99 protein-coding genes and 4 other annotated features (2 of these 103 only partly in view) are annotated in these 115,343 nt (G+C 34.8%); of the genes, 14 read left to right on the plus strand and 85 right to left on the minus strand.

All coding sequences use genetic code 11. From position 1 onward, the window contains the following. The 12 genes from NX902_RS17380 to NX902_RS17435 form a co-directional block, all read right to left on the minus strand. A protein-coding gene (locus NX902_RS17380) for an endonuclease MutS2 (RefSeq protein WP_123258066.1) crosses the window boundary here: on the minus strand, positions 1–2,021 show its 5' portion. Its footprint begins 331 nt before the window's first position; the window shows 2,021 of its 2,352 coding nt (coding positions 1–2,021); it begins with the start codon at positions 2,019–2,021; the stop codon falls past the left edge of the window. A gap of 205 nt (positions 2,022–2,226) precedes the next feature. Further along, positions 2,227–3,939, minus strand: a complete 1,713-nt coding sequence (polX, locus tag NX902_RS17385) for a DNA polymerase/3'-5' exonuclease PolX (RefSeq protein WP_341160869.1) — start codon at positions 3,937–3,939, stop codon at positions 2,227–2,229. Between the two features lie 148 nt (positions 3,940–4,087). Beyond that, complete coding sequence (locus tag NX902_RS17390; RefSeq protein WP_095331483.1) at positions 4,088–4,630, minus strand: CvpA family protein; 543 nt, start codon at positions 4,628–4,630, stop codon at positions 4,088–4,090. A gap of 8 nt (positions 4,631–4,638) precedes the next feature. After that, complete coding sequence (gene zapA / locus NX902_RS17395) at positions 4,639–4,902, minus strand: cell division protein ZapA (RefSeq protein WP_047941918.1); 264 nt, start codon at positions 4,900–4,902, stop codon at positions 4,639–4,641. 406 nt (positions 4,903–5,308) lie between these two features. Then, positions 5,309–6,235, minus strand: coding sequence for an ROK family protein (locus tag NX902_RS17400; protein WP_123260690.1), 927 nt, complete (start codon positions 6,233–6,235; stop codon positions 5,309–5,311). Positions 6,236–6,304: 69 nt separating this feature from the next. Continuing rightward, positions 6,305–7,321, minus strand: coding sequence for a LacI family DNA-binding transcriptional regulator (locus tag NX902_RS17405; protein WP_095331480.1), 1,017 nt, complete (start codon positions 7,319–7,321; stop codon positions 6,305–6,307). 93 nt (positions 7,322–7,414) lie between these two features. Beyond that, positions 7,415–8,263 carry a carbohydrate ABC transporter permease gene (locus NX902_RS17410; RefSeq protein ID WP_095331478.1) on the minus strand — a complete coding sequence of 283 codons (849 nt, stop codon included), beginning with the start codon at positions 8,261–8,263 and terminating at the stop codon, positions 7,415–7,417. Next, entirely contained in the window at positions 8,260–9,261 is a 1,002-nt protein-coding gene (locus NX902_RS17415; protein WP_341160870.1) for a carbohydrate ABC transporter permease, read from the minus strand. Before NX902_RS17415 ends, NX902_RS17410 begins: the two co-directional genes overlap by 4 nt. A gap of 213 nt (positions 9,262–9,474) precedes the next feature. After that, entirely contained in the window at positions 9,475–10,755 is a 1,281-nt protein-coding gene (locus tag NX902_RS17420; RefSeq protein WP_095331513.1) for an ABC transporter substrate-binding protein, read from the minus strand. 430 nt (positions 10,756–11,185) lie between these two features. Continuing rightward, positions 11,186–13,600, minus strand: coding sequence for a phenylalanine--tRNA ligase subunit beta (gene pheT, locus NX902_RS17425; RefSeq protein ID WP_095331474.1), 2,415 nt, complete (start codon positions 13,598–13,600; stop codon positions 11,186–11,188). 16 nt (positions 13,601–13,616) lie between these two features. Beyond that, positions 13,617–14,657: a phenylalanine--tRNA ligase subunit alpha gene (pheS, locus tag NX902_RS17430; RefSeq protein WP_095331472.1), complete on the minus strand. Its 1,041-nt coding sequence runs from the start codon at positions 14,655–14,657 to the stop codon at positions 13,617–13,619. Positions 14,658–14,722: 65 nt separating this feature from the next. After that, positions 14,723–14,972, minus strand: a binding site (T-box leader). Between the two features lie 81 nt (positions 14,973–15,053). Then, entirely contained in the window at positions 15,054–15,800 is a 747-nt protein-coding gene (locus NX902_RS17435) for a TrmH family RNA methyltransferase (protein WP_095331470.1), read from the minus strand. A 183-nt stretch (positions 15,801–15,983) separates the two neighbouring features. Here NX902_RS17435 and sspI point away from each other — a divergent pair, with 183 nt between their 5' ends. Beyond that, a complete protein-coding gene (gene sspI, locus NX902_RS17440; protein WP_047941909.1) occupies positions 15,984–16,190 on the plus strand; it encodes a small acid-soluble spore protein SspI in 207 nt (68 codons plus the stop codon). A 289-nt stretch (positions 16,191–16,479) separates the two neighbouring features. Here sspI and xylB read toward each other — a convergent pair whose 3' ends face one another. Beyond that, a complete protein-coding gene (gene xylB, locus NX902_RS17445; RefSeq protein ID WP_095331468.1) occupies positions 16,480–17,991 on the minus strand; it encodes a xylulokinase in 1,512 nt (503 codons plus the stop codon). Between the two features lie 179 nt (positions 17,992–18,170). Then, positions 18,171–19,478 (minus strand): xylose isomerase, encoded by a 1,308-nt coding sequence (xylA, locus tag NX902_RS17450; RefSeq protein WP_341160871.1) that lies wholly within the window; start codon positions 19,476–19,478, stop codon positions 18,171–18,173. A 273-nt stretch (positions 19,479–19,751) separates the two neighbouring features. Between xylA and NX902_RS17455 the strand changes: the two genes are divergently transcribed. Together NX902_RS17455 and NX902_RS17460 are read left to right on the plus strand one after the other, a co-directional pair. Continuing rightward, entirely contained in the window at positions 19,752–20,912 is a 1,161-nt protein-coding gene (locus NX902_RS17455) for an ROK family protein (protein WP_095331464.1), read from the plus strand. A gap of 270 nt (positions 20,913–21,182) precedes the next feature. Beyond that, the gene (locus tag NX902_RS17460) at positions 21,183–22,295 is read left to right on the plus strand and encodes an AI-2E family transporter (protein ID WP_095331462.1); all 1,113 of its coding nucleotides are present in this window, start codon (positions 21,183–21,185) and stop codon (positions 22,293–22,295) included. A gap of 91 nt (positions 22,296–22,386) precedes the next feature. Here the strand turns inward: NX902_RS17460 and NX902_RS17465 are convergent, their stop codons facing one another. Then, complete coding sequence (locus NX902_RS17465; protein WP_095331460.1) at positions 22,387–23,472, minus strand: M42 family metallopeptidase; 1,086 nt, start codon at positions 23,470–23,472, stop codon at positions 22,387–22,389. Between the two features lie 277 nt (positions 23,473–23,749). On the opposite strand from NX902_RS17465, the gene NX902_RS17470 reads away from it, so the two are divergent. Beyond that, the gene (locus tag NX902_RS17470; RefSeq protein ID WP_095331458.1) at positions 23,750–24,103 is read left to right on the plus strand and encodes a sigma-w pathway protein ysdB; all 354 of its coding nucleotides are present in this window, start codon (positions 23,750–23,752) and stop codon (positions 24,101–24,103) included. Between the two features lie 131 nt (positions 24,104–24,234). Here the strand turns inward: NX902_RS17470 and NX902_RS17475 are convergent, their stop codons facing one another. From NX902_RS17475 to NX902_RS17575, 21 genes are all read right to left on the minus strand, one after another. Next, entirely contained in the window at positions 24,235–24,810 is a 576-nt protein-coding gene (locus NX902_RS17475; RefSeq protein WP_095331456.1) for a TVP38/TMEM64 family protein, read from the minus strand. Between the two features lie 68 nt (positions 24,811–24,878). Next, entirely contained in the window at positions 24,879–25,145 is a 267-nt protein-coding gene (locus tag NX902_RS17480) for a DUF1294 domain-containing protein (protein WP_095331454.1), read from the minus strand. A gap of 66 nt (positions 25,146–25,211) precedes the next feature. Further along, positions 25,212–25,568, minus strand: coding sequence for a 50S ribosomal protein L20 (rplT, locus tag NX902_RS17485; protein ID WP_031534824.1), 357 nt, complete (start codon positions 25,566–25,568; stop codon positions 25,212–25,214). A 26-nt stretch (positions 25,569–25,594) separates the two neighbouring features. Then, a complete protein-coding gene (gene rpmI / locus NX902_RS17490) occupies positions 25,595–25,795 on the minus strand; it encodes a 50S ribosomal protein L35 (RefSeq protein ID WP_016201803.1) in 201 nt (66 codons plus the stop codon). 15 nt (positions 25,796–25,810) lie between these two features. Next, positions 25,811–26,314: a translation initiation factor IF-3 gene (gene infC, locus NX902_RS17495; protein ID WP_016201804.1), complete on the minus strand. Its 504-nt coding sequence runs from the start codon at positions 26,312–26,314 to the stop codon at positions 25,811–25,813. A gap of 150 nt (positions 26,315–26,464) precedes the next feature. Continuing rightward, positions 26,465–26,602, minus strand: a sequence feature (ribosomal protein L20 leader region). A 188-nt stretch (positions 26,603–26,790) separates the two neighbouring features. Next, positions 26,791–28,728 carry a threonine--tRNA ligase gene (gene thrS, locus NX902_RS17500; RefSeq protein WP_095331452.1) on the minus strand — a complete coding sequence of 646 codons (1,938 nt, stop codon included), beginning with the start codon at positions 28,726–28,728 and terminating at the stop codon, positions 26,791–26,793. Between the two features lie 82 nt (positions 28,729–28,810). Then, positions 28,811–29,051, minus strand: a binding site (T-box leader). Between the two features lie 71 nt (positions 29,052–29,122). Next, entirely contained in the window at positions 29,123–29,968 is an 846-nt protein-coding gene (gene ytxC, locus NX902_RS17505; protein WP_341160872.1) for a sporulation protein YtxC, read from the minus strand. Positions 29,969–30,372: 404 nt separating this feature from the next. Then, positions 30,373–30,681 carry a hypothetical protein gene (locus tag NX902_RS17510; protein WP_095331448.1) on the minus strand — a complete coding sequence of 103 codons (309 nt, stop codon included), beginning with the start codon at positions 30,679–30,681 and terminating at the stop codon, positions 30,373–30,375. A gap of 42 nt (positions 30,682–30,723) precedes the next feature. Next, entirely contained in the window at positions 30,724–31,653 is a 930-nt protein-coding gene (gene dnaI / locus NX902_RS17515) for a primosomal protein DnaI (RefSeq protein ID WP_095331446.1), read from the minus strand. 21 nt (positions 31,654–31,674) lie between these two features. Continuing rightward, positions 31,675–33,081 (minus strand): replication initiation and membrane attachment family protein, encoded by a 1,407-nt coding sequence (locus tag NX902_RS17520; protein ID WP_095331444.1) that lies wholly within the window; start codon positions 33,079–33,081, stop codon positions 31,675–31,677. A gap of 110 nt (positions 33,082–33,191) precedes the next feature. After that, positions 33,192–33,650: a transcriptional regulator NrdR gene (nrdR, locus tag NX902_RS17525; RefSeq protein ID WP_095331442.1), complete on the minus strand. Its 459-nt coding sequence runs from the start codon at positions 33,648–33,650 to the stop codon at positions 33,192–33,194. Positions 33,651–33,762: 112 nt separating this feature from the next. Next, a complete protein-coding gene (gene coaE / locus NX902_RS17530) occupies positions 33,763–34,368 on the minus strand; it encodes a dephospho-CoA kinase (RefSeq protein WP_341160873.1) in 606 nt (201 codons plus the stop codon). A 151-nt stretch (positions 34,369–34,519) separates the two neighbouring features. Next, entirely contained in the window at positions 34,520–35,155 is a 636-nt protein-coding gene (gene ytaF / locus NX902_RS17535) for a sporulation membrane protein YtaF (protein ID WP_123258075.1), read from the minus strand. A gap of 78 nt (positions 35,156–35,233) precedes the next feature. Beyond that, positions 35,234–36,061, minus strand: coding sequence for a DNA-formamidopyrimidine glycosylase (gene mutM / locus NX902_RS17540; RefSeq protein ID WP_095331436.1), 828 nt, complete (start codon positions 36,059–36,061; stop codon positions 35,234–35,236). A gap of 121 nt (positions 36,062–36,182) precedes the next feature. Next, a complete protein-coding gene (gene polA, locus NX902_RS17545; protein WP_171509844.1) occupies positions 36,183–38,807 on the minus strand; it encodes a DNA polymerase I in 2,625 nt (874 codons plus the stop codon). Between the two features lie 1,235 nt (positions 38,808–40,042). Beyond that, positions 40,043–41,797 (minus strand): two-component system histidine kinase PnpS, encoded by a 1,755-nt coding sequence (pnpS, locus tag NX902_RS17550; RefSeq protein ID WP_341160874.1) that lies wholly within the window; start codon positions 41,795–41,797, stop codon positions 40,043–40,045. Further along, on the minus strand, positions 41,798–42,514 hold the full coding sequence (locus NX902_RS17555; protein ID WP_095331430.1) for a response regulator transcription factor: 717 nt from the start codon (positions 42,512–42,514) through the stop codon (positions 41,798–41,800). A gap of 216 nt (positions 42,515–42,730) precedes the next feature. Then, positions 42,731–43,666 (minus strand): malate dehydrogenase, encoded by a 936-nt coding sequence (gene mdh / locus NX902_RS17560; protein WP_095331428.1) that lies wholly within the window; start codon positions 43,664–43,666, stop codon positions 42,731–42,733. A gap of 204 nt (positions 43,667–43,870) precedes the next feature. Continuing rightward, positions 43,871–45,139, minus strand: a complete 1,269-nt coding sequence (gene icd, locus NX902_RS17565; protein ID WP_095331426.1) for an NADP-dependent isocitrate dehydrogenase — start codon at positions 45,137–45,139, stop codon at positions 43,871–43,873. 214 nt (positions 45,140–45,353) lie between these two features. Further along, positions 45,354–46,469 carry a citrate synthase gene (citZ, locus tag NX902_RS17570; RefSeq protein ID WP_095331424.1) on the minus strand — a complete coding sequence of 372 codons (1,116 nt, stop codon included), beginning with the start codon at positions 46,467–46,469 and terminating at the stop codon, positions 45,354–45,356. Positions 46,470–46,977: 508 nt separating this feature from the next. After that, positions 46,978–47,445, minus strand: coding sequence for a DUF441 domain-containing protein (locus NX902_RS17575; RefSeq protein ID WP_095331422.1), 468 nt, complete (start codon positions 47,443–47,445; stop codon positions 46,978–46,980). A 192-nt stretch (positions 47,446–47,637) separates the two neighbouring features. Between NX902_RS17575 and ytvI the strand changes: the two genes are divergently transcribed. After that, positions 47,638–48,762 carry a sporulation integral membrane protein YtvI gene (gene ytvI / locus NX902_RS17580; protein ID WP_095331420.1) on the plus strand — a complete coding sequence of 375 codons (1,125 nt, stop codon included), beginning with the start codon at positions 47,638–47,640 and terminating at the stop codon, positions 48,760–48,762. A gap of 227 nt (positions 48,763–48,989) precedes the next feature. Here ytvI and NX902_RS17585 read toward each other — a convergent pair whose 3' ends face one another. Then, positions 48,990–49,973: an aldo/keto reductase gene (locus NX902_RS17585; protein WP_341160875.1), complete on the minus strand. Its 984-nt coding sequence runs from the start codon at positions 49,971–49,973 to the stop codon at positions 48,990–48,992. A 300-nt stretch (positions 49,974–50,273) separates the two neighbouring features. On the opposite strand from NX902_RS17585, the gene NX902_RS17590 reads away from it, so the two are divergent. Beyond that, entirely contained in the window at positions 50,274–51,449 is a 1,176-nt protein-coding gene (locus NX902_RS17590; RefSeq protein ID WP_123258077.1) for an ROK family transcriptional regulator, read from the plus strand. Between the two features lie 106 nt (positions 51,450–51,555). Here the strand turns inward: NX902_RS17590 and NX902_RS17595 are convergent, their stop codons facing one another. From NX902_RS17595 to dnaE, 20 genes are all read right to left on the minus strand, one after another. Then, a complete protein-coding gene (locus tag NX902_RS17595; protein WP_164464115.1) occupies positions 51,556–51,738 on the minus strand; it encodes a hypothetical protein in 183 nt (60 codons plus the stop codon). Positions 51,739–52,031: 293 nt separating this feature from the next. Then, positions 52,032–52,877 carry an SDR family oxidoreductase gene (locus NX902_RS17600; protein ID WP_095332345.1) on the minus strand — a complete coding sequence of 282 codons (846 nt, stop codon included), beginning with the start codon at positions 52,875–52,877 and terminating at the stop codon, positions 52,032–52,034. A 153-nt stretch (positions 52,878–53,030) separates the two neighbouring features. Continuing rightward, the gene (locus NX902_RS17605) at positions 53,031–53,768 is read right to left on the minus strand and encodes a YesL family protein (RefSeq protein WP_123258079.1); all 738 of its coding nucleotides are present in this window, start codon (positions 53,766–53,768) and stop codon (positions 53,031–53,033) included. A gap of 161 nt (positions 53,769–53,929) precedes the next feature. Beyond that, positions 53,930–55,558: an ABC transporter substrate-binding protein gene (locus NX902_RS17610; RefSeq protein WP_095332349.1), complete on the minus strand. Its 1,629-nt coding sequence runs from the start codon at positions 55,556–55,558 to the stop codon at positions 53,930–53,932. Positions 55,559–55,667: 109 nt separating this feature from the next. Further along, positions 55,668–56,537, minus strand: coding sequence for a carbohydrate ABC transporter permease (locus tag NX902_RS17615; protein WP_095332351.1), 870 nt, complete (start codon positions 56,535–56,537; stop codon positions 55,668–55,670). 13 nt (positions 56,538–56,550) lie between these two features. After that, complete coding sequence (locus NX902_RS17620) at positions 56,551–57,513, minus strand: ABC transporter permease (protein ID WP_095332353.1); 963 nt, start codon at positions 57,511–57,513, stop codon at positions 56,551–56,553. A 303-nt stretch (positions 57,514–57,816) separates the two neighbouring features. Further along, complete coding sequence (locus NX902_RS17625) at positions 57,817–58,608, minus strand: Nif3-like dinuclear metal center hexameric protein (RefSeq protein WP_341160876.1); 792 nt, start codon at positions 58,606–58,608, stop codon at positions 57,817–57,819. Positions 58,609–58,728: 120 nt separating this feature from the next. After that, the gene (locus NX902_RS17630; protein WP_095332356.1) at positions 58,729–59,364 is read right to left on the minus strand and encodes a YesL family protein; all 636 of its coding nucleotides are present in this window, start codon (positions 59,362–59,364) and stop codon (positions 58,729–58,731) included. 209 nt (positions 59,365–59,573) lie between these two features. Next, the gene (locus tag NX902_RS17635; protein ID WP_171509848.1) at positions 59,574–60,470 is read right to left on the minus strand and encodes a carbohydrate ABC transporter permease; all 897 of its coding nucleotides are present in this window, start codon (positions 60,468–60,470) and stop codon (positions 59,574–59,576) included. Positions 60,471–60,484: 14 nt separating this feature from the next. Beyond that, positions 60,485–61,363, minus strand: a complete 879-nt coding sequence (locus NX902_RS17640) for a carbohydrate ABC transporter permease (RefSeq protein WP_095332358.1) — start codon at positions 61,361–61,363, stop codon at positions 60,485–60,487. Positions 61,364–61,569: 206 nt separating this feature from the next. Next, entirely contained in the window at positions 61,570–62,889 is a 1,320-nt protein-coding gene (locus NX902_RS17645; protein ID WP_095332359.1) for an extracellular solute-binding protein, read from the minus strand. A 113-nt stretch (positions 62,890–63,002) separates the two neighbouring features. Continuing rightward, positions 63,003–63,797: a response regulator transcription factor gene (locus NX902_RS17650; RefSeq protein WP_095332361.1), complete on the minus strand. Its 795-nt coding sequence runs from the start codon at positions 63,795–63,797 to the stop codon at positions 63,003–63,005. Position 63,798: 1 nt separating this feature from the next. Further along, positions 63,799–65,541, minus strand: coding sequence for a cache domain-containing sensor histidine kinase (locus NX902_RS17655; protein WP_095332362.1), 1,743 nt, complete (start codon positions 65,539–65,541; stop codon positions 63,799–63,801). Between the two features lie 186 nt (positions 65,542–65,727). Next, positions 65,728–66,114 (minus strand): FxsA family protein, encoded by a 387-nt coding sequence (locus NX902_RS17660; protein WP_341160877.1) that lies wholly within the window; start codon positions 66,112–66,114, stop codon positions 65,728–65,730. Positions 66,115–66,344: 230 nt separating this feature from the next. Continuing rightward, positions 66,345–68,105: a pyruvate kinase gene (gene pyk, locus NX902_RS17665; RefSeq protein WP_095332365.1), complete on the minus strand. Its 1,761-nt coding sequence runs from the start codon at positions 68,103–68,105 to the stop codon at positions 66,345–66,347. 119 nt (positions 68,106–68,224) lie between these two features. Continuing rightward, positions 68,225–69,190 carry a 6-phosphofructokinase gene (gene pfkA, locus NX902_RS17670; protein ID WP_217275753.1) on the minus strand — a complete coding sequence of 322 codons (966 nt, stop codon included), beginning with the start codon at positions 69,188–69,190 and terminating at the stop codon, positions 68,225–68,227. A gap of 578 nt (positions 69,191–69,768) precedes the next feature. Next, positions 69,769–70,722, minus strand: a complete 954-nt coding sequence (gene accA / locus NX902_RS17675; protein ID WP_095332367.1) for an acetyl-CoA carboxylase carboxyl transferase subunit alpha — start codon at positions 70,720–70,722, stop codon at positions 69,769–69,771. Further along, positions 70,716–71,585 carry an acetyl-CoA carboxylase, carboxyltransferase subunit beta gene (accD, locus tag NX902_RS17680; protein WP_095332369.1) on the minus strand — a complete coding sequence of 290 codons (870 nt, stop codon included), beginning with the start codon at positions 71,583–71,585 and terminating at the stop codon, positions 70,716–70,718. The genes accA and accD overlap by 7 nt, the downstream gene beginning before the upstream one ends. 69 nt (positions 71,586–71,654) lie before the next feature. Continuing rightward, positions 71,655–72,275: a FadR/GntR family transcriptional regulator gene (locus tag NX902_RS17685; protein ID WP_095332370.1), complete on the minus strand. Its 621-nt coding sequence runs from the start codon at positions 72,273–72,275 to the stop codon at positions 71,655–71,657. Between the two features lie 159 nt (positions 72,276–72,434). Then, positions 72,435–75,797, minus strand: coding sequence for a DNA polymerase III subunit alpha (gene dnaE / locus NX902_RS17690; RefSeq protein ID WP_341160878.1), 3,363 nt, complete (start codon positions 75,795–75,797; stop codon positions 72,435–72,437). Between the two features lie 465 nt (positions 75,798–76,262). Here dnaE and NX902_RS17695 point away from each other — a divergent pair, with 465 nt between their 5' ends. Both NX902_RS17695 and ytrI read left to right on the plus strand, forming a co-directional pair. Then, positions 76,263–76,595 carry a YtrH family sporulation protein gene (locus NX902_RS17695; protein WP_016202788.1) on the plus strand — a complete coding sequence of 111 codons (333 nt, stop codon included), beginning with the start codon at positions 76,263–76,265 and terminating at the stop codon, positions 76,593–76,595. Beyond that, positions 76,596–77,105: a sporulation membrane protein YtrI gene (gene ytrI / locus NX902_RS17700; RefSeq protein WP_095332373.1), complete on the plus strand. Its 510-nt coding sequence runs from the start codon at positions 76,596–76,598 to the stop codon at positions 77,103–77,105. 81 nt (positions 77,106–77,186) lie between these two features. Here ytrI and NX902_RS17705 read toward each other — a convergent pair whose 3' ends face one another. The 3 genes from NX902_RS17705 to NX902_RS17715 all read right to left on the minus strand — a co-directional run bounded on the left by NX902_RS17705 (position 77,187) and on the right by NX902_RS17715 (position 80,274). Further along, positions 77,187–78,119: a DHH family phosphoesterase gene (locus tag NX902_RS17705; protein WP_095332374.1), complete on the minus strand. Its 933-nt coding sequence runs from the start codon at positions 78,117–78,119 to the stop codon at positions 77,187–77,189. Positions 78,120–78,134: 15 nt separating this feature from the next. Next, positions 78,135–79,454: a CBS domain-containing protein gene (locus tag NX902_RS17710; protein ID WP_095332376.1), complete on the minus strand. Its 1,320-nt coding sequence runs from the start codon at positions 79,452–79,454 to the stop codon at positions 78,135–78,137. A gap of 574 nt (positions 79,455–80,028) precedes the next feature. Further along, positions 80,029–80,274 carry a hypothetical protein gene (locus NX902_RS17715; RefSeq protein WP_095332378.1) on the minus strand — a complete coding sequence of 82 codons (246 nt, stop codon included), beginning with the start codon at positions 80,272–80,274 and terminating at the stop codon, positions 80,029–80,031. 226 nt (positions 80,275–80,500) lie between these two features. Between NX902_RS17715 and NX902_RS17720 the strand changes: the two genes are divergently transcribed. Both NX902_RS17720 and NX902_RS17725 read left to right on the plus strand, forming a co-directional pair. After that, positions 80,501–81,601, plus strand: a complete 1,101-nt coding sequence (locus tag NX902_RS17720; RefSeq protein ID WP_095332379.1) for a M24 family metallopeptidase — start codon at positions 80,501–80,503, stop codon at positions 81,599–81,601. 250 nt (positions 81,602–81,851) lie between these two features. Continuing rightward, complete coding sequence (locus NX902_RS17725; RefSeq protein ID WP_095332381.1) at positions 81,852–82,463, plus strand: cupin domain-containing protein; 612 nt, start codon at positions 81,852–81,854, stop codon at positions 82,461–82,463. Positions 82,464–82,629: 166 nt separating this feature from the next. Here NX902_RS17725 and NX902_RS17730 read toward each other — a convergent pair whose 3' ends face one another. Next, positions 82,630–82,776, minus strand: a complete 147-nt coding sequence (locus tag NX902_RS17730) for a hypothetical protein (RefSeq protein ID WP_163188279.1) — start codon at positions 82,774–82,776, stop codon at positions 82,630–82,632. Positions 82,777–82,884: 108 nt separating this feature from the next. Between NX902_RS17730 and NX902_RS17735 the strand changes: the two genes are divergently transcribed. Then, positions 82,885–83,331: a universal stress protein gene (locus tag NX902_RS17735; RefSeq protein WP_095332383.1), complete on the plus strand. Its 447-nt coding sequence runs from the start codon at positions 82,885–82,887 to the stop codon at positions 83,329–83,331. Between the two features lie 67 nt (positions 83,332–83,398). Here the strand turns inward: NX902_RS17735 and argH are convergent, their stop codons facing one another. The 20 genes from argH to ezrA form a co-directional block, all read right to left on the minus strand. Next, positions 83,399–84,790: an argininosuccinate lyase gene (gene argH / locus NX902_RS17740; protein WP_095332384.1), complete on the minus strand. Its 1,392-nt coding sequence runs from the start codon at positions 84,788–84,790 to the stop codon at positions 83,399–83,401. Beyond that, positions 84,787–85,995: an argininosuccinate synthase gene (locus tag NX902_RS17745; RefSeq protein ID WP_095332385.1), complete on the minus strand. Its 1,209-nt coding sequence runs from the start codon at positions 85,993–85,995 to the stop codon at positions 84,787–84,789. The genes argH and NX902_RS17745 overlap by 4 nt, the downstream gene beginning before the upstream one ends. Positions 85,996–86,314: 319 nt before the next feature. Then, the gene (locus NX902_RS17750) at positions 86,315–86,821 is read right to left on the minus strand and encodes a MogA/MoaB family molybdenum cofactor biosynthesis protein (protein ID WP_095332387.1); all 507 of its coding nucleotides are present in this window, start codon (positions 86,819–86,821) and stop codon (positions 86,315–86,317) included. Further along, positions 86,818–89,154, minus strand: coding sequence for an RNA polymerase recycling motor HelD (gene helD, locus NX902_RS17755; protein ID WP_095332389.1), 2,337 nt, complete (start codon positions 89,152–89,154; stop codon positions 86,818–86,820). Before helD ends, NX902_RS17750 begins: the two co-directional genes overlap by 4 nt. 44 nt (positions 89,155–89,198) lie before the next feature. Beyond that, positions 89,199–90,035, minus strand: a complete 837-nt coding sequence (locus NX902_RS17760) for an EcsC family protein (RefSeq protein ID WP_095332390.1) — start codon at positions 90,033–90,035, stop codon at positions 89,199–89,201. 133 nt (positions 90,036–90,168) lie between these two features. Further along, entirely contained in the window at positions 90,169–91,359 is a 1,191-nt protein-coding gene (locus NX902_RS17765) for an acetate kinase (RefSeq protein WP_095332392.1), read from the minus strand. 269 nt (positions 91,360–91,628) lie between these two features. After that, entirely contained in the window at positions 91,629–92,612 is a 984-nt protein-coding gene (locus NX902_RS17770) for a class I SAM-dependent methyltransferase (RefSeq protein WP_095332394.1), read from the minus strand. 151 nt (positions 92,613–92,763) lie between these two features. After that, the gene (tnpA, locus tag NX902_RS17775) at positions 92,764–93,219 is read right to left on the minus strand and encodes an IS200/IS605 family transposase (RefSeq protein ID WP_095330205.1); all 456 of its coding nucleotides are present in this window, start codon (positions 93,217–93,219) and stop codon (positions 92,764–92,766) included. 230 nt (positions 93,220–93,449) lie between these two features. Beyond that, positions 93,450–93,950: a thiol peroxidase gene (gene tpx / locus NX902_RS17780; protein WP_095332395.1), complete on the minus strand. Its 501-nt coding sequence runs from the start codon at positions 93,948–93,950 to the stop codon at positions 93,450–93,452. A 167-nt stretch (positions 93,951–94,117) separates the two neighbouring features. Next, entirely contained in the window at positions 94,118–94,570 is a 453-nt protein-coding gene (gene ytfJ, locus NX902_RS17785) for a GerW family sporulation protein (RefSeq protein ID WP_095332397.1), read from the minus strand. Between the two features lie 19 nt (positions 94,571–94,589). Beyond that, positions 94,590–95,276, minus strand: coding sequence for a DUF2953 domain-containing protein (locus tag NX902_RS17790; protein ID WP_095332398.1), 687 nt, complete (start codon positions 95,274–95,276; stop codon positions 94,590–94,592). Between the two features lie 200 nt (positions 95,277–95,476). Then, positions 95,477–95,929, minus strand: coding sequence for an RDD family protein (locus NX902_RS17795; protein ID WP_412973427.1), 453 nt, complete (start codon positions 95,927–95,929; stop codon positions 95,477–95,479). 123 nt (positions 95,930–96,052) lie between these two features. Beyond that, positions 96,053–97,066, minus strand: a complete 1,014-nt coding sequence (gene sppA, locus NX902_RS17800) for a signal peptide peptidase SppA (RefSeq protein ID WP_095332402.1) — start codon at positions 97,064–97,066, stop codon at positions 96,053–96,055. Positions 97,067–97,162: 96 nt separating this feature from the next. Continuing rightward, complete coding sequence (rarD, locus tag NX902_RS17805; RefSeq protein WP_341160879.1) at positions 97,163–98,086, minus strand: EamA family transporter RarD; 924 nt, start codon at positions 98,084–98,086, stop codon at positions 97,163–97,165. 108 nt (positions 98,087–98,194) lie between these two features. Then, a complete protein-coding gene (locus NX902_RS17810) occupies positions 98,195–99,793 on the minus strand; it encodes an amidohydrolase (RefSeq protein WP_341160880.1) in 1,599 nt (532 codons plus the stop codon). Between the two features lie 91 nt (positions 99,794–99,884). Continuing rightward, positions 99,885–101,462: an acyl-CoA synthetase MbcS gene (gene mbcS / locus NX902_RS17815; protein WP_095332407.1), complete on the minus strand. Its 1,578-nt coding sequence runs from the start codon at positions 101,460–101,462 to the stop codon at positions 99,885–99,887. 471 nt (positions 101,463–101,933) lie between these two features. Beyond that, positions 101,934–102,140: an alpha/beta-type small acid-soluble spore protein gene (locus tag NX902_RS17820; RefSeq protein ID WP_031534962.1), complete on the minus strand. Its 207-nt coding sequence runs from the start codon at positions 102,138–102,140 to the stop codon at positions 101,934–101,936. A 121-nt stretch (positions 102,141–102,261) separates the two neighbouring features. Continuing rightward, positions 102,262–103,473 (minus strand): tRNA uracil 4-sulfurtransferase ThiI, encoded by a 1,212-nt coding sequence (thiI, locus tag NX902_RS17825; protein WP_163188432.1) that lies wholly within the window; start codon positions 103,471–103,473, stop codon positions 102,262–102,264. Then, positions 103,470–104,615 (minus strand): cysteine desulfurase family protein, encoded by a 1,146-nt coding sequence (locus tag NX902_RS17830; protein ID WP_123258085.1) that lies wholly within the window; start codon positions 104,613–104,615, stop codon positions 103,470–103,472. The genes thiI and NX902_RS17830 overlap by 4 nt, the downstream gene beginning before the upstream one ends. 379 nt (positions 104,616–104,994) lie before the next feature. Continuing rightward, on the minus strand, positions 104,995–106,698 hold the full coding sequence (gene ezrA, locus NX902_RS17835) for a septation ring formation regulator EzrA (RefSeq protein ID WP_341160881.1): 1,704 nt from the start codon (positions 106,696–106,698) through the stop codon (positions 104,995–104,997). Between the two features lie 407 nt (positions 106,699–107,105). Between ezrA and hisJ the strand changes: the two genes are divergently transcribed. After that, entirely contained in the window at positions 107,106–107,912 is an 807-nt protein-coding gene (gene hisJ, locus NX902_RS17840) for a histidinol-phosphatase HisJ (RefSeq protein WP_123259148.1), read from the plus strand. Here hisJ and refZ read toward each other — a convergent pair. Beyond that, positions 107,895–108,521, minus strand: coding sequence for a forespore capture DNA-binding protein RefZ (refZ, locus tag NX902_RS17845; RefSeq protein ID WP_095332417.1), 627 nt, complete (start codon positions 108,519–108,521; stop codon positions 107,895–107,897). The genes hisJ and refZ overlap by 18 nt on opposite strands. Before the next feature lie 225 nt (positions 108,522–108,746). On the opposite strand from refZ, the gene NX902_RS17850 reads away from it, so the two are divergent. Then, positions 108,747–109,229 carry a GAF domain-containing protein gene (locus tag NX902_RS17850; protein WP_047941831.1) on the plus strand — a complete coding sequence of 161 codons (483 nt, stop codon included), beginning with the start codon at positions 108,747–108,749 and terminating at the stop codon, positions 109,227–109,229. An 85-nt stretch (positions 109,230–109,314) separates the two neighbouring features. Here NX902_RS17850 and NX902_RS17855 read toward each other — a convergent pair whose 3' ends face one another. Next, positions 109,315–111,189, minus strand: coding sequence for a sensor domain-containing diguanylate cyclase (locus tag NX902_RS17855; RefSeq protein ID WP_171509854.1), 1,875 nt, complete (start codon positions 111,187–111,189; stop codon positions 109,315–109,317). A 720-nt stretch (positions 111,190–111,909) separates the two neighbouring features. On the opposite strand from NX902_RS17855, the gene rpsD reads away from it, so the two are divergent. Next, on the plus strand, positions 111,910–112,512 hold the full coding sequence (rpsD, locus tag NX902_RS17860; RefSeq protein ID WP_095332421.1) for a 30S ribosomal protein S4: 603 nt from the start codon (positions 111,910–111,912) through the stop codon (positions 112,510–112,512). Between the two features lie 69 nt (positions 112,513–112,581). On the opposite strand, the gene NX902_RS17865 is transcribed toward rpsD, so the two are convergent. Together NX902_RS17865 and tyrS are read right to left on the minus strand one after the other, a co-directional pair. Next, positions 112,582–113,370: a hypothetical protein gene (locus NX902_RS17865; protein WP_095332423.1), complete on the minus strand. Its 789-nt coding sequence runs from the start codon at positions 113,368–113,370 to the stop codon at positions 112,582–112,584. 499 nt (positions 113,371–113,869) lie between these two features. After that, positions 113,870–115,126, minus strand: a complete 1,257-nt coding sequence (gene tyrS, locus NX902_RS17870) for a tyrosine--tRNA ligase (protein ID WP_095332425.1) — start codon at positions 115,124–115,126, stop codon at positions 113,870–113,872. Positions 115,127–115,211: 85 nt separating this feature from the next. Further along, positions 115,212–115,343, minus strand: a binding site (T-box leader) (it continues 93 nt past the right edge of the window).

The raw sequence follows: 115,343 nt of genomic DNA on the forward strand, positions 1-115,343 counted from the left end.
TTCATTTTCATAATACCAATTTGGACTTGCCATTCTTTGTCGGAAACTTTTTCTAGTAATTGGCCTTTTTGATTAAAGGTTAGAACCTTCACTTCATCGCCAGGCTGATAAACATGGTTCGTCTTCGATGCAGCTGGTTGTTTTTGTCTTTCTATTTGTGGTGTTGCATCATCTAAACGTTTTCTTGCATCAATTAGTTCATGTTCTTTTACTTCTGCTCGTTTTTCGAGCTGCATTTTTCGTAAATCGCCAATAACCGCTTCGGCTTCTTTTTTAGCATTTTCGATAATTTCTTTCGCTTCTCTTTTTGCTTTTTCTTGCAGTGTTTCTTTCTTCTCGTAATATTCCATTACTTGTTTCTGTAAATCACGATGAAGCATTTCCGCTTGTTTTAATAGATCTTTCGCTTCTTCATGCTCTCTTTCTGCTTGCTTACGACTATTCTCCAGAGAGGCAATCATATTCTCGATTTTATTACTATCCTCGCTTACATGTGACCGAGCTGTATTAATCACATCTTCCTTTAAACCCAAGCGCTTACTAATTTCAAAGGCATTACTTCTTCCCGGGACTCCAATGAGTAATCGATAGGTTGGACTTAATGTTTCAATATCAAATTCCACACTTGCATTTACAACGCCTTCGCGATTATATCCATAAGCCTTTAACTCCGGATAATGAGTAGTTGCAATAACTCTTGCCCCGCGTTTATTTACTTCATCGAGAATTGAAATAGCTAGAGCTGCTCCTTCTTGAGGATCTGTACCAGCTCCTAATTCATCAAATAAAACAAGACTTTTATGATCCACTTTTTCAAGAATACTAACAATATTAACCATATGGGAAGAGAACGTACTTAAAGACTGTTCAATAGACTGTTCATCCCCTATATCTGCGTATACAGATTTAAAAACGCCCATTTCTGAACCGTCTAATACTGGTATTTGCAGGCCTGCCTGTGCCATTAAAGTACATAGACCTACTGTTTTTAAAGTTACTGTTTTACCGCCCGTATTTGGTCCGGTAATAACAATAGATGTATAGGAATCCCCAAGAATAATATCATTCGCTACCACAACCTCTGGCGGTATAAGTGGATGCTTCGCCTTATGAAGAACAATCTTTCCTTCATTATTAATTTTTGGTTTGGATGCTTTTAAGCGGTGAGCATATTTTGCTTTTGCAAACATAAAATCAATTTCTGCTAATACAGTGACAATATGCAATAGCTCTTCTTCATATTGTGCTACAAGTGCAGTTAATTGCGTTAAGATACGATCAATTTCTTGTTGTTCTTTGACCCGAATAGCTTGAAGTTCATTATTTAGTGTCACTACAGACTGTGGTTCAATAAACAGGGTTTGCCCAGAGGCACTTTGGTCATGAACAATCCCCCCATAATTGCCTCGATATTCTTGCTTAACCGGGATAACATACCGATCATTTCTAATTGTAATAATACTGTCAGACAGCATTTTTTGGGCACTTGAGGAACGAATCATACTTTCTAGTTTCTCTCGTACTTTTGATTCATTTCTACGCAGCTGATTTCTTAACGTTCTAAGAGCATCACTTGCACTATCCATCACTGCACCTTGTTCATCAATAGCCATCTTAATTTCTTCTTCTACTTCAGCAAGCACCATGATACTGTCTGTTAAAGTAAACAGTATCGGAATAGGCTCTTCTTCATGAAATTCTTCAATAAATCGTTTCATTTGTCTACTAGCATGAACAGTACTTGCAATCTGATTTAATTCAGATGGGCTAAGCATACCGCCAATAGAAGATCTTTTCACATGGGCGCGGATATCATAGATTCCATCAAGAGGGATGGATCCACGCATGCGATATACCTTAGCAGCTTCATCTGTTTCCTCTTGCCATCTTACAACTTCATTATAATCAGTAGATGGAACTAATTCCTCCACTTTATATCTTCCCAATGAAGAAGATGCATGTTCGATTAATTGATCTTTAATTTTATCAAATTCTAACGTTTTAAATACTCTTTCCTGCATGGAGTAATCTCCTTTGCTATCCCCATTTCGGGTTTAATCATATTTTTTAATGGTTCTTCTGACTTTTTGAGCGTTCTTTTCCGTTGAGCTATCTTTCAACAGAGAGATTGCTTTTCATTTCAAGACTTGGACTGAGGCGAAAACAGCTTTTCCTTGCAGAGTTTCAGCCATTGTTTTCCAAGCTAACTACTTACCTATATACTGATCATCCTTTATATAAGAAGGCTAATAATTCTTCTTTGGACATTGCATTCAATACAGTAGATTTTTTTATCCAGCCCTTTTTCGCGGTGGATACTCCGATAGCCATATTATTAAGCTCATGCTTATAATGAGCATCTGTATTAATTACAATCTTTACGCCCGCATCCTGGGCCATTTTGACATGTGCTGCATTTAAATCTAAGCGGTTAGGATTACTATTCAATTCCAAGATAGTATTCGTTTCTTTCGCTAACTGAATAAGCATTTCCATGTCAATATCATAACCATCTCTTTTGCCAATTTTCCTACCAGTCGGGTGTGCAATGATATTAACATACTTGTTTTCCATGGCAGCTTTTAATCTATTCATTATCTTATCTTTCGATTGTGAAAAGGCAGAATGGATGGAGGCAATTACAATATCTAATTCTTTCAATAATTCATCATCATAATCTAGTGTGCCGTCTGGTAATATATCCATCTCAGCACCAGCTAAAATAGTTATATCCTCATATTTTGAATTTAACCTTTTAATTTCTTTGATTTGCTTTCTCACTCTATCTGGTGTTAATCCATTGGCAACCTTTAAATATTGAGAATGGTCTGTAATAGCCATGTATTGATAGCCTAATTTTCGATTTGCTTCTATCATTTCTTCTAATGAATGTGCACCATCACTCGCAGTAGTATGCATATGCAAATCTCCTTTAATATCTTCCAAGGAAATAAGCTCACTATCATCTGAATAATTTTCTACTTCTTTCCCATCTTCTCTTATTTCAGGAGGAATAAAGGGCAGTTCGAAATAATGATAAAACGCTTCTTCTGTCTTAAAGGTTTTTATTTCGCCTGTTTCATTATTTTCCACACCATACTCGCTTATTTTTTCTCCGCGTTCTTTAGCTAGCTGTCTCATTCGCACATTATGTTCTTTTGAACCTGTGAAATGATGTAAGGTTGTTGCAAATTCCTCTGGTTTCACTAACCGAAAGTCAATAGAAACGTCATAATCCAGCCCCAGAATTACACTAACTTTTGTCAATCCTGCTCCATTTACTTCTTTTATGGACGGAAGCTGAATCAACTGCTCTTTCACCTGATTAGGATCTTTTGTGGCAATAATAAAATCCAAATCTTTAATCGTCTCCCTAACTCTTCTTAAACTCCCGGCTCTAGAGTATTGCACAACACCTGCCATCTTAGCTAGGTGTTCCTCAATGGAAACTGCTATCGGAATCATAAATGCAATCGGCAGTCGCTCTGGGCGAGAACCGGCATTTTGAAGGGCTTCCATAATTTTTTCTTCCGTCTTTTTGCCAAAACCTTTTAATGCTTGCACTTCTCCTTTTAAACATGCATTTTTTAAATCCTCTGCATTTTCAACAGATAGCTCTTTATATAATTTTGCAATTTTTTTCCCACCGAGACCTGGCAGCTGCAGCAATGGTATTAACCCTTTTGGAACTTCGTCTTTTAACTCTTGTAAAACAGACGACTTACCTTCTTTTAGATATTCTTCTATAACAGCTGCTGTTCCCTTTCCTATTCCCGGCAGTTCCGTAAGATCGGTTATTTCGGTTAAGTTTAATTCACTTGTTTCAATCGTATTGGCAGCTTTTCGAAAGGCAGATATTTTAAATGGATTTTCTCCTTTCAACTCCATATATATCGCGATTTGCTCTAATAATCGAATAATATCTTTATTTGTAATCATCCTTTATCACCCACATATGTAAAATAACTCATCTTCTCATCCTACCTATCATACCATGAACTGTATAAATTCAATAATCATGCAGCACCTGTTTAACTAAACAAAAAAACTCTCTAGCTACATATAAAGCTAGAAGAGTTTCCTCTTTCTATGAAGCCATATAATCAAACCATAAATCTTTTATTTTCTCTGAAAAATATGGAGTGTTTTCTATCATCCATGCGGCAACCGAGGATTCATTTAATTGAGATTGAATAAAATCAACCGGAATTAAAATAGAAATAAATAATAGAAGGAATAATAGCAAATACGTTTCGACAAATCCTAGGACCGCACCAGCCCATGTATTTAACTGTTTTAAAATAGGAATACTAGCAACAAAATCTATCATACTTCCAATAATTTGCCAAATAATTTTCACTACAAAAAATATCACCACAAAGGAGAACCCTCTGTAAAAGACATCTTCCATATTTGCCGTTTGAATAAAAGATTGCAGCAAACTATTTTCCCCTATATTTGGATATGGAATCCATAGTGTTAATTTTTGCGATAATGGGATGTAATATTTATTAGCAACAATAAACGCAACAATAAATCCTGTTAAGTGTATAATTTGCATAATAAATCCTCTTTTTAGTCCTCTAAGAAGACCAAAAAGCAGCAATATAACCAAAATAATATCTAACATGAACAATGTCAGTCCTTTTCTCTTCTTTTTAATTCTTCCTCTAATTCTTTCACTCGATCTTCTAGCTTTACATAGTCGTTTACTATATTTACTGCGGTAAGTACAGCAAGTTTATTGGTATCAAGTGAGGGATTCAAAACATGAATTTCACGCATTTTTTCATCAACTATGGAGGCAACCAGTCTAACATGGTTAGAAGGTTCTTTCCCTATTATTGTATATTGTGTTCCATATATATCAACATTTGTACGATTTTTAGGGGTATTTGACACGCCCATGCCTCCAATCTAAAGAATCCTAGTTTCTATCATATCATGAACTATTCTTGGTAGGGAAGTCATTCGAATAGATTCTATCTTAAGACTTTTGATATAGAGAAATAATTATGATTAAAAAAACAGACTGGGACAAAACTAGCTTCACATAGTGAATAGGGGGCTGTCCAAAAAGTAATGAAAGCTGATTTTTGGAACAAAAAAAAATCATCCTTTTGAGTAAAATGAAGTTACCAACAACATTAAAAGAAAGGATGATTTTTATGTACAATCAAATGATTACTACTGAAAAATTAACACGTAAATGACATTCCTTCCAGCTATAGAAGTGAATGAGAAAAAACACTAAAAGGCACCCCTCCTATTCTTTCTTATCCAGAAACAGGTTTTAAAGAGGATGTACTTATTTCCCTTTAGATACACCACTTAATGGACTAGATGTTCTTTGTAAGAAATGGTATAGAGCTCCAATTAAGTTCGAGTCATTTCCAAATTGGCATGGCTGAACTTGAATGTTTAAACACTCTTCTGTTGGCTTCATAATTTTTAGCTTTTCGTTAATCTGTTCAATAAGCCCTTCGCGTTTACTGATTGCTCCGCCGATTAGAATTTTCTCCGGATCAATAATGTATTGTAAATTATAAATTCCTACAGCTAAGCGCTTAATGAATTTTTCTATTTCTTCCTGTACTTCCCAGTCGCCTTCATCAGACATGTTAAATACAATTTGACCGTCCAAAGTTATTGGATCCAAGTTTTTCCGTTTCGCAACTTGCTTAATTAAACCTCCAGTTGCTGCAAGAGAACTCCATGATTCCCCTAGCGGCTGATTCAGATAATCCTCTAAAATCATGTAACCAAATTCGGCTCCGAAAAGATGGCTACCATGACGAATTTTCTTATCTAGAAAAATAGAACCACCAATACCACTCCCAATTACAATACAAATATAATCATCGACATTTTTTGCAGCACCCATCCATCCCTCCGCTAACCCTGCACAATTAGCATCATTTTCAAGCTCAACAAGCAATTTTGTCCGTTCTTGGATGACATCCCTTATATTCGGCCCATGAATATATGGCAGAGCTGAGGTTCCTTTTATAAATCCTGTTTCAACATCTACTGCTCCTGGCATACTTAAGGCGATACCGATTATCTCATTCTTTTCTTGAAAATTCTTCACTACTGTTTCGATTGTATCCACGAAAGAATCGATTCCATCTTTTGGAGTTGGAACAGAAGACTTTTCTACAAAGTTTCCCAATTCATTCATAAGCGAAAATTTTATTGCAGAGCCACCTACATCAAATACTGCATAATAATTCACCAAAAAACCTCCTGACATCCATACAAGTCTTATTATTTATGTAAGAAAGCTCCTAAATCAGCCCAGAGCTCACCTGAAGGCTTTGTTCGTCCCACACGTTTCCCTTACAATAATTTTAGAGTCTGTATACACTGGCTTTAATTTTGATTTTCCTTCTATCAAGTCATTTAGCATAAAAGCAGATAATTTACCGATTTTCTCCTTATCCTGTTTGACCGTGGTCAATTTAGGATCACTATAGCGGGAAGCAGCAATATCATCACATCCTACAATTCGGATGTTTCTAGGTGTATGAAGTCCAGCTTCCTTAATAGCTCTTAGTGCACCTAAAGCCATTAAGTCGGATGCAGCAAAAATAGCTTCTGGATAATCCTTCAACTCTAGTATTCTCTTCATTGCGATATAACCACTCTCTTCATGGTAATCTCCATATTGAATCCACTCTTCCCTGATTTCAAGACCAAACTGATTCATCGCATCCTTGAATCCCTTTAACCTTAAATTAGAAATGACGGATTCACTCATCCCGCCAATATAGCCAATTTTTCTAAGAGAATTCAAATAAAAATGCTCTACTACTTTCCTTGATAAATTTACATTGTCCGTCATGACGTAGCTCGCTTTTGGACCTACTAATTCAATATCAATTCCAATACAAGGAAAACCGCTCTCAGCAAGTTCAAAAGTAGCGTCCTCTACTTCTTCACCTGCAATTATCAAGCAGCCATCCAAATTAAAGTGCTTGCATCTTGCTAAATAACTTCCTTGAAATTGTTCATTAGAAAACATTAAGATATCGTATCCAAGTAATCCAATATTTTTCTTAAAAGTCGAAATAACTTCATTAAAATATGGATGGGTCATGTCTACATTGATTTTACCTGCATAGACAAGACCAATGAGATTTGATTTTTTCGTTGCCAGTGACCGAGCCGAAAAATTTGGTGCGTAGCCCTTTTCATTAATAACTGTCATGACTTTTTTTCTAGTCATCTCACTTATTTCGCCATAATTATTTAATACTTTCGAAACGGTTGATGGTGATACCCCTGCCAATTGTGCAATGTCCTTTATCGTTAAACTCATCGTTTTTTCCCTTCTATTTCCGTCTAAATTCATTCCTAATATTAGATTAATAAAAGTTAGAGAATGAAACAATAGCATGGCAGGAAATAGTCTTTATTTCACAGACCCTTCCGTAATACTTGATATAAATAATCGGTTAAATAATAAGAAAATGACTAATAATGGAACAGTTGCCCAGAACACACCAGATAAAATCATACCGAAATCAATATTATGAGTATTGCCCAACTGTGCTAATGCAACCTGGATGGTATACATTTCTGGATCTCTTAAAACCGTAAACTGCCATAAGAACTCTCCCCAAACAGCAGTAAATACAATAATTCCAAGAGTAGCAAACGCTGGTAAGATAATCGGTAATACAATTCCCCAATAGATACGGAAATTCGAGCACCCATCTAATTTCGCTGCTTCTATTAATTCATCAGGAACTCCCTCGGATATATATTGGCGCATTAGAAATATCCCTAAAGGATTTAAAAAGGATACAATCATAACTCCTTGTAAGGTATCTAGAAGTCCTATTTTAGAAATTAAGAAGTATTGTGGGATTAACCCTAATTGCGGTGGAATAATCATGGTTACCAAAATAGCAATGAAAAAAATGTTTCTTCCTGGGAATCTAAATTTGGCAAAGGCAAAGCCTGCTAATGAACTAATGAGTAGTACTATGATCGTTACAACAAAACAGAGTATAAATGAATTCCACATCCCACCAAAAAAATCAATTTGACTTAATACCTTTTTAAAGTTTTCAACCAGCATATTTCCTGGTGTTAAAGTTGGTGGGATGGAATTGTAGGCAGCACTCGGCCTTGTTGCCATGACAAACATCCAGTAAAATGGAAACAACGAAACGATAGCAGCAATAAATAAAAATAAGTAAACGGATAATCTGCCTATGGAAAACTTTCTCCGGTTTCTTTTGTCATGCTTCCTCATTGATCCACACCTCTCTTTTTCTTTCTAAATCCTTGCGTTAAACTTAAGTTTATGACAGCAAATAATGATATAATGACCAATAGAATGATTGCAGTTGCGGATGCGGTTCCAAATGACTGCAATTTAAATGCATCTCTATACAGGTACATAACAATTGTCATCGCTTCATCCCTTGTGAAAGCACCAGTTCCTAAAAACACAGTTGGTTCAGAGAATAACTGCATGGCACCAACTGTTGAAGTGAATACCGTTAAAATAATAAATGGTTTCATCATTGGGATAGTAATGTAAAAAAGCTGATGAAATTTATTGGCACCATCAATGGTAGCTGCCTCGTATAAATCATTTGGTATACCTTGAATTCCAGCTAGATAGATAATCGTGTTATATCCTACCCATCGCCAGAACACCATAATGGATATCGCAATTTTCGTCCCCCATTCAGAGGCTGCCCATTGGATAGGGTCAAGTCCAAAGAAATGAGTTAATACATAATTGGCTAAAGAAGATTCATGATTACTGAATAACACACTAAAGATAAGGGCTACAGCAACCATGGAAGTTAAATAGGGCATAAAAATTGTTACACGAAAGAAGCTTTTAAATTTAAGAAAAGCCATATTCAACAAATAAGCTAAAATAAGACCGACGACTAACTGTGGAGCTGTTCCCATAATTCCTATAATTATCGTATTATAAACCGATTTCCAAAATAGAGGATCCGTGAGTACAGTCTCAAAATTAGCCAGTCCGTTAAATGTCATCGGGCTTAAGCCATTCCATTTTTGGAAGGCTAGGTAAATACTAAAAAGCATAGGATATAAGCCGATAACGGCAAAAATTATGAAGAAAGGCGCTATATATAAATATCCTGACAGCATATCCTTTTTTTGCTCCGACCTAAATTTTTTCTGTTTTTTATGAATAGGTTGCTTCTTACTGACAGTGTTCACAGTTTCCTTATTACTGCTAGGATTCATTTCCCCACCTCTTTTCATATTCGAGGGAGCATGGTACATATAAACGTCCAAACTTCCCTATCTATCCATCATTATTCATTTTCCTCACAAAAACCAATATATGAAGTATCGCCGGCTTACCACAAACCTTTTTCTCGCTAAAGGCTCATATATGTAAGCCGACCGACTTTTCAAATTATTTAAAGGTTAGTAGATTTTAGTAACTTTGTTTTTTATAGAACAAATGCTAGATTAACGGCTTAATAAATCTTCTGCGCGCTTCACGGCAGCTTTCCATTCTTTTTCTGGGTCTGCTCCTTTATTTTGGACATTCTTAAGCGCATTCAATACTTCGCTATGGATTGAAGCATATTTTTCACCTTTATATCCTATGCCACTAATGTCCTTTGCAGCTTCTGCAAATACTGGAGCTGTTGCTTGGCCACCAAAGAATTCATCTGCATTCGTTTTAAATTCTTCCATATCATATACAGATTGAGCAGATGGGAATAATCCATGGCTTTGGAATGATTTCAATTGATTTTCTGGTGATACAAGCCATTCAATAAAATCATAAGCTTCTTGGGAATGTTTTGTTTCAGATGGTACGGCAATGTATGAACCACCCCAGTTTGCAGCAAACTCAGTTGGTAATGTAGCAACTCTCCATTTCCCAACAGCATCAGGAGCATTTCCTTCCATCCATCCTTTTAACCATCCTGCTCCTAACTCTGCCGCAAATTCGCCTTTGTTAACAGCATTTGCCCACTCTGGAGTCCACATATCATATTTACCTATAATTCCAAGTTCATTTAAGCGAATAGCATAGTCATATGCTTTTTTCACTTCACTGTCTGCTCCTAAATTTAATTTATTATCAGGAGTCAAATAAGCTGTTTTCGCAGAATCTAGATAAGCTCTATATGCCATTTCAATACTATCAACAAATGGCAATTTTGTTTTCTCTTTAACTTGTAATCCAGCTTTTTCAAATGCTTCAGGTGAGTTAATCAAATTGGCTACTTCCTGTGGATCAGTTGGAAGTCCTGCTTTTTCAAATACATCAGTTCGGTAGTACAATCCTTTAGGTCCAATATCTGTAGGAAGACCAAATAAGAAATCTCCGTCCTGGTTTTCTCCACTCTTCCATTTCCACTCTAAGTACTGGTCTTTCACATCTTTCGCACCAAGATCATATAGATTTTCAAAACGATCTTGAGCTACTTTAAAACGGTCAAATTGGTCAATCTCTAACATCGTAATATCAGGTGCACCGCTCCCCGCAGATAATGCTGTAAAAAGCGCATCATGATGATCAGCTGTTTCAGATGCCTTTACTTTAATTTTAATATTTGGGTTTTCTTTCTCGTATTCTTTTGCTAAATCCTCATAACCAGTCGAACCAAATGTCCAAAAATCCAACGTGATTTTTTCATCTTTACCACTTGTTTTACTTGATGTATCATTCCCACTACAAGCTGCTAAAGACAGTGCAAGCAATGACGATAAACCTATGGCAGCAAACTTTTTCATTCTTTTCAAAATCATAACCCCCCAAAATTATTTAATATTTTAATAGTCTTTCTTAAATATGAGATTTCTATAAAGAAATGAACACCCCCAAAAATGATAGATTTCAATTTAACGAAATCGGTTTCGAAAGCACTTACAGAAATCGCTTACAAAACATATAATAATATCATTACTTCAAAAAATCAATATAAAAATAACCAATTTATTGAATTTTTTTAAAAAATCATATAATTTTAATTTATTTATTCACTATTATCGCCATAAATAGTGAATAAATAAGAATTTCCATTCGAAACCGTTTTCGTAATTATATGCTTCTCTCCCGATTCGCCCCATGGAAAGAAAAAATGAATTCAGGCTGTTGTGTTCACCACATACCAGCTTCAATAAAAAATCCCAGAATTGAACTCTGGGATTTTTTTTATCCGACTCAGCCTCTTAGCGAAGCACCAGCTTTTTCTTCTACTGCAGCAAGTACTTTGTCATGGGTCTTGCTAATCATTTCATCTGTTAATGTTTGTTCTGGATCAAAATATGTTAAAGAGAATGCAATCGATTTTTTGCCTGCTTCCATTTTTTCGCCCTCATATAAATCAAACACTTGGACATCTTTCAATAACTTTCCGCCAGCTTCAATAATAACTTCTTGAAGCGTACCAGCTAACACGTCTTTCTCAACAACAAGCGCTATATCTCTTGTTACATACGGGAAACGAGGGATGGACGTATAATGTAATGCTTCTACTTCTACAGCAAATAACTTACTTAAGTCTAGTTCGAAACAATATGTTTCTTTTAAATCTAAATCATTTTGCATTTGCGGATGCACTTGACCGACAAATCCAATGATCTCCCCATTAAGAACGATTTCAGCCGTTCTTCCTGGATGCATACCATCCAAATTCGCTCTAGCAAATGTAATTTGCTCCATAACACCTAACTTTTGGAATAATCCTTCCAATACACCTTTTACAACAAAGAAATCAACAGTTTTCTTCTCTCCTTGCCATGGGTGCATACTCCAAATGCCTGTAACTGCACCAGCTAGATGTTCTTTTTCCTCAGGAAGCTCCTGCTCTCCATTCGCTAAGAACACAACCCCTGTTTCATAAACAGCTATGTTTTCATTTTGTCTTGCTGCATTATATTTAAGCACCTCTAGCAGCTGTGGCACGATGCTTTGACGTAATAATGCACGTTCTTCACTCATTGGCATTGCAAGGTTGATTGGGTTTCTTTTCTCTAAAGCAAAGCTATGCACTTTCGCTTCATTTGTTAATGAATAGGTAATTGCTTGATATAACCCAGCCGATTCTAAATATCTTCGTGCCATACGACGTTTTTTCTGATAAGCAGTTAAAGAACCTGGTGTAGCAGCACCTATCGGCAATGTTTTCGGCAAGTTATCATAGCCATAAAGACGAGCAACTTCTTCGATTAAATCTGCCTCGATAACAATATCATTTCTTCTTGTTGGCACAGTTACGATGAATGTATCACCTTCCATTTGTGTCGCAAATTGAAGACTATTAAAAATAGCCGTTACTGCATTCGTCTCTAATGTCGTTCCTAATGTTTGATTGATTTTTTCGAGCGTAATCGAAACTACTTTTGGCTCGGCAGTTAGTGTATCAACTGCGACTTCCCCTTCAAGCACTTCTCCGCCAGCATATAATTGTAATAATCGACAAGCTCTATCTGCAGCTTCACGTACTCGATTTGGATCAATTCCTTTTTCATATCTTGCGCTCGCTTCACTTCTTAAACCAATTACTTTAGAGGATCTGCGAATTACTTTACTGTCAAAATAAGCCGATTCTAATAAAACAGTAGTAGTGCCAGCTTGAACTTCAGAATTCGCACCACCCATTACACCGGCAACAGCTATTCCTTCTTTTCCATTCGTAATAAGTAGATTATCTTCTGATAATGTTCTGTCTGTTTCATCAAGTGTTGTAATCTTTTCACCACTTTGTGCTCTTCTTACGAGAATTTCTTTTGAGCCAATTTTATCATAATCAAAAGCATGCAGCGGTTGACCATATTCTAGTAAAATAAAGTTCGTAATGTCGACCACATTGTTATGTGGGCGAATTCCTGCAGCCATTAATTTTCCTTGCATCCATAATGGAGATGGAGCGATTTTAATATTCTTAATCACTCTTGCTGTATATAATGGTACATCTGCATTCTCTTCTACTGAAACTTTAATATAATCAGATGCTTTTTCGTTAATAGTTGGATATTCTGTATTAGGTAGTTTTACTTCTTTTTCTAAAATGGCAGCTACTTCATACGCTACACCAAGCATGCTTAAGCAATCAGCACGGTTTGGAGTTAACCCCAGTTCTAGTACAGCATCATTTCGTTGTAAATATTCTAATGCGTTTTTGCCGACCTCTACATCACTTGGAAAAACAAAAATTCCTTGCGCATAGTCTTTTGCGACAATTTTTCCTTCGATACCAAGCTCTTGCAGGGAACAAATCATCCCGTTTGATTCTTCCCCCCGTAGCTTCGCTTTTTTAATTTTGAAGTTACCTGGAAGAACTGCACCAACCTTTGCTACAGCTACTTTTTGGCCTTTATCTACATTGGGAGCGCCACAGATAATTTGGATTGGGTCTCCCTCGCCAACATCGACTAAACATTTATTTAATTTGTCTGCATTCGGATGTTGTTCACGCTCGACAACATAACCGATTACTACATTTTTAATTCCTTCATCAAGAACCTCGACGCCTTCTACCTCGATACCACTCTTTGTAATTTTTTCTGCTAATTCATCAGGACTTATGCCATTTAAATCTACATATTCATTTAACCAATTATAGGATACTAACATTTTTTCTCCTCCACCCTTAATATTCCGGTACTGAAAATTGTTTTAAGAAACGTACATCATTTGTATAGAAATGACGAATATCATCAATTCCATATTTCAACATCGCAATTCGCTCTGGACCCATTCCAAAGGCAAACCCAGAATATTTCTTAGAGTCAAAACCGGACATTTCCAATACATTTGGATGAACCATTCCAGCTCCTAGAATTTCAATCCAGCCTGTTTTTTTACAGACACTGCAGCCTGCACCTTTACAAATAAAACAAGAAATATCCACTTCAACAGAAGGCTCTGTGAATGGGAAAAAGCTTGGGCGTAAACGGATTTCTCTATCTTCCCCAAACATTTTCTTCGCAAAAACTTCAAGCGTACCAATTAAATCACTCATACGAATGTTTTCATCAACCACAAGTCCTTCAATCTGCATAAATTGATGGGAGTGTGTCGCGTCATCATTATCACGACGATATACTTTACCCGGACAAATAATCTTCACTGGACCTTTCCCTTTATGTTTCTCTAATGTTCTTGCTTGCATTGGTGATGTTTGCGTTCGAAGCAATGTTTCTTCTGTAATATAAAATGAATCTTGCATATCTCTTGCTGGGTGATCCTTAGGCAGATTCAATGCTTCGAAATTATAGTAATCATTTTCCACTTCGGGGCCTTCTTCAACGGTATAGCCCATTCCAATAAATAAATCTTCAATTTCTTCTACGACTCTTGTTAGAGGATGATGATTACCTGTAGAAACAGGACGACCAGGTAGAGTTATATCAATTGTTTCAGAAGCAATTTTTTCTTGGACGAGCGCTTCTTCTAACGCCTTTTGTTTAGCCTCAATGCGGCTTGTAATTTCGTCACGAATAACGTTTACTAACGCCCCCATCTTTGGTCTTTCTTCAGCAGATAGTTTGCCCATTCCTTTTAATACTTCTGTAATTGGGCCTTTTTTCCCTAAGTATGCGATACGAATTTCATTTAGTTCTTTCATATCAATACTGCTTTCAATGCGTGTTAGTGCTTCAGCTTGCAATTCTTTTAATTTATCTTCCATTACATTTCCTCCTTATATATGGTTTGTTCTCGCATGAAAATTGGCATAAAAAAACCCCATCCCCAAAAAGGGACGAGGTTATTGTCGCGGTACCACCCTAATTAACTTGTATGTATAAAAAAACAAGTTCACTTCATTTGGATAACGGTAGTCTATACCGGTACATCTTTACATCTTTCTAAACAAGAAAAATGGTCCCGATGCCGACTCAGGAGGTGAACTTCATTCATGTTTTTAATAAAAATGCTTACAGTCTGCGGCATTTTCTCCCTTAATTAAAAAACATCAATTACTTTTCTCCATCAATGTCTTTATTCATGTAATTTGGTTTTAATTATAATATATATCTAATTAGTTTTCAAATGCCTTTTTTGCCTTTGCCAGCCTACCAACACATTATTTAAAATAATACATTAAAATACCAGCTGCGACTGCAACATTTAAAGATTCACTTTTCCCGTAAATTGGTATATATAGGTTGGTATCAGTCTTACTTAATACTTCTTTCCTTACACCATTACCTTCATTCCCAACAATTAAACAAAATGTGGCTGTTTTTTCTACCTCCCGATAATCCCTTCCATTTTCAAGGGCAGTGCCATAAATGGGAATATTTCTTTCTTTTAATTCATCCATAAACGATGCTAAATTTGCTTTTATAATTGGCAAGTGAAAATGGCTTCCTTGGCCTGATCGAACTACCTTTGGATTGTATATATCTACCGTTCCTTCTCCGATAATAACCGCATCGATTCCTGCTGCATCAGCTGTTCGGATAATCGTTCCCAAATTCCCCGGATCTTGAACTTGATCAATCGCAATAAAAGTTTGCGCTGTAGGGAGAATTTCTGGATGGCTTTGCTGCTTACATAAGGCCAGAATGCCTTGGGGTGTTTCTGTATCTGAAAGCTCCTTAATAATCTCTTTTGTAACGATCGTTATCGGAGTATCTCCATAATCCCAAGCAGGTACATCGATATCCTCTGAAACGATTAAATCAATAATAGAATCTGCTTTGAATGCTTCTTCCACAAGGTGAAAGCCTTCCACCAAAAACGTTCCCGTTTTATCTCTTTCCTTTTTTGTTAATCGTTTTTTCCATTCTTTAATTTGTGGATTTTTAACCGAAAGTATGTGTTTCACTTGCTATTCTCCTTCACAATCACCAATTGATCTCTATTGCCTCTATTATAGCGTAAATAAAATACATAATAAACGCCATTAGTGAAATGATAAAAATAGATATGTTTTACAAAAACTCTATACCATATCATTCAATAAGTGATTGGATGTGGATAGGTAACAATGGGAAAGAAGGTGCTTATTATGAATTTAAATTTACGAAATGCAATAATCCATAATGTTTCTGGCAATTCTCAAGATGAATTAAAAGATACAATCGTGGATGCTATCCAAAACGGAGAAGAAAAAATGCTGCCTGGTTTAGGCGTTTTATTCGAAGTAATTTGGAAAAATTCTTCTGAAGAAGATAAAGTAGAAATGCTGCAGACATTAGAAAATGGACTAAAGTAAAACAACTATTCCAACCATAAACCCGAACGATTAGAGGGAAATGCCAATATAATTGGATTTTCTCATAATTATTCGGGTTTTTATTCAGTCTGCTCCATTTTCTCCTAGTAATTTTAGTTTGCTTAAAAACTAAATAATCTTTAAAAACGGAGTAAAATGGAGCGGAGGACACCTGACTCCTGCGGGATGCAAAACCTAAGACTCCACAGGCTTTTGGAGTGTCCCCAAAAATTAGACACATTATTTTAACCTTTGTTCTGAGCTCGATATACTATTGGACTCCGACCATTTAGTTTTGTTTTAATTCATTTAACGCTTGTAATTTATGTGAAGTTTCTTTCGTCTCCGCATAAACTTCTTTATAAATATTATATACTTGTTCGTATTTTTTCACATTTTCTGGAATAGGGTGAAATTCTTCTTTATATTGAACAAACTTTTCCACACACTCATTCATCGTTGCAAACCACCCTAACCCAACTGCAGCAACCATCGCCGCACCTAAACCTGGCCCTTGTTCCACTGTTAAATTAACAACTGGCGTATTAAAAATATCTGCTTGAATTTGTAGCCACTTGCTGTTTTTTGCTCCTCCGCCTACGGAAACAATGCGTGTAAACTGCTTATTCGCATTTTCCTCCATCAAAATCTTACTATCATTCAATGAAAAAGTAATACCTTCTACAACAGCGCGTGCAAAGTTATCTATTGTATGTCTAGCGTCCATTCCAATAAAACTGCCTCTTATTTGACTATCTGTATAGGGTGTTCTTTCTCCCATTATATAAGGAGTAAACACTAATCCATCTGAACCGATTGGAATATTTTCAATATTTGAAAGTAACTCATCATAACTTTTCTCTGAAGCAAACGTATTTTTAAACCAATTTAAACTATATCCTGCAGATAATGTTACCCCCATGGAATAAAAACTATCCTTTATTGCATGATTGAAATAATGAACTTTCCCTGCATAATCTTCTTTCCCATCTTGTTCATAGGAAAGAAATACGCCTGATGTTCCGATACTAGCTAATCCCATACCTTCTTTAACAATTCCTGCACCAACTGCTGCACAGGCATTATCTGCTCCTCCAGAAAATACAGCAATATCATTTGTAAAACCATACTTTTTTGCAAGTTCTGCTTTCATTACGCCTATTTTGTCAGAGGACTCAACAAGCTTAGGAAAAATACCTAATGGAAGATCAAATAATTCAGCAATTGATTCACTCCAAACCTTCTTTTCCACATTCAGCATTAATGTTCCAGCAGCATCTGAATACTCCATTTGCTTATTACCAGTTAAATAGAATCCTAAAAAATCTTTAGGCAATAAAAAGTGCTTTGCTTGTTCCCATATAGTCGGTTCATTTTCTTTTACCCAAAGCAGCTTAGGCAAGGTAAACCCTTCTAGTGCTTTGTTCTTCGTGATGCTAATAACTTCTTGTCCTGCCCTATCCATTATTTCCTGACATTGCTTACTTGTTCTTACATCATTCCATAAGATAGCATTCCTGAGGGGGCTTCCATTTGCATCTAATAAAACTAAGCTATGCATCTGTCCAGAAAAACTAATTCCTTCCGTTTTGGATGCTGCTTCTGGAAATGCCTCAATAATTTCTTTTAGTACAATATCTAATGCTTCTATCCACACATTTGGATTCTGTTCACTGTACTTCGGCTGTGGAGTTAAAAGCTCGTACTCGGAGCTCTTTGTGATAAGAACCTTTCCTTCTTTATCTACTAACAATCCCTTTAAGGAACTTGTTCCTAAATCAATCCCTATTACATATGACATTTATAAACGCTCCCTTCTGAAGACCAATGTAAAGGGATGTCTCATTCAGAGAGATTTCGACCTCCACAAGTATTTCTAGTAGATTTTTTCAATTAGCTACTACTAATAAACTTGTGATGCCAACTCCTTCTATTGAGACACCCCTTTATGGTGTTATATTACTTATTTTTCTATTTGTATTATACTAAATAATCATTCAAACGAGATTTTAAGAATTCCAGATGATTTGGCTCATTTTCAATTTGATCATGTTGTAATGCATATTCAGTTAATGTTTTCAGATTTTCTTTTCCTTCTACAATAGATTTACCAATTCCAGTTGTATAGCTCTTATATCTACGTTCAATTTCTTTATCGAAGAAACCATCTTCTTTTAGTTTTGCAGCTGATTTAAGTCCACGTGCAAAAGTATCCATACCAGCAATATGTGCAAGCACTAAATCTTCCATAGAGAATGAAGAACGGCGAACTTTCGCATCAAAGTTAATACCACCTGGAGCAATTCCTCCATTTTCAAGCACTTGATACATTGCTAGAGTTGTATCATAGATATTAGTTGGGAACTCATCTGTATCCCATCCAAGCATTATATCTCCTTGGTTCGCATCTAGGGATCCAAGTGCATTATAACTTCTCGCAACAGCCATTTCATGTTCAAAAGTATGTCCTGCTAATGTAGCATGGTTTGCTTCTAGATTTAGTTTAAAGTTTTTATCAAGATCGTATTTTTGTAAGAATGCCATTGCCGTAGCAGCGTCAAAGTCGTATTGGTGTTTGGATGGCTCCATTGGTTTTGGTTCAATTAAAAATTGAACTTCATGGTTTAATTCTTTGGCATAATCAACTGCCATATGGAAGAAACGAGCCATGTTATCTTGTTCTAATTGTAAATCTGTGTTTAATAAAGACTCATAACCTTCACGTCCACCCCAGAATACATAGTTCTTGCCGCCAAGCTTTTTGCTGATTTCTAAGCCTTTTTTCACCTGTGCAGCAGCATATGCAAAAACTTCTGCATTGGATGAAGAAGCAGCACCATGTACAAAGCGAGGGTTTGTAAACATATTAGCTGTATTCCATAGTAATTTAATCCCTGTTTGATCCATCTTTTCTTTAATTAAATCTGTGATTACATCTAAATTATCGAAGAACTCTTGAAGCGTATCACCCTCTGGAGCAATATCCACATCATGAAAACAGAAGTATTCAAAACCCATTTTTTCCATTAATTCAAATCCAGCTTCTACACGATTTTTTGCTGTTTCCATTGGCGTTTCACCAAACCAGTTACGATTATTTATAGCAGCACCAAATGGATCAGAACCATCCTGCGTTAATGTATGCCACCATGCCATACTGAAACGCAAATGTTCTTTCATCGTTTTTCCTAATACAACTTCTTCTGGATTATAGTGACGATATGCATAAATATTCTCCGTCTTTGGTCCTTCATATTTTACTTTTTTAATCATTGGAAAAAATTCCATTCTAATTCCCTCCTATTTGTTATAAAAATCAAGATCATTTAAACTTACTTTTTCTTTTCTCATCCATTTTCTACAAATCTATTAATTTACTTTCTATTTGTTAGTTCAATATACTAACTGAATTTATCATAAATCTAACTTTGCTTTTTGTCAAGCGCTTACAATATTATTTTTGTTATTTTATTAATAAATTTGATAGAAGAATTATAATTAGTATGGTAACCTAACAATACATACATCGTTACTAGGTGATAAACTGTTTGGAGGAAAATAATGGTTACAGACAAATATGTAATTAGAGAACAAAATGCTTCTCTTGTTATGGAGCAAATTGTTCAGCATGCCCCTATCTCGCGGGCAACCCTTTCGGCTAATATTGGGTTAAATAAAGCAACTGTTTCTGATATAACAAAGAAGTTACTTGAAGAGAAATTAATAGAAGAAATCGGCATTGGCGAAAGTAGTCATTCTGGGGGAAGAAAGCCAATTCTTTTACAACTAAATAAGAAAGCTGGTCTTTCGATTGCCATAGAGCTTGGCTATGACTTTATTTCTACAATGGTTACTTATTTAGATGGAGAAGTGGTTTTTTATAATAAAGAAAGGGGTACGTTTATTAAGAAAGAAAATGTTCTTACCCATATTTCTGATATTATTGAAAAATATGCGAAAATAAGTAATCTGACAACCTATGGTATTGTTGGGATCGGGATTGCTATACATGGTATTGTAAATAAAAATAACATTTTATTTACTCCCTATTATGATTTAGACAAAATAGAACTTTATGAAGAGTTAACGAAACTGTATCAGTATCCTATCCATATTGAAAATGAAGCTAATTTAACTGCCATTGGAGAGTCTACTTTTTCAACAGAATTTAATAACTTAATTAGTTTAAGTATCCATAGTGGTATTGGTGCTGGAATTATTATTGATGGGCAATTGTTTACAGGTTTAGACGGAAGAGCTGGTGAAGTTGGTCATTCAATTCTTTATCCTGATGGCAGAACTTGCCCATGTGGAAATAAAGGCTGCTTAGAGCAATATTGTTCCGATAAGGTGCTTCTAGAGCAGTTTAAAGAGTTAAAACAATTATCCAATGTTACACCAGATTTATTAGCTGAGCATTATTATGATAATGATTCAGCTATACAAGAACTCATTCAGCAACATTGTTATAATCTTTCAAAAGGGTTAAACAATATAATGACTTTTTTTGCTCCAAAGATTATATATATGAATAGTTCTGTTATTCGAAGAATCCCTGATATACTTTCAATCATTCATAATAACCTAGAAAGTTCCTTTAATAAAGATATCGCCATTGAAAATTCACGTCTGGGTTCTAAGGCATCTTTATTCGGCGCTACCGCTCTAAACATTCGTAATTTCTTAAATATTTCCCATTTAAAAATTATCAATGTAGAGTAACACGACTTTTTTTGCTTACGTTAAAGGGTGATACAATCTTTTCATACAAGTGGAGTAGATTGTATCATTTCTTTTTATTTCTACCTCACACCTTCCCAAAATACCATTATTTTTTTATCGTTTTTTGAAACTTTTTTCACAGTTATTTCGTTAATATCATGATGGATATAAGGATGCTATAATCGTTTTATATAATGTTTGGCTATCATTACAAGAAATAGAGCGAATATGCTATACTTGCTATACAAAATATGAAAAAGGTGAAAAATTTTGACAAAAAAGAAGTTTCATTATTGGTTATTACAAGTTCTTATCATTGTTGCGATTGTTTATTTATGCACAAAAATTTCATTTTTATTTAAACCAGTTGCAGTGTTATTTTCTACTCTTTTTGTTCCCATTATCATTACTGGTTTCTTATACTTTTTACTTAATCCAATCGTTAAGTTTTTGCAAAAAAATAAAATTCCAAAGACACTTTCCATTATTATTCTTTATGTTGGTGTTATCGGCATTTTGATTTTGGTTATTGGCAGTATCGTTCCTATGATCAGCAAAGAATTTAGTGAGTTATTTAAAAATATACCTAAATATGCTGATGAAGCAGTGCAATATTTCCAATACTTAAATGATACAAAACAGTACAAATGGATTATGAATCAAGAATATGTAAAAATTGAAGATATAACAGAAAACTTAAAGGCTTATGCTCAAACAATTCCAAGCAATATAACAAATGGAATCGGTAAAATCATCAGCACTATGACTAATATAACCATTACGATTGTCACAGTTCCATTTTTACTTTTCTATTGTTTAAAAGATGGCAGCAAATTTCCAGAGGCTCTCTCTAAATTTTTCCCTGCATCTTATCGTAAAGAAGGATTACATATTATCAAAGATACAAGCGAAACAATTGCTGCCTACATACAAGGACAAGTTATTGTAGCTCTATTTGTAGGAACCTTGGCTTTAATTGGTTATTTAATAATTGGTCTTGATTATGCGCTTGTAATGGCTTTACTTGTGGCTGTAACAAACATGATCCCATATGTTGGACCATTAATCGGTGGTGCTCCTGCTGTTATTATCGCTATTTTCACATCACCAACACAAGCCTTACTAGTTATTATCGTCATTACCATTGCTCAACAAATTGAAGGAAATATTCTATCTCCTTTAATTCTTGGAAAAAGATTGGATACACATCCAGCAACCATTATTATTCTGCTATTAGTAGCAGGAAATTTAGCAGGTATTTTAGGAATGATTCTTGCAGTACCAACTTACGCTGCTGTTAAAACGATTGTAATCAATATTAACCGCCTGCTCAAAGCAAGGAAGGCAGCGATATTGAATACTAAGATACCTCCACTAGAATAAATATCATATAGCTATTAGGGATAAGATATAGGACTTGTCGATAAAGCTTCTTAAAAAAGGGAATTTGATTAAAAATCAAATTCCCTTTTAATTATGCAAATGTTAATGAATTTACTGTTTCACGATCTAATTTTTTTATTACTTCGACGATTAACTTAACAGCATTTTCATAATCATCACGATGCAGCATTGCAGCATGTGAATGAATATAGCGAGTTGCAATCGTGATAGATAAAGCCGGCACTCCATTATGTGTTAAATGAATGGAGCCTGAGTCTGTACCACCTGCTGGCACACTGTCAAATTGATAAGGTATCTTCAACTCATCAGCAGTATCTGTTACCAGATCACGTAAACCTTTATGAGACACCATGGAAGCATCATATAAAATAATTTGTGGACCTTTGCCCATTTTACTTAATGCTTCTTTTTCTGTTACTCCTGGTGTATCCCCAGCTATACCAACATCTACTCCAAAACCAATGTCCGGCTCAATAAAGTTTGCAGCTGTTTTTGCTCCACGAAGGCCGACCTCTTCTTGAACAGTACCAACACCATAGACAATATTAGGATGGTTGCTGTCTTTTAAATTCTTTAATACATCTATCGCAATAGCACAGCCAATACGATTATCCCATGCTTTTGCAAGCAGCATTTTTTCATTATTCATGACCGTAAACTCGAAATATGGAACGACCATATCGCCTGGTTTCACGCCCCACTCCATCGCTTCCTCTTTAGAAGATGCGCCAATATCAATAAAGATATCTTTTAAGTCGATTGGTTTCTTTCTTGCTTCTGGACTTAATACATGAGGTGGTTTGGATCCTGTAATACCAGTGATCTCTCCTTTGCTTGTTACAATTGTTACTCGTTGAGCTAACATTACTTGTGACCACCAACCGCCTACTGTTTGAAAATAGAGAAAACCTTTATCATCAATACGGGTTATCATAAAACCAACTTCATCAAGATGACCTGCAACCATTATTTTCGGTCCATTTGCTTGGCCAACTTTCTTAGCAATTAAGCTTCCTAAATTATCTGTTGTTACCTCGTCTGCATATTCTGCTATGTACTTTTTCATGATCTCTCTTGGTTCTTTTTCATTTCCTGGAATACCTTTTGCATCAGTAAGATCCTTAAGCATTGTTAATGTTTCATCTAATTTCGCCATTATTTCGACTCCCTTAATATAATATATTCTTCATTATTATACTAGAAAATAATTATAGTACAAAATATAAAATACTACTTATAGCTTTATTGAAAAGAGATTTCTCCTTCGTCATATGGGTACAGAATAGAATCCTTGCTTATATTATGTATCAATTCTTTGTTTCTATTTATTTTTATTTCTTTTTTAAAATATTTTTCTAAAAATGAAACCTTTTATGTTCTCTTTCGTATTCTATTAGTTAATCCTGAAAATTTAAGTTACTGGAGGCTCTTTTATGAAATGGCTTTTGTTATTCGTTCTTCTCGCATTTCTTATTTATGGGTTGTTTCGACTCACTTCTTTCTTAACGAATCCGCAGCGAAGATTAACATTCGCGCAAAAGCGTGGAACATTTTATTTGTTTGATAAAAAAGACAATATAAGAATGAATCTCTTACTAACATATAAAGGTCATTTGCTTGAGGGGGAAAAATACGCTGCTGCTGAAGAAGTGGATCACATTTTACTCTTTCCTACAAATCCTTATAATACAAAGTTGTCCACTCAAGACAAAGCCTATATAGAGCAGTCGCTTTTGTCTATCTATCCAAAGGCAAGAATCGAATGGACACGGTTTAAAAAATCGTAAATACCGGAAGCTCAGACATACGTAATCAACCAAATAAACCCTCGAACAATGATACTTCCTTACTAAGAAAGCTTCGTATTATTGTTTGGGGGTTTATTCATTTTAAGAAAGAAGATCTTCATTCTCTCTTTTTATTCATGAGCCTCTTTAAAAAATTCTCTCCATTTTATTATCGTAATTTTTTCTCGTAAGATATAAACAAGAATTGCCAAAGCAAACATAATGATAACAACCATCGTCAACGAGAATTGGCTTATGAATTGGCCAAAAATAGTATAGAAAAATGCTAAAGGAATATTGCTTATAAAAGAAGTTTTACTATATTCCTTTAAACTTTTTCTTTTTTCCAACAAGCAGAAATTTAATAAATGATAATGAAACACTGGGATCAATCTTAAAATGGAGATTTGTCCGAGTGTTAAATTACGATATTCACCAAACCATCTTTTTTTAAGATGAGATAGTTTGTTATGTGTTTTTGGCAAGCGGTGAATGACTGCATAGAATAAGAGACAATTAATGGTTAAGCCGATAATAGAATAGATGGTGCCAAGCGTCACTCCAAATAAAATTCCTCCCGCAATACAGACTAGAATAGGAGGAATAAACAAAAATTGCCGAAGTGTATGGAATAAAATAAAAATAATCGGTGCTAATATGCCACTAACTTCTACCATAACAAAGAGGACTGATAACTGCTCTTCCATCTTATCACCTTCTGCTCTATAGAATCATGTTGTTATTACAGTGTATAAGAAAAAAGACGAGAATATGCCTAAACATTTAGTATGTAAAGTACAATCCCAGCATCTAGTAATGTCAAGAGAGGTAAACCATATTTGAAAGAAGCATGCTTTGTTTTATGACGAAACTTTTGCATTCCAATAAATAAACCAAACGCCCCAAATAGAATAGCCGTAATCCATAATGTCCTTTCACTTATCCGATACTGATGCTTAATAGCCCTTTTTTTATCTATTCCCATTAAAAAGTATGCGAATATATTCACTACTGCCAAATAGATTAATACATATGTAATCACATGCTCTTCCCCTTTCGCAAAAAAGTATAGAAAAAAAGAAGGTATAAGCTACCTTCTTTTAAAAACTTATTTTAAGTTTTGTTTTGCAACTGTTGCTAATTCAGCAAATGCTTTTTCATCGCTTACAGCAAGTTCAGCAAGCATTTTGCGGTTTACTTCGATACCAGCTAATTTTAATCCGTGCATTAAACGGCTATAAGAAAGACCATTAATACGAGCAGCTGCGTTGATACGAGTAATCCATAATTTACGGAAATCACGTTTCTTTTGACGACGATCTCTGTATGCATACATTAATGATTTCATTACTTGTTGGTTTGCAACTTTATATAATGTATGTTTTGAACCATAATAACCTTTAGCTAATTTAAGAACTTTTTTACGACGTTTGCGTGTAACTGTACCGCCTTTAACACGTGGCATATTATTTCCCTCCTATATTGAAAAAATTACTTAATGTTGTCTAATAAATGACGAATGCGTTTGAAATCGCCTTTGGATACTAATCCAGCTTTGCGAAGTTTACGTTTTTGCTTAGTAGATTTGTTAGCAAATAAGTGACTAGTATAAGCTTTTGAGCGTTTTAATTTACCAGAGCCTGTCTTTTTGAAACGTTTAGCAGCTCCGCGGTGAGTTTTCATTTTTGGCATTTGGTATTCCTCCTCTTACTTGTCGTTTTTAGGCGCTAAAGTCATGAACATGCTTCGACCGTCCATTTTTGGATGTGATTCCACAGTGGCAACTTCTGCACAAGCTTCTGCAAAACGAACAAGTACACGTTGACCGATTTCCTTATGTGTAATAGCACGTCCCTTAAAACGGATGGATGCTTTTACCTTATCGCCTTTTTCTAGGAACTTAATAGCATTACGAAGCTTTGTATTAAAGTCATGCTCATCTATAGTTGGACTAAGGCGAACCTCTTTAATATTAATGATTTTTTGATTTTTACGTGCTTCTTTTTCTTTCTTTTGCTGTTCAAACTTGTATTTACCGTAGTCCATGATACGAGCTACCGGCGGCTTTGCGTTTGGAGCAACAAGAACCACATCAAGATTAACACGTGTTGCAATTTCAAGAGCTTCAAATTTCGTTTTAATCCCAAGCTGTTCTCCATTTTGGTCAATAAGACGAACTTCTCTAGCACGAATGCCTTCATTTAAAATCATATCTTTGCTAATAGTTAAACACCTCCAAGGTTAATGACGAATACAACGTTCGGGTCAAGAATATTCTATCCTAGGTCACCTTCTCTAGTTTAGATACTAATTGACACTTGACTCCCAAGTTGACATCGTAGGCTTTGTAATCTTTATCATCCAAATAAAAAAGTGTGGATGATGAATTCACCCACACTTACGAAACAAAAGTAATACCTAAAATGTTTTACGTAATACCTGTTAACTACTTGGAATCTGTGTCAATCAGGTGAGAAGCGGGTGCTTCTTCTTTTCCTCAAACTCGTATTCAATTTACCTTAGTAACTATATCACAATTGATATCTATAAGTCAACGAAAGAAATATCACAACGAGAAAAATTTTATCAAAATAATGGATTCAATGCAATACTTTTTATGCATAATTTCAGAAAAGCTCGGAATATAGGTTGAAAATTAGAAAATCCCGTTTGGAATTACAACTCTTTTAATTTGATAATTTCACTTCTTGTGTTAACTTTTCTAAGAAATCTACATAAGAAACTGTTTCTGATTTTTGTTCTCCGTATTTGCGGACATTTACGGCTTTGTCTTCCACTTCATTGTCTCCTACTACTAGCATGTAGGGAATTTTTTTCATTTGTGCTTCACGAATTTTATAGCCGATTTTCTCGTCGCGCTCATCTAACTCTACGCGGAAACCGTGTCTTTGTAAGTTTTCTTGTACTTCTTTTGCATATTCAAAATGAACAGAAGGTGATACTGGAATAACTTGTACTTGTACTGGTGATAACCATGTAGGGAATGCTCCTTTGTATTCTTCAATCAAGAATGCAATAAAACGCTCCATTGTTGACACTACACCTCTGTGGATAACTACTGGACGATGCTGCTTTCCATCTTCTCCAACATATGTTAAGTCAAAGCGTTCAGGTAATAAGAAGTCCAATTGGACAGTAGAAAGTGTTTCATCCTTTCCTAAGGCTGTCTTCACTTGCACATCTAATTTCGGACCGTAGAAAGCTGCTTCTCCTTCTGCTTCAAAGTAATCTAAACCTAGGTCGTCCATTGCTTCTTTCAGCATGCTTTGTGCTTTATTCCACATCGCATCATCATCAAAGTATTTCTCTGTATCTGCAGGATCACGATAAGATAAACGGAACGAGTAATCTGTAATATTAAAGTCTTTATATACTTCTAACACTAAGTTTACAACACGCTTGAATTCATCTTTAATTTGGTCTGGTCTTACAAAAATATGTGCATCATTTAGAGTCATCCCGCGAACACGCTGTAATCCTGATAAAGCACCAGACATTTCGTAACGATGCATTGTGCCAAGTTCTGCGATACGGATTGGTAATTCACGATAGCTGTGAATATCATTTTTGTAAACAACCATATGGTGCGGACAGTTCATCGGACGAAGAACTAGCTGCTCATTATCCATTTCCATCACAGGGAACATATCTTCTTGATAATGATCCCAGTGTCCAGATGTTTTATACAAATCGACACTTCCCATGATTGGTGTATATACATGGTTATAGCCCAATCGCTCTTCTTTATCTACAATATAACGCTCTACAATGCGTCTGATTGTTGCGCCTTTTGGCAGCCATAGCGGCAAGCCTTGTCCCACTTTTTGAGAAGTCATAAATAAATCTAATTCTTTTCCGATTTTGCGATGATCTCTTTCTTTTGCCTCTTCTAAAAAGCGTAAGTGCTCTTCTAACTCATTCTTCTTAAAAAATGCTGTTCCATAAATACGTTGAAGCATTTTATTATCGCTGTTCCCTCTCCAGTATGCACCTGCAATGTTCAGCAATTTAAACTCTTTTAGTTTTCCAGTAGATGGTACGTGAACACCGCGACAAAGATCAATAAATTCTCCTTGTTGGTATAATGTTACTGTCTCGTCTTCAGGAATTGCTTCAATTAATTCTAGTTTATATTCATCATCCATTTCTTTAAAAAGCTCAATCGCTTCTGCGCGACTTACTTCTTTACGGATAATTTCCAGGTTTTCGTTAATAATTTTTTTCATTTCTTTTTCAATTGCTGGTAAGTCTTCTGGTGTTAACGATTGCTCTAAATCAATATCATAGTAAAATCCATTTTCGATAACTGGCCCTACACCGAGCTTAACATTTCCATAAATTCGTTTAATAGCTTGTGCCATTAAGTGTGCTGAGCTATGGCGCAAGATTTCTAAAGCATCTGGGCTATCCGGTGTAATGATTTCAAAAGAAGCATCCTCTAGTATAGGTCTTTTCAAATCATATAAAGAGCCATTAATCTTCCCTGCTAGTGCTTTTTTTCTTAAGCCTGGGCTAATGGAACCTGCAATATCTTCTGTTGTAGTCCCTTCTGGAAACTCCTTTACCGCTCCGTCTGGAAATGTAATCTTAATTAATTCTGACATGAAACTTCCTCCTTTATTTTTGCCATTAAGCTTTCCTTGTACGATAAGAACCGATTAAAACGCAAAAAAACCCGTCCCTATACGAAGGGACGAGTTTTATAGTAAAAACACGTGGTTCCACCCTAATTCCCAAACAATGAAAATGTCTGGCTTTAGTTTAAACAGATAACGGCTGCTGAGACCGCCAGTCATTACTGAGGATAATCCCGTTCCTGACTGAAGTTTAAAGGTGGTAAGCAATCTTATCGTGTTAGGAAGTTCCCAGCATCCTTCCCTCTCTTAAAACCGTACAAGAAAACTATTGTCCTTATCATTACAGGTATAAGTTATAGTTAATTTATGTACGTTATTATATGCTTTTCTAGACATAAAATCAAGGGAATTAAAGGGAAACTTACTTCATTTCTGTCTGTGTGCTTATTCTTAGAAAAAATTGTTCCTTTTCTAAAAGTTGCACTCGTTCTTCAAAAATATTTAAAATAGTTCGCACAATAGGTAATTCTCTATCCTCTGTATACAAAAAGATAGTTTTCGGTGCGAGGGCAAGCAATGGTCCTAGAGAATAGGGATCGATATAATGGGTAGAAGAAACAACATTTTTTTGATCATACAGCATCATTAGCTCTTGCTGGGGAATTTCCCGGTATTCTGTATCAAAAAATTGTATTTCTAGATCGATTAACACATGGATATGATTCACTTTTGCAGCCTTTTTGGAAAGGGAATTTCGCAAAGTATGAATAAACACCTGATATTCTTGTTCCATTTTGTACTCATCAATCGATAATTCTATGTATTTTATCAACTTTCCAATAAAAGACTTTAATCGAAAGGTCACAAAGGAATCAAAGGAAAATTCTTTATGTTGTTCTATTATGAAGTTATTCATACACTCTGTCAGACAACTTTTTATGTTTATCTCTTTTGTTAAAGTGGTAAGTCCTTCCCGCTCTTCCTCCACTAAACTATGAAGTATTTCTAATATACTTCGCTGTTCTAGTTCATCCATATAGAAATAACGATTTTTTAATATTTCTCTTGCCCAATCATCTGTTTTTATATGCAAGATAAAAGCAGTTAAGCATTTCTTTATCTCCTTACTGCTTCCATCTGTTTTAACAATAATACACTTATTGTCGTCGTCTATTCTGTCAAACGACTCCGCATATTTTACTTGTTTCTTCAGTATGCGCAAAAACCTCAAAGCATCTTTTTGATCATGAAATTGAATTTCAATCAACCGTATCCCCCCTTTTATAAAGAAGTCCTCGATTTCATATATATGGGGAAGAGGTAGAAATTAGACTATAAAATATGTATGCAGATGAATGGACGTTTATAAAAAATAGTTAAAAAACAAAAAAGACAGACTATCCACTTAGTCTGTCTCACACTGTAGTCAAACACCCATATTTTGGAAATAGAGGTTTGGCTACAGTATATTTATCAATTCCTTCGAATAGGGATGTTACTTTCCATTTCAGGGGTTCGCTTTCCGTGAGGTTCGTACTAATCCCACAGGAGTCTCACCCCCTCCACTCCAAGCAATGTGTGAAAATGCAATTATACTTCTCCCATATCCTTTTATCGACAAACAGAGACAGATTATCGACTTAGTCTATCTTCATCATTAATAAAATTCCATCACAAAAACAATAGGATAGCTCCTAATACGAGAGCATACAAAATAATATATCCACTATACAATTTTTGAAACGAAATGGATCGTTTTTCGCATCGAGTTCTTATATATGCAAGTAATCTTCTATTCTTTGTTATATACGTATAGGTTAAACCAAATACCAATAACGCTAGGATTATTTTATAGATTCCCGGACTATAAAAAGACAGAAAAAAGGGAATTAATAATAACAATATCGTCATCGATACAAAGAAAAGAAACTGGTTATACCGCTTTATTACTAATTTTTCTGCATTTGAAATTTCCGTCAACGCACACTTCTCCTTACTAAAAATTGAAACTTTTTAACTCTATTATGTTCGCTTATTTTTTCCTTTCACGCGAATAGGTGTAGATAAGTAACGAATTCTCTCCATTACTCTCATCGCTTTCATCTTTTCCTCTTCTCCTCTTTGCGAATAAGTAAGATGATGCTCTAAGCCACTAAAGTCAAAATTAGACGTAAATAACGTAGGTAAATTCTCTAACATTCTGAACTGCAAAATCGGTCCAAGCACCTCATCTCGAATCCAACTAGACATTGTTTCTGCTCCGATATCGTCCAGCATTAAAATAGGCTCACGTTTTATACTTTCGATTTTATCATTTAATGTGCTATCAGCAATGGAGCTCTTCATTTCTCTAAATAATTCAGGAACATATACAATCATAGACGAAATTTGCTTTTGAGAAAGTTTATTAGCAATGGCTCCTAAAATATATGATTTGCCAACCCCAAATTCTCCATAAAAATAGATTCCTTTATGTCTTTCACCAGGTTTATAATCCTCTACAAATCGGATAGCAGCTTCCACTGCCTCCATTCTCTCTCCGTCAAGATCAATGGTATTGAAGGAAGCTTCCAGAATATCCTTTGGTACATATAAGCTTTTAATCAACTTCTCTTTTTTCTTCTGATTATCTTCCGTCAACTTACGGGGACAACGGTCATACTGAATCTCAATATTCCCTCTGACTATTACTAGACTAGGATGGTATCCCTGCATCATATTTACACATCCTTGAAGACTAGGGCATTTATTGCAAGCTTTGCTTTGATTGGCATATTCATATAGCTTTATCATGCCAACATCAACTGCATTGGAAGTAAGCTCGTCCTCATGCTCTCGTAGAAAGGCCCTTACATCAGGATGTGCAAGCACTTCCTGTTTCATAGCACGGTATCGTTCCTGAAAATTATTACCCGCACCAAATTTCTTTAAGGTATCGTTAATTCTTTCCACCGTTTACTCCACCACCTGATATTATAATTTTTTTATGCGCTCTTCCAGTTCACGCTTTTTTTGTTCCAAATCTTGATCGTTTGCTTCCTTGGAAGAAGTATTTTCTTCCGTTTTTTTCGTTCCTTCGTTATCCTGATTTTGCCCAAACCATTCGGGGATTTTTTCTGTCCGGATAGCTTTTCGAGTTGACTTCGACTGTGGATTTTTTTTACCTTGAGCCCATTCCATATATTGCTTGTGCTCTTTTTTCGCTAGATCCATTGCCTCTTTTACTGTACGGATATTCTTTCTAACCCATTGGCCAGCAATCTTCTCTATATATCCCTTTGTCAATTTCATATCTGTTTTAAGCATAACATATTGAATCAGCACATTTATTACACCCGGGAGCAGCTTCTGCGAGAACATAATTTCTTCAATTATTTGCAAATCTGTTTTGGAAGGTTCTGCACCTCCTGAAACATCCTTCAACACTTGGCGCGGTGAAGCATGATCTAAATAATAGATTAATTCTTCCTCTTGTGATTTTGGAGCATCGGTTGATGAATAATCCTTTTGCGGCTGTTTCCGATCAACTAACATCGGCAGTAAATCATTATGTTGAAATTGATACCAATCACGAGCAGCTATACGCAGCTCTTCAATATCAATCTCATCCTGTTGATTAATCGCACTAATAACAATATTCTTCATTTGAATTGGATCAATTCCATAAATAAAGGCAAGATTTTGGATCGCTTCCTTCACCTTTTTCGTAAATGCCTTTTTCGATAATAAAGAATCGTGAATTCCCGCATATAACAATTCAAAGTCAAAGTCGCTCTTAGTAATTTGTATTCCCGGTTGTTCTTCTCTCCCCACATAGGTCTGATCAGTAATCTCTTCTTCCTCTAATTCATGTATTGCTCGAACAGCACCACTATGATCAGACATAAATACCTCTTGGAATGCTTTCGTTATTGGCTGGAAACTAGGATCTGCGATTTTTTCATCAGAAAAGAACTTCTTCAATCTGCTATACTGTGCTTTTCCAATTTTTCTATATAAATAAACATTTAGCATTCCATCAAGAAAATACTGAGCGGGTGATAAAGGCGGCTGTAGTTCATATATAAACGACCGATTGCCATCTTCTTTCTTTAAATATGTTTTTAAAAGACCAATTCCTTCTAACTTTAGTCTTGCTTCATATATATCATTTAAACCACAACTCATAAAATTCATTAAGCTATGATGTGTATTTGTCAGAGACCACAAGCGATTCTCTTCCACTTCTGCCCATAAGGTCATGTATAAAGCTAAACACTTTGTCCCAATTAATGGCTGATATAAGAAGGTGATTGTCTTTCGATCATAATCACTCAACAGTCCATTCACCGCTACTCGATATCTATCGACAGGAAGCAGGTCTTGCCAATGCTGAGACATACTCATCATCCTTCCTTTCTATTTCAATCCTTCCCGCCATAGAGGGAGGAAAGGCAAAAAAGAGCCAAAGAAATCTTTAGCTCCCTTAGTAATCTTTTCCATGTAACTTTTTAATAATCTTTTTTGATTAATTCTTTCAATTCATCAATAAACACATTAATATCTTTAAATTGGCGATATACAGATGCAAAACGTACATACGCTACTTCATCGATCTTCGCCAATCGATCCATTACCATCTCACCGATTGCCTCACTTTTTATTTCGGAAGCAGCATTACTGCGAAGTTCTTTCTCTACTTCTGCTGTTATTTCCTCTAATTGTTTTAAAGCTACCGGTCTCTTCTCACAAGCTCTTATTAAGCCACGCAATATTTTATCCCTGCTAAATTCTTCACGCGTCCCTTCCTTCTTCACTACAATCAAAGGAATTTCTTCTACCTTTTCAAAAGTAGTAAATCGATTCCCACAAGCCTCACATTCTCTTCTTCTTCGAATCGATTTATACTCATCAACTGGTCGTGAATCAAGAACGCGGGTGTTATTATGTTGACAGGTAGGACATCTCATTTCTATTATCAGCTCCGAATTCATTGTTCCATGTATATACTTATCTTCATATTATATAAAATTGCAAGCTTGTACAAGTAATTATCTAAATTTCTCTATCAAAAGATGAAATTCAGCGAGGGGAAACATTCCATTTTTTTAAAATTCTGTTTGCTTGTTGGATTGACTCTTCCATCGATCCATTATTATTAATTACTTCATCAGCAAGAGCAAGTTTCTCCTGTAACGGCATTTGAGCGTTTATTCTTTTGAGCGCTTGCTCATAACTTAAATCATTTCTTTTCATTAATCGCGTAATTTGAGTATCCTGATCCACATATACTAAGATTGTTCGATCAACTGTGTGATTTAGTTTATTTTCAAAGAGCAAGGGAATATCTAAGATCACTACTTTTTCGCCCGATTCCACTGCTTTTTTCTGCTTCTCATCCATCCTTCTTCTAACATCAGGATGCACAATGCTATTAAGCACACGGCGTTCCTCTTCATTTGAAAAAATAATTTCTCCCAGCTTTTGACGATTTAGCGTTCCATCTGAATGTAAAACTCCCTTGCCAAAATGAGCCGCTATCTTTAGATATGCTGGTTCTCCTTTTTCTACAGCAAGTCTTGATTCAATGTCCGCATCGATAATCGGAATATTTAGTGATTGATAATAGGAGGAGATTGTTGATTTTCCACTCGCAATTCCTCCCGTTAATCCAACTATTAACGTCATAAAAATACCTACCTTATTGATTTTTAGTATGTAACAAAATCGATAAAAAAGCCTTCTCTTTTTATTAATAGAGAAGATAGATGAATTCTAAAGGCGATTCACCAAGGAGGTTCACCGCCTAAAAGAAACAACCTATTTCATAAATAAATAATTAAAGTTTAAAGATCCCAATAATGATTAGGATAATCCCAGGAATAAAGGAGAATTTATCCATATAACTTTTCTCTGAAAGAAATCTCCCTAGATAAATCCCTAATGAAACAAAGGAAGTACTCATAAAAATCACAGCAAGTGTTAAAAATAATGGAGGAAACCCTAGCATAGAGGCACCAATTCCAGCTCCAAATGCATCCAAAGACAAGGCGAAACCTAACACAACTGCTTCTAGCCCTGTAATTGTTCCTGATTTATCAAAATCGGCTGTTAATGGCTTCTTTAAAATATTGATGACAATCCCTAAAGATTTTATTTCAAAATTAATAATATTCTTTTCTTCTGTTAGTATTTCCTTTTCCTTGCTCGGCTTAAAATATTGGTAAAGAATCCAACCACCTAATAGGATTAAAATAATCCCACCTATACTCTCTGCAAACGAAGGGGAGAATATCCTTGAGATAACATGACCAACTAACATCGCTATCAGAAGTGTTAAACCGGAACAACAGGCGATAATCAGGATAGAATTTAAGGGCATTTTCATTTTTCGAAGTCCGTACGTAAAACCAACACTAAAGCTATCGATGCTAACAGCGATTGCTAACAATAAAAGAGAAAACACCTGGACCATAAAGATAAGCTCCTTCCAAATCAATAGTAATATACTATATGGAAAGAGCCCATCCAATGTTAATTCAGGTTTATTGTTTTATTTTTTTTGGCAATTAGGACAAAAAACGGTTCCTCTTCCCCCGACTATAATTCTTTCTAAAGTATGGCCACATACTTTGCACTCTTGGCCCTTACGACCATATACATATAGTTCAAGCTGAAACATTCCAATTTGTCCTTGGGTGTTTACATAAGAGCGAATCGTGCTACCACCTTTTTCGACCGCTTCAGATAAAGTAGCGATGATTTCTTTATATAATTTTTCTATTTCTTTCACATCTAGGGAATTTGCTGTTCTCTCCGGATGAATGCCACTTCGAAATAAAGATTCATCTACATATATATTTCCTAACCCAACCACAATCTTTTGATCCAACAATGCTGTTTTGATACTGCGATTTGTTTTCGATAAACGCTCTGAAAAATTCGCTATCGTAAAGTCAGCAGCAAAAGGTTCAGGTCCTAATTGCGAAAGAGGCATGGCGTTTGATTCTTCCCCTTTTTTAAATAAATGCATGGTACCGAATTTCCGGACATCTTTATACCGTAGCTCTGAACCATCTTCAAAAAAGAAAATAACATGGGTATGCTTATCAACTGGCTCTTGTGCTTGAAATACTCCATATTTGCCTTCCATTCGCAAATGGGAGACGATGGTAAAATCATTTGTTTCAATTAATATAAATTTCCCACGTCTTTTAACATCTAAAATGGTTTGACCAACCAATGCATCCGAAAATTCTTCCACATTTTCTGGTTTTTTAATCATTTTTGCCCATGATACAACCACTTCTTTTATTACTTTATTTTGCGTCAGCTGTTTCAGCGTTTTTCGTACCGTTTCAACTTCTGGTAATTCTGGCATTTCCATCCCCTCCTTTCATGTAAAAAATTTCTATTATAAGATTCGTGAAAATTTGTTCCTTTAAACTATCGCCTAATTATTTCTATAGAAAAAAGAATAATCTTTTAGAGAACAGTCTTTATTATTTTGCATCATACCAAGTTGGACCGTAAGAATAGTCCACTTTTAAAGGCACGCTTAATTCAACTGCATGTTCCATTACATCTGGCACAATTTCTTTCAGCTTTTCTATTTCGTCTTTAGGAGCTTCAAAAATCAATTCATCGTGAACCTGCAGCAACAATTTTGCTTTCAACCCTTCTACTTCCAAGCGCTTTGCCATATCAATCATCGCTTTTTTGATGATATCAGCTGCACTTCCTTGGATTGGTGTATTCATCGCCGTTCTCTCTGCAAAACCGCGAAGATTAAAGTTTCTGCTTGTGATATCAGCTAAATATCTTCTTCTCTGAAGCAAAGTGGAGACATAGCCTTTTTGCTTTGCATCTGCCACAATTTCTTCCATATAATTTCTTACTCCTGGATAACTTTCTAAGTAACGTTCAATGAATTTCGCCGCTTCTTTTCTTGTAATATGCAGACTTTGAGAAAGTCCATAATCACTAATTCCATATACAATACCAAAGTTAACTGCTTTAGCATGTCTACGCATATTAGAGGTTACTTCGTCAGCTTCTACATGGAAAACAGACATAGCTGTTTCTGTATGAATATCATGATCTTCTCTAAATGCTTCGATTAATTTCTCATCATTAGCGATATGAGCAAGTACCCGTAACTCTATTTGACTATAATCAGCAGCAAAAATTACCCAATCCTCTTCTGTCGGCACAAACGCTTGTCTTATTTTTCTTCCTTCTTCTAAACGAATCGGGATATTTTGCAAATTAGGATCAATCGAACTTAAGCGACCTGTTTGTGTTAGTACCTGGTTAAATCTTGTATGAATTCTTCCATTATGGACCACTTTTTGTAAGCCTTCTATATAGGTTGATTGCAATTTCCCCAATTGCCTATATTCTAATATTTCTCTAATTACTTCATGTGAACTAGCAAGTTGCTCTAATACATCAGCAGATGTGGAATAGCCTGTCTTCGTTTTCTTTACAACTGGCAATCCAAGTTTTTCAAATAAAATCACACCAAGTTGTTTTGGAGAATTGATATTAAAGGTTTCACCAGCCAGCTCATAAATTCGCCCTTCAATTTCTTTCAATCTTTCGGAAAGCTCTTGCCCCATTGCTTTTAGGCGAGATACATCCACCTTAACCCCCGTTGATTCCATATCAGCAAGTACCAAGCTTAAAGGCATTTCTAAATCGTAAAATAAGGCTTCTTGATCGTTCTTTTTCAATTCATCTTCCATTGTCTCTTGGATAGCCTTCAATGCGAATGCCTTTCTCACGAGATGGTCTGCTAATATTTCTTGTTCGGGAACCTTTCTTTTTGCTCCTTTTCCATAAAATACTTCATCTGATTGTAAATTAGTAAAATCATATTTTTTAGCAACAGAGGCAACATCCTCAATCGTTGCAGAAGGATCCGCTAAATATGCTGCGATAAGAATATCAAATGTAATTCCTTTTAAATGAATTCCTTGATGACGTAACGATACTTCCGATCTTTTAGCATCATAAACAATCTTTTCTTTCTTCTCATCTTCTGCCCAATTTTTAAAAGCAGACGACTTTAAAGCATGATCAATTGGAAGAAAGTATGCGCCATTATCATTTAAAAGAGAAATCCCTAGAATAGGTGCATAATGATAATTATCTTCTAATACTTCAACATACATAATATTCCTATCAGAAAAAATATCGTCTGTGATATTTTCAACGGTTTTAAACTCGATATCTTCTAAAACAAGTTCTTCTTTTTCTGGTGCATCTCCTAATTTTTCGAGAAGAGAATTAAAGCCAAGCTCTTTGAAAATCTCCTTTAATTTCTCTATTTGCATCCCAGGAAATTCTGTATCTTCTAATGTTATGGTTAAAGGAGCTTCTCTGAAAATAGTAGCAAGTTCTTTACTCATTAATGCTTGGTCCTTAAATTCTTCTAACTTTTCCTTCAGCTTTTTACCACTTACTTTGTCAATAGATTGGACTAAATTTTCTAAGGAATCAAATTCCTTCAGCAATTTGATAGCTGTTTTTTCTCCAACACCGGGGACACCTGGAATATTATCTGAGCTATCACCCATTAGACCTTTCATATCAATAATTCGGTCAGGCGTCAGGCCATATTTTTCTTGGATATGGTCTGGCGTATAGGACTCCATGTCTGTAATTCCTTTTCTAGTGATATAGACAGTTGTCTTATCCGAACTTAATTGGGTTAAATCTTTATCACCAGAAATTACAACTACTTCAAAACCATCTTTTTCTCCTTGAAGAGAAAGTGTTCCGATAATATCATCAGCTTCATAGTTTTCTAATTCGTAATGATGGATACCATAGGATTTCAACAACTCTCTAATATACGGGAATTGCTCCGACAATTCTGGTGGCGTTTTTTGGCGCCCCCCCTTATATTCACTAAACGTTTTATGGCGAAAAGTTGTTTTCCCTGCATCAAAGGCAACAAGAGCATGTGTTGGCTTTTCTTCTTCAATAATTTTCATAAGCATCATCGTGAAACCATAAACAGCATTTGTGTGCACACCTTTATCATTGTTTAATAGAGGCAAAGCAAAAAACGCTCGATACGCAATACTATTACCGTCAATTAAGATTAATTTCTTTTTCAAGAAATCCTCCTCCATCCTTTTAATATGGTATATTTTCTCGTATATAAACGGGGATTATTACACGACTTAATATTATTTATTTTACATGACATATTCATAAATGTAAAAAAGCAGAGATTGTGATAAAAGAGGTCTTACCAGACACGTGCTTATTTCACCCTACAAGGAAATAAGCGTGCAGTACACATCTTTTAGCAACAAACTCCGCTATTTTTACAGCATCAAAAAACAATTTAGGTATATCGACACTGGCATGGATAAGAGGATCACAATTCTACCAACAATCATTTACGATTCCTTTCCTACCATACCCACTATTAAAAGGGGAAGCCAAAAGCGGGGTAGCTTTTAGCTTAAGTCCTTAACCAAATGGATAAGGGGGACTTCAAAAATAATTGTACCAACAAAGTGTAAACCCACCATAAACCAAATGTAAAAACAATGTAAAGGAAGTAGAAAAGCGGAAGGCACCGTTTAGCGCCTTGTAAACTGGAGCGATTCTCTCAAGATAAAGGATACACCATGAACGCTAGTGAATGGATGTTGACTTATCGTAGAGATAATCGTGAAGTTTAGCTGGCGCTGGTACCTGGAGCTAGACAAGTAGAAAAGCGGAGGAGACTGTTCATCGGTGTACAAACTGGAGACTATCGACTGAGATAAAGGATACACGACGAACGATAGAGAGTCGATGTTGACTTATCGTAGGGAGATCGTCGGAAGTTTGCTAACCGATAGGCTCCGCAGCTAGACAATGAAAAGCGGAGGAGACTGTTCATCGGTGTACAAACTGGAGACTATCGACTGAGATAAAGGATACACGACGAACGATAGAGAGTCGATGTTGACTTATCGTAGGGAGATCGTCGGAAGTTTGCTAACCGATAGGCTCCGCAGCTAGACAATGAAAAGCGGAGGAGACTGTTCATCGGTGTACAAACTGGAGACTATCGACTGAGATAAAGGATACACGACGAACGATAGAGAGTCGATGTTGACTTATCGTAGGGAGATCGTCGGAAGTTTGCTAACCGATAGGCTCCGCAGCTAGACAATGAAAAGCGGAGGAGACTGTTCATCGGTGTACAAACTGGAGACTATCGACTGAGATAAAGGATAATCTTCTTTCTTAAAATAAATTAAAAACCCCAAAACATTATACGAATTTTCCAGCATTTTACGTATAGTTGTTTGGGGTTATGTTTAGTTAAAACACTTAAGCTACAGCCTTTTTCCTAAAATGGAAATTCCTTATGCAAAATAACAGTGAAAGTCGTTCCTTCTCCCATCTCACTCTCTACTTGAATTGTTCCTCTATGAAGCTCTACTAAATGCTTCACGATCGCCAGTCCTAATCCAGTGCCTCCAGAATTTCTACTTCGCGCTTTATCCACTCGATAAAAGCGTTCAAATATTCTAGGAATTTCTTCTTGCTCTATTCCAATTCCAGTATCCTGAATTCTTATTTCGATTTTCTTTTTCTTCTCCACGACGTAGACAGTAATTTCTCCATCATTCGGAGTATAGATAACCGCATTCGTTATAAGATTTAAAAAAACTTGCGTTAATCGACTTCTATCACCCTCAATTTGAACAATTTCATTCGCTTGAGGAAACAGTAACTTAATATTTTTCGCTTCCGCTCTACCTTCCAACATTTTTGTCGCTTTATTGAGAATTTCCATCAGATTAAATTCCTCTTTATTAAGGGCAAAATGGTGCTGTTCCAATTTTGAAAGATCCAGAAGGTCTTGAATTAACGTCTGTAATCGGTGACTCTCTTTTAAAATGATTCGTAAAAATTCCTCTAACGTCTCCTTATCTTCCATCGCTCCATCAAGAAGTGTTTCCGAGAAGCCTTTAATAGAAGTAATAGGAGTTTTTAATTCATGAGAGACATTGGCTACAAAGTCTTTACGAATTTGCTCAAGCTTTTTCAATTCTGTTATATCATTAAAAACGAGTAAAATCCCCATCCATCTGTCATTCGTCCCAATAATAGGTACTCCATACACTTGAAAGCTTTTTTTCTCATTTTTAATCTCTAGGGTCATATCTCGGATTACTTTATGTTCAGTCATAAATATTTCTTCCGCTAAATCAGTCACTTGTCTATATGGAATGACTTTGTAGTATTGTTTATAGAGATAATCAGCAGAACGGACTAAGAACATATCCTTATAGGATTTATTGATTAAATTAATATATCCTCGGCTATCTATTAATAATAATCCGCTACCAATACTCTCAATCAATGTTCCTAGACGATCTTCTTGAATTTCTTGTGCTTTTACCATCTCTTGCATATCTTTAGCTACTTTATTTAGCGAAGAACTAAGTACTCCTGTTTCATCTACTCGATCTTCATAGGTTCTCGCATGGTAATTCCCATTCGCTAAATCGACAGCAACCTTGGTAGCTGACTCAATAGGTCTCGTATAACGATAAATTAATTTATAGCCAATTAAATAAATCACTAAAAGCGACAAGAAAAAAGAAGCAAAAATAATCCAATTAATATGCTGATAAGCCTTTTCTATTTCTTCTATTTTTGCACCAATTAATAGATATCCTAATCTCCCCTCTTCACCAGTTAACTGTTGTTGATAAAAGTGAAAGTTAGGATTTCCATTAATAGATACCGCTTTTGCTTTTTCATTTGAAAGCAGCCTTTGCATTCGATTTTCATATTCTGTATCTGTCTGCAGCTCTCCTTCGTTAAAGAGAATCTCTCCAGTTTCATCTATAACAGTAATTTGTATATCTAATGCTTCACTATATTCTTTTAATAGACTATTATTAATGTCTAACCCATCGCCATTTTTCATTATTTGCTTTGCGATTAAAGTACCTTCGCGTTTCAATCGACTGTCAAAAGAGTCCATAAACGTCTTTTTATTATATGATTCAATAAATATTGCTACGAACAAAAACACAATAAATATAGTAAATAAAACACTCGCCATTAATCGAGATTTAAAGCTCTTCATTTACTTTGGTTCCTCTAACTTATAACCCAATCCACGAATCGTTTTAATATATATTGGTTTTTTCGTATTTTCTTCAATTTTTTCACGTAAGTGGCTAATATGTACATCTACAATTCTTGTATCTCCGACGAAGTCATAATTCCAAACAGCGCTTAATAGTTGATCCCTTGTAAGAACTCTTCCCTTATTTTTAACAAGATATAATAATAACTCAAATTCTTTCGGAGTTAACTCTAATAGTTCCCCTTTGAAATATGCTTCATAATAATTAGGAAGCACTCTTAATTCACCTATTTTAATACCATCGTCCTCTTCTTCATCTACTTCATCCGAGGCTGCTGGCACTTGCATTTGAATTCGTCTTAATACAGCTTTAATTCGAGCAATGACTTCCCGGGGGCTAAAAGGTTTAGTCATATAATCATCTGCACCTAGTTCAAGCCCTAAAACTTTGTCAAATTCATCGTCTTTAGCTGTTAACATTAAAATAGGAGTTAACACTTTCTGTTGGCGTAATTCTTTACAAACATCCATCCCATCTTTTTTTGGCAGCATTAAATCTAGTAAGATGACATCCGGATTAGCAGTTAATGCTAGATTCAATCCTTCTTCTCCATCCATGGCAGTTAATACATCATAACCTGCCTGTTGTAAATTATACTTAAGTAGAGTTACGATAGATTGTTCATCATCTACAACTAAAACCTTTTTCTTCATATACAGCCTCCAAATATGTTAATTCCCCTAAAGTCCCCTTATACCTATTTACATTATAATATATTGTCCAATAAAAATGGAAAAAACATTTATATCCTGTTTACAAATAGGAAATAATTCTTATAAATTATTATAGGTGTCTCTGGTTAAGTTTATTGATTAAATGAAATAAAAAAATCGGCTAGCTCTTTTTTATCGAGCTGCCGACTTTTATACTTAATTTAATACTGTCAATACACTTCGAACGGAGTGAACAGATTTATCTAAGGCTGCCTTTTCTTCCTCAGTTAGTTCCAGTTCAATAATTTGTTCGATTCCGTTTCCGCCAAGAATTGTAGGTACACCTAGATAAAGATCGTTATAGCCATATTCTCCTTCTAAATAAGCGATAGTAGGAAGGATACGTCTTTGACTTTTAATTATAGCTTCACACATATCTACCACAGAAGCTGCTGGAGCATAATAAGCACTTCCGTTTCCAAGTAAATTTACAATTTCCGCTCCACCAATTCTTGTTCTTTCAATAATCTCATCCAAGCGATGTTTTGGAATTAGTGCTTCTAATGGAATACCACCTGCATAGGAATAACGTATAAGTGGAACCATATCATCACCATGTCCGCCTAATACAAATCCTGTAATGTCCTTAACGGAAAGATTTAACTCCATTGCCACAAAGCTGCGAAAGCGTGCTGTATCTAAAACCCCCGACTGCCCAATTACTCTATTCTTAGGAAAGCCTGATTCTTTATAAACAGTATATGTCATGGCATCAACAGGGTTCGTAAGCACGATAATGACACAATTAGGTGAATATTGCACAATTTCCTTTGTTACCGATTTCATAATAGCTTGATTTGTTTGTACAAGGTCATCTCTACTCATACCTGGCTTTCTTGCCATACCAGCAGTTATTACGACAATATCAGAATCAGCTGTATCTTTATAGTCGGAAGTTCCCGTTATATTTGCATCAAACCCTTGTACAGGACTTGCTTCAAACATATCTAATGCTTTTCCCTTTGTAGAGTTTTCATTTCGCGGAACATCTAATAATACGATATCACCAAGTTCTTTTTGAGCAAGCAAAAAAGCAGTTGTAGCCCCAGTAAAACCTCCACCAATGATGGAAATCTTCTTACGTTTAACCATATTATTTCCCCCTTATTAGACCGAGAATGAATGAAGCCCACCAATAAGCAGTTACAAAGCAGAGTCCCCTTTTACTCTATTTAGTAAATACTTTTCCCAGCTTATCCCATTCTAATCCAATACCGTAAATCTTCTATTTTGGACAAAAAGGAAGAAGAGATGAGACGATCTCTTCTTCAATTTGTTATTAATTCATGTTCTTAATTAATTCATGTTCTTAATTAATTCATCACCGAACTCGGAACATTTCACTTCTGTAGCACCATCCATTAGACGAGCAAAGTCATATGTAACAACTTTGGAAGCAATTGTTTTTTCCACGGATTGAATCACTAATTGTGCAGCTTCAGTCCAGCCTAAATGTTCAAGCAATAGAACACCTGAAAGAATAACAGAAGATGGGTTTACTTTATCTAAACCAGCATATTTAGGAGCCGTTCCGTGTGTAGCTTCAAAAATAGCATGGCCAGTTTCGTAATTTATGTTTGCTCCAGGAGCAATACCGATTCCACCCACTTGTGCTGCTAAAGCATCAGAAATATAATCTCCGTTTAGATTCATTGTCGCAACTACATCAAATTCTTTTGGACGAGTAAGAATTTGTTGTAAGAAAATATCAGCAATAGAATCTTTAATAATGATTTTACCTTCTGCTTCCGCTTGAGATTGAGCTTTATTTGCTGCATCAGAACCTTGTTCTTCTTTAATGCGATCATACTGGGCCCATGTAAATACTTTATCTCCAAATTCTTGTTCTGCTAATTCATAACCCCAGTTCTTAAATGCGCCTTCTGTATATTTCATAATGTTTCCTTTATGTACTAGAGTTACCGATTTACGACCTTCTTTAATCGCATAATTAATCGCAGCTCTTACTAAACGACTTGTTCCTTCTTCTGATATCGGCTTAATTCCAATTCCAGATGTTTCAGGGAATCTAATTTTATTAACTCCCATCTCTTGTTGTAAAAAGTTAATTAATTTTGAAGCAGCCTCTGAACCCTTCTCATATTCAATTCCTGCATAAATATCTTCAGTATTTTCACGGAAGATAACCATATCTGTATCTTGAGGTCTTTTAACAGGAGAAGGAACTCCTTCAAACCATCTCACTGGACGTAAACAAACAAAAAGATCCAATTCTTGGCGCAGGGCAACGTTTAAAGAACGAATACCACCGCCAACTGGTGTAGTTAATGGCCCTTTTATAGCAATTAAATACTCTCTAATTACATCCAATGTTTCAGAAGGTAACCATTCTCCAGTTTCATTAAATGCTTTTTCACCAGCTAGTACTTCTTTCCAAACAATTTTCTTTTCCCCATTGTATGCTTTTTCAACAGCTGCATCTAACACTCTTGATGATGCTGCCCATATATCTGGTCCAATTCCATCTCCCTCAATATAAGGAACAATCGGATTTGCTGGTACATTTAATACTCCATCTACTACTGTAATTTTTTCTCCTTGCATGTTTCTATCCCTCCGTAAAAAATAGTTTCCTTTTCCAATGTAATAACATTCATTGGAAAAAGAATGAAATAAATTTATTATAACAAGCTTTTATAAGCTAATTATATTTACTATTCTGACGAATAAAAAAAAGGAAAACGCCAATACGCAAAGTAAATTAACCCATCATTAAGTATATATTATTCTATTACTCTATGGGAAATTATATCCTTTTTTATCGCTCTTGAACTGGAATATATTCCAAGCGCTCTGGCCCAATATAATCTGCTCTAGGTCGAATCAGGCGATTATTATCATACTGCTCCAGAATGTGAGCCAGCCAGCCAGAAACTCTGCTCACCGCAAAAATCGGGGTGAATAAGTCATGGTCAATACCTAAACTATGATAAACAGAAGCTGAAAAGAAATCTACGTTTGGCACTAAATTTTTCTCTTCTTTTAACAATGTCTCAATCTTTACACTCATATCATATAATTCAGGTTCACCCGTCAATTGTGTTAATTTTCTTGCCATTTCCTTTAGATGTTTGGCACGAGGATCTCCCTTTCGATAAACTCGATGGCCAAATCCCATTATTTTTTCTTTGTTTGCCATCTTTTCTCGAATATATGGCTCGACATTATCAATGCTTCCGATTTCTTTCAGCATTTTCATTACTGCTTCGTTTGCGCCGCCATGCAAAGGTCCTTTTAACGCCCCGATAGCTGAAGTAATACCAGAATATACATCAGACAAAGTAGCTACACACACTCTTGCAGTAAATGTAGACGCATTTAATTCATGATCAGCATGAAGCACAAGTGCTTTATTAAAGGCTTCAATAGCAATCGCTTCTGGTTCTTTTCCGTTAAGCATATAAAGGAAATTAGCAGCAAATCCTAAATCTTTTCTTGGAGAAATTGGATCTAGCCCTTTTCTTAATCTTGAAAAAGCTGTTACGATAGTTGGAATTTTTGCTTGAAGTCTTACAGCTTTTAAATAGTTTGCTTCAGTATCCATAGCATCTGCTTGTTCATCATATGCTCCTAGCAAAGACACAGTTGAACGAAGTACTGCCATTGGATGCACTTTATTTAATGGCATGAGCTTCATTTGTTCAATCAAAGAGACAGGTAATTCAGCATTATCTGCCAATTCTTGTTTTAGCATTGCCAGTTCCGTATCAGTTGGCAACTTTTGATGCCATAATAAAAATACTACTTCTTCAAAACTGGAATGCTCTGCTAACACATCAATATCATAACCCACATAAGCAAGTGAATCATCTATAATGGAACTAATAGAAGATGTTGTAGCAATAATCCCCTCAAGCCCTTTTGTAACAGCCATACATATCTCTCCTTTACACCTTTTCTTTTAGTTAGTACAACCCATTCAAACTCCCAGTATTGTCCCTGTCGTAGTTACCAATATTGTGAAAATCTGTAAAACAAAACGATGGAATTCACCTTAAATAAATGTTTACTATTTTGTTAGATTAACTGAATATGTACCAAAAAATCAATTAATAATATAATCCGGATTTATTTTATAAAAAGATGGGGGAGTTTTTTCAAAAAAAATTAAAGTGAGCATCATCCATTTGAAAATGCTTACATTTTCAAATAAAAAAATAAACTATTTGGTACGTTATAGATGAGATAAAATGTAACTACACATTCATTATAAACAAAAAACTTCAAAATGTCTCATATTTTATACTTAAAAACTGTAGATATAGTAAAAAAAATTTTTTCTGATTCTCCTTTACACTATATTTCTTTCCTTTAAAAATTATACCATAAATTCCTTTATCCTGTCTTATATCTTAAACGGTAAATTAGAGCAAGAGAGCGGATTAGGTTATCCACTCTACTACTTTAATGGCTGCATACGCTATTCCAGCGCCAATTAATGGGCCTACTGCCACCCCATTGAAAACCGATACAGACAAAATGGTTCCTAGAACAAGTGCTGTTGTAATTTCTGGAGAATCGGCTAATAAACTAACTCCTCCTTTTGCGAGCAGAGCAACCATAATTCCAGAAATCAAAGCTATCCATGCATACGGTGATTTAAAGGTAGCGGTAAGATCTTTAAAACCAATATCTCCAGTGGCTATCGGAACAAGAACAGCTATCGTAATAATCGTTACGCCCCAATTAATACCTTTAGATTGAATCAATGAAAATAACTTACTATCTACCCCAATTAATTTCAATACTAATAAGAAAACAACTGCGATAATCAAGGAATTGTTCTTAGCTATAAGAGCAATTGCTAACAGCAAATATAGAAATAAATATGGCTGGCTAAATAAAAACATAACTAACTCTCCTTTTCGAAAGCCATTGACTAAAAAATTCTCTCTTCTATATTTAAATTAATAAGCAGGAATTTCGATTAAAAAAGCATAAGTATAGAAAATATAAATAAAAAAGGAATATATATAATCTATATCTAGTTCCTAATCACTAATGGTCCATTTTCTATTATACTAAAAACGGGAGGATTGACATTGAATTTAACTTATCTTAACCGAACCATTCGGTTTATCATAGTGATAGCAGCTACTATCCTATTATTTGTTAGCTTTTTTTATTTATCCAAAGTAACTTATCCTTTTATTATTGGATTTCTGATTGCTTTTTTAATGAATCCACTCGTTAATTTTCTACAATTTAAATGCAAATTACCAAGGGCTTTTGCTGTTGTTTTAAGTATTTTACTCATTTTATCCATTTTTGCTGGTTTGGTTTCTTTACTAATTGCTGAAATTGTAGCAGGAGCTGCCTATCTTGGAGAAGTCGTTCCCAAACATATAGACATCATTATTCGATACATAGAAGATTTGTTTGCAGCGCAAATTATTCCATTATATAATAAAATTTCTCAAACGTTCAATAATCTCGGTACAGGTCAACAAGATACCATTATGACAAATATAGATAAAGTGGGCGAACAAGTTGGAACGGTAATGGGAGATTTTTTACAATCTTTCTTTCTTAATATCCCTATTTTCCTGTCCTGGTTTCCAAATGCAGCAAGCGTCCTCATTTTTTCTCTCTTAGCCACTTTTTTTATCAGCAAGGACTGGGCGCGATTATCATTAAAATTTGGGAAGTTCTTTCCTTCCAAGTGGTTAAATAGCGGTAAAACAGTATTCTTTGAATTAAAAAAGGCTTTGTTTGGATTTTTAAAAGCCCAATTAACGCTTGTTTCTATTACGACAGTCATTATTTTAATTGGCTTGTTAATTCTTCGAGTGGATTATGCTATTACTATCGCACTGTTAACTGGAATTGTAGATATTATCCCCTATCTCGGTACAGGGTTAATCTTTGTTCCATGGATTATTTACGAAATTATTACAGGGCAGATTGTATTGGCGATTGGATTGTCCGTGCTATATATCATCGTTTTAGTTCAAAGACAAATCATGGAGCCAAAAATCCTTTCATCCAATATCGGACTTGATCCTTTAGCTACTTTAATTGCTTTGTTTGTTGGGTTTAAGCTTTTTGGTTTCATCGGTCTCATCATTGGTCCAGTTTCACTCGTTATCGTTACTTCCTTACATCGAGCTAAGGTTTTTCATGATATATGGAGGTTTATTAAAGGAGATAGTGAAATACCCAAATAAAAGTTACATAAAAAAAAGCTGGAACATTAGCATTCCAACCAAAATATATACCCGGACAATTATACGGAGAAGCTAATCCAAGTTTCGTATAATTGTTCGGTTTTTTATTCATTAAAAAAGAAGGTTTGTGGTAAGCAGCCGCAGACTGAATATTCTTCACTTCCATGGGACTACATCTAATCCGCTTTGTTTTCCCCCAGCTTTTGTAAACTTAGTATGTTATTCATTTAATATGGACCTCTAATAGCATTTTTGACCTTTTTCTCATAAAATGCTCTCAATCTCTGTAATTCCTCATTATTAAATGGTTTTTCCACTAATGCTTTTAAATTCTCATTGATTTGCTGACGATTTTTAAAACCAGGAATAACACAAGAAATACCTGGCTGATCCAATATCCAGCGTAACGCTGCCGCCGCCATTGATTGACGATTTTCTCCAATCCAAGCAAGATCCTCTGCTAATTCAACGCCTTTTTCAAATCCAAGTCCAGCAAATGTTTCTCCTACATTAAAAGCTTCCCCATTCTCATTAAATTTGCGATGATCATCTTCCGCAAAAGTATGCTCTTTTGTAAATTTTCCAGTAAGCAATCCGCTTGCCAAAGGAAGTCGCACAAGAATGCCAACACCCTTTCTCGCTGCTTCAGGAATCAATAACTCTAATGGCTTTTGGCGAAAAATATTAAAAATTATTTGCAGAGCCTTAACGTTAGGATTCTGCAAACATATAAGTCCTTCTTCCACTGTTTCGACACTTACTCCATAATGGCGAATTTTACCTTCCTCTTGTAAGTTATCAAGCACTTCAAAAACTCGGCCATCTTTTAAAATTTCTATTGGTGGACAATGGATTTGATATAAATCGATTGTTTCTCTATTTAATCGCTTCAAACTATTTTCACAGTACTGACGTATCCTTTCCTCCGAATAGTTCTCATTTGCGAAAATATCGCCACCCCGACAAAACTTAGTGGCTATATGAATTTGATTCTCTTTCCCCTTCGTTGCCTTAGCAAGAAGCTCTTCGCTATGTCCATCTCCATACACATCGGCCGTATCAAAAAAATTCACGCCTTTGTCCATCGCCATATGTAAGGATTTTAATGCCTCTGTATCATCAACCTTTCCCCATGAACCACCAATAGCCCATGTACCGAAACTGACTTCACTGGTTTTTAGACCGGTATCCCCTAAATTTCTGAAATTCATTTCCATTAGCACCTCCGCCAGCTATGATATTTTTGATTGAATGGCCACCATAAAAAAGAAGCAAGAATTTTCTCAAGTAAATTATCCTTTTTCCTCTATATAGATAACCCTATTCTATAGGAATTATATCAATTATATATAAGTTTGTATATTAAATAAACGAACTAACTTTATCAATCCCCTCTGTTTGGTTAATAGATAAACTGTAGTATAATTAATCAATTGGAAGAGAAAGACCTTTCTGAAAGTAATTATATTCATATGAATTTCAGAAATAGATAAGAGGGGATTGCGAAAAGGATGCATATTACTTGGAATCAGCAGTTAGTAAAAAAAGAAAATAAATCTCTTTGTTTAAATTTAATTAAGAACAATGCGCCTATTTCTCGGGCGGATATTGCCCAGCAGACAGGATTAACAAAAGGGACTGTTTCCTCCTTAGTATCAGAGCTTATTAATGAACAATTGATCTATGAATCAGGGCATGGTGAATCTAGTGGAGGAAGGCGACCTGTTATGCTTCTATTTAATGAGAAGGCCGGTTATTCCATTGGTATTGACTTAGGCGTTAACTATCTATTAGGAATTTTAACTGATTTGCAGGGGAATATCATATACCGTATAAATGAAAAATATGTTAATTTATCTTATGAAGATACACTACAAATAATAAAAAAGATTATTACTTTGTTAATAGACACTGCTCCTAACTCTGTTTATGGAGTAATTGGCATAGGGATTGGGGCACCAGGGATTACAAATATGGACGGTGACATTCTCTTCGCTCCAAACTTAGATTGGAATAATGTTTCACTAAAAAGCCATCTGGAAGAAGAATTCCATCTTCCTGTATTAGTTGAAAATGAAGCAAATGCCGGGGCCTATGGAGAAAAAAAATTCGGAGTAGGTCAGACCTATCAAAATTTAATCTATGTAAGTGCTGCTATTGGAATCGGCGCTGGAATTATCATTAATGGAGAACTGTATAAAGGAAACCTCGGATATTCTGGAGAAATCGGCCATATGATAATTCAAAAGGATGGATTAGAATGCCGCTGTGGCAATAAAGGCTGCTGGGAACTCTACGCTTCCGAACAATATTTACTCAACAAGGCTGTCGAATTAAAGCTAGGTATAAAAGGTCAGGTTTATTTGAATGATTTGATTGAGCTTGCCGACCAAGGAAATACGCAAGCTATCCATTTATTCAATGAAGTTGGCAATCATCTAGGTGCTGGAATTATTAATATTATTCATATCTTCAATCCAGAGCAAATCATAATCGGCAATCGACTTACCTTAGCTAAAAAATGGATAGAGCCACAAGTGAAAAAAATAATAGACAATTATACTTTGCCCTTTCACCAATCACAACTTGCTATCCATTTTTCTGATATTAATTTTGCTTCCTCTGCATTAGGTGCTGCTGCTTTTTCAACCGAGAATTTTTTAAAATTTATGCTTCATCCAGAATAATAATTTCTCTTTAGATTTAGATAAAGTTTAAATATATTAGGTTTTTACCACTTAAAGCAAACTAAAAACGTATAAACAATTAGCATCATAACGTCTTACGCCAGTTCTAATCAGCGTATTCCAAACCAATCCAACCATATGTAGGGTGAAAAAGTCCATCTGCTGCTAAGGAAGCCTTTGCATTTGTAGCAATTAATCCATTTGATTGAAGGGATTTCTCTACAAATGCCGCTTCATCTATTTTGTACCTTCGATAATCTTTTGAATCTTTATCTGATAAATTATCCAAACGGAATATAAAAAATACATTTAATCCCAACAAGGTGCTGCATGGTGAAATTTTCCGGGAAATATTATTTTTGATAACATGTTCTATCTTTTTTCCTATCTAAAAAATGATAGGTTTACCAAAGTGAATATTTAACTATTTATAGGATAATAGTGAGGATTCACCTCCACCCTAATACTAACGGGACTAAATACTCTATAAATCTACAATTCACTTAAGGATCAGTGGAAGATCTCATTTTGATTGCCCGTCACTAGCTAGAATAACTAATCCTTTCTTATCAGGGAGTATTTTTAAACACCTGAGTACGCCATAAATCCGCCATCAACTGGCACACTAATCCCTGTAACAAAACCACTTGTTTCTTCATTCACTAGCCATAATAATGTCCCCAATAAGTCCTCTGGTTTTCCTAATCTTTTTACTGGTGTATGGGCTAATATTTTCTTCGTCCGCTCTGTATAAGTCCCATCTGAATTTTTTAGCAGTCCTTCATTTTGTTTTGTTAAGAAAAAGCCTGGAGCAATTGCATTAACCCTAATTCCTGTTTCAGCCATATGAACAGCTAACCATTTTGTAAGATTCTCTATACCAGCTTTAGCTGCGCTGTAAGCAGGTACTTTCGTCATTGGACTTGGGGCGCTCATAGAGGATATATTTATAATGGTTCCACTTTTTCCAACCATTTGTTTTGAAAATATTTGAGTAGGAATTAAAGTACCGATTATATTCAAATTAAATACAAAGGAAAATCCCTCCATTGTTAAATCAAAAAAACTAGTAATTCCTTCTTTATCAAGATCTTCTAATCGCAGAATTTCTTCTGAAGTAATACCTTTTGGATGATTTCCTCCAGCCCCATTAATAAGAATGTCACAGTTTCCAAAAGTATCTAAGACTATTTTTTCCGCTTCCTTCACACTGTTTACATCAACAACATCACATGCTATAGCAATAGCCATGCCACCTTCGTTATTAATTTCCTCTGCTACCTTTTGCGCTTTTTCATATGTACGATTCAAAATGGCTACCTTTACTCCTTGTCTGCCTAACTCTTTCGCCATGCAGCCACAAAGTACGCCTCCACCTCCAGTAATAACTGCTACTTTTCCGGATAAATTCTTCATTAAGGGTAACATTTTGTCTTCCTCCTCATTTTTTCTCATAACCTCTAAACTACTTCTCTTTCCATCTATATGTGTCCTTCCAAATTAAAATTTCTTTTAAATGAAATGAAGAGATTATAAACTATTTTTTTATATAGAGTCATTTCTTAGTACTTCTCCTTTCATTTATGAACCTTGCAAAGGTGGTGCATCATATTTTTCACTTATATTGTTAGAAGGAGATTTTTTCAAAAAATTACGATCTATATGTTTAAGCAGCTCTCTAGAATTAAACACCATTATCCATGCAAGCAAACTAGCAATGAAAACAATTAAGAAATCATTAGTGATTACTGTTGCAACAGCAGTAAAAAAGAGAATCAATATATTACCTATTGTTTCTTTCCATTTTATGAATAGATAATACGCAGACAACTTTATTAAATCCCTTATTCGAAAAGTATATTTTGCATTAATTATTAACATATTTATACTAAGCATTGTCCAAATAAGCGTAAGTGCAAGCACAACAATAAAAATGATTTGATTAACTGGTGTTATGGTTATTTGAAGGTATTGTAAGTCGATGAATAAGACAAAGAATACAGCTAAGATTATTATCCACAGAAAAAATGTGCCTTTTAAATTCGATCGATATCCATAGAAAAAGTCAGTTGTTGGTGATAGCTCTTTCGTTCTTACTAATTTCTCCATCGAATAAAGCAGTCCAGATATAGCAGGTCCAGACGGTATTAAGGCAAGAGCATAGATGAGAATATTTGAAAACGATGGTGTTAATGTCATGAAGAAAAAAATAAAGATAAGATTTGTTACGACAAAATAGATATTCGTTAGTAAAACCCAATACACATAATTACAAAATGTATATAAAACTCCTTGCCCAAACTCTCTTTGCTGCTTCATCCTTGTCACCTTCTTTCAGAATATAATAATATTACCAGCAGTGTGTGTTTCTTTTTTCCCCACTGCTGGTTAGCCTCACATAACAGTACAGTTAGGACTAGTTTAGGTTAGTTCTTCTTACCCTTCATCAGGATGGCTAGGAATGAACTTATCCATTTTATTTATTTGTTATTTTTCTTGTATTCTTGATACGTCTGATTTGCTGTATCCACATATTGCTCTAATCCTTGACTTTGTAATTCTTTTACAAAAGCATCAAACTCACTTAAATCACGTGTTCCCAAAATGAATTTTAATGTATTTTGATTCGTATAGTCTTTTAAAGGTGTACTTTGTAATGTTGCTTTTTCTCTGTCTTCAATTGAATATGGAATTAACGGATCAGTTGGAATTGGCGTTTTTACTGCTTTCATATCATTTTGGAACTTAATCTCTTCTTCACTCATCATCGAATGAAGTAAATCGGTTGTTCCTCCATAGGAAAAAACTCCACCAGAGAATCCATAGTCAACCCGTAAATCCTTTGTTCCATTTGGATTTAATCCATTGTAATTAATATCTTCCATTAATTTTCTTACTCCATCTTCCCTCGTGAATGTTGTTCCTTCTACCCCCCATTTAGTGAATTCTTGTCCTTCATCACTGTAATATAACCAGTCAATAAACTGAAGAATTGCTTCAAAGTTTTCACTTTCTTTAATTTTGGAGGTAATCATTACACCATTTTCTAATCTAGACCCTGACATTAATTGACCAGCAGGACCGCCGGGAACCGTGATTTTGGAAATAGAATATTTCCCTTTTCCTAACGTTTTATCCATATCAACTCGATGCAAGTTGATTGTTTGAGAATTTCCATTTATAATAAATGATTTTCCTGTTACAAATTTCTGTACCGCTTGATCATCGCTTTGTGTAAAGCTCTCTTCATCTAACAGCCCTTCTTCTACTAATTTATGGAAGTAAGTGAGCATTTCTTTATAGTTATTGGTTGTTGCTGCATACACAAATTCATCAGCATCTTGATCATAAGATAATCCGTTTCCAAATCCCCAACCTGCTTTCGTTCCAAAACTTGTTGCAGCAATATTTAATGTACTGTTAAATGTAAAACGATCAGAGAAAGGAATAGAATCTGGATAGATTTCTTTTAATTTCTTCATTGCTGTATATAGTTCATCCCAAGTTGTTGGAATAGCAATATTATTTTCTTCAAAAATATCAGTTCTTACAATTAACGTATAATCTGGCCAAACCTCTTCATGTAAACCTGGCAGGACATAGAACTTCCCATCATTTTGTCGTAATGTATCTAATTCTGGACCCATATCCCATTTTTCAATTTTTTCTTTGAAGTGAGGCATTTTATCAATGTAATCGCTTACCGGAAGTGCCGCCCCTGATGCCACGAAGGCAGCTTCCTCTCCTGGATAGGTTTTTGGAATAACGATTGGGGCTTCTCCTGAACTAATTAACAAACTTCTCTTTTGCGTATAATCACTCAATGGTACAATTGTCGGCTTCAAGGTAACATTCGTAATTTCTTTTATCTTATCCCATAATAGCCAGTCTTTTTTATATGGATATGTCGGCTGATCCATATATAAAATAGATAAATCAAATGGCTCTGTTGCTTTAAAGGTGTCACCTGCGCTATATGATTCCATTGCCCCTTTTGTTGCTACTTCTACTTCCTTACTTGCTGAATCATTCTTTGAACAAGCAACAGCAATCATTACGAATACTATTAGACCTAGAAATAACCCAACCTTTTTCCAACTTTCTTTCATGGCATTTCCTCCCCTTATATATATAGGAAAAGCGTAAGTTGTTTCCTTAAAAGGCATATGGAATAATAACCTACGCTGAACTCCCTAACTCCAGCAGGTCCTATTTTGACTATTTAATAGAGCCTAGCATTACTCCAGAAACAAAATATTTCTGTACAAATGGATATACCGTTAATATTGGCAAAATTGTTAAGACCATTGTTACGGATTTAATATTAGCGGAAATTTGAGTTAAGTTATCAGCTGAAGTAGCACCTGCTGACATTCCACCTGTTGTTCCCGCAATCATATTCCGCAAATAAATCGTTACTGGAAATAATTCTTTTTTATCCATATAAATAAAAGCGCTGAACCAAGAGTTCCAATAAGCGACTGCGTAAAATAACACCATAGTGGCCATTACTGCTTTACTTAGCGGCAATACTATTTTTAGTAAAATGCCATATGTGCTTAAACCATCAATAGAGGCTGCCTCTTCTAATTCTTCTGGCATATTTTCAAAAAAGGATTTCATGATCAGCATATTATAAATACTAATTGCACCAGGAATGACAATAGCCCACATTGTATTGCCAAAGCCTAGTGAATTGATTAAAACATAATTGGGAATTAAGCCGCCATTAAAAAACATCGTAAATACAGCAAATACAGTTAAAAATCTTCGTCCTACTAATCTTCTTTTAGAAAGCGCATATGCAAACATTGTTGTTAAAAACATAGAAATGATTGTTCCTACCACTGTGTATACAACCGTATTTTTATAATTAATCCAAAACATGGTGTCAGAAAGTACCTTCTCATATGTGTCTACATTGAATCCTTTTGGTATTAAATTTACCTGTCCAGAATTGATATAGGACTCACTACTAAAGGATTGTGCAACTACATTAATAAATGGATATAACGTACAAAATATAATAATTAAGAGAATACAAACATTAAAGACTTTAAAAACTTTGTACTGTTTCGATTCTTTCATTAAATCTCCCTCCCTACCATAAACTTCTTTCTGTTAGTTTTCTTGATATGCTGTTCGCCGTTAATACAAGCACTAAGCCAATAATAGATTCAAATAATCCAATAGCTGCTGCATAGCTAAAATTATTGGATTCTAAACCAACACGATATAAATAAGTTGAAATAACATCAGAAGTTTCATAGGTTAATGGGTTATAAATTAATAAGATTTTTTCAAAGCCAATTGCAAGAAAGCTGCCAATATTCAAAATTAATAAGGTAACGATAGTTGGCAATATCCCTGGTATCGTAATATGAAGGGTTTGCTTCCATCTGTTCGCACCGTCAATTTTCGCTGCTTCATATAAGGAATCGTCAATCGTTGTTAATGCAGCTAAGTATAAAATGGCCCCCCAACCCATTCCTTGCCATACTTCGGAGGTAACATAAATAGTGCGGAACCATTCTGGACTTTGAATAAAGCTTATTTTTTCTCCGGTGAAAAATTCGACTATTCCATTAATGGAACCGTTTAGCGCTGTTAATTGCAAGATCATTCCAGCAATAATAACAATAGATAAGAAATGCGGTAGATAGGAAGCTGTTTGTACAAACTTCTTAAACTTTTTGGATTTCACTTCATTCAAAAGAAGAGCAAATATAATGGGCATAGGAAAACAAAATAACAAGGTAATTCCGCCCAAAATAAATGTGTTTTTAAATACATTCCAAAAAACTGGGTCATTAATAAACATATTAAAGTAATACAACCCAACCCATTGTTCACCATAAATTTTTCCACCTGGCATATATCTTCTAAAAGCAATAACATTTCCTAACATTGGACCATATTTAAAAATAATTAAATAAATAAGTGGTAAAACTAATAATGAATAAAGCTGCCAATCCTTTCTAATTGCTGTTAATGTTGTTTTAAATTTGCTTCTTTTTGCCTTCATTGTTTTATTTACATGTGAATGAACAACCTCTGTTTCCATAAGTACCCCCCTCTGTTTTTAATACTATCTGTAGCCTTTTGCTATATCGCAGCCGACTATTATAAAGCTTCATCTTTTTAGAAAATGAAGTAAACACATCAAAAATAAAGCGCTTACTTTTTAAAAAAACAGCAATAGCCTCTTATGAATAACTAATAGATGGCGCAAGCAATATTAATGATGATAATCTCGGTAGTGGAGTGATTAGTGAAATGAGAAAAGTAAACTGGTTGTATGAAGCAGGTTTTGTTAACTTATTTTAGCCATACTAGTATGGTAGATTAACTAAAAATATATTGCTATTTAAATAATCTGAAATAGTGGCTTTTCTTTTATGTAATGTACAGGAATGTGTGGAAAATCATTTGCTAGTATAGTGGTTAAGTATTCCATGCCAGGCTCTTCGCTAACTGCATGCCCAATCAAGATTAATGCTTTCTTTCTTCCTTGTTGAACGGCATCTCTGACATACTCAGGAGACTCCCATTCTGGTCCTTCTCCAGCTATAATTAGGTCTAAATTTTGATTTTGAAATAAAGGGATTACTACTTCGCCTCCTCCGCGATAACCTGCTAACAAGCCAATTCTTTGGCATTCCATGGATAACTCCCCCACCACTCTTACAAACGGGGCATCAAGCTTAACTTTCACGTATGTTGCAATATCAGCGACAGTTTTCTTTGGAGTGACAATAGTTGTTGCAATGGATTGATGCTTTTCAATATAATTCTCCCATTCCAGCTTTTGAATTAATCCCACCATAACGCCATCTGGATTGTAACGATGATAATAATCATGAAAGCGGAAAATATTAATAGCAGCATCTTCTATTAATTGGAGCTTAGTCATGTATACTGGATCTTTCTCATATGATTTTTTCCAATTCTCATGACTATAAAATGTTCCTTCATGACTAATAATCATATTTGCTCCAATCGATATCGCTTTCTCCAACACTTGTTGCGTCACCGTGAATGCGATTACAATTCTCTTCACCTCCGTATCGGCTGACCCTTTTATTAATACATCTGTTGTGGAATCAACCATTTTTGCTGGCTCCATTAACTTATCTATTACTTCTTGAATAGTTGTCATTCTATCTCTCCCATCAAGTTAATCCAATTATACCACGCTCAAGTTTGTTTATTCAATATACAAACTATATTTTTTGCAAATTTTAATATATTTTATAAACAATAAGTCATATACTTCCTCTTATTCAATAATCGCTTTATTCATGTTCTGCTTCTGCAGCCGCTGAAAAAGCAGAATGCTACTTGACATTAGTATACATGCTGCGGAAATTCCACTAAAAAAAGGGAGAAGTCCAGGTATATATAATAATAGAAAAATATCTGCTGCTAACCCAAGCAAAATCAATAATGTAATATGGATATTTAGAATTCCTAGAAAAAAGGAGTATTTAAAGTAATCGATGAATCTTAACTGATAATGTACATAGACAGGAAAGAAGAATAAAAGAGTGATAGCATATAGGCATGTAATAAGTAGTAAAATACTTATGGAAACAATCCGCATAAATCCGTCTAAATGTAAGATTAGATAGTAATCTACATACAAGATAAGACCAGCCACTATAAATATGAACCCAAAAGTATTACTTTTGGTAAATTCGCTTTTATAGACAGATAGATATGTTTTCCAAATAGGAACTTCTGTTTCCTTCCGAAACCATTTACGGACAATGGTAAAAAGTGCAACTGTTGCAGGCATAAAACCAAATAGGAAAAGACCACTTGCAGTGAACATAATCCATAACAAATTAACAGAGGCCAGCTTCATTATCCATTCACAGATGATATATAATTTTCCCATTGGTTTTGTTGTCATACTATCCCCTCTTCTTTCTCTTTCCTTCTAGGCATTGTTTTCATTATTAGCGATGAAAACTTAAATATTTTGTTTCGGAGAACGTTCTGATTCTAAATCTAATCCGCCACCTGCACCTCGAAAGCCTAATGTAAAGCTTGAGAACGCGCCAATCTGAGAATGGTGCATATTAAAAAAAATTTTTGGACATCAGATGAACCCCTCTTTTATTATCCTTTTACAGATCCTGCTGCTAAACCTTCTACAATTTTATTACTTAATAGAATGAACGCGATTAAAATAGGAATAATGCTAATCATTAAGGTTGCTCCAATCGCTCCCCAATCTGTTAAATATTGACCTACAAAGTTATTTACACCAACCGTTAATGTCTTCCATTGATCAGAGCTAATGAACGTATTAACAAATACAAATTCATTCCAGTTATAAATCATATTTATAATAACAACTGTAGCCATAACAGGAGTCGTCATGGGCAATGTAATTTGAAAGAATATACGATGAATCGAACAACCATCCATTACAGCTGCCTCTTCTAATTCTCTTGGCAGTGCCTGATAGAATCCTAATAGAATCATGATAGTTAGCGGCAAATTAAACGCTGTATAGGATAAAAGAATAGAAATAGGATTATCAATCAGCTCCAAGTTATTAAAGAAACTAAATAAAGGGATTAACGTAGAATGTAATGGAATCATAATGCCCACCATGAACAAACCAAGAACAAGTTTGCTTAGCTTCCAGTGCATTCTTGTAATCGCAAAGGTAACAAAACTTGCTAGTATAACCGTCAATACTACTGCTACGACTGTAATCCATACACTATTAAAGAAATATAAGCTGATGTTCCCTTGGGTCCATACTTTTACATAGTTCCCCCATTGTGGGTCTTTCGGAAGAGCAAATGGAGATAAGCCGAAAACTTCTTGATTCGTTTTTAAGGAAAAGAAGAATAACCAAACGAGTGGGTATATTTGAAAAATGGCAATTACTCCAAGCACTAGATACAAAAGACCGTATCCAATCTTGCTTCCTAGAGATCCTTTCGTTTTAGGAGATGTGGATAATTCAGTTTTATTTTGTTTTTTCAGGATTACTTCACTCATGATTACCTCTCTCCTTAATACTGAGCATCTTCTTTTGATGCTGTTAATTTTTGTATAACCCATGTCATAACAAGACAAATGATTAATAAAGCAAAGCCAATGGCACTGCCGTAGCCAAAATCATATGTTTTGAATGCTTCTTTATACATATAAGAGGCCATTACTTCACTTGCTCCATTTGGTCCTCCACCAGTCATTACATAGATTAAATCAAAGTATTTTAAAGAACCTACAATGGCTAAAACAATAGTTACTTTTATTACTGGTGCAATTAATGGAATTTTAATTCTATAAGCAATCTGCAATGGGGTTGCCCCATCTATTTTAGCTGCCTCAATAATTTCATCCGCTACTCCTTTTAAAGCTGCATAATAAATAATGATGTAAAACCCTGCATATTGCCACACAATTGGAATGAAAATGGAGTATAGTACTAAATTGGGATCTGCAAGCCATAAGGGTGTATTTTCTACTCCAAACATGGTTAAAAGCTTGTTTAACATTCCATTTGTTGGATCAAAAATTTTCAACCATAGCTGTGCAATAGCTACAGATGATAATAACATCGGAATTAAATATATTTTGCGAAGTATTCCAGCTCCCTTAATCTTGCTTGCTAATATAAGTGAAATTACTAAATATGCAATAAGACTTATTGCAGAAAAAACGGCTAATAAAACGGAATGATACGTACTAGACCAGAACATTTTATCTTTCATAAGCTGTATATAATTATCTAGTCCAATAAAAGTCTTAGCCCCAATACCGTCCCAATCCATTAAGCCATAATATCCTGTTAATACAATAGGAATATAGATTAAAACTAAAATGAGCAACAGTGCAGGGAGCACATAAAGAGTGATTACCCATTTGTTTGACATTACGTTTTTCATTTTCTACTTTCCCTCCTTATTGATTGGGAGGAGCTTTGTTAAATGATATATAATTATTCACTAGTTATACATGTAACCGATATCATTGTTTAACAGAGCCTTCTCAAAAATCAATAATGTGTATATCTTCCTAATTATCTAAAGTGATTACCTTTTAAATAGTGGAATCCACCTTTTTTATCCGATAGATTCCACCTCATTGTTTATTATTCTTCTTCCGCTAAAGCTTGCTCTTGTTTGGCTGTAAATTCTTTTGGTGTTGCCTGACCGCCAAATAGTGATTGGATCATATCTAAGTGCACTTGTGCAACACTAGAACTCATTTGAACATCTGCATATAAAGTTAAATTAGAAGCATTTCCAAGATCATTTAAAATATCGATATACATTTGATCTAGTTCAATATTGGCAGTGTCTACAACTGTCGCTGGAATTACACCTGCATCCTTAACAGAGTTTTTGCCCCATTCTTTTACTAAATATGCGACAAATTCTTTCGCTTCGTCTTTTACCTTTGATTTTTCAGAAACAAATAGTCCAACACCAGGACCACCTACAAAACTGTTTATGTCTCCTTTTCCGCCTACATATGTTGGGAACTTAAAGTATCCTACTTTATCTTTAAATTCTTGTGTAACATCTGGGCTTGTTGTATAGTTTGGCAATTCCCAAGTCGCCATTAAATACATAGCTGCTTGCTCATTCATAAAGTACCCTTTTGCCTCATCATTGGAAAGACCATTAAACCCTTTGACAAATCCGCCCATATCCACTAATTTTTTTACTTCTTCGGCTGCTTGAACAAGTGCTGGATCTTCAAAGCTTCCAGTACGATTAATCGCATTCGTTAACACTTCAGGTCCACCAATTCTATCTGCAAGATACATATACCACATAGAACCAGTCCAACGGTCTTTATTACCTAAAGTAATTGGTGTAACACCGTTATCAGCTAACGTTTTTACAACATTTAAAAACTCATCATATGTTGCAGGAACTTCTAAATTATATTTCTCAAAGATTTCTTTATTGTAATAAACAGGTGTGATATTTAATTCAAGTGGAAGACCATATGTTTTCCCATCCATAGCAAATGCCTCTGTTGTACCTGCAACAAATTGGTCTTTAAAATTACTATCAATTACATCATCTAACGGAGCAAACATTTCCCCTTTAACGAACGGCTGCATATATCCTGCTGCCCATGTCACACCAATATCTGGTAGCTCATTTGAAGCTGATAATACTTTAATTTTATCTTTATATTGCTCGTTTCCAAGAATTTCTGTCTGAATTTTTACATCTGGGTGGTCTTTTTCATACTGTTTAATGATATCGTTTACAATAGTGAACTGTGCTTTTGAACTTCCCTCTGGCCAAAGATGCATGAATTTAATCACTGTTTTATCTCCATTTTTTGAAGCGCTTTCATTGTTAGAAGAGGTGGATGAAGAACATCCTGCTAAAACTAATACCAGCAATAAAGCAACAGATAGACATGCTGACAGTACTTTTCTATGAAACATTTAAACTACCCCCTATACTTTCCTTTTTAATTATTTCTTTGTTACAATCTAAAGTCTATCATTAATGATTTTTCTAAAAAAGGTAACAATGATTAGGAAAAGTTCTACTATTTTTAGAAAGCCCTTTCATTATTTTCGTTATTTATTTTTCGGTAACCGCTTGGTGTTATTCCTTCTAAATCTTTAAATATTTTAATAAAATATTTGGCCGTTTTGTATCCTGACTCTTCTGCAATATCCGCAATGGAAAGTTTTGTGGAGATAAGTAGATTTTTCGCATGCTGAATTCGTCTTCTGGTGATATATTCACTAAACGTTAACCGAATCTCTTCCTTAAACAGCACACTAAAATAACTTGGATTTAAATACACATGAGCGGCTACGTCACGTTGGGTTAATTCCTCATTTAAGTGACTATCAATATATTGTAAGGCTTTCTGGATTGGCTCTCTTACTGATTCTTTTGTTACTCTTGCATCAATCAGCTTATTATCAACTACTTTTGAGATAATATCATTTCTGTCTTTATCTCTATCAATCTTTAGGGCATCTTCGACAGCTTCTATTAATTTTTTTTTACTAATTGGCTTTAATAAATAATTAATAACGCCTAAGCGAAGAGCTTCTTGCGCATATTCAAATTCTGAATATGCAGAGATAACAATAACAACAGGGAGGTGTTTTTGGTCTCTGATTGTTTTCAACATTTTTATTCCAGTTATTTTAGGCATGCGAATATCTGTTAGAAGAATATTTATTTTTTGTTTTTGCATAATATCAATGGCCGATTCTGCATTTTCCGAAATTAAAATTTGATATTGACCGCTAGACCAGTTCTCCAGTACTTTTTTGATTCCTTCTCTCGATCTCGGCTCATCATCAACAATCAATATTGTTTTCGCATACATCTTACATACCCCCATCTTTTGGAATTTCAAAAGAAATGAATGTCCCTTTATTCTCTATACTTTCTATCATTAATCCCTTTTGCTGTCTTTCCTGATAATAGAGTGTAAGCCTTTTATATACATTAGAAATAGCCATTCCCTTACCTGTGGCTGAAGAAATTCCTTCCTTTTCCATCGATTCCTTAATCTTCTTTAATTTAGACTCGCTTATGCCAATTCCATCATCTCTAACAATTACCTTTATGTTGTTATCCATCTCTCCTTGTTGCACAATAACGTCAACAGTACATTGTCCTACCTTATTCTCAGCTCCGTGTAAGACAGCATTTTCTACTAATGGTTGTATTAAAAATTTGGGGATTTTCACTTCTTCAAACGCCTTTGGGAGTTGTATTTGCCACTTCAATAGTTCTCCAAATCGCATTTTCATTATTTCCATATAGTCTTCAATGTGGGCAATCTCCTCTTTTATGCGAACCCACTCATCCTCTGTAGATCGCGAAATGGTATAGCGAAATAAATTAGACATGGTAACAACTAGTTCGGCTAATTCTTCTTCGTCATTTTCCTCTAATGACCAATGGAGAGCATCTAATGTATTAAATAGAAAGTGAGGATTAATTTGTGCTTGCAAAGCTCTTAATTCACTACGGTTTCGAGTAATTTCTTTTTGATAAACCATTGTGATTAAATGGTTTGTTTCTTTTACGAGCTGATTGTATGTACTATTTAATTCATTAATTTCATTTACAGAGGGAATCTTTGGTGTCAGTGGCAAAGACCCTTCACTTGCAAATCTCATTGTGTTCGTTAAGCGGATAATCGGGCGAGTAATCATGTTAGAAAGAAAAAAAGAGCATACAAAGAAAATCATTAATCCAATTATGCCAGCAAGAAGAATGCTTGTGCGCACAACCGTTATGCCTTCCGTTAACGTATTATAGGGAGTTAAAATAAGGACAGTCCACCCTGTCATATACGAAGAATTTTTCGTAATCATGTAATCCCTTTCATTTATTGGTACTGTTTTTTTCTTGGTCTGTAAAATGAACTCACTTGATTGCTGATAATTAGTAATAATCGGTTTATTTAATTCATCTAAAAGAATAAAATACTGATCCGTTTTGTCTGTTAATGTTTGATTAGCAAATTGAAAATAATTAGCATAAATACTAAAGAGTAAATATCCTCCATTGGTAAAACTGCGATTAATTAAATTTACTCTCCTTATAGCAAGAAAATAATTGCTGTCATTCGGATCTTCTCCAATCCAAACTAGACTCCCCTTTGCTTGGTCCGCCTTTTCTACCCAATCAGCATGCAAATCTGTCATTATTTTTGCATCATCAAGTGGGAGTATTCGTTCCTGTTCCCTGGTAAATAATTGAAACGAAAAAATTCCATCAGAATTTGCTGTAACTGTATTAACAGTCCCCATTAATTCTTGTTTTTCATAAAAGGTCGCTTTCTTGTGTTCGTATTCCCTTGTTAACAGCTTTTGTACTTTATCATTCGTTGCCGCTAATTTTGAGGCCATATTTAATTGCTCATACAGGGTTTCAATTCTTCCACTTGCTTCCACTGCAACTTGCTGAATTTGTTTTTCTGCATTTTTTTCTAATAAAGTAGATACTTGATTAAATATCAATATACTCACAAATAAAAGTACGACTAGCATTACGGATAAAAATACAAATAAAATTTGATTTCGAAGTGTATTCCATTTCCTTAATAAGCTGAACATAGATTTTTATCGCCTTTCGCCCCATTTGCAACTTATTATACCAAAAATCCTATTTACTTTGTTTATTCATTATACAAATAAACATAATAATTATTCTGCTATCTAAAAAATCTTATCACTTATTTAACAAAAAAAGAGAGTCTGACTATTTTACTATTGTAAGAAAATCAGACTCTCCTTTTATGCTTATTTATATGAGTGAATAATGGTAACTCGATTTCTCTTTTGCAGCTTTCTTTGTATATTTCTTATGAATAAATTTTTTCCAATTCTTCTTGTTGGAGGAAATAGAATAAGGACACCTGCAATATCTGTTAAAAAGCCCGGAAACAGTAATAAAAGCCCACCAATAAGAATACAAAAGCTATCTAATATAGCATCTCCTGGCATGATACCTTGATTTATTTGAACTTGAACATTACGAATCGCCTTTAACCCTTGTTTCTTTAGTAAAATACCGCCTAGAATTCCAGTGCCTATTGCAATAATTAAGGTTTCTGGTATACCAATTATGTTTCCAGCTATCAGAAAAATCACAAGTTCAATTAATGGTAATAACAGCAAGCTGATCATAAAATTTCTCAAATTGTCACCATCTTCCTTTTCATTTCCTTTCTTTTTATTATACCCTTTTTTGATCTGTGCTGATAGTTAGCTGCCTATTGTTTTCCCTGTTAATTAATGTTATAACACGTTGTTGCTTATAGCCTCTCCTTTGGATATTTAAGAACTGCAAAAGAAGAGTATCCATTGCCTAATGATTATTAGGTATGGATACTCTTCCAATTTTTATGCTTTATAGATTATAGTACGCTCGCATGTCCGCTATATACATAGCCGCTACGAGAATCCACTGTAATATCTAAGCCATCCTTTAAGATGCTAGTTGCGTTTTCTACTCCTACAATAACAGGAATTCCAATATTTAATCCTACAACCGCAGCATGACTTGTTAAGCCACCTTCTTCAACGATTAGGGCACTACATTTTTCTAATGCAGGTACCATATCACGATCTGTAGCATTTGTTACAAGAATAGAACCGAAATTAACTTTATCTAGGGCTTCTTTAGCACTAGTAGCAATTACAGCTTTACCAAAGGCTGTTTTGCGGCCAATTCCTTGTCCTTTAGCAAGCACATCGCCAATTACATGGATTTTCATGATGTTTGTTGTACCTGCTTCTCCAACTGGAAGTCCAGCAGTAATCACAACTAAATCACCATGTGTAACAATCGAGCTGTTAACACCTTCTTGAACTGCTACATCTAGCATTTCATCTGTTGATTCTGATTTTTGGCTAAGGCGTGGATATACTCCCCAAACTAGCGCTAATTGTCTTTGAATTTTTGCATCATATGTTACCGCAATAATTGGAGCTTCTGGACGATATTTAGAAATCATTCTTGCAGTATGACCACTACCAGTTGGTGTAATTACTGCTTTAACTTCTAAATTTAACGCAGTATGAGCAACAGATTGTCCGATAGAGTCTGTAATAGAATGCTCTGAATCTTTGCTACGTTTTGAGAGGATTTCTTTATAGTTTAATGCCTCTTCTGCTCTTGCTGCAATATTATTCATAGTTTGTACAGCTTCCACAGGATATAATCCTGCTGCTGTTTCTCCAGAAAGCATAATAGCATCTGTTCCATCAAAAATTGCGTTTGCTACATCACTTGCTTCTGCACGAGTTGGACGTGGATTACGTTGCATAGAATCTAGCATTTGTGTTGCTGTAATAACTGGTTTTCCTAATGTGTTACATTTTTTAATGAGCATTTTTTGAACTAATGGTACTTCTTCAGCAGGAATTTCTACTCCTAAATCACCACGTGCAACCATTAGTCCATCAGAAACCTCAAGGATTTCATCAATATTATCTACACCTTCTTGGTTTTCGATTTTAGGTATGATATGGATATGAGAAGCATTATTATCCTCTAATAATTGCTTGATTTCTAGAACATCAGACGCACGACGAACGAAAGATGCTGCAATGAAGTCAATTCCTTGTTCAATACCAAAAAGGATGTCATTTGCATCTTTTTCCGTGATACCAGGAAGATTTACAGCAACACCAGGTACGTTAACACCTTTTTTATTCTTCAAAGTCCCTGAATTTAATATTTTTGTATGTATTTCTCCAGCAGCTTTGTCTATTTTCGTTACTTCAAGGCCGATTAAACCATCATCTAATAGAATTTTGCTACCTGGCTCCACATCATCAATTAAACCTTCGTAAGTAACAGAGAATTTCTCTGTAGTACCTTCTACTTCTGTCATAGATACGATAATATCATTGCCAGCAACTAGTTCAATAGAACCATCTTTCATGTTGTTTGTTCTAATTTCTGGACCTTTTGTATCTAAAAGAATCGCAATATTGTTACCAGTAATTTCAGCTGCTTCACGAATGTTTTTTATTCTTGCTCCATGCTCTTCAAAATCACCATGGGAAAAGTTAAGACGTGAAACATTCATTCCAGCTTCCATTAATTGCGTTAATTTTTCTACGCTTTCACTTGCAGGACCAATAGTACATACAATCTTCGTTTTACGCATTAATAATAACCTCCGATAAATATTAGTAAATAATAATAGCGAACTAAAACAGCATTTTAGGAATTTATGAATTATCTAATCATAAAATGCACTAGAAGATCATAAATTCCTGCTGTTTATTAAATGGATAATTCTTTTGATAAGTGATATAAATTATTATCAATCGTATGTTTACGTGCTAACGCTTCAATGATATCATAATCAACCAATTGATTTTTTTCGATACCAACAGCTCTTCCGCCTTTGCCTTCTACTAGAAGCTCAACTGCATATGCGCCTAGACGACTAGCTAATACACGGTCCTGGGCTGTAGGTGATCCACCACGCTGCATATGTCCTAACACAGACACACGAGTATCGAAATCTGTATTTTCTTCAATCAATTTACCGATTTCAACACCGCTGGCTACTCCTTCAGCTACGACAATAATACTATGTTTTTTACCGCGCTCTTGACCTTTTTTCAATCTGCCTACAATCTCCTCCAGATTAAAGCCTTCTTCTGGAATAAGAATTGTTTCAGCACCACCAGCTAAACCAGCCCATAATGCGATGTCACCAGCATTTCTTCCCATTACCTCAATGATGAATGTTCTCTCGTGAGATGTAGCAGTATCACGGATTTTGTCAATTGCATCAATAACTGTATTTAAAGCAGTATCGAAACCAATTGTGAATTCAGTGCCTGGAATATCATTGTCAATCGTTCCTGGAACTCCAACACAAGGGTATCCTTGTTCTGTAAGCGCCTTCGCGCCCATATAAGATCCATCTCCACCAATGACAACTAGTCCATCGATATTATGTTTCTTTAATTGCTCAATCCCTTTTTGTTGTCCTTCTTTTGTTTTAAACTCTTCACAACGTGCAGAGAAAAGGAAAGTTCCACCACGATGGATTATATCACCAACTGAACCAACTTCTAATTTTCTGAAGTTGCCACTAATTAGCCCAGCATAACCACCAACTACCCCATATACTTCCACACCATGAAATATCGCTTTACGAACTACTGCTCTTATAGCCGCGTTCATTCCTGGTGCGTCACCACCACTTGTTAATACACCAATTCTTTTAACTGTCAATTTCCTCACCTCATAATTTCATTAACAAATAAATTATGTAGCATAACATACATATACTATTATATAACAAATTACTTGTCTGTAACATTTTTCACAAAAATTACATATATAATCTATGTAATGCTAACTTTTGTAAATTAATCAAGAAATTGGCTTTTCTCTATTAATTTATCTTGCATTTATCCAATTATCCATTAAACAATTCTACCATATCATGAAGAATCGTGTATCTCAACTTAATATGAAAAAAAAATAAAAGACGGAATAATCAGCAAAATGCAAACGTTTTATACGACGTTATTTTTGTAGCTATTTCCCGTTATTACAAACTTTAAACATATTAACTAACAGTCAGAAAAGAAACATGATAAAAAATAGCGTTAATAGTTTTAAAATAATATGCATTTAATTACTGCTTCTATAAAATCTTCTGCAAAGTACATTTTTACCTTCTTACCGCATTTTCATACCTAATAAAAACCCCCATACTTATACGAAATATTTTTACTATCTCCGTATAAGTATGGGGGTTTTTGTCACTTGGAATATTTATTCCCAATCTCGTTTAAAAAAGGTTATCAATGATTTAAATAGGCACCCATATTTTTAAACTTAGCATAGCGATGATTCACAAGTTCTTCCTTTGTCATTTCTTTTAACTCTTTTAGAGATGTATATAATACTTCATCAATTTGTTCTGCTTGTTCTTTTATATTATGGTGTGCTCCACCTTTTACTTCCTTAATGATGGAATCAATAATGCTCAACTCTTTTAAATCTGGTGCAGTAATTCTCATTTTTTCAGCTGCTTGTTTAGCCTGCCCAGCATCTTTCCATAAAATAGATGCTGCTCCTTCTGGTGTAATAACCGAGTATGTGGAGTTCTCTAGCATATGAATATGGTTACCAACGCCAAGTGCTAAAGCACCACCACTACCACCCTCTCCAATTACAATACAGACAATTGGGACTTCCATCGATGCCATTTCAAATAAATTTTTGGCAATAGCTTCACTTTGTCCTCTTTCCTCAGCAGCTTTACCAGGATATGCACCTTTTGTGTCAATAAAACAAATAATGGGACGATTGAACTTATCCGCTTGTTTCATTAGGCGCAGGGCTTTTCGATATCCTTCTGGGTGAGGCATTCCAAAATTTCTGCGAATATTTTCCTTCGTGTCCTTTCCTCTTTGATGGCCGACAATCGTTACTGGTAGTCCTTTGTATTTCGCAATTCCACCTACAATTGCCTCGTCATCTCCAAAGCCTCTATCTCCATGTAATTCGATAAAATCGGTAAACAAATGGGGAATATAGTCAAGGGTCGTTGGTCTATTTGGATGTCTAGCAATTTGAACTCGATCCCAAGGCTTCATATTATCATACACATCTTTTTCCAGTTTTTTTAAACGTATTTCTAATTTCTCAATTTCTGTACTTAAATCAACATTCGCATTTTCCGAGAAGTCTTTTAATTCTTGGATTTTATCTTTCAATTCATTAATTGGTTTATCAAAATCTAATCCTACCATTCTAATTCACCACCAGTTTGATGCATTTCAAGCACTAGGCTAAGTTTTTCTTTTAATTCTAATCTAGGTATTACCGCATCTAATTGACCGTGCTTTAGTAAAAACTCTGCCGTTTGGAAGTCCTCCGGAAGCTCTTCTCCTATTGTTTGTTCAATAATACGACGTCCCGCAAAACCAATTAATGCACCTGGTTCCGCAAAATTATAATCGCCAAGTGAGGCAAAGCTTGCAGAAACGCCTCCTGTTGTTGGGTGGGTCATAATGGTAATATATAAACCGCCATTATCGCTAAATCGTTTTAATGCTATACTTGTTTTCGCCATTTGCATAAGACTTAGCACGCCTTCTTGCATTCTTGCTCCACCAGAAGCCGTAAAAATTATAAAGGGTAGCGAAAGCTCGTCAGCCTTTTCAACAGCGAGAGTAATTTTTTCTCCAACTACTGAACCCATACTCCCCATCCGGAAAGAAGAATCCATTACAGCTATTACTACTTTTTTGCCATTTATTTCTCCTGTTCCTGTAACAACAGCTTCATTCATATTTGTTTTTTTTATATCACCGGCAATTTTATCTTCATAACCAGGAAATTGCAAAGGATTTCCGGTTCTCATTTCTGCATTTAGCTCAACAAAAGTTGCTTCATCTAAGATGCAGTTCATTCTTTCATAAGCTTTCATGGGCAGATGATACCCACAATTTAGACAAACCTTATGATTCTTCTGTAATTCACGTGTATACATTATTTTCTTACAATTAGAACATTTTGTCATAATCCCTTCAGGAACTTCATTTTTTGATAATTCTGAAGGTAATGTTGCATATTTTAGTTTTTTTGATTTCGAAAATATTCCCTTAATCAATATGGAAACCTCCCCATAAGTAACAATTTAGATTTGAATCGGATTCCTATCATTTCCAAGCACCAATAATCAGTTGAAATTATTGTAATTACTAAATACACTCCATAATTGCATTTGATTCTTTTGTTTTAATGAATCTAAAAGAAGGAGGTAATCCTCCCTCTTCCATTCTTTCGCAGGAATTGTTAGTGAATGATAATAGTCATTTAAAATAGTCCATAAACGATGGACCAAGAAATTATCAGCTATTTTAATGATTTGAAAGAAAAACTCACTTTCTGATATTTCTCGTTCATTTACCAACTGTTTTAAATGTGCCAATTCATCTTCTGTAATTTTTTCCATGGCAATATATAGAGCATTTAATTGAATATAATTCTTAGTTTCCAAAACGTCTTGTTTTGCTTTATCATTCTGCAATATAAAAGTACTGATCAATTCTACTAATTTATGACCTTGAAAATCACGAAGAAAGGTTCCTTCCCCTTTTCTTGTTTCAATCAGTCCAAGCAGCTCTAATGCCCTCAGAGCTTCTCTAATGGATGATCTGCCTGCGTGTAGGGTATCACTTAATACTCGTTCAGAGGGAAGCTTGTCCCCTGGTTTCAGGCCGTTTTGATTAATCATTTCTCGTAAATGATTCACGATATCCACATATAATTTGGATTCCTTTGAAGATGATTCATTCACCTTATGTCATCACTCACTTCTTTCTTGCCTTTTTTTTGGCAATGTTATTAGAAAATAAATAAAGTATAAGTACAAAAAATCCAATCCAAAAATTTAGGCTAAGTGGTCTGACCAGTCAGCTTATTAAACAATATAACAACTTTTTAAAGTTGTAAAGTTTTATTCAGATAAGAAAACGCGATTAGCACCTAGTAAAGTAGATAATTCAGCGATACATTCCTTACTTGGTGAAATTTTATATTCTTCGTTTAAAACGATGTTTTTTCCTGTTTCCTCATAATGAATAATAACTGGAGTAGTTCCTGGAAATTTCCTCATAACCGCCAATAGCTCTAATCTTTGGTTCATCATATGCTTCTCATTCATCACTTTAATAAACAACTTATGTTCCTTTTTAGAAAGTGACTGGACAATCGTCCTCATCGATTCAACTAATTGAATAACAAATTGTTTATTGCCGTTTCTTTCTTCACATTTCCCTTCCAAATATACGATTTCACCCGAGTTAAGCAGACTTTGATATTTCTTAAAAATAGTTGGAAAAATAACACCCTGCATTTCTCCACTCTGATCACTAAGCTGGATAAATGCCATTGGCTCTCCTTTTTTAGTGCGAATGATATTTATTTCTGTTACATAGACAATGCTTTTATGTTTTTTTCCTACTTCCATTTCATTAATAGCAAAGGTTTGCAGAGTTGCTTGATACGGCTTATAGATAGACACTGGATGGTCTGATAAGTAAAATCCTAAGGCATCTTTTTCTAAAGCCAATTTATCTTCCACTCTAAGTGGTTCTACTTCTACATATTTCGGTTTAAAAAAGAAATCATCCTCACTAAATAAATCATTTTGCTCTTCATCCTCTGGGTGAACCAATTGTGCATGCTGTATTGCTACATCAATAGATGCCAGCAAAATAGCACGATCAACTCCGAATTCATCAAAGCTTCCGGAATAAATAAGCATTTCCAGCACTCTTCTGTTAACCGTCTTCGGGGATACTCGTATACAAAAATCAAATAAATCTTCAAATTTTTTCTGACTTCTCGCCTTAAGTATTTCTCTTAATACATTTCCGCCTATACCTTTTATGCCTGCTAAGCTATAACGAATTTTATTCTTTTCTACACGGAAAAAGTAATTACTTTGATTAATAGAAGGCGGAGTCAATTCAATATCCATCTGTTTTAACTCTTGAATATACTGAATTATTTTCCCTGTGTTTCCAATGGATGATGTTAATAGTGCCGCCATAAAATATAGAGGATAGTTTGCTTTTAAATAGGCAAGCTGATAAGCAATCATGCTATATGCTACTGCATGACTTCTATTAAAACCATAGTTGGCAAAACGCACAATTAACTCATATATTTCATTCGCTGTTTTTTCGTGATATCCTTTTCTTTCTGCTCCTTTTACAAAATGAATCCTTTCTTTTTCCAGAATTTCCTTTTGCTTCTTACTCACAGCTCGTCTTAACAAATCCGCCTCTCCTAGTGAGAACCCTGCCATTTTAGAAGCAATCTGCATAATTTGCTCTTGATAAACAATCACTCCATAGGTGCTCTTTAGTATCTCTTCTAAATCAGGGTGATAATAGTTAATCGATTCTTTGCCATGTTTTCTATTGATGTAATGAGGTATATTCTCCATTGGTCCTGGACGATAAAGCGCATTAACAGCTACAATATCTTCAAAATCAGTTGGCTGTAACCTCTTTAATACATTACGCATTCCTTCTGATTCCAATTGAAAGATCCCAGTTGTCTCTCCTCTACTTAATAGCTTGAAAACATTTTGGTCATCAATTGGTATTTTTCGTATATCTATTCTTTTCTTCGTCGCTTTATAAAGCATGTCAAGAATAGCTTCAATAAAAGATAGATTTCTTAATCCAAGAAAATCCATTTTCAATAAGCCTAGTTCCTCTAAATATTCCATGCTATACTGTGTTAAATAAATATCGTCATGGCTCCCTTGGATCGGAATAATATCAACAAGGGGCTGTTGACTAAGAACCACGCCGGCAGCATGGGTTGATGTATGCCTTGGAAGCCCTTCGATTTTACATGCAGTATCAAATAGTTTTTGATTACGAGGAGATGATTCAACAAATTGCTGCAAACGAATGGATTCTTGATAGCTTTGTTTGAGATTAATGCCTAGTTTTGATGGGATCATTCTTGACAGTTCATCCAACTCTTTAACAGATAAGCCAAATGCTCGGCCAACATCGCGTAAGGCTGCTTTAGCAGCAAGTGTACCAAAGGTAATAATTTGCGCAACATGAAGCTCTCCATATTTATTTTTCACATATGAAATAACTTTTTCCCGCTTATTATCAGGAAAATCAATATCGATATCAGGCATGGAGATTCTCTCTGGATTTAGAAACCTTTCAAAAAGCAATTGATATTTAATAGGATCTACATCTGTAATATGTAAAACATAAGCAACAATAGATCCCGCAGCTGAACCCCTTCCAGGACCTGTTAATATTCCATTCTCTCGCGCAAACTTCATAAAATCCCAAACTATTAAGAAATAGTCACTATAATTCATTCTCCCAATGATGTCCAATTCATATTCCAACCGTGCAGTGTGTTCTGGAGAAGGATGAGAATATCTGTCATTTAAACCAGCCATACATAATTCTCTCAAATAACTAAGAGCATTTTTGCCTGCAGGTACAGTATATTTAGGCAAGGTTGCAAGTATGCCATTCATTTCAATCTGACAAGACTCTCCTACCTTCCATGTGTTTTCCAGAATATCTGGTTGATCATTGAATAACGTGATCATTGCTTCTTTGTCTTTTAGATAATGTTGATTAGAACTCCATTCATCTTGCTCTATATCGGAAAGCTTCTCCCCATTTTTGATTGCCTTTAAGCATTCATAAGCAAAATGGTCCTCCTCCTCCAAGTAAAATACATTATTCGTTGCTACCAGCTTCACTTTCTCTTCGGAAGCTAATCTGGATAACTTTTCATTTAATGCATCTTCAATAGCAATGCCGTGTCTTTGAATAGATAAAAAGCATTGACCTGGTTCAAAAATGGACTTCCATAACATTAATGTATTTCTTGCTGATTCCGAATCATCCTTCAGTAAATTTTGTTCAATCTCTCCTTCAAATCCAGGTGAGATTGCAATCAAGCCTTTGGCATAATGCTTTAACCATTTCACAGGAATTCCTTGTGGGTTTTTTGTTTGAACAGCACTCGTTATTTTTAATAAATTTTTAAAGCCGAGACTAGTTCTAGCTAATAAGACCAATGGGTAAGCTTTATCTTCTTCCCATTCACTTATTACATCAACCGTTAGTCCGATAATCGGTTTTATCCCTTGCTTTAATGATTCTTTATAAAAAGAAGCTGCACCATACATCACATTGCGATCCGTTAAAGCAATGGAACGATAGCCATACTTTTTAGCATTTGTAACTAACTCTTTAATTGAAAGCGTGCTAGATAAAAGGCTATATGCACTAGACACTTGAAGATGTATAAAAGACATAAAATTAATTCACCACTTTTCTTTAAAATTTTTTATTCCTTCTAAACAAGAAAATATGTAAAAAATGCTTGGAAAAGGTGTCATTTTTTCTTTATTTATAACCTTTTACCACTATAAAGGCTATTCCTTTTTAAAAAGCAATAATTATTATTCTATCTTATTAGTTTATCTCAAAATAAAAGACTTTTTCCTTTCATTATAGATGTTCACAGCAAAAAAAGAAAATATGTTCTCTTTATTAAGAAATGACGTTAAAGTTCCACACAAGTATAAGTGACCTTTAAAATCATTCATAAATGGAATAGATTGTCCATAATAATAAGAATAGAAGATTACAAGATATGCGAAAGAGAAAAAATACACAACCGTGAGAATAAATATTTTATTCTATGGAGAAGAATCATTCCTATTTGATTTGCTGCTTGGATAGAAACAAAAACTAATAAAAGTTAGAGAGGTAAACGTATGAATCAACAACCATTCTTCCCTACCTTCATCGAAAGCTACTTTATTGCCTTAGGGGTTATTTTAGGAGGCGCACTTTTAGGTGGACTTGCTGCATTTCTAACTGGAAAACCACTCCTTACTGAAATCATTCGCATTTCTGGAATCATCAAAATTTGGGCGATTGTTACAGCGATTGGCGGGACATTTGATGCTATTGATACGATTGAAAAGGGAATCTATGATGCTGGTACAAAAGACTTGTTCAAACAAATCTTATTAATTGTTTCTGCTTTTGGAGGAGCACATACAGGCATTACAATTATTAAGTGGATTACACAGGAGTATATATAAATGAGAATTCCACCATATTATAAAAATCAAGCTGTACAACGTTTTTTTGCCGGAATGGTTATCGGTGGAGTAATCAGTTGGTGTATTTTTGTCTTTATTTTTGGTGTATGGCAGGAACGATATAGCTCGGAAATTAAAACACAGAAAGCAACTATTGAGGATTTAGAAAGAGAGAAAAAAATATGGCAAGAGGAATTTGCTGCCCAAAATAAAACGACCGAAGAAAAGCTGACAGTCGAGGATATCGTTGTAAAGATTAGCAATGCAGATAAAGAAAAATATGATATTAAGCCCTTTAATGCCTTAGAGATGGAAGATGCCATTAAAGAAGATTTATCGACCATTATTGCAAAAGACCTCGATATGGTCTATAAAAGTCGCGCACTGTTAAAAAAATCGATTGAAAACAAAGTAGTTGTTTCTGATAAAAAGCGTTATAAATTTAAAGTAACAGAGTTGATTATTTATACAACAGTTCATGTCGAATTAAGAGTCACCTTTGGCGATTAAAAAAAGGGGCTATCCGTCAAGCATAACGGAGCAGCACCTTTTTTCTTTCTTGACGAATAATTAAACTATTAGAGAATTACCTTATCTACAAACTTCCTCTAAATCCTTCACTACTTTACCTGCATCATCCCATTGATAAATGGTTGCGCCTGAGGCCATTGGATGTCCTCCACCATTATAATTTTTTGCAATTCCATTAATAACTGGACCTTTGGAACGCAATCTTACGCGAATCTGATCTGCTTCTTCAATAAAAAAGACCCATGCTTTTAAACCTTTTACACTCCCTAAACTGCTAACAAGTAACGATGCCTCTGCAGGAGTTGCCTGAAATTGAGCTAATATTTCCTTATTAAGCTTCATACTTGCTACTCCATTGGCATGAACTTGAAAATTTTGCATAACATAGCCACTTAGCTTGACAATATGAGGATCGAGTTCATACATTTGATCATACATTTCTGTGCGCGAAAAAGAATATTTGATTAATTCTCCAGCATAATGAAATGTTTTTTCTGATGTGCTTGGATATAGAAATCTCCCAGTATCTCCAACAATTCCCGCATATAGCAGCCTCGCAGACTCATCACTCATCTTTAGCCCCTGATCTTTTCCATACAAATAAAATTCATAGATCAACTCACTTGTGGAACTTGCTGTAGTCTCTACCCAAACTATATCGCCATATGCATCATCATTGGGATGATGATCTATCTTTATTAGCATTTTCCCAGTCAGGTAGCGCTGATCACATACTCTTTCTTGATTAGCCGTATCACATACAATCACCAACGCATCAGCATAGGTGCTGTCATCAATGACATCTAGTCTTCGCAAAAAGTTTAAGGAAGCTTCTTCTTTTCCTACCGTATAGACGTTTTTATCCGGAAAAGAAGTTTTTATGATTTCTGCTAATCCACCTTGCGATCCATATGCATCTGGATCTGGACGGACGTGTCTATGAATAATGATAGTATTAAAGGCTATTATAGCATCTAATATTTTCTGTTTCATTTATTTCTCCCTTCATTAATGACGATCAATTAATTGACACATCATCATCGCTTTTCCAACAAGTATTCCATGGTTAAACACTTCTACATCCACTTTCCCAAATTTTCGTCCAACTTCTAAAATTTTAGGAACTATTTCAATGACACTATCCATTTGAACTGGCTTAATAAAATAGATGGTCATATTTTCGACAACTAAATCACCTTTTTTAAACCCTCTTAGTACTCTGTTCGCCGCTTCGGAAACAACCGTAGTAAACACCCCATAAGATATGGTCCCTAAGTGATTAGTCATTTGCGGAGTTACTTCACAGGAAAAGCTTGTTTCCCCTTTGTTTTTTCCTTTAGTCAATAAGACATGCTTTGTGACAATATCATCAATCGTTTCCCCAATTTGCGGTTGCCTTTGGTTCATTTGCAACGCTTTTAATACATCTTGTCTACTAATAATCCCTTCTAGCTTATTTGCTTCATCTACAACTGGCAGGACTTCAATTCCTTCCCATACCATCATATGAGAACAAGAAGCAACACTTGTTTTGCCACTAACCGTCATTGGGTGTTTTGTCATGACTTTATCAATCGTCATATCCATCGATTTTCCAATGACATCTTTTGAAGTAATCATCCCTTGTACTTTTAAGCTTTGATCCACTACTGGGAAACGACCGTGTAATGTTTCTTTATTATATTTATGCCATAAAGCCACATCATCTGTTGTCTTTAGATAAATCGTATCTTTAAGCGGTGTTAAAATATCTTCTACTAAAACAATTTCTTTTTTTATGAGCTGGTCATAGATTGCCCGGTTTATCATCGTTGCCACAGTAAATGTATCATAGCTTGTTGAAATTATTGGGAGTTGCAAATCGTCTGCTAAACGTTTCACATGCTCCTCTGTATCGAATCCACCTGTAATTAAAACCGCAGCACCAGCTTTTAATACATGTTCATGTGCCCGTACACGGTTCCCTATGATCAAAAGGTTTCCAGGACCTGTATAACGCATCATCGCATCTAATTTCATCGCCCCAATAACAAAACGATTTAAAGTTTTATGTAAACCAGCTCGCCCACCAAGAACTTGTCCATCTACAATATTAACTACTTCTGCATAGGTTAACTTTTCAATATTTTCTTTCTTCTTTCGTTCAATTCTAATCGTACCAACTCTTTCAATGGTACTTACATACCCTTTATTCTCTGCTTCTTTTATCGCTCTATATGCTGTTCCTTCACTTACATTTAATGCTTTCGCAATTTGTCGAACAGAAATTTTTTCTCCTACTTGTAATTCATCAATATAATTTAATATTTGCTCATGTTTTGTAGCCAAATTACCACCCTCTTTTAAGAAAAGCACACTGCTTCTCGCAAACAAACTTAGAAAATTCTATTGCTTATATCTCTCGTTTGCTCTAAGCGAATACTGCCTGTACTAGACATTTTCATACCATTTCTTGCAATTTATTATAATTTATTCATCTATGTTTCAATAGTTTGCGGCTAACTATTAATTTCTTCTCTTTAAAGCTGCCTTCTTTAGTATCTATGTTTTCCCTAAGTAAAAAATCTATTGAAAAAAGCTTGTATATCTTTATTATAGAGTGAACTACTAGGGTATTCAATGAATTCTCTGTTAATCGGCATTAAAACATTCAGTCATTTCGTTTTTGTGTGGAGTATATCTTTTGTGAACATCTTATTTCTTTTTAAAAAGTCTGATTGGTTTTAACATATTACAAGCAAAAAAGGGCTGGAAGAAAATAATCCCAGCCGAAGATAAATCGAACCACTATACGTATATCACCAATAAAGCCTCATATAATTATTTATCAACAAACGGTCCTTATTTATTAATAACGGGAGATAGATTGTTCGTTTTAATTCTATCCCTCTCCTTTTTTATCTTATTGGTAATAATAGATTTTCTTCTTTTTCTGCACTTTACTATAAGACCTTTTGGCTGTTCGTGGTTTTTTAGGGGTATATAGTAATGCCGTTAAATTTCCCGCTACCACCATTAAGGCAAAGGCTAGCCATGTAATCGAAAATATTCCTTCAACCCCATCACTGAAGGGAGAAAGTCTTGGCATGCCATAATATAAAAGAACACCACATAGTAATATACATAATAAATATCTATTCTTATTCATAGTCGCTAAAACCTCCTTGATACTATCCTATGCGGACAAGAATAAAAAAAGTATTTAAAATTAGCTAAAGCATCTATTCACACAGAAAATTTCGCAAGTCTAAATATTTACATACACGACTTATGTTGATAATCTTATAGGATAAGAATAATATTTAACTCGTCCTACAATATAAGAAAAAGGAAAAAGTATAGACTTGTTAAGAAACACTTGGAGGTAGGTTGAATTGGAAAAAAAAATAGCGTCTCTAGCAAATTGGATGAAGCAGGAAGAAATTGATTTCACCTTTTTAACATCTACAGATAATATTTTCTATTTTAGCGGATTCTATAGTGATCCACATGAAAGATTATTGGCTTTGATTGTCTTCCCAGAAAACGATCCGATATTAGTTTGTCCTGCAATGGAAACAAATGATGCAAAAGATGCCGGGTGGAACTATGATATCATCGGCTATAGCGATACAGAAAATCCATGGGAAACTATTCAAAGTATGGTTCAAAGCCGTACAAGCCGTACAAGAAAAGTAGCTCTTGAAATGGATCACATGAATGTGGCAAGATATCAGGCACTTCAAACATCATTTCCTAACATTGAAGGATATGTTTCTGCAGAAGAAAAAATTAATACTTTGCGCATGATAAAAACATCAGATGAATTAGCTAAGATAAAAGAAGCTTGTAAATGGGCTGATTTTGCTATTGAAGTAGGCTGTAATGAAATAGTAGAAGGCAAATCTGAAATGGAAATTCTAGCTGCTATTGAATATGAATTAAAGAAACAAGGAATTGGTAAGATGTCCTTTTCAACCATGGTACTAACTGGAGTGAACGGCGCTTCCCCTCATGGAAATCCAGGAGAGACAAAAATAAAAAAAGGAGACTTAGTATTATTCGACTTGGGGGTTGTTGTTGATGGATATTGTTCTGATATAACAAGAACAGTGGCATTTGGCGACATTAATGAGAAGCAAAAGGATATTTATGATACAGTTTTAAAAGCTCAGCTAACAGCTATCGAAGCCTCTAAGCCTGGCGTTTCTTGTGCTACTGTTGATCTAGCTGCTCGTAACACAATAAGAGAAGCTGGTTATGGAGAGTTTTTCCCTCACCGTTTAGGACATGGATTGGGTATTAGTGTTCACGAATTCCCTTCCTTAACTGAAACAAATTCCCTTGTTTTACAAGAAGGTATGGTATATACAATCGAGCCGGGCATTTATGTACCGAATGTTGCAGGAGTCCGGATAGAAGATGATGTATATGTTACAAAAGATGGAGTAGAGATTTTAACAAAATTTCCGAAAGAGCTTCAAATTATTCAATAAATGGTAAATAAGAAAATCCGCTTGATTTTTTGCTAATTATTATGCGGGTGCCAAACACAAACCTGTTTTCTAAAAACCCCAACGATAATTCGGAGTTTCCTCTAGCATCTCCATATAATCGTTGGGGTTTATATTTGGTTAGAATACTTAAAACCACTATTATCATCTCTTTTAAATGTACTTGCACCTAATTTTATATTTTACATAAAATACCTAAACTTAAAAGGGGCAGAAAAGGGGGATGAAGAGAATGGTTAAATATGTAGATTATACAGATCCAAAAGTCCAATACCATTTTGATGTAAATAAAAGTAATTTTTTCACAAGAGATAGTCATAACTATATTAATGTTTTAGGAGAACAACAGTTAAATTCGTTAGAAAATGTATCCTTGCTAGATATCTATTTAAGTAAAGATATTGTTGTAGAACCACATATTCACCAAAATGCGGCAGAGCTCGTATACTGCATTTCTGGTTCTGCTACTGTTTCACTGTTAAATCCTTTCACAAAAAAAGTTCTAAACTATACCATTACGCCTGGCCAAGTAGCTAATGTTCCTCAAGGCTGGTGGCATTATGAAATCGCAAATACAAATAAGACGCATTTATTAGCTATATTCAATGCACCTACACCTGAAGCAATCTTTGGCTCTGATTTACTTCGTCTAACTCCTCCAGACTTAATGGCACATACTTATTCATTAGATCTTAATAAGTGGAAATCCACCATCTCTCCTATTAATAAAACAACGATTCTAGGTCCGGCTATTAGTAGAAATAGCCCTAGCCAAAATTATTATGCTGACGCCAATTATCCTCAGCCTATCTATCAGCCTTACTACATTCCAAGAAATTACTAACAAATAGAGTTCAGATGAGGTACCAAAAATTATTCATTAAAAAAACGACTTTTTTATGACAGCACTCATAGGCTGGTTAGTAGGGAGCGCTGAGGGAGGTTCAGCCTACTTCATGTATCCGTAGATTAAACAAACTAGTTTTGCTCTTCCTACTGTCCTTTTTGTTTTAGTCTTTTATTTGTTTCTGCTCTTTGTCCAAGAAGGCATCAACCGCGCCGTCGTTATAGGAATCCATCACTTGGGCAGTTACTTCTTCGCTTCCCTTTTCATCAAATTCAAAATCATTCTGTATTCTTTCATTTTGTTTGTGCATCCCTATTCCTTCCTTTCTTATTTTCTTCCCTATTATTTGAATGAAAAGTTAACCTTATGCATGAATTGGGTATATAATAGAAGGAGATAAACTTAAGGAGTGAATGCTATGAACGTAAACTATCAAAACATTATTGTGGCAGTAGATGGTTCAGATGAGGCTGATAATGCTATAAAGAAAGCGATTTCGATAGCAAAAGAAAATAATGCTAGGCTTGTCATTGCCCACGTTATTGATACGAGATCTTTTGCAACGGTAGCTGCGTACGATCAATCCATTGCAGCTAAATCAGATGAATTCGCTAATGAGCTCTTAGATAAATATATTGTTCAAGCAACTGCAGCAGGAGTTCAGAATGTTGTAAAGGCAATTGAATTCGGTTCTCCAAGAGCAGTAGTTCCTCGGGAAATTGCGACAAAGTATAAAGCAGATTTAATCGTGTGTGGAGCGACAGGTTTAAATGCCGTTGAGAGATTTATTATCGGTAGTGTCTCTGAAGGAATTACCAGAAATGCTCCTTGTGATGTTTTAATTGTTAGAAGCAGTGATCAATAGATATAAAAAGAAGAAAGTTCTATTATAGAAAGCAGTGTTTGCAATCAAATAATAGAACTTTCTTCTTTTACTTCACTTCTTCTTTTTCCCAAACACAAAGCTTTGCTTTTTCAATCGCTTGCTTTATTTGGGTAAATCCAGTTCCGCCAGCACTATTTCGTCTTTCAACTGCCGTTCTGGGATTTAATACATGGTAGATATCCTGTTCAAATAAGCTGCTCGCTTCTTGTAATTCTGTAATACTTAAATCCTGCAAATAACATTTTTTATTCACACAATATAGAACCAATTTCCCTACTACTTCATGCGCCTCTCTGAAAGGCATCCCTTTTTCTGATAAATAATCAGCTAATTCTGTAGCATTAGAAAAGTCATTTTTCGTGGCATTTTCCATTCCTTGCTCATTAACCTTCATTGTTTGAATCATACCAGCAAAAATGCGCAAAGAGCCAACCACCGTTTTTACGGTATCAAACATCCCTTCTTTATCTTCCTGCATATCTTTATTGTAAGCTAAAGGCAAACCTTTCAATACAGTTAACAAGCCCATTAAATTTCCATAAACCCGCCCGGTTTTTCCACGGATTAATTCAGCCATATCTGGATTTTTCTTTTGGGGCATAATACTGCTTCCCGTGGAAAAACTATCGTCTAATTCAATAAATTTAAATTCTTGAGAAGACCAAAGAATAATTTCTTCACTAAAGCGCGATAGATGCATCATTAAAATAGAACTAGTTGATAGAAATTCTAGGATAAAGTCACGATCGCTTACTGCATCCATACTATTTTCATAAATGGAATCAAAGCCAAGTAGGTCAGCACTATAGGAACGATCAATAGGAAAGGTTGTTCCTGCTAAAGCACCGGCACCTAGTGGTGATACATTAATTCTCGTTACGTTTTCCTGATATCGCTGTTTGTCTCTTTCAAACATCCAGAAATACGCCATTAAATGATGCGCAAAAGAGATAGGCTGGGCACGCTGAAGATGTGTATACCCAGGCATTACTGTTTCAATATGATGCTCTGCCTTTTCCAACAACGCGCTTTGCAGCTCATTCAATAATTGAATAATTTGCTTTACTTGTGTTCGCAGGTAAAGATGCATATCTGTTGCAACTTGATCATTTCTACTTCTACCAGTATGGAGCTTCCCACCTATAGGACCAATTAAATCCGTTAATTTACTTTCTAAATTAAGATGGATATCTTCTAATTTTACAGAAAAAGTTAATTCATCCTTTTCTGCTTGCTTTTTTAACGTAAGTAACCCATTTTTGATTTTCTCTGCCTCTTCTACTGACAATATCCCTGTTTTAGAGAGCATTGCCACATGGGCAATGCTCCCTTCTATATCTTCTAATACTAGCTCCTGATCAAAGGAAATGGACGCACCGAATTCATCTACCCATTCCTCGGCAGATTTTGTAAATCTACCTCCCCATAATTTCTTCACACAGACACCTTCTTGTCGTTTTCCACAATGCTTTGAACCTTTGTAGGAAGTCCCCAAAGTTTAATGAAGCCAACCGCTGCTGCATGATCAAACTCATCGTCGGAAGTATACGTAGCAAGTTTTTCATCATATAAAGAATATGGTGATTTTCTTCCTTCTACAATCGCATGCCCTTTAAATAGTTTCACGCGAACCGTTCCTGTCACGTTTTTCTGGGTTTCTTGCAAGAAAGCTTGCAATGCTTTTGTAATTGGAGAGAACCAAAGTCCCTCATAAATAACTTCTGTGATTTTCTTTTCGATAACTGGTTTAAAATGTGCTACTTCTTTTACAAGCGTAATATCTTCTAATTCTTTATGTGCTTTCATCAATGTTAAAGCACCTGGACATTCATACACTTCTCTTGATTTAATTCCTACTAATCTATTTTCTACATGATCGATTCTACCCACACCATGTTTTCCGGCGATCTTATTTAACTCAAGAATTAGCGCAGATAAAGAATAAGTAATACCATCTATGCTGACAGGGACACCTTCCTTAAATTCAATTTCAATAATATCTGCTTGATCAGGAGCATTTTCGAGACTTACTGTTAAGTCATACGCTTCTTCTGGAGGGGCAGCCCAAGGATCTTCTAAAATTCCACATTCATTGCTTCTTCCCCATAGATTTTGGTCTATAGAAAATGGACTATCCAAGTTAACCGGGATTGGAATATTTTTTTCTTTTGCATAAGCAATTTCTTCTTCACGAGACCATCCCCACTCGCGGACTGGTGCTAATACTTTTAAATTAGGATTTAATGCTTGGATAGATACTTCAAAACGCACTTGGTCATTTCCTTTTCCCGTACATCCATGTGCGACCGCAATAGCATTTTCTTTTTCTGCTACTTCTACTAATTTTTTGGAAATTAAAGGTCTAGATAATGCAGAGACAAGGGGATACTTTCCTTCATAAAGGGTATGTGCCTGCATAGCAGTAAGTGCAAAATCCTGTGCGAATTCTTCTTTTGCATCGATGACATAAGATTGAACTGCACCAACCGAAAGTGCTTTTTGTTGTATAAAGTTCAAATCCTTTCCTTCACCAACATCTAAGCAGCAAGCTACTACATCATAACCTTGATCCTGTAACCATTTTATTGCTACAGATGTATCTAATCCTCCTGAATATGCTAAGACTACTTTTGGATTTGCCATTACCTAATTCCTCCTATATGCGAATAAATATTCATTTATTTATATTTTTATTCAAAAACTATATGTATCACTTTAACAACTTTCCCTAATAATTTCAATAGAATTTTTATAAAAATTTAAATAATTTTATTTTTATACACACAAAAAGATAGGAAGTCTCAGTATACATCCTATTAATAAACTAATTATTTGTATCTATAAAAATAAGCTTAATGTTTTATGCATTATTTTATACATTTCATTACTAGATAAATCTATTTTTATATATAAAAAAGGTCAACCCTTTTCTTTACATGAAAAGTTATTGACCTTTTTATTATTATTTATGCAACTCGCTGACGACATGACTTAATTCAGGAAGGATTAATTTGTTCATCGCAAGCCGTACAGCCCCTGTAGATCCTGGAGTACAAAAAATGACCGTATTATTAATCGTTCCAGCAATCGCTCTTGTTAGTATGGCACTAGAGCCTATATCTTCTGTATAGCTTAACATTCGAAACAGTTCTCCAAATCCATCTAATTCTTTTGTTAAAAGAGGTTTAATAGCTTCGATGGTAACATCCCTTGGTGAAATTCCTGTCCCTCCATTTAGGAGAATACAGTCTATTTCAGCTGATTGCACGCCCGTTATTATTTCTTGTACAATTTGTTCTTTCTCATCCTTTACAATGACATACTTTTGTATAGAATGGTTTTCCTGTTCTAGCAGATCAATCATCAATTTACCGCTTTTATCATTTTCCTCAGATCTTGTATCACTAACGGTTATTATTTTACAGCCCACCTGTAAGTATTGATGCTTCGTATGGATTTGTTTATTCATCTTTCCCCACTCTTTCGCTCGTTTTCTTTCTCCACTGTAAAATATGCTTCATGTGTCTTATCCAATAATAACGATGCTTTGTCGCGTGTAAATAAATGAAGGCGATGCATTGGTCTTGTCATTGCTACATATAAAAGCTTTAAATCTATTTCTTCTTGGGAAAAAGACTCATTTAACGTAAAAAGAAGAACTGCGTCAAATTCCAGTCCCTTGGAAAGGTAGCTTGGGACAATAATTAAATAATTCTTTTCAAGATCTTCATTTTCTTGAAGAAATTGGACATTAGGCACTTTTCTTTTTTGCATCTCTTTCAATATTGCTTTACATTCTTCCTCTGTTTTACCAATAATAGCAATAGAGTGATAACCGTCATTATGCAGTCGATCTGCTACTTGAATCATTCTGTCAACCAATTCTTGTTTTTGCTCATATAAATGAACAGTTGGTTTTTCTCCATGGCGGACAACTGGTTTTACTTTGGGCAAATCTTCATTGACTAAATGCAAAATTTCATTTGCCAAAAACATAATTTCAATCGTAGTCCGGTAGCTTTTTTGCAAGGTCATATAATTCGCGCGCGGAAAAATAGTTTGCTGTAATGTCTGCCAGTTCTGTAATCCTCGATAGGAGTGAATCCCTTGTGCTAAATCTCCAACAAGGGTAAACATATCTGTTTCTAGTCCTGCTTTTAAGGCATATAGCTGAAATTCGCTATAATCCTGCACTTCATCAATGACAATATTCTTCGCTCGATATTCTTTATCTATGCCAAATATTTTATACTGCAAATAAAATAATGCCCCTAAGTCCTCGATTTCCACTTTCTTTTGTTTTAATATCTTTCGCTGGAAGGCAATCAAATAATCTAATTGCTTTTCTGTTAGCGAATCTTCCGTATATTTTCTAAGGAGCTCCTTATCCGCAAATAATCTGGAATAATACCCATATAAATCGGTTGTTTCCATCGTCTTCATATATCTTCTAACAGCAGTTGATGCTTCTTTCTTTACTGTTGCTAATCTTTCTGCCTTCGTGTCTAGAAAATAGACAACTTTCTCTTTACGCTTTGTATCTTCTTTTATCTTTAAGGCTCGATCTAATGCATCTTCATACTTATCTTCCAACTTACTTAAGATTATTTTCTTTTTCCGTTTTAAATCAGCTTGTAAGATTCCCTTTATTTTCTCTTTCCGTTTGATTAAAGGAAGATAATCGTATTCCTTCTTAAATAAACGCTCCAGTTTCTTTGCTCCATATAACGGGAATTTTTCTACCCGAAAATCTTCTTTTGGACTCATTTCATTACATATATCCACTAAATATTTATCCATTACCTTTTTATATTCTAAAGATCCTTTATAACGGGAAAGCCACTTAACCAATTCTTCTTGTTTGTTCGTATGATTTATAAATGTTAGTAGTTTTTTATTTGACTGAATTACTTTCATTTTCTTGCCAATGCATAGTAAAACATAATCTAGGAATGTCGTTTGGCGAATCTTCTCTACGCCCAAATCAGGCAGTGCTTGTGCAATATATCCGATAAACATATTATTTGGCGCAATAATCATTAATTGCTCAGGTTGAAAATATTTTGCATAGTTATAGATAAAATAGGATATTCGGTGTAAAGCAATAGTTGTCTTACCACTTCCGGCCGCTCCTTGCACAATGATCGGTCGATTTAAATCAGCTCGAATTATTTCATTTTGTTCTGCTTGAATGGTTGAAATAATCTCTGTTAGTCGTTGGTCTGCTTTTCCAGCAAGAGATTGCTGCAATAATTCATCTGTCGTCGTTAAATCTATATCCTGATAATGAAGGAGCTCCCCTTTTTCAATTTTAAATTGTCTTTTTAACGATAAATGCCCATCAATCGTTTCTTCATTGACTTCATATGAAACTTCTCCCAATCGTCCATCGTAATAGACATTTGCAATTGGTGAACGCCAGTCTACTATAATTGGTTTTTGTGTGTCTTTTTCAAAAAGCGATGTCTTTCCTAAATAATAGACATTCTTTTGGGACTTCCCTTTCATTTGATAATCAATCCGCGCAAAATAGGGAGCATCTAAAATACGTTTTAAAATACTTAACTCGGTTGTTGCAAGCTGCAAAAACTTACTATTCGTTAAATAGTTGATATAACTCAAACTACTGTCAAGCGCCTCTTCATTGCTTATGGATTCTCGCACATTTTCCTGTAAAGTCCCTTGATTGATTTGCGCCTCATGCAAAACGTCATTCATATAATTTTTCGTATATTCAAGTCTTTTCTTTTCCTGTTCCCATTCGTCTATTGAAAAGTCTTCCATTGTTTCCCCTTTCTCCATTTATAAGAAACTTCCATCCGTATTTTAGTCCACGGTTGCTGCACCTATCTCAAAGTCGGATAAATTCTATCTTGTTTGCTTAGTAAATAGCTTTTTTGATAAAAATGATTTGCCATTTCCGTCATCCTTTTCGTAAAATGGTAATTCGCAGCTGCTCCTATTATGGTACCAGCCTTACTGTATTTCCTTTTAAGAAATAAAATAAAGGAAAGCTTTATCAGCTCATTTAATAAAGAATGCAGCATCTTTTCCTGAACTATTTCATCCTTTCCATCATAAAAGAAACCTTGCTGTTCTTGCTCTAATTCATCCATTAGCTCATTCCATGCTTCTTTTCGCTGCTCATGCGGTAAACAGCCTGCACAGAAAACTTTCAATGCCGTCATGATTTCATTGGGACTATCTGCTGGTCTCCCATATAGCGAAGCAAGAACCTGAACGGATCGAAGATTAATAATAAGCATCGAGAGAAAATCTCCCATGAAAAAACCAGTATGCTTTGAAGCCAAAGCCCCTTGGACCGAGGCAAGCATCCTGTAATGAGCCATTTGTTTTTCTGCAATGGATTGTAATTGGTCTATACTCAATTTTGTCATATCTCTTAAAGTGAAGATGGATTCATTATGTACTCTTGCCTGCTGCATAATTTTTTGGGCGGTGTTTCGTTGAAATGTGGAATTAATTAAGATGGCATGAAGATGAAATAAGATATTATTAAGTGATCGTACAATTTTTTGTTTTTGCCATTCAGGTAAATAGGATAAGCCAGTATCTATGTAATCTGAATAAAGATGGAGAATTTTGATTGGGCGCTCACTTTTCCTTTCCTTTTCCCATTGTTCTATTTTATCCAAATAATAAGCTTCAGCTTTTGTAAGCATTTAATCCCCCCTGAATAATAAGAATCATTCCTTATTTTACTAAAAGAAGCCAATAAAAGACAATCTTTATCGTACATTGAGCTACGAAAAAGATTGTCTTGTTATTCTTATCCTAGATCTTTGCAGACTTAACTTAAATACCAGCTAATCTACAAACGTCTCTTGCAATCATTACTTCTTCATTTGTTGGAATTACCATTACTTTTACTGGAGAATGTGGATAGTTAACGAATGATTCTTCTCCAGAAATTTTATTCAATGTTGGATCCCAATATACTCCCATAAATTCAAGGCCTTGAAGAACTCTTGCACGAACAATTTCACTATTCTCCCCAATACCAGCAGTAAAGATGATTGCATCTACACCGTTCATTCCAGATGCATATGAGCCAATGTATTTATGGATGTTATCTGCAAAAATTCTCAATGCAAGTTCCGCACGATCGTTGCCTTCTTTTGCTTGCTCTGTAATATCACGTAAATCACTGGAGAAACCAGAGATTCCTAAAAGACCACTCTTCTTATTTAACACTTGTAATACTTCATCAGCAGATTGATCTGTTTTTTCCATGATAAATGGAATTAACGCAGGGTCAATATTACCAGAACGAGTTCCCATTGTAACACCTGCAAGAGGAGTGAATCCCATTGAAGTATCAACAGACTTTCCACCTTCAATAGCTGCAATACTAGCGCCATTTCCTAAGTGACATGAAATTAAACGTAATTGGTCAATAGGACGGCCTAATAATTCAGCAGCGCGTTGAGACACGTATTTATGGCTTGTTCCATGGAAACCATATTTACGAATTCCATATTGCTCATAATATTCATATGGAAGGCTGTATAAATAAGATTTTTCCGGCATTGTTTGATGGAACGCTGTATCAAATACTGCTACAGCCGGTACATTTGGCAATACATGTTGGAATGCACGAATACCAGTTAAGTTAGCTGGATTGTGTAAAGGCGCTAATTCAGATAAAGTATCAATTTTACCAATTACATCATCTGTAATTAATGCAGAATCAGCAAATTCTTCTCCGCCATGAACTACACGATGACCAATTCCTTCGATTTCATCTAAAGAAGCGATAATACCTAACTCTGTTAATTTGCCTAAAAGAATCTTTACAGCGACATCATGATCAGGAATTTCTGTAACTTCCTTGATTTTTTCTCCGTTGACAGAGATATTAAATACAGCATCAGTTAATCCAATACGCTCTATTAAACCTTTTGTAATTACTTCTTCACTTGGCATTTCGAACAATTGAAACTTTAGTGAAGAACTACCAGCATTAATCGCAATTATTTTTGCCATAAAATGATTTACTCCCCTTTTGTATAACAACTTTTTATTTATTTGCCTGACATTGAACAGATCGGATCATACAACAGACAAGATTTACTTCTTTCAGTTTTTCATTAAAACATTCTACTAGAAACATTTCAAGCACATTATGCCCAGTTATTCATTTTTTTTTAGATTTTCGTCGTTTTTTCGAAAAAAAGACAAATTTATGCCGATTATCTTCTATATAATAAAAGGAAACTGTCTTATAACACTTAACGTAATTTAAATTATTATCCTTATTTATTTGCTTGTATCCATGTGTCCAATTCACTTAAAACTTTTTCCATTGCACGCATATTAGAGAAGCTAGGCACTTTTGCAAGTAAAACTTGCTTTGGTGCTACTATATTATTCCCCTTTTTCTGTAGAATCAATATACTTTTTGCGGACTGTTTACTTTTGAAAAGCGTCTCTGGCAATTGCATTATTGCTTGTATGTGTACTTCTTCTTTTATATAGTCATGAAGTTTAGCCGCTTGCTCTGATTCAAATAAATTATTGGGAATAACAAAGAAAGCATAGCCACCAGGCTTAACATAATTTAAACTTTGTTCGATGAACAAATGATGTGCATATGTATGCCCATCTTCTGCTTTCACTTTAAATTCATTCGCACGAATATCGTTTGGATAATACCCTACTGGTAAATCACTTACGACAACGTCTACTGGATCGATAAACAAATGTTCTAAACTATCTTGGTTGAAAAATTCAATCGGTTGTTCCTGAAGATTAGCATTTACTAACGCTAACTGTAAAAGCAAGTCATCAATATCAACACCGTAGGCAGCGATGTTCTTACCGATTTGATGATTCATCACAGTGGTTAATAAATTCCCTGTCCCAACTGCCAAATCTAATAACCGAAGTTCTTCTTTCGTATAAAACTTTTGTACTAAATAACCAAACAGGATTCCAATTGAATCTGGTGTCATTTGATGATTAGGCTGTGTATTTTCTTTCATCCCTTTTAAAATGACTAATTGAAACGCTTTACGAATTTCCTCTTTTGAGTATTTAGCCAAGTGAATCGATTCATATGATTTTTTTAATCTTTTTTTACTTAATTCACTCAATTCTTCCTGTAAAATCGCTTCTTGAAAAATATTCTCTCCTGTTAAAGCTAAAGATTCTAAATACGTATATTCTAGTTCCTCTTGTATAATCAAAGCTGTTTCATTAAAAACTGTAAATAATTCTTCTACTGGAGAAATGTTCATTTTATCACCTAATTATTATAGATTTCTTAAAAAATAAGCCAAGTAAGTATCCGCCGGTAGAACCGGCGGTTTTAATTTCGCCCTATAAGGGCACTTTACCAACGAAGCCCCTAAAGGGACCTCTAAATTGACCGCCAACCGTTTACTCTCCCTACTTATCTTTAAATGGATCGACGTATTCTCGTTTGCTCATATTATCTCGCAAACGGTCCTCTGCTTCTTGCTCTCGTATATACTTTGCAATTGTTTTTTCGTTTAATCCAACCGTACTTACGTAATATCCTTTCGCCCAAAACGTTCGATTTCCATGATTATATTTTAAATTTGCATGTCTATCATGGATCATCAATGAACTTTTACCTTTTAAATATCCCATGAAATACGAAACAGACATTTTCGGTGGTATTTTTACCAGCATGTGTATATGATCTGGCATGGCATGTGCTTCCATTATTTCTACATCTTTCATTTCACATAGTTTTCTCAATATAGCACCTATATCTTTTCTTAATTTCCCATATACTACTTTCCTTCTGTATTTGGGAATAAATACGATATGATACTTACAATTCCATCTTGTATGTGATAAACTATTGTCGCTCGACATGAGCAGAACTCCTCTCGTTATTTGAAGTTGGTTTGACGGCCATCTTCTATTATAACGATTGGAGTTTTTTTCTAATACGACTCTACAAGTTTTATTTTCACACAGGCAGAGCCTGTGGTTTAAAAAGAGTAATAAAAAGAGTCTGTCCCTTTTAAAAGGCCAAACTCTAGCTTATCATACGGTTAAGAAATTAACCAGATAATCGATTGTTTTATCTGCCATTCAGCAAATTAATTAGCTTCTTTTACTGCTTTGATTGCTGCCTCATAATTTGGATGGTTGCTTCCTTCACTAACATATTCAACATATGTTACTGTATCACTAGCATCTACTACGAAAACCGCACGTGCTAATAATCGCAATTCTTTCATCACTACACCATATGCTTCCCCGAAAGACAAATCTCTATGGTCTGATACGGTAATAACATTATCCAACCCACTTGCTGCACACCATCTTCTTTGCGCAAAAGGTAAATCGACACTCACTGTTATTACTTCCACATTCTCAAGCTTGGAAGCTTCCTCATTAAATTTTCTTGTTTGTGCATCACAGACACCTGTATCAACAGAAGGAACTACACTAAAAAGACGAATCTTTCCTTTTGAGCTAGCTAAAGATACTTCTGACATATCATTCGCTAATACTGTAAAATCGGGAGCTTTGTCTCCAACTTTGATTTCGTTCCCAATCAGTGTGACTGGATTATGTTTAAAAGTTACATTTGCCATTGGTCTCTCCTCCATATTCTTATGTAATTACTTTCATCATATCGATAGTTGCTACTATTTGCAAAAAATACGAACTGTTTAAAGAACATTTACAGGCAAAGTGAAACGAGCTCACCGATTCTTGTGAACTCGTTTTGCTAACAATTAAATTTGCGGCTTGCTGAATATTAAAATTCAATATCTTCTTTTTGTTGCTGTGATTGTCCTTCACTACTGTTGGAATCAGAAGACGAATCTTTCTTAGCAAACATTTGCTGAATTTTATCAACAGCTTGTGGAGCAATATCCAAGATTTTTTCATAAAGATGAGTACTTTCATCTAAGTGGACCATTTTTACTCCTTGAGCATTTACAATCAGAAATGCAATTGGTGTAATACTAACTCCACCACCGCTACCTCCACCAAAAGGATGCTTTGTTAAAGAATCATTTAATGAATGGTTCTCTAACGTAAATTCACTGCCTCCAGCCGCAAATCCAAATCCAACTTTAGACACAGTTAAAATCACACTGCCATCTGGTGTTTCCACAGGATCGCCAATAATCGTATTAACATCAATCATTTCTTTTAAATTTTCCATTGCAGTTGTCATTAAGCCTTGAATCGGATGATCTGACATTTTCCTATTCCTCCATTGTCTATTGTTTACTTTGGATAGACGTTTCCTTTGTTTTAAAATTAGGGAAACCATCTTTCCAATATTTCACCAGTTTAATTCCTGCCATCATAGCATGCCCTAACCGAAATTGAATCATACAAGAAAATAATGTTTCAGAGGCAACTCCCTGAAATTGAGGATAGATGTTTATTTTCGGCATATCATGCAGCTTCATATAATTACTAATCATTCCGATGATACTGCCTTTTACTGACCAAATAGCACCTGAAATCATCCCTGTATGTGCGGCATCTCCTAAACCTACAATAGAGCTCCATTCTATATTCTTTATTGTTAGTTTTGCTAAAAATAACCTTACTATGCGGTGAAAATGAACAACATGATTTAATAGCTCTTGGGAATTGGACAAAAAATTTAATAAATCTGAGCCGGAAAATTGTTTTGTATCCTCTATTTTCTCTTTTTTGCCTGTTATTTCTGTTTCTTCTTCTATTACCAATGTCGGAGAGTCCTCATCTATTTTAATTAGAGGTATTGTCTTCTTATAGCGAATAATTCCAAATAACGCACGAACTTCTATTTTTAAATCATCGTTATCTTTCTTATGGTAATAGCGGATATGTATCGTTAATTTTAAAAAAAATGAAAATAGTAGAAGTAATAAAAAAGCACCAATTATAATAGCTAGAATGAAAAGAACTTTCATTTTGGTAACACTTCCCTTCAGCTTATTATTATTGGATAAAACAGCCAAAATTAAACATGCTAAGTCAGGTGGAATTACCAGAATCCGTATCTCACCCAATCAATACAAAAAACCTGAACAATTATACGAAAAATAAACATTTCCATATATTGTTCAGGTCTATATTAGTTAGAATACTGCAATCCTAATCTCATTTTCTGTTAACGATCATGTACTACTGCCGTATCAGCAAATAAATCATGAATTCCTTGTTTCTTTGGTAAGAAGGCAACTAAAGCATATAAAATGAAAAAGCTGCTGGAGATAAATCGGCCTATCCACTCACGGAAAAGAATAGTATCCCATGTTAGTTTTTCTTTGTTTATCGGGACTACTTTTAACCCAAAAATCATTTTCCCTAATGTTTGTTTCAAAAATTTTGTCATTAGCACAAAATATAAATAAAACGTAATAGCAGTACAAATGTTTACCGTAGAGAAAATACCTGATTCATATAACGGGACATCTGCTATTCGTAAAATAGGATAGATTAGAATACGATTAACACTTGAAACAATAATTAAATCTGCCAAATATGCCCAAAAGCGCATCCAAAATCCTGCATATACATAAGAAACTTCCCCCAATGGCAACTTCTTTTCTTTTGGTACAATTGGTGTCTGCTCATTCCTATCTACTATTTCATTGTACGAAAAAGTAGTTTCTGACACCGTTTCTTCCTTTAAAGAATTTTCAGTTTCCAACTTTTCATGTTCATTACTCAATTAGTTCCCCTCCTATTCTGCATATAAATACATTAAACGAGGTGAGTTAGCATTTGTGACGATTTTTAATATATTTGCTAATTCTTTATCCTCACTTGTTATTAATTTTTTCGCAGTCATGCCAAACAAGGAACCAAAGCCAGTATTGTCCGTATACTTAACAACCGCAGCATCATTTAATTTATAGTCTGCTTTCATCTTTTCTACAACATCATCAAAATAACCAAAATCATCAATCAAATTTAATTCCTTCGCTTGTCTTCCATCATAGATACGACCATCTGCGATTTTCTTTACTTCTGCCTCTTTCATACCTCGTCCGTCTGCAATGACTTTAACAAAGCCCGCATAAGAATTATCAATTAATCGTTGTAAAATTTCTCTTTCTTCCTCTGTCATTTCTCTAGTAGAACTCATGATATCCTTGTATTTACCACTTTTAATTGTAACAAACTCGACTCCGTACTTTTCAGCAAGACCTTCAAAATTATATCCACTCATAATAACACCAAGCGATCCCGTTAATGTTTCAGGACTTGCAAAAATTTTATCAGCAGGAGCTGAAATATAATAACCACCAGAAGCTGCCATTGATCCCATTGATACGTAGACAGGTATTTTAGCTTCCTTTTGAATTTCCACTATTTTATCGTGAATCTGCGCACTTTCCACTACTCCTCCACCTGGAGAGTTCACTTTCAAAATAACTCCTTTTACACTTGGATCTTCTTTTATGTAATCCAGCTTTTCCATAAAGGAAGTATGGTTATAACCAGCTGCTGAAAAAAGAGAATCAGCATCCCCAGTATCCTGTATCGTTCCAGACACTTCTAGAACCGCTATTTTCTTAGCAATATTACCATCCTCTATGTATTCTTCTACATAAGGCGCTTTACCTTCGCCTAGAAATTGCCCAAATAACTCTTCCACATCGGTTGTAAATGCTATTGATACCAAACTAGTAATAATGGAGAAGGCAAAAATAACACCTGCTATTCCTAAAGCCGCCCAACGTTTTCCATTCATTCACTCAAAACCCCCTAATATTTGTTCTATTTTCTATACGTCCTACCAACAAAAATGTTTCAGAAAAACCAACTTCAATATTTATTATTTTACTTCTCATGCTATTCCTTTAGCTTCTTTCTTTTTTGCTGAAGAAAATAGCTTTGTTCGTGAAAGAGAATAAATCGTTAATGCAGACCAAATAAATATAAATGCTAATAAGTGTGCCGTTGTAAAAGGCTCATGATAGACAAATACACCAAGAATTAATGTCAATGTAGGTGTTAAGTATTGTATGAATCCTAGCATGGATAAAGGAATTCGCTGCGCTCCCTTAGCGAAAAATAATAACGGAACAGCTGTTAACACGCCTGATATAATTAACAAAAAGTCTAAACTGGTTGAAATGGCCAAAAAGGCATGATCCCCTTTAGCAAATAAATAACCGATATAAAGGAGTGCAAATGGGGTAATAAACATGGTTTCCAATGTTAATCCTACATCGGAATCAACTTTGATTAATTTTTTGGCCAAGCCATATAAACCAAATGTCATTGCTAAAGATATTGCTACCCAAGGAAAGGCTCCATGGGCGAATGTAATAATACAAACTCCAATTGCAGCTAATAAAACGGAAACATACTGGATCTTCGATAATTTTTCTTTCATCACAAAAATGCCTAATAATACACTTACTAATGGATTTATATAATACCCAAGACTCGTTTCGATTATTTTGTTGGCATTTACCGCCCAAATATAGATAAACCAGTTACAACTAACTAGCACAGAGGCTATAAATAGCATAATCCCCTGTTTTTTTTGATACTTAAAAGATCGTAGTGTTTGAAAAAACAGTGTCCATTTCCGTGTAATAGTTAGTAAAATACACATAAAAATAAACGACCAAACTATTCTGTTTGCAAGTATTTCATCTGCTCCTACTCCTTGCAGATGTTTCCAATATATCGGAAACAGCCCCCATATTAAATAGGAAATTCCCGCAAAGATGGCCCCTATCCGTACATTATTTTTCTCCATTTTTCATCGCTTCTTTCTATAATCGAAATATTCCATATTATATATATTTTTTTGGAGGCTGACAATCAATCTTTTTTAGAAATCTTTGGAATGGATTAACTTCCTCTGTTAATTACGTTCATACATTATTTCATTTCCAACAATCGTTTTCATTACCTTGATTTTCTCTATTTCATGTGGATTTACGTGAAAAATATCCTTATTTAAAATCGTAAAATCCGCTACATACCCTTTCTCAATTTTCCCCCGATCCTCTTCATGACAAATTGCATAGGCACTGCCTTTTGTATACAGGCAAACTGCTTCATAAATCGTTAAAGCCTCTTTGGGAATATATCCTTTTCCTTGTTTATCCTCTTGGTTAGATCTTGTCACTGCTGCTTGAATTCCTACTAAAGGATTCACATTTTCAATTGGAGCATCTGAACCTCCTGCACAATGCAACCCTTCTTCTAATAAAGTTTTCCAAGCATAACAGTATGCTAAATTTTCCTCTCCCAGTCTGTCGATAACCCATGGAAAATCGGAAACTACAAAGCTAGGCTGGATATCTAGTATTAAAGGTAATCCCTTCAAGCGTTCGATTAAATCCTTGCGCAGCATGGTTGCATGGATAAGACGGTCTCTCCCAAAGCCTTGCAAAGGATACTTTTCAATGGCATTCAACACCATCTCAAAGGCAGCATCCCCAATGGCATGTACAGCAATCGGGCATTCTTTTTCTCTAGCCATTGCTACTAGGTCATTTAACCTTTCTTGGGTAAAAATACTTACTCCATTTGTCGAAGGATCATCATGATACGGTCTACTTAAAAAGGCAGTTCTTCCTCCGAAAGCGCCATCTGCAAATATCTTCATGCTACCAAACTCTACCCATTCGGAACCACCTAAGTATTTCCCACCATCTTCTATCATCTCTTCAAACACTTCATGGTGCACAAGCAGATGGGCTCTAAATAGATTGCCCTCTTCTTCGATTACTTTTTTAAAGGACTGATATGTTCCTTTATATCCATGATAGTAATTTAAGTCTTCTGTATGAGCTCCAGTAAGGCCTAATCGATAAGCATCTTTAATTCCCGCTCGCAATGCATTCTCCACATATTCGTCTGTTACTTTTGGTAGAACACTTGTAATTAATTCTTGAGCTTGATCTTTAAATACACCGTTAGGATTGCCTAATTCATCCTTCTCCATAACTCCCCCGAATGGAACTGGTGTATCATTTGTAATATTGGCAATCTTTAAAGCATATGAATTCACCGCAATCGCATGCTTGCATATCCGATTAAAGAGAACGGGATGATTAGAAACATGCTGATCGATGTCCTTAGCTGTCAGGACTTTCTGTTCAGGCCACATGTTTTCATTCCAACCATCGCCAATAATCCATTGCCCTTCTTTAATATCCCTTGCATAACTAGCTAACATCTGTAAAGCTTCCTCTTTTGATGTGCAAGCAGATAAATTTAGTCTTAAAAGCTTTTCTCCGTGGCCAATCAAATGCATATGACTATCGACAAAGCCTGGTAGAAGCACATCGCCTTTTAAGTCTATTTCTCCCTCTATGGTTCCGCCATGTTTTTCTTGCAAATATTCCTTATCACCATAATCTACTATATACTGTCCATCTGTTAGTATAGCTTCTATGAGATCTCCGTCTTCTTTAAGTGTGTATATTTTCCCACCATAAATAAGTTTTTTCATGAAAACCCCTCTCATTTCCACTTTTCTTTTTACAAAAAGGACACTCTTTAAAGTGCCCTTTTTGTCTCCCTATTTCATTTAATATACTATTTTAGTACTTACTATTTTTTTCATTCTCTCTTAATTCAACTCGTCTAATTTTACCTGACGTCGTTTTTGGTAGCTCATTCATAAATTCTATTTTCCGAGGATATTTATAAGGAGCGGTTAATTTCTTTACATGGGATTGCAGCTCTTTCGTTAATTCCTCGTTTCCTTCGATTCCATCTCTAAGGACGACAAATGCCTTCACTACATTCCCTCTTATTGGATCTGGACTTGCTACAACCGCACATTCTTTCACCGCTTTATGTTTAACAAGCGCATCTTCCACTTCAAATGGTCCAATCGTATAGCCAGAACTGATAATAATATCATCTCTTCTACCTTCAAACCAATAATAGCCATCTTCATCTTTTCTCGCACGATCTCCTGTAACGTAATAATCCCCGCGAAATTGATTTTGTGTTCTTTCTGGTTCTTTTAAATATTCCTTAAACAACGCTGGCGTATCTTTGTGAACTGCTATGTCTCCTACTTCACCAACTGAACAAATTTCACCATCTTCATTGATAATTTCCACCAAATTTCCTGGTGTTGGTTTTCCCATGGATCCAGGTCTTAATTCGACTCCTTTTGTTATCCCAACTAATAATGTATTTTCTGTTTGTCCATATCCATCACGTACATCTAGGTGGAAATGTTCTTTAAATACATCAATTACTTCCCTGTTTAAGGGTTCGCCAGCAGAAACAGCACTTCGTAATTGGTTTAATTGATACTTATGAATATCCTCCACTTTCGCCATTAGACGATACTCCGTTGGTGTACAACAGAAAACATTAACCTCATATTTCTCCAAAAGCTGTAAATATTTTTCCGGATTAAATCTACCATGATAAACAAGTCCAATTGCTCCTGAACCTAATACTGATAATAAAGGACTCCATACCCATTTTTGCCATCCAGGTCCTGCTGTTGCCCACACTAAATCTCCTTCTTCAATACAGAGCCAATTTGGAGCAGCTGTTCTTAGGTGAGCATATGCCCAGCCATGCGTATGTACAACACCTTTTGGGTTCCCTGTAGTTCCTGAAGTATAGGAAATAAAAGCCGTATCTGTTTTCAATGTAGGAGCTAACTGTAGCTCGTCAGAAACATCCTGTGCCCTTGCATCTAAATGCATCCATCCTTCTTTTTCTTCTCCCAGCACAAACCGTTTAATCATATGTATATCTTCCACTAGTTCTAATTCGCCTATGAAAGGATAATAACTAACAACTGCTTTTACATCTCCATGCTTGATCCGATATTGCAAATCTTTGGCACGCAGCATTTCGGAACTTGGTAAAATCGTTAATCCTAATTTTAATGCAGCTAAATATACTTGATATGCTTCTATTATTCGCGGAACAATAACAAGCACGACATCTCCTTTTTGTAAACCCTCATCCTTAAATACATTTCCTATTCTATTTGCTGCTTTCATTAAGGAGGAATATGTAACTTCTTTTGTTTCGCCTTCTTCGTTCTCCCATTTCAATGCAAGTCTATCTTGATTCTGGGCAAATTTCTCAATCTCCGAAACAAAATTATATTGTTTTGGAGCTATTAAATCTTCCGTCTTCATAATCAATTCCTCCTGATTCTAATTGTAAATACTTAACCCATTATACTACCCCATTTGTATTTTTTAAATTATTTAAATTTCAAAGCACTAGGAAATTGATAGTTTTTTTAAAGAATTACTCTAATATCTACATGGAAGTTCGATAGAAGAGGGTGGGACAAAAGAATTTTACATAAAGAAAAAGCCAAACTATAATACAATAAAACATCGTAATAGTTCGGGTTTTTCTTTTCGCTGATTTATCTTTTTTATAGCTAAAAAACAAGTTCGTTCCATTGCGCTCCAGTCACTCGCTTTCCGCGGGGAGAGAAACAAAAATAGATTTTATTTATCATTCGTCTAATTCAACAAATGATTATTCAGCTTTAAGCATATCCTTTTTAGTTTTGTCTCAGCCCCATTTATTTTTAAACAATACCGCAAAGAAAGAGCAAGGCGTTATGCCTTGCTCCTTGTAGCCATTTTATTCAATTATTTTGAGAAACCGCCGCCTAATTGTTGCTCAGCCATTTGAACTAAACGTTTAGTGATTTCACCACCAACTGAACCGTTAGCGCGAGAAGTTGTTTCAGCACCTAAGTTTACACCAAACTCAGTAGCAATTTCATATTTCATTTGATCTAGAGCTTGAGAAACTCCAGGTACTAATAATTGATTTGAATTGTTGCTGCTTGCCATGTGTATCACCTCCTTGTGATAATAGAATGTGTAATACACATGGCATTCATTCGTTTTAATTACTGGTAATTCTTCACAAAAATATTGGGAATTTTTGTTACCAAAAATTATACTGCTTCGCTCAGAAAAGGGAATCCGTTTCCGTGTTTACTTTATTACTCTCTTCTCTTTTCAGAATTATCGTTTCCATATTTTTGACTGCTTCTTCAATCAAGGGCTCAAAATCAGTAAAACTTTCATAATACTGTATTTTTTCCTTTTTCGGTTTTGTTTTTGGAGAAGAGGGCACAAATACTGTACAACAATCCTCATATGGACGAATGGAAATATCATGGGTATCAATTTTCTTTGCCCATTCAATAATTTCCGTTTTATCTGTTGTTATTAAAGGTCTTAAAATAGGAGTATTAGTCACGTCATTGATCGCATACATGCTTTCGAGCGTTTGGCTCGCCACTTGCCCTAAGCTTTCTCCCGTAATGATAGCTAATGCTTCTTGTCTTTTCCGAATTTCATCTGTGATTCTTAACATAATTCTTCGTGTTGCAGTCATCGTATAGTTCTCTGGAATTTGTTTATGAATCAACTGCTGAATTGTCGTAAATGGAACAATATGCAAAACAAAATGTCCGTTAAAACTGGCCAGTTTCTCCGAAATATCAATTACCTTTTGTTTTGCTCTTTCACTAGTAAACGGCGGACTAAAGAAATGTACTCCCTCTACTTCAAGTCCCCTTTTCATGGACAAGTATCCAGCTACCGGACTATCTAATCCTCCAGATAACATCAACATTGCTTTTCCACTTGTTCCTGAAGGTAATCCTCCTGCTCCTGCTATATTTTCACAGGAAAGGTAGATAGCTTCTGTTCTGACTTCAATTTGGACATTTATATCAGGGTTTTTAACATCTACTTTTAAACCAGGGATATTTTTTAATAAATGACCACCAATTGTCTGATTGATTTCATTAGTGTCAAGTTCAAACCCTTTGTCTGCGCGTCTAGCACTTATTTTGAAAGTAGACCCTTCCTCATATAAAGAAGTAACAATTTCTAAAGCTGCCGCTTTGATTATTTCGATATCTCTTTCTAGCTTTATTGCAGGACTAAAAGATTGAATACCAAAGATATTTTTTAGAACTTTGGAAATTCCGTCAACATCTTCCCCATTTAATAATACATACATTCTTTCTCTTTTTGCTTCAATAGACACAGTCGGAAATGCCTCTAGAGACTTTGCAATTGTCCGTCTTAATTTATCTACAAATTGTTTTCTATTTCTCCCCTTTGTAGATAGTTCCCCATAGCGTATTAAAATACGATCATATTTCATTTCATTACACCTCTCAACCATTCTTTAATATCTTGTATTGCAGCCATTACTTTTTCCATTTCTTCCATTGTGTTTGCATACGATAAACTAATTCGAAAAGAGTTTTCAGCAATTTGTTCGGGTACACCCATACCTAATAATGTCTTACTAACTTTATTAGTTTTGGAAGAACATGCACTCGTTGTAGAAATATAAATATCACGTTCTTCTAATGCATGAACAAATACCTCTGCTTTTATTCCTTCAATAGAGAAATTAAGAATATGGGCCACACTTTTTCCTAGAGCTGGCGAATGGATAGAGACACCATCTATTCTAGCTAGCTGTTCACGCAAATAAAGATTTATTTGTGTGAGGACAGACATTTTCTCTTTTTGATTTTGTAACTGCATCCGTAATGCCTTGGCAGTTGCTACTGCCCCAGCTACATTCTCTGTTCCACTTCTAAAAGTATTTTCTTGACCACCGCCGGCTAATAGTGGTTGAATTCTTTTACCTTCTTTTATATAAAGAACGCCATTCCCTTTAAGTCCATGAAATTTATGTGCTGAAATCGTATAAGCGTCTACATTAGCCTTCTTTAAAGAAATTGGCTGCTTTCCAATTCCTTGAACTCCATCCACATGAAAAAAAACATTCGGATAATTAGATAAACACTTGCCTATCTCTTCAATCGGCTGAATTGAACCTACTTCATTATTAACATGCATCACTGAGACTAGGATGGTTTCTTTACGAATATGTTTGACTATATCTTCTGCAGAAACTTGTCCATATTTATTAACGGGGACATACGTAATAGTAAAACCATCTTCTGCTAATTGTTCCATTACCTTGTGAATAGAATCATGTTCAATAGTTGTTGTTATTATATGATTTCCTTTTCCTTTAAACGTACGAGCTATCCCTTTTAAAACAGTATTATTCCCTTCTGTTCCTCCTGAAGTAAAATATATTTCATTACTCTTTACTTCTAAGAGCTCAGCAATTTGCTCTCTTGCCTGTATTAGTAGTTTCTCCGCTTCCATACCTATCCGATGGATCGAGGATGGATTTCCAAAAAACTTTTGAGATACTGTTGTATAAGATTCAAGAACTTCTGAAAAAGGTTTAGTTGTAGCACTATTATCTATATAGATCATTACATCGGAATTTCCTTTCCTTGAAAAAGTTAACTTTACTTAGTTAAATGGATATATTTATTAACAGCCATTAGTCGTATCATATCTTAAAAATAGGATCTTTCTAGAAAGAAGTGGTTTTTCAAAAGAATATTTATCGATTGAAAACTGAGCTGCTTTTTTATACTCTTTGACAGGATATCCGCTAAGCCAAACACTTAACGACAGATGCCCGTTGCATTTAGGTATTAAGCCCCACCATGAAAGTTTTACTTTATAATGCTACCATATGTTAAACCTTTTGCAAATACACGGATAAGCTGCACCATTCCCTTCATTCCGTAAAAAAAAGTCTGAGTTGATTTCCTCAGACTTTTTTTACACATATTACTTTGGCTTCTTAATGTTGATTTTCTTTCCATTCATTTGACCAAGCTTCGATTTTACTCATACTGCCTGGCTCTATTTCTTCGATGGTGGCTGCTGCATATTGCAATGCCTCTTTATAGCGGTAGTTTCTAAAATGAGCTTCAGCTTCTAATAAACCTTGATGGACTTTTTGATATTTACGACGATATCTATTTCCATATTGAATAATTTTCTCTGCTAAATAAACCGTTTCAACCAATTCAATTGTTACGTTTACTAGCATTGTCACTTTTTCTTCGGTCACATCAATGATCTTCTTCGCTTCAACCATATTTAACGGCGTATGCTCTAGCATTCTTTTTGCTTGATCAATACTCTCTTTTGCTTCTTGCATTAGTTGATTATATTCCTCTGTCACACCTGGCAAATTGCTATTTGTCACTCTTCTTACCGCATCGGCCACTTGTTTACTTAATTCTCTTAAGCGATTATGGGCAGAAACTTCGTCTTTACGAAGGGCATGAAGCTTTTCAAATAGTGCTTTTTGTTCTAAAGAAGCATTTTCTAACTGTTCCTTTAATACTTTTAACTCTTCTCCCAAAAGTGTATGTGCTGCTGATTCGGTCAGTAGTTTATGCTCTAATACTTCATATTGCTTGAAAAGAAAATTTAATTTCTTCTCTAGCTTAAATTGAAGCTCAATATCTTCATTATCTAAATTATAGTTCTTTTGTAACAATCCAACCTCTACTTGAAGCTGCGCATTTCCTTGCTGTACATCTTCTAAGATTTCTTTTGTTGCATTCATATTGATATGGCAATAATTTTTTGCTAGCACCTCTTTTTCTAATAAGTCATAAAGTAAATCTAGTTTATCCTGAATTTCAGAAACAACCTTCTCTACAGCTTCCACATTTCCTTCCTTTAAATCTGTTTCTGTGGAAGCAAGTTCATTAGTTAAACTTGCTATTTCTTCTTCCATTTGCAAATGTTCTAAAATGTATCCTTGCTCTATCATATCTGCATACCCATCTTTTAACTCATCAAGTTGTTCTGGCAGCTTCGTTTGACATTCAATTAATAATGGAGGAATTTTTTCAATCAAATAAGTAATAGTTGATAAACGATCCTGGATTTTATATACTATTTCTCTTGCTTCTAAATAATCTCCATTATTCGTTTTCTCATCATAAGTAATAAATAATTCCGCTATTTCTTGAAGCATTGTTTCAATCTTTTTCTCTGTATCACCAAAAGTATGGCGATGGGCTAAAAGATTTTTTTTGCTGACACGATAAGATTCTTTAAGTTCTTCCATTTCAGTGCGGTTTTTTTCTTCACTGCCGACAAGGTTATTAAGCTCTTCTAATAGTGTATCAATTCTTTTATCCACACTTTCCATTTTCATCCGAATAATATCTTGTGTCTTTTTCGCTTTTGGAAAATTATATTTATCAATATAACTCTCTGTATCAAAAAGCAGCTCTTCAATTTCAGGTAATTCAGCCGTAACGATATCGTCCCATTCTTTTCTCCATCTTTCAAATAACTCTTCAGTTTGTCCAATCATATTTAATTGTTTAACCTTCGCGAGCTCTTCCAGTACTGGACGATTCATGATATTTATTTTCCAGTTTTCTAATTCATCTACTCCGTTATAATACTTTCTTTTAATAAAATATCCCGCTACGAATAGGCAAATAACTATTCCTATTCCTCCAATTATGTAATTCATTTGAAGCCCCCTGTTCATACACCGGCCATAATTCCGTATCTATTTTCACTATTGTTAATCAAAATTAAGCAGCAGTAATCCGTAAATAAAGACAAAGGATTAAATGCCCTAAAAAACTTATTAAGTTCAACAAATCTATGTGATAACGAAATATGTTAAAACAATTAAGAGATGTCTCCTTATAAGCAAGTAAAATTCTTTGTATTTATGATAACATGTAAACGACAATTTTTGACTATTATTTTACGTTTTTTTCATAATTTCGTATTCTTTTTTCAAAGTTCGATAGATATCTTAATTATATAAGGATTCATTTAAAAATACACGTAGGAAAACTTCTTTATTTACCTCGCTGTTAAATTAAGTATATATTGAATATAGAAGGAATAGAAAGGATGGTAATTACAATGAAGAAGGACGGACATATCCATACACCATTTTGTCCTCATGGAACGAAGGATTCGCTTAGGCAATACGTTGAACAAGCAATTATGCTGGGTTTTACGGAAATGACATTTACAGAGCATGCACCCTTACCAAAAAGTTTTATCGATACCACCCCAACACAGGATAGTAGTATAACGCTGGAAGCATTGCCTTTCTACATAAAGGAAGTTCAGCATATCAAGAAAGAATATAAAGAAAGAATAAAGATCAATATAGGACTTGAAATAGATTATATAGAAGGATTCGAACTAGAAATAAAAGATTTTCTAGCTGAATGGGGACATTTTTTGGACGACAGTATCCTAAGTGTTCACTTTTTGAAAAATCCATTATCTAATCGTTATGATTGTGTGGATTATAGTCCTGAATATTTTGGACATATGGTGGAACAGTATGGGGGAGTTTCAAAACTATATGACTGCTACTATCAAACACTTCTTAAATCGATTAAAGCAGACTTAGGCCCAGCCAAGCCAAAAAGACTAGGCCACATCACCCTTATACATAAGTTCCAGCAGCTTTATCCACAGGAACAAAACTTTCAAACTATTATTTTCACCATTTTAGATGAAGTGAAAATACATGGATATGAACTGGATTATAATGGTGCAGGCGTAAATAAGCCATATTGCAAAGAACCATATCCCCCTAAATGGATTGTGCAGGAAGCGATAAACCGTGATATCCCTTTAGTATATGGATCTGATGCTCATCAGGCAAAAGATTTAGGGCAAGGCTGGGACGTCATGTTATGGAATAATCAATAATTCTTTTTCGTTCAAACAAACAACATCGTGAATCCACCGATGAATCTCTTCTAAATATTTTCTTTTAAAGTAGTCCTCATTTAAAAAAATATGAAGAACTTCGGTCACATAATAAGAATGAATAAAAGGCATCGAGAGCAGTCCTTTTAATTGTATAATACTATAGGAAATAGATTGTTTTCTAAATTCCTTCCTCTCGATTCCTTTTTCAAGGATTTGCGTAAAAATATACCTTTCTTTCACATAATAGGTGGACATTATTTCTCTTACAACTTGTGAATCGATGGATACCTCTCGTAAAACAAATCTTGTCAGCTGTGGATTTTTACATTGATAGGTAATAATGCAATCCACCATTTTCTTCAATTTCTCTGTTGGACTATCAGACTGAAGAAATACTTGTTCAAGCAGTTCTAAATACGTTTCAAAAAAGTTCATATAGCAATACTCTAACAATCCTTGTTTCCCATTGAAATAATACGATATATTGGCAATATTCACCTTTGCTAATCCAGCAATATCACGTATAGAAGTACCGTGATAGCCTTTTCGATTAAATAAAGAAACGGCTGCTTCCACAATGGCATCCCTTGTTGAAATTTCTTTCATCTAGTCTACCTCTTTTCTGTTGCGAATCATTAAAAAGTATGGTTGAATATTAAAAACTTCTATATAATTGAGAAAGACTGTTTTTGTAAAGACAATCGTTTTCTATTTAATTACATTTCTTTATCAGTAGGAAGAATCCTTTAAAAACCTTCCGACAAAGTGCTGGATTCTTCTGTATTTATCGTCAAAAAACAACATTTAAAATGAGAAAGATTGGTGATATACATGTTTAGTGTCGAAACATATAATGGTAACCGCGAACAACAGTATCAATTAGTTGAAAAGCAATTACGTGCATTATTAGAGGGAGAACATAATGCTATTGCGAATCTATCTAATGCCTCCGCATTATTGAATCAATTTTTGCAAAACATCAATTGGGTAGGTTTTTATCTGGTAGAAGAAAATGAACTAGTTCTTGGACCATTCCAAGGATTACCTGCTTGTGTTCGTATTCCATTTGGGAGAGGTGTTTGTGGTACAGCTGCTCACAATAAAGAAACTGTAAGAGTTGAGGATGTCCATCAATTCCCTGGCCATATTGCGTGTGATGCAGCTTCTCAATCCGAAATTGTCATCCCATTAGTCAAAGAAGATGGCACATTAATTGGAGTACTTGATATCGATTCCCCAGAAAAGAATCGATTTGATGAATTGGATCAAAAATACTTAGAATTATTCGCTTCTACTTTAGTTAAGTATTTATAATTATAAGAATAATTTTGTTATTGTCAGCTTGCAAAAAAGGTGTTTTATCTTTCCTGTGGAGAAAGGTAAAACACCTTTTTATTCTCTAAATAAGAAGAGTATTTTGAATAATAACCTTGTCTTTTCCTGTTTCTTTTGCCGTGTACAATGCTTTATCAGCACGCTTAAAAAGGGTATTATACGTATCATTACTTTGTTTATTCCAATAAGAAACCCCGCATGAAATGGTTACTGCTGGTTTAGAATTTCCCCTTACCTTTTTTACTAATCTTTCAGCAATAGTAACACCTAAAGAAAGAGGAACTCTAGGAAGATAAATGGCTAATTCCTCTCCACCCCATCTAGAACCAATATCAGAACTTCGAATATTATCTTTAATAATATTCGCTACCTGTATAATAATATCATCGCCAATTTGATGACCATATGTGTCATTTATCAATTTAAAATCATCGATATCAATTAAAATAAACGTTCCTTCCTTATCTTCCCGTAAAGACATTTGGATTTTTTCATCCAAATAATTTCTTGAATATAATTTTGTTAAATGATCTGTAACAACCATTTTTTCTAATTCTTCTCTTAACAAAGAATTGGTTAAGGCAAGGGTCGAATGATGAATCAATGATTGTAATAGTTTAAATGTATCAAAGGAAAAATGATAGGCAGAAGGATGCATGACAATCGCAACCCCCTTTAATACACCTGTTTGCATCATCGGCACAGCCATAATGGATTTATATCGTGCCCCCTCAAGCTGCATACTAAAATCTCCTAGAAACAGAGAATCTTTCTCGATTTGAATTTTTTCTTTAACATATTTAATATATTGCTGTGATTCTTGATTAAAAAAGAAAGAAGAGCTCCCTGACAGCACTTTTGTAGAATTGTTTTCAAGTGAAAATAAGATAAATCCTACTTCTTGTGCATCAAAACTAGCAGATATTCTTTCACAAATATAGGTCATTATTTCGTTTAAGCGCAAATTAGAATTTAATTGATGAGATGCCTCATTAATTAGTTGCAAATCTGTAACTAATTTTTTAGATTGTTGATATAACTGAGCATTTTCCAAAGCCCCTCCTGCTGTATTAGCTAATAAAGAAATAAATTCCACTTCGTTTTTCGGAAAGGAGATTGCATTTGGAACAATAATTTGCAAAACGCCATAGACTCCTTGTTTTCCTTTTAAAGGCGCATAAATAACTGAACTTTTTTCCTCTTTTAAGTTTTCGAATTGCAATTCAGCAGTGACATAAGCTTCCATCGCAGCCATATTTTCGCCATCATATTCTAAGTCCTTAACTGGTAAATCTGTTGGACTATTGTTATCGTGGGAAAGCAGAAGAAAATAATGATAGAATGGGTAAACTTCCTTTAAAGTGAAGATAACTTCTCTTAATACGTCTTCCATCATCATGGATGAATGAAATTTCTCCGTCACTTTAAATAACTGCTTGTATTTCTTTTTTTCTTTCATTGCGTCCGCAATATTCTGCATATTCGCAAAAAAACTTCCGACTTCTTTCCCTGCCATCTCCAACAAAAAACTCTCTCCATTGGGGTCATCCAATATTTCCTTCTTCATTTTAATCGCTAAAATATAATCGACTTTTTCTTTTTTCTTGTTATTAAGTGCTAACAACATATAATCATGTGCCAAATCATCTTTTATAGAAGTTCGAGAAAATTTATATTCGCATAGAAAAGATATGTCTTCGTTCAGACAAACAGCTTTATCTTCGCAATTCTTTAATACAGTTGAAGATACAATCTTCCAATTAACATCCCATTCTTCGTTAGTATACAAAGTTACTTCAACGGCACCAAATACTTCTCGGATTGCTTCAAGTGCAGCTTGCGTGATGATGCCAATGTTTTCATGTATCACTTTCGTATTATATAAATCAAAAAAACGACTTTTTAACATTAATATTTTTTGGTGGCCAAGGAAGTCCATGTATTTATCACCTAATTCACCTAACTATTCATTCTTTGATTATTTATTCATAATTTACATAGACAAAATAAATCGATATATGCAATCTCATTATAAATAAATTCCCATCCCATTTTGGTTATTTAATAATAAATATAGTTTTGGAAATTAAATCGCAACAAATTTCTGAGAAACAAAGCACATAATTAATAACAGGGAAATAATTTCTTGGAGGACATTAACTAATAATGCTAATAACAAAAAACAGTTCTAATTACTTATAATGTATACCTATTCAAACTGGAGGAATATTACGCATAAAATCCTTCAAAGTATTGCTACCCAATAGGCTTTCAATGAAATATATGTAAAAGGATTTCTAGGATATATTACCTAATAGGATAATCTAGTTAAATTATACTAATTATATCATATTGGCAATAAATAGGTAGAAAAAAAATGATAAGATCTTGTTGATATACTACGATTTTCTCGAAAAGTAACGTATCTGCAAATACTACTTGACTTTTCACCTATAAAAAACATATAATATTCTTTGTGTAAAATAGCGCAGCATATGTAAACACTTTTTGTCTTATTTTGTTCCTCAAATATTGATTTGATGGTGTATTGAGTAACCCTTGGCTGCTAGGGCGAAGGTACAGGAAGACAAAATAAACAAGAAGACATGTTACATCTGTTTTTATTTTACCAAATAAAAACATGAAGGAGGAGTCAATTATGGCTCGTTATACAGGTCCAAGCTGGAAACTTTCTCGTCGTCTTGGTATTTCTTTAAGTGGTACAGGTAAGGAGTTAGATAAACGCCCTTACGCTCCAGGACAACATGGTCCAAACCAACGTAAAAAATTATCAGAATACGGATTACAATTACAAGAAAAACAAAAACTTCGTCATATGTATGGTGTGAACGAACGTCAATTCCGTAATCTTTTTGATATCGCAGGTAAAATGACTGGTAAGCATGGTGAAAACTTCATGATCTTATTAGAAACTCGCCTAGATAACGTTGTTTACCGTTTAGGTTTAGCTCGTACTCGTCGTCAAGCACGTCAATTAGTTAACCATGGTCATATCTTAGTAGATGGCAAACGCCTTGATATCCCATCATACCGCGTTAAAGCTGGTCAAACTATCACTTTACGTGAAAAATCTCGCAACCTTGAAGTTGTTAAAGAAGCAGTAGAAGTAAATAACTTCGTACCTGATTTCTTAACTTTCGATGCAGATAAATTAGAGGGTACATTCACTCGTTTACCAGAACGTTCTGAATTACCAGCTGAAATTAACGAAGCTCTTATCGTTGAGTTCTATTCTCGTTAATAGAATTACTAAAAAAAGCCCCTTTTTCCTTTTGGAATTAGGGCTTTTTTTAATGACATTATGTCTTTTCTAGTCACAATTCCCTTTTCCTCCCAAAGGAAAAAGGAGCTCTCCCCAATTAGCCTTTTCTTTCTTTTTTGGTCTTTTTACAAGAATATTATTTATAAATAATCCCTCTTCATAAAAAAATGTTGCTACTTGCACTTGGTGAAAAAAAGGAAAGAACAAATCCTTTATTCTCATTTCTATATCTCTTGTATATTTAACATTCGGGAGACTAATCTGAATAACAGTCTTTTCTCTTTTTTGTTCATATACAAGCCAATATTCATGGACAACCTGGTTTATTATTTGTTGAAATTCCCATTTTTCTTTCCCCTTTTCTTCCCTGCTAGTAAGACATATTTTATCCCCTAATATCTCTTGATTCTTAAATAGTTCTATTATACCGTCCTTTTGGAAGTCCACACTCCATTCGGGGGAAACGAGATCTCCTGTTAGGATTGTCGGAAAGCAGTCCATTCGATCTTCTACTTTTGTTTGTTGATTCAAATAATCTATTATCGCCATATAGGATGATCGACTATCACATTGATTCACTTGCAGGAGGATTTGTTCATATATATTTGCCCGTAGATTAATTAAAGTAACAATATTATTTTTCCACTTTACTTTATCAAAAAGCATTTGAAATTCCGGAATCACATAGCTGCTCTCAAAACGACTTAAAGGGTATTGAAAAGCGATAGAATAATGATCCTTTTCATAATACTTCATCATAAACATTCGCATTACAATATACTCTAAAAAAGGAGACGGTACATTTAAGACTTCACTGTTTAGTTTCATTGATTTCACAGGAAAAGTAAGTCTATTACATCTTCCCGTTTCTCCCTCCTTCAACAATTGTTTATTATAAGTATAAAACAATTTGTTGGATAAACAGATTAGAAATGGAAAAAAATATATCTTTTTCACATTTTAGACAATATATTGTAACAAAATGTTGCCATAAAAATGCTGTCTGATGAAAAATAGTTCTTTCATCAGACAGTAGACAAACCTTAGAATTTTAGAAATAGAAGTTGGTCTATGGTATATTTAATAATTTCTTAGAATAGTGACATTGCTTTCCGTGGAACTTGCGCTGAGCCGCGGTCTGCTGACAGCCTGCAGGATCTCAGGCTGTCTCGCTAATCCACAGGAATCTCACCCCTTACACACTACAAGCAATGCATCAAAATCCCTTTTAACTTTTCTAAAATCAGTTTGTCGACAAACTGATTTCATTTTATTAAACACCATTATTTCATTTCAAAAAAACCACCCTAAAAGTTTCCTTTTAGGGTGGTTGCCATTAAAACTTAATTAAATAATATTTTTTCTTGCCTCGACGGATTACGGTAAACTGTCCTTCAATTCGATCTTCTTCAGTAAGTGCATAATCTAGTTCCTGTTTGCGCTCTCCATTAATATAGACAGCACCATTTGTTATATCTTCGCGCGCTTGTCTTTTCGAGGATACAATACCAGCAGCCACTAATAAATCAACAAGCAGAGCTTCTCCTTCTGTATGTTCATATGTTGGCACATCTTTAAAACCTTGTTTGATTTCTTCTGCCGTTAAATTTTTTATATCTCCACTAAAGAGCGCTGCCGTTATTTTTTGTGCCTGTTCTAGGGCAGATTCTCCATGAATTAATTTCGTCATCTCTTCCGCTAATGTTTTTTGAGCTTTACGGAGATGAGCCTCTTCTTGTACAGACTTTTCTAATTCCTCAATTTCTTCTTTAGAAAGGAAAGTAAAGAATTTCAAATACTTAATCACATCAGCATCTGCTGTGTTAATCCAAAATTGATAAAATTCATAAGGAGTTGTTTTTTCAGGATCTAACCAAACAGCACCACTTTCCGTTTTACCAAACTTCGTACCATCTGCCTTTGTCACAAGTGGAATGGTTAAACCATACGCCTTAGCCCCTTCTGGCATGTTCTTTCTAATTAATTCTAACCCTGTTGTAATATTCCCCCACTGGTCACTTCCGCCAATTTGCAATTTACAATCATGATGTTCATATAAATGTAAAAAGTCTAATGCTTGTAAAATTGTATACGTAAATTCAGTAAAAGATATCCCTGTTTCTAAACGATTAGCAATGGTATCTTTTGCTAACATATAATTAATTCCAATGTGTTTTCCATAATCACGTAAGAATGTAACAATATCCATTTTCCCTGCCCAATCATAGTTATTCACCATAATTGCACCATTTGTTCCATCAAAGTCAAAGATTCTTTCCAATTGTCCTTGTAAGCATTTTACATTATAGCCAATAACATCTAATGTTTGTAGCTTTCTTTCTTCGCTTTTTCCACTTGGATCCCCAATTAAACCTGTTGCCCCACCTACTAACACAATTGGGCGATGTCCAGCGTTTTGAAAACGTCTTAATGTTAAAAACGGTAATAGATGTCCAATATGCATGCTATCAGCAGTAGGGTCAACGCCACAATATAAACTAGTCATTCCTTTTTCCAATTGTTCTTTCAATCCTGCTTCATCTGTCTGTTGGTAAATAATACCTCTCCATTGAAGATCTTCTAGTAAATTCATGTATATTCCTCCATTATAAAGTAAAATATCCTTGTCCTATTTTTCGTTATTGATTTAAAAACACAAAAAGTCCCTGCATCTAATATGCAGGGACGCCAAATCAGCGCGGTACCACCCAAAACTTGAGAAAATAGATTCTCCACTTCATTTGAATAACGGTTCAAGCCGTTCACTGCTACTAATTTACTATAACTTTCCCAGTGAAAGCTCCAGGAGG

Source organism: Niallia sp. FSL W8-0954, from assembly GCF_038005605.1.
Taxonomy (GTDB): Bacteria; Bacillota; Bacilli; order Bacillales; family Cytobacillaceae; genus Niallia; species Niallia circulans_A.

Excerpts from the sequence above, each read along its gene's own strand:
- polX (WP_341160869.1), bottom strand. The coding sequence starts at position 3,939 with ATGATTACAAATAAAGATATTATTCGATTATTAGAGCAAATCGCGATA.
- NX902_RS17390 (WP_095331483.1), bottom strand. The coding sequence starts at position 4,630 with ATGTTAGATATTATTTTGGTTATATTGCTGCTTTTTGGTCTTCTTAGA.
- NX902_RS17405 (WP_095331480.1), bottom strand. The coding sequence starts at position 7,321 with ATGAGTTTAACGATAAAGGACATTGCACAATTGGCAGGGGTATCACCA.
- NX902_RS17410 (WP_095331478.1), bottom strand. The coding sequence starts at position 8,263 with ATGAGGAAGCATGACAAAAGAAACCGGAGAAAGTTTTCCATAGGCAGA.
- NX902_RS17415 (WP_341160870.1), bottom strand. The coding sequence starts at position 9,261 with ATGAAAAGAGGTGGGGAAATGAATCCTAGCAGTAATAAGGAAACTGTG.
- NX902_RS17420 (WP_095331513.1), bottom strand. The coding sequence starts at position 10,755 with ATGAAAAAGTTTGCTGCCATAGGTTTATCGTCATTGCTTGCACTGTCT.
- pheT (WP_095331474.1), bottom strand. The coding sequence starts at position 13,600 with ATGTTAGTATCCTATAATTGGTTAAATGAATATGTAGATTTAAATGGC.
- pheS (WP_095331472.1), bottom strand. The coding sequence starts at position 14,657 with ATGGAAGATAAATTAAAAGAATTGCAAGCTGAAGCACTAACACGCATT.
- sspI (WP_047941909.1), top strand. The coding sequence starts at position 15,984 with ATGAATTTAAATTTACGAAATGCAATAATCCATAATGTTTCTGGCAAT.
- xylB (WP_095331468.1), bottom strand. The coding sequence starts at position 17,991 with ATGTCATATGTAATAGGGATTGATTTAGGAACAAGTTCCTTAAAGGGA.
- xylA (WP_341160871.1), bottom strand. The coding sequence starts at position 19,478 with ATGGAATTTTTTCCAATGATTAAAAAAGTAAAATATGAAGGACCAAAG.
- NX902_RS17455 (WP_095331464.1), top strand. The coding sequence starts at position 19,752 with ATGGTTACAGACAAATATGTAATTAGAGAACAAAATGCTTCTCTTGTT.
- NX902_RS17465 (WP_095331460.1), bottom strand. The coding sequence starts at position 23,472 with ATGGCGAAATTAGATGAAACATTAACAATGCTTAAGGATCTTACTGAT.
- NX902_RS17470 (WP_095331458.1), top strand. The coding sequence starts at position 23,750 with ATGAAATGGCTTTTGTTATTCGTTCTTCTCGCATTTCTTATTTATGGG.
- NX902_RS17475 (WP_095331456.1), bottom strand. The coding sequence starts at position 24,810 with ATGGAAGAGCAGTTATCAGTCCTCTTTGTTATGGTAGAAGTTAGTGGC.
- rplT (WP_031534824.1), bottom strand. The coding sequence starts at position 25,568 with ATGCCACGTGTTAAAGGCGGTACAGTTACACGCAAACGTCGTAAAAAA.
- rpmI (WP_016201803.1), bottom strand. The coding sequence starts at position 25,795 with ATGCCAAAAATGAAAACTCACCGCGGAGCTGCTAAACGTTTCAAAAAG.
- infC (WP_016201804.1), bottom strand. The coding sequence starts at position 26,314 with ATGATTTTAAATGAAGGCATTCGTGCTAGAGAAGTTCGTCTTATTGAC.
- thrS (WP_095331452.1), bottom strand. The coding sequence starts at position 28,728 with ATGTCAGAATTAATTAAGATTACATTTCCAGACGGAGCGGTAAAGGAG.
- NX902_RS17520 (WP_095331444.1), bottom strand. The coding sequence starts at position 33,081 with ATGTCTCAGCATTGGCAAGACCTGCTTCCTGTCGATAGATATCGAGTA.
- nrdR (WP_095331442.1), bottom strand. The coding sequence starts at position 33,650 with ATGAGATGTCCTACCTGTCAACATAATAACACCCGCGTTCTTGATTCA.
- coaE (WP_341160873.1), bottom strand. The coding sequence starts at position 34,368 with ATGACGTTAATAGTTGGATTAACGGGAGGAATTGCGAGTGGAAAATCA.
- ytaF (WP_123258075.1), bottom strand. The coding sequence starts at position 35,155 with ATGGTCCAGGTGTTTTCTCTTTTATTGTTAGCAATCGCTGTTAGCATC.
- mutM (WP_095331436.1), bottom strand. The coding sequence starts at position 36,061 with ATGCCAGAATTACCAGAAGTTGAAACGGTACGAAAAACGCTGAAACAG.
- pnpS (WP_341160874.1), bottom strand. The coding sequence starts at position 41,797 with ATGAAGAGCTTTAAATCTCGATTAATGGCGAGTGTTTTATTTACTATA.
- NX902_RS17555 (WP_095331430.1), bottom strand. The coding sequence starts at position 42,514 with ATGAAGAAAAAGGTTTTAGTTGTAGATGATGAACAATCTATCGTAACT.
- mdh (WP_095331428.1), bottom strand. The coding sequence starts at position 43,666 with ATGGTTAAACGTAAGAAGATTTCCATCATTGGTGGAGGTTTTACTGGG.
- icd (WP_095331426.1), bottom strand. The coding sequence starts at position 45,139 with ATGCAAGGAGAAAAAATTACAGTAGTAGATGGAGTATTAAATGTACCA.
- citZ (WP_095331424.1), bottom strand. The coding sequence starts at position 46,469 with ATGGCTGTTACAAAAGGGCTTGAGGGGATTATTGCTACAACATCTTCT.
- NX902_RS17575 (WP_095331422.1), bottom strand. The coding sequence starts at position 47,445 with ATGTTTTTATTTAGCCAGCCATATTTATTTCTATATTTGCTGTTAGCA.
- NX902_RS17585 (WP_341160875.1), bottom strand. The coding sequence starts at position 49,973 with ATGAATTTCAGAAATTTAGGGGATACCGGTCTAAAAACCAGTGAAGTC.
- NX902_RS17590 (WP_123258077.1), top strand. The coding sequence starts at position 50,274 with ATGCATATTACTTGGAATCAGCAGTTAGTAAAAAAAGAAAATAAATCT.
- NX902_RS17600 (WP_095332345.1), bottom strand. The coding sequence starts at position 52,877 with ATGTTACCCTTAATGAAGAATTTATCCGGAAAAGTAGCAGTTATTACT.
- NX902_RS17605 (WP_123258079.1), bottom strand. The coding sequence starts at position 53,768 with ATGAAGCAGCAAAGAGAGTTTGGGCAAGGAGTTTTATATACATTTTGT.
- NX902_RS17610 (WP_095332349.1), bottom strand. The coding sequence starts at position 55,558 with ATGAAAGAAAGTTGGAAAAAGGTTGGGTTATTTCTAGGTCTAATAGTA.
- NX902_RS17615 (WP_095332351.1), bottom strand. The coding sequence starts at position 56,537 with ATGAAAGAATCGAAACAGTACAAAGTTTTTAAAGTCTTTAATGTTTGT.
- NX902_RS17620 (WP_095332353.1), bottom strand. The coding sequence starts at position 57,513 with ATGGAAACAGAGGTTGTTCATTCACATGTAAATAAAACAATGAAGGCA.
- NX902_RS17625 (WP_341160876.1), bottom strand. The coding sequence starts at position 58,608 with ATGACAACTATTCAAGAAGTAATAGATAAGTTAATGGAGCCAGCAAAA.
- NX902_RS17630 (WP_095332356.1), bottom strand. The coding sequence starts at position 59,364 with ATGACAACAAAACCAATGGGAAAATTATATATCATCTGTGAATGGATA.
- NX902_RS17635 (WP_171509848.1), bottom strand. The coding sequence starts at position 60,470 with ATGAGTGAAGTAATCCTGAAAAAACAAAATAAAACTGAATTATCCACA.
- NX902_RS17640 (WP_095332358.1), bottom strand. The coding sequence starts at position 61,363 with ATGAAAAACGTAATGTCAAACAAATGGGTAATCACTCTTTATGTGCTC.
- NX902_RS17645 (WP_095332359.1), bottom strand. The coding sequence starts at position 62,889 with ATGTTTCATAGAAAAGTACTGTCAGCATGTCTATCTGTTGCTTTATTG.
- NX902_RS17650 (WP_095332361.1), bottom strand. The coding sequence starts at position 63,797 with ATGTATGCGAAAACAATATTGATTGTTGATGATGAGCCGAGATCGAGA.
- NX902_RS17655 (WP_095332362.1), bottom strand. The coding sequence starts at position 65,541 with ATGTTCAGCTTATTAAGGAAATGGAATACACTTCGAAATCAAATTTTA.
- NX902_RS17660 (WP_341160877.1), bottom strand. The coding sequence starts at position 66,114 with ATGATCAGCTTGCTGTTATTACCATTAATTGAACTTGTGATTTTTCTG.
- pyk (WP_095332365.1), bottom strand. The coding sequence starts at position 68,105 with ATGCGTAAAACGAAGATTGTATGTACTATTGGTCCTGCAAGTGAAAGC.
- accA (WP_095332367.1), bottom strand. The coding sequence starts at position 70,722 with ATGGTAGGATTAGATTTTGATAAACCAATTAATGAATTGAAAGATAAA.
- dnaE (WP_341160878.1), bottom strand. The coding sequence starts at position 75,797 with ATGTCTTTTATACATCTTCAAGTGTCTAGTGCATATAGCCTTTTATCT.
- NX902_RS17695 (WP_016202788.1), top strand. The coding sequence starts at position 76,263 with ATGAATCAACAACCATTCTTCCCTACCTTCATCGAAAGCTACTTTATT.
- ytrI (WP_095332373.1), top strand. The coding sequence starts at position 76,596 with ATGAGAATTCCACCATATTATAAAAATCAAGCTGTACAACGTTTTTTT.
- NX902_RS17705 (WP_095332374.1), bottom strand. The coding sequence starts at position 78,119 with ATGAAACAGAAAATATTAGATGCTATAATAGCCTTTAATACTATCATT.
- NX902_RS17715 (WP_095332378.1), bottom strand. The coding sequence starts at position 80,274 with ATGAATAAGAATAGATATTTATTATGTATATTACTATGTGGTGTTCTT.
- NX902_RS17725 (WP_095332381.1), top strand. The coding sequence starts at position 81,852 with ATGGTTAAATATGTAGATTATACAGATCCAAAAGTCCAATACCATTTT.
- NX902_RS17730 (WP_163188279.1), bottom strand. The coding sequence starts at position 82,776 with ATGCACAAACAAAATGAAAGAATACAGAATGATTTTGAATTTGATGAA.
- NX902_RS17735 (WP_095332383.1), top strand. The coding sequence starts at position 82,885 with ATGAACGTAAACTATCAAAACATTATTGTGGCAGTAGATGGTTCAGAT.
- NX902_RS17745 (WP_095332385.1), bottom strand. The coding sequence starts at position 85,995 with ATGGCAAATCCAAAAGTAGTCTTAGCATATTCAGGAGGATTAGATACA.
- NX902_RS17750 (WP_095332387.1), bottom strand. The coding sequence starts at position 86,821 with ATGAATAAACAAATCCATACGAAGCATCAATACTTACAGGTGGGCTGT.
- helD (WP_095332389.1), bottom strand. The coding sequence starts at position 89,154 with ATGGAGAAAGGGGAAACAATGGAAGACTTTTCAATAGACGAATGGGAA.
- NX902_RS17760 (WP_095332390.1), bottom strand. The coding sequence starts at position 90,035 with ATGCTTACAAAAGCTGAAGCTTATTATTTGGATAAAATAGAACAATGG.
- NX902_RS17765 (WP_095332392.1), bottom strand. The coding sequence starts at position 91,359 with ATGGCAAAAATAATTGCGATTAATGCTGGTAGTTCTTCACTAAAGTTT.
- NX902_RS17770 (WP_095332394.1), bottom strand. The coding sequence starts at position 92,612 with ATGAACATTTCTCCAGTAGAAGAATTATTTACAGTTTTTAATGAAACA.
- tnpA (WP_095330205.1), bottom strand. The coding sequence starts at position 93,219 with ATGTCGAGCGACAATAGTTTATCACATACAAGATGGAATTGTAAGTAT.
- tpx (WP_095332395.1), bottom strand. The coding sequence starts at position 93,950 with ATGGCAAATGTAACTTTTAAACATAATCCAGTCACACTGATTGGGAAC.
- ytfJ (WP_095332397.1), bottom strand. The coding sequence starts at position 94,570 with ATGTCAGATCATCCGATTCAAGGCTTAATGACAACTGCAATGGAAAAT.
- NX902_RS17790 (WP_095332398.1), bottom strand. The coding sequence starts at position 95,276 with ATGAAAGTTCTTTTCATTCTAGCTATTATAATTGGTGCTTTTTTATTA.
- sppA (WP_095332402.1), bottom strand. The coding sequence starts at position 97,066 with ATGAATGGAAAACGTTGGGCGGCTTTAGGAATAGCAGGTGTTATTTTT.
- rarD (WP_341160879.1), bottom strand. The coding sequence starts at position 98,086 with ATGGAGAAAAATAATGTACGGATAGGGGCCATCTTTGCGGGAATTTCC.
- NX902_RS17810 (WP_341160880.1), bottom strand. The coding sequence starts at position 99,793 with ATGAAAAAACTTATTTATGGTGGGAAAATATACACACTTAAAGAAGAC.
- mbcS (WP_095332407.1), bottom strand. The coding sequence starts at position 101,462 with ATGAAGACGGAAGATTTAATAGCTCCAAAACAATATAATTTTGTTTCG.
- NX902_RS17820 (WP_031534962.1), bottom strand. The coding sequence starts at position 102,140 with ATGGCAAGCAGCAACAATTCAAATCAATTATTAGTACCTGGAGTTTCT.
- thiI (WP_163188432.1), bottom strand. The coding sequence starts at position 103,473 with ATGAAATATGATCGTATTTTAATACGCTATGGGGAACTATCTACAAAG.
- NX902_RS17830 (WP_123258085.1), bottom strand. The coding sequence starts at position 104,615 with ATGATCTATATAGATAATAGTGCTACAACTAAACCTTTTTCAGAAGTT.
- ezrA (WP_341160881.1), bottom strand. The coding sequence starts at position 106,698 with ATGAATTACATAATTGGAGGAATAGGAATAGTTATTTGCCTATTCGTA.
- hisJ (WP_123259148.1), top strand. The coding sequence starts at position 107,106 with ATGAAGAAGGACGGACATATCCATACACCATTTTGTCCTCATGGAACG.
- refZ (WP_095332417.1), bottom strand. The coding sequence starts at position 108,521 with ATGAAAGAAATTTCAACAAGGGATGCCATTGTGGAAGCAGCCGTTTCT.
- NX902_RS17850 (WP_047941831.1), top strand. The coding sequence starts at position 108,747 with ATGTTTAGTGTCGAAACATATAATGGTAACCGCGAACAACAGTATCAA.
- NX902_RS17855 (WP_171509854.1), bottom strand. The coding sequence starts at position 111,189 with ATGGACTTCCTTGGCCACCAAAAAATATTAATGTTAAAAAGTCGTTTT.
- rpsD (WP_095332421.1), top strand. The coding sequence starts at position 111,910 with ATGGCTCGTTATACAGGTCCAAGCTGGAAACTTTCTCGTCGTCTTGGT.
- tyrS (WP_095332425.1), bottom strand. The coding sequence starts at position 115,126 with ATGAATTTACTAGAAGATCTTCAATGGAGAGGTATTATTTACCAACAG.